Annotated in this window: 106 protein-coding genes, 1 tRNA gene and 5 pseudogenes (2 of these 112 running past the window's edge); 58 read left to right on the top strand and 54 right to left on the bottom strand. The window is 59.9% G+C overall.

All coding sequences use genetic code 11. The features are described 5' to 3' along the window. From K1567_RS04035 to K1567_RS04010, 6 genes and pseudogenes are all read left to right on the top strand, one after another. Window positions 1-779, top strand: the 3' portion of a protein-coding gene (locus K1567_RS04035) for a pirin family protein (protein WP_034097405.1). Its footprint begins 82 nt before the window's first position; the window shows 779 of its 861 coding nt (coding positions 83-861); its start codon lies off the left edge, out of view; the stop codon is at window positions 777-779. Window positions 780-982: 203 nt separating this feature from the next. Then, complete coding sequence (locus tag K1567_RS04030; protein WP_034097406.1) at window positions 983-2,428, top strand: mechanosensitive ion channel family protein; 1,446 nt, start codon at window positions 983-985, stop codon at window positions 2,426-2,428. Window positions 2,429-2,514: 86 nt separating this feature from the next. Then, window positions 2,515-3,144: a hypothetical protein gene (locus K1567_RS04025; protein WP_034097409.1), complete on the top strand. Its 630-nt coding sequence runs from the start codon at window positions 2,515-2,517 to the stop codon at window positions 3,142-3,144. 31 nt (window positions 3,145-3,175) lie between these two features. Continuing rightward, window positions 3,176-3,412 (top strand): annotated as a pseudogene (locus K1567_RS27880) (hypothetical protein); the annotation flags it as partial. A 92-nt stretch (window positions 3,413-3,504) separates the two neighbouring features. Beyond that, window positions 3,505-4,023, top strand: coding sequence for a sigma-70 family RNA polymerase sigma factor (locus K1567_RS04015; protein ID WP_034097412.1), 519 nt, complete (start codon window positions 3,505-3,507; stop codon window positions 4,021-4,023). Continuing rightward, the gene (locus tag K1567_RS04010) at window positions 4,020-4,946 is read left to right on the top strand and encodes a FecR domain-containing protein (RefSeq protein ID WP_169867875.1); all 927 of its coding nucleotides are present in this window, start codon (window positions 4,020-4,022) and stop codon (window positions 4,944-4,946) included. Before K1567_RS04015 ends, K1567_RS04010 begins: the two co-directional genes overlap by 4 nt. A 21-nt stretch (window positions 4,947-4,967) precedes the next feature. Here K1567_RS04010 and K1567_RS04005 read toward each other — a convergent pair whose 3' ends face one another. After that, window positions 4,968-6,113: a MalY/PatB family protein gene (locus tag K1567_RS04005; RefSeq protein ID WP_034097416.1), complete on the bottom strand. Its 1,146-nt coding sequence runs from the start codon at window positions 6,111-6,113 to the stop codon at window positions 4,968-4,970. Between the two features lie 207 nt (window positions 6,114-6,320). Between K1567_RS04005 and ggt the strand changes: the two genes are divergently transcribed. Beyond that, on the top strand, window positions 6,321-8,045 hold the full coding sequence (ggt, locus tag K1567_RS04000) for a gamma-glutamyltransferase (protein WP_169867873.1): 1,725 nt from the start codon (window positions 6,321-6,323) through the stop codon (window positions 8,043-8,045). A gap of 32 nt (window positions 8,046-8,077) precedes the next feature. Here the strand turns inward: ggt and K1567_RS03995 are convergent, their stop codons facing one another. The 4 genes and pseudogenes from K1567_RS03995 to K1567_RS27870 all read right to left on the bottom strand — a co-directional run. Continuing rightward, window positions 8,078-8,608, bottom strand: coding sequence for an AAA family ATPase (locus tag K1567_RS03995; protein ID WP_047882436.1), 531 nt, complete (start codon window positions 8,606-8,608; stop codon window positions 8,078-8,080). Then, window positions 8,605-9,168, bottom strand: a complete 564-nt coding sequence (gene pnuC, locus K1567_RS03990) for a nicotinamide riboside transporter PnuC (RefSeq protein ID WP_047882435.1) — start codon at window positions 9,166-9,168, stop codon at window positions 8,605-8,607. The genes K1567_RS03995 and pnuC overlap by 4 nt, the downstream gene beginning before the upstream one ends. A gap of 114 nt (window positions 9,169-9,282) precedes the next feature. Then, window positions 9,283-10,017 carry a methyl-accepting chemotaxis protein gene (locus tag K1567_RS27875; RefSeq protein ID WP_371264001.1) on the bottom strand — a complete coding sequence of 245 codons (735 nt, stop codon included), beginning with the start codon at window positions 10,015-10,017 and terminating at the stop codon, window positions 9,283-9,285. 120 nt (window positions 10,018-10,137) lie between these two features. After that, a pseudogene (locus tag K1567_RS27870) lies at window positions 10,138-10,827 on the bottom strand (cache domain-containing protein); the annotation flags it as partial. 319 nt (window positions 10,828-11,146) lie between these two features. Between K1567_RS27870 and K1567_RS03980 the strand changes: the two are divergent. Together K1567_RS03980 and K1567_RS03975 are read left to right on the top strand one after the other, a co-directional pair. Further along, window positions 11,147-11,977 carry an undecaprenyl-diphosphate phosphatase gene (locus K1567_RS03980; RefSeq protein WP_034097425.1) on the top strand — a complete coding sequence of 277 codons (831 nt, stop codon included), beginning with the start codon at window positions 11,147-11,149 and terminating at the stop codon, window positions 11,975-11,977. After that, window positions 11,974-12,357: a DUF1294 domain-containing protein gene (locus K1567_RS03975; protein ID WP_169867872.1), complete on the top strand. Its 384-nt coding sequence runs from the start codon at window positions 11,974-11,976 to the stop codon at window positions 12,355-12,357. The genes K1567_RS03980 and K1567_RS03975 overlap by 4 nt, the downstream gene beginning before the upstream one ends. Here the strand turns inward: K1567_RS03975 and K1567_RS03970 are convergent. Then, entirely contained in the window at window positions 12,346-12,702 is a 357-nt protein-coding gene (locus K1567_RS03970) for an MmcQ/YjbR family DNA-binding protein (RefSeq protein ID WP_034097430.1), read from the bottom strand. The two genes, K1567_RS03975 and K1567_RS03970, sit on opposite strands and share 12 nt — an antisense overlap. Continuing rightward, on the bottom strand, window positions 12,699-13,607 hold the full coding sequence (locus tag K1567_RS03965) for a LysR substrate-binding domain-containing protein (RefSeq protein WP_169867871.1): 909 nt from the start codon (window positions 13,605-13,607) through the stop codon (window positions 12,699-12,701). The genes K1567_RS03970 and K1567_RS03965 overlap by 4 nt, the downstream gene beginning before the upstream one ends. A 125-nt stretch (window positions 13,608-13,732) precedes the next feature. On the opposite strand from K1567_RS03965, the gene K1567_RS03960 reads away from it, so the two are divergent. Together K1567_RS03960 and K1567_RS03955 are read left to right on the top strand one after the other, a co-directional pair. After that, on the top strand, window positions 13,733-14,344 hold the full coding sequence (locus K1567_RS03960; RefSeq protein WP_034097432.1) for an FMN-dependent NADH-azoreductase: 612 nt from the start codon (window positions 13,733-13,735) through the stop codon (window positions 14,342-14,344). 209 nt (window positions 14,345-14,553) lie between these two features. Beyond that, window positions 14,554-15,591 carry a dienelactone hydrolase gene (locus K1567_RS03955; RefSeq protein WP_034097433.1) on the top strand — a complete coding sequence of 346 codons (1,038 nt, stop codon included), beginning with the start codon at window positions 14,554-14,556 and terminating at the stop codon, window positions 15,589-15,591. Here the strand turns inward: K1567_RS03955 and K1567_RS03950 are convergent. From K1567_RS03950 to K1567_RS03935, 4 genes are all read right to left on the bottom strand, one after another. Further along, window positions 15,585-16,760 carry an MFS transporter gene (locus K1567_RS03950; RefSeq protein ID WP_169867870.1) on the bottom strand — a complete coding sequence of 392 codons (1,176 nt, stop codon included), beginning with the start codon at window positions 16,758-16,760 and terminating at the stop codon, window positions 15,585-15,587. The genes K1567_RS03955 and K1567_RS03950 overlap by 7 nt on opposite strands. 265 nt (window positions 16,761-17,025) lie before the next feature. Beyond that, the gene (locus K1567_RS03945) at window positions 17,026-18,612 is read right to left on the bottom strand and encodes an ABC-F family ATPase (RefSeq protein WP_080758731.1); all 1,587 of its coding nucleotides are present in this window, start codon (window positions 18,610-18,612) and stop codon (window positions 17,026-17,028) included. Between the two features lie 142 nt (window positions 18,613-18,754). Then, window positions 18,755-19,993, bottom strand: coding sequence for an MFS transporter (locus K1567_RS03940; RefSeq protein WP_169867869.1), 1,239 nt, complete (start codon window positions 19,991-19,993; stop codon window positions 18,755-18,757). A gap of 175 nt (window positions 19,994-20,168) precedes the next feature. Then, window positions 20,169-20,558, bottom strand: a complete 390-nt coding sequence (locus K1567_RS03935) for a TIGR03067 domain-containing protein (RefSeq protein ID WP_034138198.1) — start codon at window positions 20,556-20,558, stop codon at window positions 20,169-20,171. A 347-nt stretch (window positions 20,559-20,905) separates the two neighbouring features. Between K1567_RS03935 and K1567_RS03930 the strand changes: the two genes are divergently transcribed. After that, window positions 20,906-22,249 carry a Wzz/FepE/Etk N-terminal domain-containing protein gene (locus tag K1567_RS03930; RefSeq protein WP_034097575.1) on the top strand — a complete coding sequence of 448 codons (1,344 nt, stop codon included), beginning with the start codon at window positions 20,906-20,908 and terminating at the stop codon, window positions 22,247-22,249. A 252-nt stretch (window positions 22,250-22,501) separates the two neighbouring features. Next, window positions 22,502-23,401, top strand: coding sequence for a lipid A hydroxylase LpxO (gene lpxO, locus K1567_RS03925; RefSeq protein ID WP_034097577.1), 900 nt, complete (start codon window positions 22,502-22,504; stop codon window positions 23,399-23,401). A 15-nt stretch (window positions 23,402-23,416) separates the two neighbouring features. On the opposite strand, the gene ligD is transcribed toward lpxO, so the two are convergent. Further along, a complete protein-coding gene (gene ligD / locus K1567_RS03920) occupies window positions 23,417-25,903 on the bottom strand; it encodes a DNA ligase D (protein WP_220698159.1) in 2,487 nt (828 codons plus the stop codon). 23 nt (window positions 25,904-25,926) lie between these two features. Next, window positions 25,927-26,766 carry a Ku protein gene (locus tag K1567_RS03915; RefSeq protein ID WP_034097581.1) on the bottom strand — a complete coding sequence of 280 codons (840 nt, stop codon included), beginning with the start codon at window positions 26,764-26,766 and terminating at the stop codon, window positions 25,927-25,929. Window positions 26,767-26,950: 184 nt separating this feature from the next. Here K1567_RS03915 and K1567_RS03910 point away from each other — a divergent pair, with 184 nt between their 5' ends. Continuing rightward, window positions 26,951-27,265, top strand: coding sequence for a hypothetical protein (locus tag K1567_RS03910; protein ID WP_034113545.1), 315 nt, complete (start codon window positions 26,951-26,953; stop codon window positions 27,263-27,265). Window positions 27,266-27,276: 11 nt separating this feature from the next. After that, window positions 27,277-28,434, top strand: coding sequence for a PQQ-dependent sugar dehydrogenase (locus K1567_RS03905; protein ID WP_220698158.1), 1,158 nt, complete (start codon window positions 27,277-27,279; stop codon window positions 28,432-28,434). A gap of 61 nt (window positions 28,435-28,495) precedes the next feature. Here the strand turns inward: K1567_RS03905 and K1567_RS03900 are convergent, their stop codons facing one another. Both K1567_RS03900 and K1567_RS03895 read right to left on the bottom strand, forming a co-directional pair. After that, the gene (locus tag K1567_RS03900; RefSeq protein ID WP_034113550.1) at window positions 28,496-28,975 is read right to left on the bottom strand and encodes a nuclear transport factor 2 family protein; all 480 of its coding nucleotides are present in this window, start codon (window positions 28,973-28,975) and stop codon (window positions 28,496-28,498) included. Window positions 28,976-29,029: 54 nt separating this feature from the next. After that, a complete protein-coding gene (locus tag K1567_RS03895; protein WP_034097585.1) occupies window positions 29,030-29,593 on the bottom strand; it encodes a TetR/AcrR family transcriptional regulator in 564 nt (187 codons plus the stop codon). A 125-nt stretch (window positions 29,594-29,718) separates the two neighbouring features. Here K1567_RS03895 and pssA point away from each other — a divergent pair, with 125 nt between their 5' ends. Both pssA and K1567_RS03885 read left to right on the top strand, forming a co-directional pair. After that, the gene (pssA, locus tag K1567_RS03890; RefSeq protein WP_034097586.1) at window positions 29,719-31,062 is read left to right on the top strand and encodes a CDP-diacylglycerol--serine O-phosphatidyltransferase; all 1,344 of its coding nucleotides are present in this window, start codon (window positions 29,719-29,721) and stop codon (window positions 31,060-31,062) included. A 114-nt stretch (window positions 31,063-31,176) separates the two neighbouring features. Next, entirely contained in the window at window positions 31,177-34,809 is a 3,633-nt protein-coding gene (locus K1567_RS03885; RefSeq protein WP_220698157.1) for a hypothetical protein, read from the top strand. Between the two features lie 10 nt (window positions 34,810-34,819). On the opposite strand, the gene efeO (K1567_RS03880) is transcribed toward K1567_RS03885, so the two are convergent. The 4 genes from efeO (K1567_RS03880) to efeU are packed head-to-tail and all read right to left on the bottom strand — an operon-like array spanning window position 34,820 to window position 39,043. After that, on the bottom strand, window positions 34,820-35,638 hold the full coding sequence (gene efeO, locus K1567_RS03880; protein WP_034113554.1) for an iron uptake system protein EfeO: 819 nt from the start codon (window positions 35,636-35,638) through the stop codon (window positions 34,820-34,822). 28 nt (window positions 35,639-35,666) lie between these two features. Then, window positions 35,667-36,971 carry an iron uptake transporter deferrochelatase/peroxidase subunit gene (gene efeB / locus K1567_RS03875; RefSeq protein ID WP_034099781.1) on the bottom strand — a complete coding sequence of 435 codons (1,305 nt, stop codon included), beginning with the start codon at window positions 36,969-36,971 and terminating at the stop codon, window positions 35,667-35,669. A gap of 13 nt (window positions 36,972-36,984) precedes the next feature. Further along, window positions 36,985-38,187: an iron uptake system protein EfeO gene (efeO, locus tag K1567_RS03870; RefSeq protein WP_220698156.1), complete on the bottom strand. Its 1,203-nt coding sequence runs from the start codon at window positions 38,185-38,187 to the stop codon at window positions 36,985-36,987. 10 nt (window positions 38,188-38,197) lie between these two features. Next, complete coding sequence (efeU, locus tag K1567_RS03865; RefSeq protein ID WP_034138187.1) at window positions 38,198-39,043, bottom strand: iron uptake transporter permease EfeU; 846 nt, start codon at window positions 39,041-39,043, stop codon at window positions 38,198-38,200. Between the two features lie 168 nt (window positions 39,044-39,211). Here efeU and K1567_RS03860 point away from each other — a divergent pair, with 168 nt between their 5' ends. Together K1567_RS03860 and K1567_RS03855 are read left to right on the top strand one after the other, a co-directional pair. Then, on the top strand, window positions 39,212-40,228 hold the full coding sequence (locus K1567_RS03860) for an AraC family transcriptional regulator (RefSeq protein WP_034097595.1): 1,017 nt from the start codon (window positions 39,212-39,214) through the stop codon (window positions 40,226-40,228). 26 nt (window positions 40,229-40,254) lie between these two features. Continuing rightward, a complete protein-coding gene (locus tag K1567_RS03855; protein ID WP_034097596.1) occupies window positions 40,255-40,779 on the top strand; it encodes a hypothetical protein in 525 nt (174 codons plus the stop codon). Between the two features lie 114 nt (window positions 40,780-40,893). On the opposite strand, the gene K1567_RS03850 is transcribed toward K1567_RS03855, so the two are convergent. Next, window positions 40,894-42,102, bottom strand: a complete 1,209-nt coding sequence (locus K1567_RS03850) for an MFS transporter (protein ID WP_259444985.1) — start codon at window positions 42,100-42,102, stop codon at window positions 40,894-40,896. A gap of 8 nt (window positions 42,103-42,110) precedes the next feature. Between K1567_RS03850 and K1567_RS03845 the strand changes: the two genes are divergently transcribed. Continuing rightward, window positions 42,111-42,260: a hypothetical protein gene (locus tag K1567_RS03845; protein WP_156796367.1), complete on the top strand. Its 150-nt coding sequence runs from the start codon at window positions 42,111-42,113 to the stop codon at window positions 42,258-42,260. Between the two features lie 338 nt (window positions 42,261-42,598). Then, on the top strand, window positions 42,599-42,982 hold the full coding sequence (locus K1567_RS03840; RefSeq protein ID WP_152331816.1) for a hypothetical protein: 384 nt from the start codon (window positions 42,599-42,601) through the stop codon (window positions 42,980-42,982). Window positions 42,983-43,038: 56 nt separating this feature from the next. On the opposite strand, the gene K1567_RS03835 is transcribed toward K1567_RS03840, so the two are convergent. The 5 genes from K1567_RS03835 to K1567_RS03815 form a co-directional block, all read right to left on the bottom strand. Beyond that, window positions 43,039-43,563: a hypothetical protein gene (locus K1567_RS03835; RefSeq protein ID WP_034113560.1), complete on the bottom strand. Its 525-nt coding sequence runs from the start codon at window positions 43,561-43,563 to the stop codon at window positions 43,039-43,041. A 212-nt stretch (window positions 43,564-43,775) separates the two neighbouring features. Continuing rightward, the gene (locus tag K1567_RS03830; protein WP_047882423.1) at window positions 43,776-45,191 is read right to left on the bottom strand and encodes an efflux transporter outer membrane subunit; all 1,416 of its coding nucleotides are present in this window, start codon (window positions 45,189-45,191) and stop codon (window positions 43,776-43,778) included. Next, a complete protein-coding gene (locus tag K1567_RS03825) occupies window positions 45,188-48,367 on the bottom strand; it encodes an efflux RND transporter permease subunit (protein WP_094065600.1) in 3,180 nt (1,059 codons plus the stop codon). The genes K1567_RS03830 and K1567_RS03825 overlap by 4 nt, the downstream gene beginning before the upstream one ends. Before the next feature lie 15 nt (window positions 48,368-48,382). After that, window positions 48,383-49,624 carry a multidrug efflux RND transporter periplasmic adaptor subunit MexE gene (gene mexE / locus K1567_RS03820; RefSeq protein ID WP_034097603.1) on the bottom strand — a complete coding sequence of 414 codons (1,242 nt, stop codon included), beginning with the start codon at window positions 49,622-49,624 and terminating at the stop codon, window positions 48,383-48,385. Window positions 49,625-49,825: 201 nt separating this feature from the next. Beyond that, window positions 49,826-50,722 (bottom strand): LysR family transcriptional regulator, encoded by an 897-nt coding sequence (locus tag K1567_RS03815; RefSeq protein WP_034097605.1) that lies wholly within the window; start codon window positions 50,720-50,722, stop codon window positions 49,826-49,828. Window positions 50,723-50,821: 99 nt separating this feature from the next. Between K1567_RS03815 and K1567_RS03810 the strand changes: the two genes are divergently transcribed. Continuing rightward, on the top strand, window positions 50,822-51,832 hold the full coding sequence (locus K1567_RS03810) for a polysaccharide deacetylase family protein (protein WP_220698155.1): 1,011 nt from the start codon (window positions 50,822-50,824) through the stop codon (window positions 51,830-51,832). Between the two features lie 32 nt (window positions 51,833-51,864). Then, complete coding sequence (locus K1567_RS03805) at window positions 51,865-52,401, top strand: ester cyclase (RefSeq protein WP_034097609.1); 537 nt, start codon at window positions 51,865-51,867, stop codon at window positions 52,399-52,401. Here the strand turns inward: K1567_RS03805 and K1567_RS03800 are convergent. The 3 genes from K1567_RS03800 to K1567_RS03790 form a co-directional block, all read right to left on the bottom strand. Next, complete coding sequence (locus K1567_RS03800) at window positions 52,398-52,919, bottom strand: sterol desaturase family protein (protein ID WP_220698154.1); 522 nt, start codon at window positions 52,917-52,919, stop codon at window positions 52,398-52,400. The genes K1567_RS03805 and K1567_RS03800 overlap by 4 nt on opposite strands. A gap of 168 nt (window positions 52,920-53,087) precedes the next feature. After that, window positions 53,088-55,157: a TonB-dependent receptor gene (locus tag K1567_RS03795; RefSeq protein ID WP_220698153.1), complete on the bottom strand. Its 2,070-nt coding sequence runs from the start codon at window positions 55,155-55,157 to the stop codon at window positions 53,088-53,090. Window positions 55,158-55,244: 87 nt separating this feature from the next. Then, window positions 55,245-55,634, bottom strand: a complete 390-nt coding sequence (locus K1567_RS03790; protein ID WP_034097612.1) for a DUF2946 family protein — start codon at window positions 55,632-55,634, stop codon at window positions 55,245-55,247. Between the two features lie 196 nt (window positions 55,635-55,830). Here K1567_RS03790 and K1567_RS03785 point away from each other — a divergent pair, with 196 nt between their 5' ends. Continuing rightward, window positions 55,831-56,748: a universal stress protein gene (locus tag K1567_RS03785; protein ID WP_220698152.1), complete on the top strand. Its 918-nt coding sequence runs from the start codon at window positions 55,831-55,833 to the stop codon at window positions 56,746-56,748. Window positions 56,749-56,764: 16 nt separating this feature from the next. Here the strand turns inward: K1567_RS03785 and fnr are convergent, their stop codons facing one another. After that, a complete protein-coding gene (fnr, locus tag K1567_RS03780; RefSeq protein ID WP_034099783.1) occupies window positions 56,765-57,511 on the bottom strand; it encodes a fumarate/nitrate reduction transcriptional regulator Fnr in 747 nt (248 codons plus the stop codon). Window positions 57,512-57,840: 329 nt separating this feature from the next. Here fnr and K1567_RS03775 point away from each other — a divergent pair, with 329 nt between their 5' ends. Continuing rightward, window positions 57,841-58,635, top strand: coding sequence for a universal stress protein (locus K1567_RS03775; protein ID WP_034097616.1), 795 nt, complete (start codon window positions 57,841-57,843; stop codon window positions 58,633-58,635). A gap of 69 nt (window positions 58,636-58,704) precedes the next feature. On the opposite strand, the gene K1567_RS03770 is transcribed toward K1567_RS03775, so the two are convergent. Both K1567_RS03770 and K1567_RS03765 read right to left on the bottom strand, forming a co-directional pair. Continuing rightward, window positions 58,705-59,247, bottom strand: a complete 543-nt coding sequence (locus K1567_RS03770; protein ID WP_034097617.1) for an Hsp20/alpha crystallin family protein — start codon at window positions 59,245-59,247, stop codon at window positions 58,705-58,707. A gap of 75 nt (window positions 59,248-59,322) precedes the next feature. Further along, window positions 59,323-60,816, bottom strand: a complete 1,494-nt coding sequence (locus K1567_RS03765) for a basic amino acid/polyamine antiporter (RefSeq protein ID WP_034113571.1) — start codon at window positions 60,814-60,816, stop codon at window positions 59,323-59,325. Window positions 60,817-61,092: 276 nt separating this feature from the next. Here K1567_RS03765 and K1567_RS03760 point away from each other — a divergent pair. Beyond that, window positions 61,093-61,179, top strand: a tRNA-Leu gene (locus K1567_RS03760). A 172-nt stretch (window positions 61,180-61,351) separates the two neighbouring features. Beyond that, window positions 61,352-61,907 (top strand): annotated as a pseudogene (locus tag K1567_RS27465) (integrase arm-type DNA-binding domain-containing protein); the annotation flags it as partial. Between the two features lie 42 nt (window positions 61,908-61,949). On the opposite strand, the pseudogene K1567_RS03755 reads toward K1567_RS27465, so the two are convergent. Continuing rightward, a pseudogene (locus tag K1567_RS03755) lies at window positions 61,950-62,173 on the bottom strand (transposase); the annotation flags it as partial. 230 nt (window positions 62,174-62,403) lie between these two features. On the opposite strand from K1567_RS03755, the gene K1567_RS03750 reads away from it, so the two are divergent. From K1567_RS03750 to K1567_RS03740, 3 genes are all read left to right on the top strand, one after another. Then, the gene (locus tag K1567_RS03750; protein WP_232925122.1) at window positions 62,404-62,877 is read left to right on the top strand and encodes a hypothetical protein; all 474 of its coding nucleotides are present in this window, start codon (window positions 62,404-62,406) and stop codon (window positions 62,875-62,877) included. 65 nt (window positions 62,878-62,942) lie between these two features. Continuing rightward, complete coding sequence (locus tag K1567_RS03745; RefSeq protein ID WP_034113573.1) at window positions 62,943-63,464, top strand: DUF2846 domain-containing protein; 522 nt, start codon at window positions 62,943-62,945, stop codon at window positions 63,462-63,464. Between the two features lie 212 nt (window positions 63,465-63,676). Beyond that, window positions 63,677-64,297 (top strand): hypothetical protein, encoded by a 621-nt coding sequence (locus K1567_RS03740; protein ID WP_259444984.1) that lies wholly within the window; start codon window positions 63,677-63,679, stop codon window positions 64,295-64,297. 285 nt (window positions 64,298-64,582) lie between these two features. On the opposite strand, the pseudogene K1567_RS03735 reads toward K1567_RS03740, so the two are convergent. Continuing rightward, window positions 64,583-64,873: pseudogene (locus K1567_RS03735) on the bottom strand (DNA cytosine methyltransferase); the annotation flags it as partial. 256 nt (window positions 64,874-65,129) lie between these two features. On the opposite strand from K1567_RS03735, the gene K1567_RS03730 reads away from it, so the two are divergent. From K1567_RS03730 to K1567_RS03715, 4 genes are all read left to right on the top strand, one after another. Beyond that, entirely contained in the window at window positions 65,130-65,510 is a 381-nt protein-coding gene (locus K1567_RS03730) for a hypothetical protein (RefSeq protein ID WP_034097626.1), read from the top strand. Window positions 65,511-65,631: 121 nt separating this feature from the next. Further along, window positions 65,632-65,958, top strand: coding sequence for a DUF2388 domain-containing protein (locus K1567_RS03725; protein ID WP_220698151.1), 327 nt, complete (start codon window positions 65,632-65,634; stop codon window positions 65,956-65,958). Window positions 65,959-66,080: 122 nt separating this feature from the next. Beyond that, window positions 66,081-66,683 (top strand): hypothetical protein, encoded by a 603-nt coding sequence (locus K1567_RS03720; RefSeq protein WP_034097629.1) that lies wholly within the window; start codon window positions 66,081-66,083, stop codon window positions 66,681-66,683. 22 nt (window positions 66,684-66,705) lie between these two features. Further along, complete coding sequence (locus K1567_RS03715; RefSeq protein ID WP_236238698.1) at window positions 66,706-67,047, top strand: hypothetical protein; 342 nt, start codon at window positions 66,706-66,708, stop codon at window positions 67,045-67,047. A gap of 108 nt (window positions 67,048-67,155) precedes the next feature. Here K1567_RS03715 and dld read toward each other — a convergent pair whose 3' ends face one another. Further along, window positions 67,156-68,910, bottom strand: coding sequence for a D-lactate dehydrogenase (gene dld / locus K1567_RS03710; RefSeq protein WP_047882418.1), 1,755 nt, complete (start codon window positions 68,908-68,910; stop codon window positions 67,156-67,158). A gap of 214 nt (window positions 68,911-69,124) precedes the next feature. On the opposite strand from dld, the gene K1567_RS03705 reads away from it, so the two are divergent. Further along, complete coding sequence (locus K1567_RS03705; protein WP_034097631.1) at window positions 69,125-70,021, top strand: LysR family transcriptional regulator; 897 nt, start codon at window positions 69,125-69,127, stop codon at window positions 70,019-70,021. A gap of 244 nt (window positions 70,022-70,265) precedes the next feature. Here K1567_RS03705 and K1567_RS03700 read toward each other — a convergent pair whose 3' ends face one another. Beyond that, window positions 70,266-70,517 (bottom strand): hypothetical protein, encoded by a 252-nt coding sequence (locus K1567_RS03700; RefSeq protein WP_244192377.1) that lies wholly within the window; start codon window positions 70,515-70,517, stop codon window positions 70,266-70,268. Window positions 70,518-70,824: 307 nt separating this feature from the next. Here K1567_RS03700 and gabP point away from each other — a divergent pair, with 307 nt between their 5' ends. The 3 genes from gabP (at window position 70,825) to K1567_RS03685 (ending at window position 73,619) form a co-directional block, all read left to right on the top strand. Continuing rightward, window positions 70,825-72,234: a GABA permease gene (gene gabP / locus K1567_RS03695; RefSeq protein WP_220698150.1), complete on the top strand. Its 1,410-nt coding sequence runs from the start codon at window positions 70,825-70,827 to the stop codon at window positions 72,232-72,234. Next, a complete protein-coding gene (locus K1567_RS03690; RefSeq protein ID WP_034097633.1) occupies window positions 72,231-73,313 on the top strand; it encodes a GlxA family transcriptional regulator in 1,083 nt (360 codons plus the stop codon). Before gabP ends, K1567_RS03690 begins: the two co-directional genes overlap by 4 nt. 108 nt (window positions 73,314-73,421) lie before the next feature. Beyond that, window positions 73,422-73,619 carry a hypothetical protein gene (locus K1567_RS03685; protein ID WP_220698149.1) on the top strand — a complete coding sequence of 66 codons (198 nt, stop codon included), beginning with the start codon at window positions 73,422-73,424 and terminating at the stop codon, window positions 73,617-73,619. Window positions 73,620-73,672: 53 nt separating this feature from the next. Here the strand turns inward: K1567_RS03685 and K1567_RS03680 are convergent, their stop codons facing one another. From K1567_RS03680 to K1567_RS03635, 10 genes are all read right to left on the bottom strand, one after another. Further along, window positions 73,673-74,191 carry an isochorismatase family protein gene (locus K1567_RS03680; RefSeq protein WP_184336440.1) on the bottom strand — a complete coding sequence of 173 codons (519 nt, stop codon included), beginning with the start codon at window positions 74,189-74,191 and terminating at the stop codon, window positions 73,673-73,675. A 219-nt stretch (window positions 74,192-74,410) separates the two neighbouring features. Beyond that, entirely contained in the window at window positions 74,411-75,493 is a 1,083-nt protein-coding gene (locus K1567_RS03675; protein WP_034138321.1) for a chemotaxis response regulator protein-glutamate methylesterase, read from the bottom strand. After that, window positions 75,456-75,989, bottom strand: a complete 534-nt coding sequence (gene cheD / locus K1567_RS03670; RefSeq protein ID WP_034097638.1) for a chemoreceptor glutamine deamidase CheD — start codon at window positions 75,987-75,989, stop codon at window positions 75,456-75,458. The genes K1567_RS03675 and cheD overlap by 38 nt, the downstream gene beginning before the upstream one ends. Continuing rightward, window positions 75,986-76,795 carry a protein-glutamate O-methyltransferase CheR gene (locus K1567_RS03665; RefSeq protein ID WP_034097641.1) on the bottom strand — a complete coding sequence of 270 codons (810 nt, stop codon included), beginning with the start codon at window positions 76,793-76,795 and terminating at the stop codon, window positions 75,986-75,988. The genes cheD and K1567_RS03665 overlap by 4 nt, the downstream gene beginning before the upstream one ends. 9 nt (window positions 76,796-76,804) lie before the next feature. Continuing rightward, window positions 76,805-77,344, bottom strand: a complete 540-nt coding sequence (locus K1567_RS03660) for a chemotaxis protein CheW (RefSeq protein ID WP_034097643.1) — start codon at window positions 77,342-77,344, stop codon at window positions 76,805-76,807. A gap of 37 nt (window positions 77,345-77,381) precedes the next feature. Then, entirely contained in the window at window positions 77,382-79,037 is a 1,656-nt protein-coding gene (locus K1567_RS03655; protein WP_047882414.1) for a methyl-accepting chemotaxis protein, read from the bottom strand. A gap of 29 nt (window positions 79,038-79,066) precedes the next feature. Then, a complete protein-coding gene (locus K1567_RS03650; protein WP_220698148.1) occupies window positions 79,067-81,106 on the bottom strand; it encodes a chemotaxis protein CheA in 2,040 nt (679 codons plus the stop codon). 38 nt (window positions 81,107-81,144) lie between these two features. Continuing rightward, window positions 81,145-81,432 (bottom strand): lipid asymmetry maintenance protein MlaB, encoded by a 288-nt coding sequence (locus tag K1567_RS03645; RefSeq protein ID WP_034097649.1) that lies wholly within the window; start codon window positions 81,430-81,432, stop codon window positions 81,145-81,147. 15 nt (window positions 81,433-81,447) lie between these two features. Then, entirely contained in the window at window positions 81,448-81,816 is a 369-nt protein-coding gene (locus K1567_RS03640) for a response regulator (protein ID WP_034097651.1), read from the bottom strand. Between the two features lie 9 nt (window positions 81,817-81,825). Next, on the bottom strand, window positions 81,826-82,737 hold the full coding sequence (locus tag K1567_RS03635) for a methyl-accepting chemotaxis protein (RefSeq protein ID WP_371264000.1): 912 nt from the start codon (window positions 82,735-82,737) through the stop codon (window positions 81,826-81,828). A gap of 569 nt (window positions 82,738-83,306) precedes the next feature. On the opposite strand from K1567_RS03635, the gene gcvA reads away from it, so the two are divergent. The 5 genes from gcvA (at window position 83,307) to K1567_RS03610 (ending at window position 87,629) form a co-directional block, all read left to right on the top strand. Continuing rightward, a complete protein-coding gene (gcvA, locus tag K1567_RS03630; RefSeq protein WP_047882411.1) occupies window positions 83,307-84,257 on the top strand; it encodes a transcriptional regulator GcvA in 951 nt (316 codons plus the stop codon). A gap of 29 nt (window positions 84,258-84,286) precedes the next feature. Beyond that, complete coding sequence (locus K1567_RS03625; RefSeq protein ID WP_220698147.1) at window positions 84,287-85,114, top strand: DMT family transporter; 828 nt, start codon at window positions 84,287-84,289, stop codon at window positions 85,112-85,114. Window positions 85,115-85,144: 30 nt separating this feature from the next. After that, complete coding sequence (locus K1567_RS03620) at window positions 85,145-85,906, top strand: SDR family oxidoreductase (RefSeq protein ID WP_040268200.1); 762 nt, start codon at window positions 85,145-85,147, stop codon at window positions 85,904-85,906. 151 nt (window positions 85,907-86,057) lie between these two features. Continuing rightward, a complete protein-coding gene (locus tag K1567_RS03615; RefSeq protein WP_047882408.1) occupies window positions 86,058-86,633 on the top strand; it encodes a DedA family protein in 576 nt (191 codons plus the stop codon). A 72-nt stretch (window positions 86,634-86,705) separates the two neighbouring features. After that, entirely contained in the window at window positions 86,706-87,629 is a 924-nt protein-coding gene (locus tag K1567_RS03610) for a tetratricopeptide repeat protein (protein WP_220698146.1), read from the top strand. 26 nt (window positions 87,630-87,655) lie between these two features. Here the strand turns inward: K1567_RS03610 and K1567_RS03605 are convergent, their stop codons facing one another. Then, window positions 87,656-87,787 carry a DUF2256 domain-containing protein gene (locus K1567_RS03605; RefSeq protein WP_082036879.1) on the bottom strand — a complete coding sequence of 44 codons (132 nt, stop codon included), beginning with the start codon at window positions 87,785-87,787 and terminating at the stop codon, window positions 87,656-87,658. A gap of 131 nt (window positions 87,788-87,918) precedes the next feature. On the opposite strand from K1567_RS03605, the gene K1567_RS03600 reads away from it, so the two are divergent. Further along, the gene (locus tag K1567_RS03600) at window positions 87,919-89,250 is read left to right on the top strand and encodes an APC family permease (protein WP_259444983.1); all 1,332 of its coding nucleotides are present in this window, start codon (window positions 87,919-87,921) and stop codon (window positions 89,248-89,250) included. A gap of 11 nt (window positions 89,251-89,261) precedes the next feature. On the opposite strand, the gene xth is transcribed toward K1567_RS03600, so the two are convergent. After that, the gene (gene xth / locus K1567_RS03595) at window positions 89,262-90,086 is read right to left on the bottom strand and encodes an exodeoxyribonuclease III (protein WP_034097665.1); all 825 of its coding nucleotides are present in this window, start codon (window positions 90,084-90,086) and stop codon (window positions 89,262-89,264) included. A gap of 24 nt (window positions 90,087-90,110) precedes the next feature. Then, window positions 90,111-90,842 carry an OBAP family protein gene (locus K1567_RS03590; RefSeq protein WP_405045998.1) on the bottom strand — a complete coding sequence of 244 codons (732 nt, stop codon included), beginning with the start codon at window positions 90,840-90,842 and terminating at the stop codon, window positions 90,111-90,113. 252 nt (window positions 90,843-91,094) lie between these two features. Here K1567_RS03590 and K1567_RS03585 point away from each other — a divergent pair, with 252 nt between their 5' ends. Continuing rightward, entirely contained in the window at window positions 91,095-91,244 is a 150-nt protein-coding gene (locus K1567_RS03585) for a hypothetical protein (RefSeq protein WP_167389889.1), read from the top strand. Window positions 91,245-91,347: 103 nt separating this feature from the next. Here K1567_RS03585 and cynR read toward each other — a convergent pair whose 3' ends face one another. Next, on the bottom strand, window positions 91,348-92,271 hold the full coding sequence (gene cynR, locus K1567_RS03580) for a transcriptional regulator CynR (RefSeq protein ID WP_034113611.1): 924 nt from the start codon (window positions 92,269-92,271) through the stop codon (window positions 91,348-91,350). Between the two features lie 99 nt (window positions 92,272-92,370). On the opposite strand from cynR, the gene K1567_RS03575 reads away from it, so the two are divergent. After that, the gene (locus K1567_RS03575; protein WP_034097669.1) at window positions 92,371-93,027 is read left to right on the top strand and encodes a carbonic anhydrase; all 657 of its coding nucleotides are present in this window, start codon (window positions 92,371-92,373) and stop codon (window positions 93,025-93,027) included. Window positions 93,028-93,090: 63 nt separating this feature from the next. After that, window positions 93,091-93,561 carry a cyanase gene (cynS, locus tag K1567_RS03570; RefSeq protein ID WP_034097671.1) on the top strand — a complete coding sequence of 157 codons (471 nt, stop codon included), beginning with the start codon at window positions 93,091-93,093 and terminating at the stop codon, window positions 93,559-93,561. Between the two features lie 63 nt (window positions 93,562-93,624). On the opposite strand, the gene K1567_RS03565 is transcribed toward cynS, so the two are convergent. After that, a complete protein-coding gene (locus K1567_RS03565; protein WP_047882404.1) occupies window positions 93,625-94,542 on the bottom strand; it encodes a LysR family transcriptional regulator in 918 nt (305 codons plus the stop codon). Between the two features lie 125 nt (window positions 94,543-94,667). Between K1567_RS03565 and K1567_RS03560 the strand changes: the two genes are divergently transcribed. The 6 genes from K1567_RS03560 (at window position 94,668) to K1567_RS03535 (ending at window position 100,424) form a co-directional block, all read left to right on the top strand. Then, entirely contained in the window at window positions 94,668-95,426 is a 759-nt protein-coding gene (locus K1567_RS03560) for a 5-oxoprolinase subunit PxpA (RefSeq protein WP_047882403.1), read from the top strand. A gap of 94 nt (window positions 95,427-95,520) precedes the next feature. Then, window positions 95,521-95,766 (top strand): acetyl-CoA carboxylase, encoded by a 246-nt coding sequence (locus K1567_RS03555; protein WP_034113616.1) that lies wholly within the window; start codon window positions 95,521-95,523, stop codon window positions 95,764-95,766. A 10-nt stretch (window positions 95,767-95,776) separates the two neighbouring features. Beyond that, window positions 95,777-97,150 (top strand): acetyl-CoA carboxylase biotin carboxylase subunit, encoded by a 1,374-nt coding sequence (locus K1567_RS03550; protein WP_047882402.1) that lies wholly within the window; start codon window positions 95,777-95,779, stop codon window positions 97,148-97,150. Then, a complete protein-coding gene (locus K1567_RS03545) occupies window positions 97,147-98,019 on the top strand; it encodes an allophanate hydrolase subunit 1 (RefSeq protein ID WP_220698144.1) in 873 nt (290 codons plus the stop codon). Before K1567_RS03550 ends, K1567_RS03545 begins: the two co-directional genes overlap by 4 nt. Beyond that, window positions 98,016-98,990, top strand: coding sequence for a biotin-dependent carboxyltransferase family protein (locus tag K1567_RS03540; RefSeq protein ID WP_220698143.1), 975 nt, complete (start codon window positions 98,016-98,018; stop codon window positions 98,988-98,990). Before K1567_RS03545 ends, K1567_RS03540 begins: the two co-directional genes overlap by 4 nt. Window positions 98,991-99,101: 111 nt before the next feature. Further along, complete coding sequence (locus K1567_RS03535; protein WP_220698142.1) at window positions 99,102-100,424, top strand: cytosine permease; 1,323 nt, start codon at window positions 99,102-99,104, stop codon at window positions 100,422-100,424. 147 nt (window positions 100,425-100,571) lie between these two features. On the opposite strand, the gene K1567_RS03530 is transcribed toward K1567_RS03535, so the two are convergent. Then, window positions 100,572-102,005, bottom strand: a complete 1,434-nt coding sequence (locus K1567_RS03530) for an aminotransferase class I/II-fold pyridoxal phosphate-dependent enzyme (RefSeq protein WP_169867837.1) — start codon at window positions 102,003-102,005, stop codon at window positions 100,572-100,574. A 608-nt stretch (window positions 102,006-102,613) separates the two neighbouring features. Between K1567_RS03530 and K1567_RS03525 the strand changes: the two genes are divergently transcribed. Next, the gene (locus K1567_RS03525) at window positions 102,614-103,390 is read left to right on the top strand and encodes a glycosyltransferase (RefSeq protein ID WP_220698141.1); all 777 of its coding nucleotides are present in this window, start codon (window positions 102,614-102,616) and stop codon (window positions 103,388-103,390) included. Between the two features lie 439 nt (window positions 103,391-103,829). Here the strand turns inward: K1567_RS03525 and K1567_RS03520 are convergent, their stop codons facing one another. The 3 genes from K1567_RS03520 to K1567_RS03510 all read right to left on the bottom strand — a co-directional run bounded on the left by K1567_RS03520 (window position 103,830) and on the right by K1567_RS03510 (window position 107,260). Next, the gene (locus K1567_RS03520) at window positions 103,830-104,558 is read right to left on the bottom strand and encodes a bifunctional 2-polyprenyl-6-hydroxyphenol methylase/3-demethylubiquinol 3-O-methyltransferase UbiG (RefSeq protein WP_169867835.1); all 729 of its coding nucleotides are present in this window, start codon (window positions 104,556-104,558) and stop codon (window positions 103,830-103,832) included. A 366-nt stretch (window positions 104,559-104,924) separates the two neighbouring features. Further along, window positions 104,925-106,193, bottom strand: coding sequence for a site-specific integrase (locus K1567_RS03515; protein WP_040268291.1), 1,269 nt, complete (start codon window positions 106,191-106,193; stop codon window positions 104,925-104,927). Between the two features lie 152 nt (window positions 106,194-106,345). Beyond that, complete coding sequence (locus tag K1567_RS03510) at window positions 106,346-107,260, bottom strand: LysR substrate-binding domain-containing protein (RefSeq protein WP_034113643.1); 915 nt, start codon at window positions 107,258-107,260, stop codon at window positions 106,346-106,348. 266 nt (window positions 107,261-107,526) lie between these two features. Here K1567_RS03510 and K1567_RS03505 point away from each other — a divergent pair, with 266 nt between their 5' ends. From K1567_RS03505 to pgm, 4 genes are all read left to right on the top strand, one after another. Continuing rightward, window positions 107,527-108,549 (top strand): zinc-dependent alcohol dehydrogenase family protein, encoded by a 1,023-nt coding sequence (locus K1567_RS03505; RefSeq protein WP_034097770.1) that lies wholly within the window; start codon window positions 107,527-107,529, stop codon window positions 108,547-108,549. A 706-nt stretch (window positions 108,550-109,255) separates the two neighbouring features. Next, window positions 109,256-110,680 (top strand): hypothetical protein, encoded by a 1,425-nt coding sequence (locus K1567_RS03500; RefSeq protein WP_034097771.1) that lies wholly within the window; start codon window positions 109,256-109,258, stop codon window positions 110,678-110,680. Next, window positions 110,677-112,083: a PLP-dependent aminotransferase family protein gene (locus K1567_RS03495; protein WP_034113644.1), complete on the top strand. Its 1,407-nt coding sequence runs from the start codon at window positions 110,677-110,679 to the stop codon at window positions 112,081-112,083. Before K1567_RS03500 ends, K1567_RS03495 begins: the two co-directional genes overlap by 4 nt. 98 nt (window positions 112,084-112,181) lie before the next feature. Next, on the top strand, window positions 112,182-112,283 hold the start of the coding sequence (gene pgm, locus K1567_RS03490) for a phosphoglucomutase (alpha-D-glucose-1,6-bisphosphate-dependent) (protein WP_034113645.1). The gene runs 1,542 nt beyond the window's last position; 102 of the gene's 1,644 nt are visible here — the first part of the coding sequence; it begins with the start codon at window positions 112,182-112,184; its stop codon lies off the right edge, out of view.

Raw genomic sequence — 112,283 nt, 5'->3', positions numbered from 1 at the left:
ACGACTCGCTAGGCAAACACATCAGCCCGTTCCTGCTGCTGGACCACGCCGGCCCGGCCGAATTCACGCCGACCGAACAGCGTCGCGGTGTCGGCCAGCACCCCCATCGCGGTTTTGAAACCGTAACCATCGTTTACGACGGCGAAGTCGAGCACCGTGATTCCACCGGCGCCGGCGGCACCATCGGCCCGGGCGACGTGCAATGGATGACGGCGGCCAAGGGTATCCTGCATGAGGAATTCCATTCCCCAGCCTTTGCCCGCCGTGGCGGCGCGCTGGAGATGGTGCAACTGTGGGTCAACCTGCCGGCCAAGGACAAAATGGCCGAGGCGGGCTATCAGACAATTGTCGACGCCGATATCCCGGTACTGCCCCTGGCCAACGACGCCGGACAGTTGCGCCTGATTGCCGGTGAATTCGCCGGTGCCAGCGGCCCGGCGCGCACTTTTACGCCTATTGATGTGTGGGATCTGCGCCTTAATCCGGGCAAACCGGTCACCCTGGACTTGCATGCAGGGCGTAATACCGCCCTGGTGATCCTGCGCGGCACGCTGCTGATCAATGGGCAGGAAATCGCGCGCCAAGGGCAATTGGCGCTGTTCGAACGCGATGGCCGCCAGGTGACATTGGAGTCCAACGACGACGCCAAGGTGTTGCTGCTCAGCGGCGAGCCGATTGATGAGCCCATCGTTGGGCATGGGCCGTTTGTGATGAATACCGAGCAGGAGATCCACCAAGCGTTTGCTGATTTCCAATCCGGCAAATTCGGGCGGATGTGAGCGCCCCAAATTTTGTGGTGAATAAACCGGCCTAGCGCGAGGCAAGCTCGCTCAGCACAGATGCGGTTTTTTGCGCGCTTTTTGTGGTGGGCAGGCTTGCCCTGCGCTGGGCTGCGTAGCAGCCCCATTCCATCCCGATACAATTTGTTTCCGACAATCTCATTTCATGCGATCTTCCCGTCATTCGCCCTGGAGTCGCCTGGATGCCCTCGTTTATCGCTGATCACCCGATGCTGTGCGCCTTGGCGCTGATCCTGATTGACATCGCCGTGTGGCGACTTATTTCCCCCAACCTGGACAACTGGAAGTTGGCGGCGCGGCTGCTGATTTTCGCGGTGTTCAGCGCCGTATTGTTTAACGACGGCATGAACCCCATGCAGTTGGCGCCTTATGCCGACAACACCGCGCTGCACCTGGCCGCCACGGCGTTGCAGATCGGCTGGTGGCTGTTCGCGGCGCGTACGCTCACGGTGTTGCTCGGCACCTTGATGATGCAGCGGGTCGGCCATACCGGGCGACTGTTGCAGGATTTGATGGGCGCGGTGATTTTCCTGATCGCGATCATCGCCGCCATGGCCTATGTGCTCGACCTGCCAGTCAAAGGCGTGCTCGCTACGTCCGGCGCGGTGGCGATCATTGTCGGCTTGGCGCTGCAAAGCACCTTGAGCGATGTATTTTCCGGAATCGTGCTCAACACCACCAAGCCTTACCAACTGGATGACTGGATCTCCATCGACGGCACCGAAGGCCGCGTCACCGATATCGACTGGCGCGCCACACGCCTGCAAACCTCCCAGGGCAGCATGGCGGTGATCCCCAATTCCCTGGCGGCCAAGGCTAAGATCATCAATTTTTCGCGTCCGGCGGATATGTTCGGTTTGGCCGTCAGCCTGCAAGTCAGCCCCCATGCGCGCCCGCAAACGGTGATCGAAGCGTTGGAGCGCGCCATGCAAGGCTGCCGGCCGTTGCTGGCCAAGCCGGCACCCAGCGTGGCATTCAAAACGTCCGCCAGTGGCGGGGTGGAGTATGAAATCAGCGGGTTCGTGCCGGCCATGCCACTCAAACGCGAAGTACGCAACCAACTGTATGACTTGGCATTCCGTCATCTGCAAGCGGCTGGGGTGAGTCTGTTGTCGGCCACCGAGAGCGCCACGCCGGTGGTGACCTCACGGGCACGGGCGCTGTTGGACAGTTCGACGATTTTCTCCACCTTGCGCCAGGAAGAGAAGGAAACCTTCAGCCAAAACATGACCCTGAGCACCTATCGCGCCGGCGAGATGATCCTGCCGGCGGGCGAGGTCAGCGATCATTTGTTTATCGTCGAATCCGGCGTGGTCTCGGTGATGCTCACCAAAGGCGGGCATAAGTTCGAAGCCGGGCGTATGGGCCCTGGCGAGGTAATCGGCGAGGCGGGCATCCTGTCCGACGAGGCGACCCTGGCGGATTTCACCGCCAAGACCTTCTGCACCCTGTACCGCATCGAGAAGGAATACCTGACGCCGTGCCTGGATGCGCGCCACGACATTGGCGACGCCATGAAAACCCTGCTGGATTTCCGCGTACACGCCGCCCAGGCTCTGACCCAGGAAGCCCCGGTGGTGCCAGTGAAGAAAGGCTTTTTGCAGTGGTTGCGCACGCGCGGCCTGTGATCGTCGCCAGGCATGACGCCGGCAATTTTGTGGCATGACGAGCCTTCCGCGAAGGCTCAGCCGCTTTGATAAGGAACGCATTACCCATGAATCAAACTACCCCCACAACTTACTCTTGGCCGGTGATCATCGGTGCAGCTATCGCACTGTCAGGAGCGGCCGTCACTGTCGCCACATTCTTCGGGCTTAGATTTGGCCCGGCCGATTCCTTTTATTCCCAAAAGGATCTGACAGCGCAGTACATCCCTCGGAAGGATCTGGCGGCGTCGTATCTGCCGCTTGCCAGCCTTGCCACGGATTACATAAAGAAGAGCGAGGTGGACACGCACTATTTACCCGTCGACCAAGTCAACCGGCTATACGTGCCGAAGGCCGATTATCAGCGCCTTGAGAAACAACTCGCGGATCTGAACGAGAAGGTCAGCGCCATCCCCACCCCGTTCAAGACACTCACCAAGACTATGACCCGCGCAGGTGTGTGGACCGATGAGCGCCTGGGTGTCAGCATAAAAATGGAGGGGTATTCGATCGGCTCTTACGCTGAGGTCGATTTCATGTTGGCTTTGCCGGACGCCGCCTTACACAAGGAAACCCTCGACAGTCGAGAGAATTCACCAGTCTGGACCTTTATGAAGAACAACCGCGAATTTACCCTGTCGGTTGCCAACATCGTGCCAACCACCTTCGTCATCAAGGAGGTTGGCGCGCCGCGGTAAAGGCTTTTTACTGCAGGTTCACGAACAGCCCGCCATCCAGCAGATCAAAACGCTCGGCCGGCAACTGCGCATCCGCATCATGGGTGACACCAGTGATCAAGCGATCCAATTGCTTGAGCAAGGCCGGTTGACTCGTCGCAAGTCGCTGCCGGTGGACCTGACTGTGCGTCTGGCGCCGTTTGGCGTACTGATGCGCAAAGGTGATTCCGTCAGCCGAGAACTGGGGTTATTTATCGGCTTGCTGCGGCAAAAGGCATCGATGCGCTGAATGTAATGTTGAAAAGATCGTGGTAGTACGGCGCGATATTAAATAGAATGAATCTCATTTGAGACTCACTCGCGCTGCGCAGGTTGTTTGCCATGAATGATGCTGTTGTCCCTACGCAAGCCGCTGAACTGACGCTGTCGAGCTTGTATCGCGATCATCGCAGTTGGTTGGAAAACTGGCTGCGGCGGCGCTTGGGCAATGCCTGGGATGCGGCGGACTTGAGCCAGGATACGTTCCTGCGGGTATTGGCCAGTGCCCAGCCCATTGCGCAGATGCAGGAACCGCGTGCTTATCTTGTGACGGTGGGCAAGCGTTTGCTGGTGAATTTCCATCAGCGCCGCAGCCTGGAACAGGCCTATCTGAATGCCTTGGCCACCTTGCCCGAAGCCTGTGTGCCGTCGCCAGAGCAGCGTTGGCTGCTGCTGGAAACCCTGCAAGCCCTGGATGAGTTGCTCGACGGCTTGCCGGTGCTGGTGCGTCGCGCGTTTCTTTGGAGCCAGCTGGAAGGCCTGGGGTATCGCGAGATTGCCGAGCGGCTTGAGGTGTCTGAGCGCACGGTCAAGCGTTACATGGCCCAGGCGTATGAGCATTGCCTGCTGGTGGACCTATGAGTCGCGACGTCGCGCGCGCGGCGGCGCAGTGGTTGGCGTTGCTGGAGTCCGGCGCGGCCACTGAGCGCGATCACGTCGCGTTGCAGCACTGGCGCGACAGCCATCCTCAGCATGAGCAGACCTGGCAAAAAGCCCAGACCTTGCGCCAGCGCTTCAACGGTTTGCCCCAGGCGCTGGCGATGGCCAGTCTGGATCGCCCGCAACCGGGGCGGCGCGCGGTGCTCAAGCGTGCGCTGGGGGTGGCGGCGCTGGTGCCGACTGCCTGGCTGATCAGCCGTCAGCTGCCGCTCGAAACCTGGCGCGCAGACCTGCATACCGCCACCGGCGAGCGCAAACACCTGTCGTTGGCCGATGGCGCCAACTTGCAGCTCAACACTGCCACAGCGGTGGACATGGACCTGGCGCAGCGGCAAATCACTCTGGTCGACGGTGAACTGGCGCTTGATGTGCCAGGCCCCTCGGCGATCACCGTAAACACGCGTTATGGCCAACTGCGGGTCGGCCAGGCCCAGGTGTGCGTTCGGCAACTGGCGGCCGGTTGCCGCGTCTCGGTGCTCAAGGGGGCGGTGCAGGTACGTGACCTGAACGGGCAATTGGCGACGTTGCAAGGCGGCCAGCAAGCGCCCTTGCAAGCCACTGGGCTCGGCGCCTGGGTGCCGTTCGACGTGCTGCAATTGGGCTGGCGCGACGGAGTACTGACCGCGCAGAACCAGGCGCTGGGGGATTTTTTGCGGGAACTGGAACGCTACCGTCCTGGCGTGCTGCGCTGGGACCCGAGCCTGGAAGCGCTGCGGGTCACCGGCAGCTTTCGGTTGGAGGACACCGATCGCATCCTCAACCTGCTGGCCTCGACGTTAGGGTTGGAGGTACATGCCCGCACCCGTTATTGGGTGACACTCACCCCAGGTCGGCGCCTCAGCTGAGAGCCGCCCCGGCTCAGTCGGTTAACGCTCGCGCAACGCCCGCTCCATGCGCTGCAAGCCTTCCTCCAACATCGCCCGCGGGCAACCGAAGTTCAGGCGCACGAATTGCTGGCTGTCGTCGCCGAACTCGATCCCCGCGCTCAAGCCGACCTTGGCCTGTTCCAGAAAGAACTGCTGCGGATCGTCCAGCCCCAATGCCGTGCAATCGAGCCAGGCCAGGAACGTGCCTTGGGGCGCATGCATCACCACGCCGGGCAATCGGGTTTGCACGGCATTGAGCAGGTAATCACGGTTGGCTTGCAGGTACTTGACCAGCGCGTCGAGCCACTCGCCGCATTGGCTGTAGGCGGCACGGGTGGCCTCCAGGCCCAGTGGGCTGACGCTGTCGACCATACCGCAGCGCGCGTTGTTGAAACGCTCGCGGATCTCGGCGTTCTGGATCACCGCAAAGCAGGTCTTCAGGCCCGCCACGTTGTAGGCCTTGCTCGCCGACATCAGGGTGATGGTGCGCTGGGCGATCTGCGGGCTGAGGCTGGCGGTGGGGATATGGCGGCGGCCATCGAAGCACAGTTCGGCATGGATTTCGTCGCTGATGATCAGCGCGCCGTTGTCCAGGCAGGCGTTGGCCACGGCCAGCAGTTCTTCGCGGGGGAATACTTTGCCGATGGGATTGTGCGGGTTGCTCAGCAGCAGCGCGCCGGCGCCGTTCAGTGCCTGATGCATGGCGGGCAGAGGTGTCAGGTATTCACCATTGATGAACTCAAACGGCACTTCGATGCGCGGCAGGTTCCAGTGCCCCGGCGCCAAGCGAATCGGCCGGTAGTTGGGGGTTTGCAGCACCACCGCTTGGCCGGGTTGCACAAAGGCATGCAGCGCCATATTGAAGCCAGGTTCGACGCCGGGCAGGAACAGCAGTTCTTCGGGCAGCACACGCCAGGCGTACTTGGCCCACAAATCGTCGACGATGGCTTGGCGCACCTGCGGGCCGGCCACGCTGTAGCCGAGGATCTGCTGGTCGAGACGCTCGCGCAGGGCTTGCAGCACCGCCGGCGGCGCGGCGATGTCCATGTCGGCGATCCACATCGGCAACACGTCTGCCGGGTAACGGCTCCACTTGGTGCTACCGGTGCCGAGGCGGGAGTGGATCGTGTCGAAATCAAAGCTCATGGGCGGCTCGTCTCAAAGGGCAGGGGGGGGCTGATTCTAACGGGATAAATGCCAGATGCCAGTAGCGGTGCTGACAGGTCCTGAATACAGGCATATTGATGGCTTCGTCCCGTGACCGACAAGTTCTGTAATAAAAACGCCACCGCGCTGGGGCTTGGATCTGAGTCGGGCTATTTTGGTGCATCTCAACAACCCGAGTAGCCATGGATGAAATACCAACCTTTGAGCCGCACATTGATTGCCACTGCCCTGATGTTGACGGTCAGCGGCGTGCACGCAGCGTCCCAGGCCCCGGTGGCCGGGGAAAACGGCATGGTGGTCACGGCCCAGCATTTGGCCACCCACGTGGGCGTTGACGTGCTTAAAGCCGGAGGCAACGCAGTGGACGCGGCGGTAGCCGTGGGCTACGCGCTGGCGGTGGTTTACCCGGCGGCAGGCAACTTGGGCGGCGGCGGTTTCATGACCGTGCAGTTGGCGGACGGCCGCAAGACCTTCCTCGATTTCCGCGAAAAAGCCCCGCTGGCCGCCACTGCGGATATGTACCTGGACAAGGACGGCAACGTCGTCGAAGGCCTCAGCGCCAAAGGCCATTTGGCGGTCGGCGTGCCCGGTACGGTATCCGGCATGGAGTTGGCACTGAGCAAATACGGAACCCTCAAGCGCGCCCAGGTGATTGCTCCGGCAATCAAGCTGGCGGAAAACGGCTTCGCCCTGGAGCAGGGCGATATCGACCTGTTGCACACCGCCACCGGCGAGTTCGAAAAAGACAAGGACATGCGCGGCATCTTCCTGCACAACGGCCAGCCGCTGCAGGTCGGCCAGAAATTGGTGCAGAAAGACCTGGCCAAAACCCTCAAGGAAATTTCCGCCAAGGGCAGTGACGGCTTCTATAAAGGCTGGGTTGCCAAGGCATTGGTGGATTCCAGCCAGGCTGGCAAGGGCATCATCACCCAGGCCGACCTGGACAAGTACAAGACCCGCGAGCTGGCGCCCATCGAATGCGACTATCGCGGCTACCATGTGGTCTCGGCGCCGCCACCCAGCTCCGGTGGCGTGGTGATCTGCCAGATCATGAACATCCTCGAAGGCTACCCGATGGCCGATCTGGGCTATCACTCGGCCCAAGGCCTGCACTACCAGATCGAAGCGATGCGTCACGCTTACGTGGACCGCAACAGCTACCTGGGCGATCCGGATTTCGTACAAAACCCTATCGACCACCTGCTGGACAAGGAATACGCAGCTAAGCTGCGCGCGGCCATCGAGCCGCAAAAGGCCGGCGACTCCCAGGCGATCAAGCCTGGCGTGGCGCCCCATGAGGGCAACAACACCACTCACTATTCGATCGTCGACAAGTGGGGCAATGCGGTATCCGTGACCTACACCCTCAACGACTGGTTCGGTGCCGGCGTGATGGCGAGCAAGACCGGGGTCATCCTCAATGACGAAATGGACGACTTCACCGTCAAGGTCGGCGTGCCGAACATGTACGGCCTGGTGCAAGGCGAAGCCAACGCCATCGCACCCGGCAAGGCGCCGCTGTCATCCATGAGCCCCACCATCGTGACCAAGGACGGCAAGGCCGTGATGGTGGTGGGCACGCCGGGCGGCAGCCGCATCATCACCGCGACGTTGCTGACGATCCTTAACGTGATCGACTACAAGATGAACATTCAGGAAGCGGTGGACGCGCCGCGTTTCCATCAGCAGTGGATGCCAGAGACCACCAACCTGGAAACCTTTGCGGTGAGTCCGGATACCCAGAAGATTCTGGAGAGCTGGGGCCATAAGTTCGCCGGGCCGCAGGACGCCAACCATCTGGCCGCGATCCTGGTAGGGGCGCCGTCGCTGGGCGGCAAACCGGTGGGCAACAACCGCTTCTACGGGGCCAATGACCCACGTCGTAATACCGGGTTGTCCTTGGGCTACTGATCCACGCCCAGCCTCTGTCGGCGCGTTCGCGGTTACAGAGGCTGGGTGAGCAGTTTTCCCACCGCCGCGAACGCCGCTTGCCGGCGTTCCTCCCAATCGCCTCCGATCACCACTTTTGACTGTCGGTGCTGTTGCAGCCAGTCCAGGCCCGCCCGGAAAAACGCTTGGCGGTCGGCCAAGTGCGGCTGGCAGCGCTGGCCGTCGGCGGTCCATTCCACATCGTCGGGCGACAGCAGCAGATGCAGGTCGTAGTGACGGGCCAGCAGCTCATCTTCAAGCCAGGCAGGACAGTCGCCGAACAGGGTCTGGCTCCATAGCCGGTTGGTCAGCAGGTGGGTGTCGAGGATCAGCAGGTCGGGCTGCTCGGCGCGGGCGGCGTCTTCCCAGGCCAGTTGGCCGCGGGCGATGGCCGGGATGTCCGTCAGGCAGGTGTCGCGTTGGTGATGATCAATGAAATACCGCACGTATTCGCCGACCATCAAGCCGCCGAACTGCGCCTGCAACTGCGCCGCCAGCCAGCTTTTACCGCTGGATTCCGGGCCGGCCAAAACCACCACTTTCATGTGCGCAACGCCGGGTCGGCGCACCACTCGCGCCAGCCTTGCACGGCAATCACAGTGAACAGCGCATAGAGTGCGGCGGTGAGGTACAAACCTTTGTAGAGGAACAGCCCGACGAAAATCACATCCACAGCGATCCACAACGGCCAGCATTGCACGCGTTTCTGCGCCATCCATACCTGCGCCACCAGGCTGAAACCGGTGAGCGCGGCGTCTAGCCAGGGTTGCGCGGCGTCGGTCCAGTGTGCCATCGCCGCACCCAACAGCAGGCTGCCGAGCGCACCCAGTGCCAGGCTGGCGCTGATGGCCGGCACGCCCAGGCGGGTGACCTGGCGCCCTTGCTTGATCTCGCCGGCGCGAGTCCATTGCCACCAGCCATACACTTGCAGGGCGGCGTAGACCACTTGCAGCAGCATGTCGGAATACAGTTTCACGTCGTAGAACACCCAGGTATAGAGCAGCACCATCACCAGGCCGATGGGCCAGCACCAGGGGTTCTGCTTGACCGTCAGCCAGACAGCGATCACCCCCAACGCGGCGGCGAACAGTTCAAGCCCGGACATGGTGGTTCCTTGGGAGAGTGGAAGAGGGCGGGGATTGTACCCAGAGGTGTGCAATCTACAAAACACACAGAGGCCGCCGGGGAGGGAACCAGCCCCTCCCACAGCGGGGTAGCGCTAGACCTTGAACTGACGCAGCAAGCCTTCCAATTGTTCGCTCAAGCTGCGCAGTTGGGTGCTGGCCAGGCTCGATTGTTCCGCCGCCAACGCGGTGCTGTGGGACAGGCCGGCCGCCTGGGTGACGTTCTGGTTGATGTCTTCCACCACATGGGACTGTTGCAGGGTGGCGCTGGCAATCGAGGCGTTGAGGCCATTGAGATTGCGCAGGGCCTGGCCGATCGCGTTCAGGCTTTCGCCGGCCAGACCGGCTTGCTCGATGGTCGCTTGGGATGCAGTGTGGCTGTCGCTGATAACCTTGACTGCCGCTTCGGAGTGACCTTGCAGGCGCTCGATCATCACTTGGATTTCGGCGGTGGATTTCTGTGTGCGCTGGGCCAGCAGGCGCACCTCGTCGGCCACCACGGCGAAGCCCCGGCCTTGTTCGCCGGCCCGTGCGGCTTCAATCGCAGCGTTGAGCGCCAGCAGGTTGGTCTGGTCTGCGATAGAGCGGATCACCTCCAGCACGCCGCCGATCTGGGTGCTTTCGCTGGACAGGGTACGGATAACGTCCACCGCCTGGCTGATGGTGGTGGAAAGCTGATCGATCCGTTGCAGGCTGCCGTCGATATTGACCTGGCCTTGCTGGGCCTGGGCCTGGGCGTCGCGCATTTCGCTGGCGGCGTGTTCGGCGTTCTTGGCCACGTCCTGCACGCCATAGGTGACTTCATTGATGGCGGTGGCCACCAGTTCCATTTGCTGCGATTGCTGCTGGCTGCGGTCGTGGGCCTGGCTGGCGTTATTGCCCAACTCCTGAGAGGACTGGCCCAGGGCGTTGGCACACACCTGCAGTTGGCTGACCACCTGGCGCAACTTGGCGGTAAAACTGTTGAAATGCCGGGACAGCTGGGTGACTTCATCGCGCCCGTGGGTATCGAGGCTGCGGGTCAGGTCGCTTTCGCCGCTGGCGATATTGCCCATGGCGTTTACCGCGGCTTGCAACGGCTGCACGATGCTGCGGGCGATCAACGTTACCAGCAGGGCCATGACCAACGCGATCACCAGGCCGATCACCGAGGCTTTCCACACCTGGCCGTTGAACTCGGCCTGGACGTCGTCCACATACACGCCAGAGCCGATAATCCAGCCCCAGGGTTCGAACAATTGGATATACGAGGTCTTGGCCACCGGGGCTTCGGCGCCAGGCTTGGGCCAGCGGTAGTTAACGATGCCGGCACCTTTGGCCTTAGCCAGGACCACGAATTCGTTGAAAATGGCGAAACCGTCGGGGTCGCGGATGGCCGAGAGGTTTTGGCCATCTAGCTTGGGGTTTGCCGGGTGCATGACCATTACAGGGGTGAGGTCGTTGATCCAGAAGTAGTCGTCATGGTCGTAGCGCAGCCCACGCACGGCGCTGAGGGCCTGTTTCTGCGCGGCTTCGCGAGTCATGACACCGGTGGTTTCCAGGCCGTGGTAGAACGTCAGAATGCCGCTGGCGGTCTGTACTACATGCTGGGTTTGTAGACGTTTGGCTTGGTAAAGGTCGTCATGAATCTGCTTGAGCATCAGCAAACCCAAAGCCAACAGCATCAGCACGGCGACTATCAGAATCAGCCACAGCCGCCGGCTGATCGACATATTGCGCAAACTGTTCATCGTCCTGTCACTCCGGGCTTTTTATAATTGTGGCGTTTGATCGACTTTTACGCCTTGTCTGATAGGCTTTCGGCCTGAAATCGAAAAACCTGAGTACTGCCTGATTTTTCACAGAATTTTTGCAGATCGGCATTGACCATAGTCAACGCCGGGCCTTCAGCGCGCTCGTCGTCAGTGAACTATTAAAAGACTAACCAGGCATGCGCCAAGCATGACCTTTGGGGGAAGCATGGATTTTTGGACCGCCATACAGGCACTCATCTTGGGCGTCGTCGAGGGGCTCACCGAGTTCCTGCCGATATCCAGCACCGGGCACCAAATCATCGTGGCCGATTTGCTGGATTTCAGCGGCGACCGTTTCAACGCGTTCAATATCATTATTCAACTGGGCGCCATTCTTGCGGTGGTGTGGGAGTTTCGCGGCAAGATCTTCCAGGTGGTCACTGGTTTGCCCACCCAGCCCAAGGCGCGGCGGTTTACGGCCAATCTGCTGATTGCCTTCTTGCCGGCGGTGGTGCTGGGGGTGATTTTTGCCGACGCGATTCATCACTATTTGTTCAACCCGATCACCGTGGCCGCGGCGCTGGTGGTGGGCGGTGTGATCATGCTGTGGGCCGAGCGCCGCCAGCATCAGGTGCATGCCGAAACGGTCGATGACATCACCTGGAAGGATGCACTGAAGGTGGGCTTCGCCCAGTGCCTGGCGATGATTCCCGGCACCTCGCGCTCTGGCGCCACTATCATCGGCGGCCTGTTGTTCGGTCTGTCGCGCAAGACCGCTACCGAGTTTTCATTCTTCCTGGCCATGCCGACCATGGTGGGCGCGGCGGTGTACTCGGGCTACAAGTACCGCGACCTGTTCCAGCCGGCGGACCTGCCGGTGTTCGCCATCGGCTTCGTCACCTCGTTCATTTTCGCCATGATTGCGGTCAAGGGCCTGCTCAAGTTCATTGCCAGCCACAGCTACGCAGTGTTTGCCTGGTATCGGATCGCCTTCGGCCTGTTGATCCTGGCGACCTGGCAGTTCGGCTGGATCGACTGGGTGGCCGCCAAGGCATGACGATCCAACATCCACGCCTCAAGGCCCTGATTTTCGTGCTGTTGTGCGCGGCACCGCTGCTGGGGTCGGGCTTGCTGTGGTATCGCGGCGACACCGTGCTGCCGCTGGCGGCCTATGCCGTGGTCAGCGTGGTGGCGTTTTTCTTGTACTGGAACGACAAACGCAAGGCCCGCACCGATAGCTGGCGCACCCCGGAAAACGTCCTGCATGCGGTCGAGCTGGCGGGCGGTTGGCCGGGGGCGTTGATTGCCCAGCAGGTGTTCCGGCACAAGACGCGCAAGGTGTCGTATCAGGTGCTGTTCTGGGTGATCGTGCTGTTGCACCAGGTGTTCTGGCTTGACCAGATGTTCCTGGGCGGCACGCTGGGTTCAATCCTCTAGCTTCAACCCGATCTGCGTGCGCTTGGGCAACTTGCTCACCACCAATTGGTGGGAACGTTGCAACAAGCCGCGCAGCTCATCGGCGCCCAGCGGGTAGGGCGTGTTCATGATGACCCAGTGGGCGCGCGCCAGGTACGGCGCGGGGCGAATGCCAGGGCGGTCGACATGCCCGAGAAACAGGTCCGGGTCCACCTTGAAGGCCAGCGAGTCGCCGCGCAGGTTCTGCAGGGCGAACATCTTGTTACCGGCAATCGAAAACACCCGTACGCCACCCCATTTGTAATCTTCCCGCGCGCCGGGCAGGCCCAGGCAGAAGCGTGCGACTTGCGCTTCGGTCATGCTCATAGCAGACGATCTCCACAGCTTTTGAAGCCTTCTTCCAGGTAGTCGATCCATGCGCGAATCGCCGGCAGCACGCCACGGCGATGCGGGTAAACCGCCTGCAGCCAGCCGCCCGGCAATGACCACTCCGGCAGCAGTTGCACCAGCCGGCCACTGGCCAATTCCTCTTCGCAGTACATCATCGGCAATACAGTAAAGCCCAAGCCCATGATCGCGCAGGCCTTGCGCACGATGAAGTCATCAATGCCCAGGCGCGCCTCCATCACCAGATCATGCGCATGGCCCTGGGGATCGAGCAGGCGTTGATGCACCATGCGGTCGGCCTCCAGTGCTCCGAGGATCGGCAGTTGCTTGAGGTCGTCGAGGCTGGCGATCGAGCGCCCTTGCAGGAAATTCGGGCTCGCCACCAGCACCGTCTGCGCCGGGCGCAGGCGCTTGGTTACCAGCAACGGGTCTTCATCGCCCAGCTCGCGCACGCGCAAGGCCACGTCGATGCCTTCGGCCACCAGGTCGACGCGGCGGTTGACCAGGGTCATTTCCAACTGCACTTGGGGATGGGCGGCGAGAAAACCCGCGACCAGGTCGGGCAGGATGTTCTGCGCCAACCCCACCGGGCAACTGACCCGCAGACGCCCACGGGGTTCGCTGGACATGCTGGCCACGGCCTCATCGGCCATCTCCGCTTCCAACAGCATGGCCTGGCAGTGGCGCAAATAGCGTTCGCCCACGGCGGTGAGGGTCAGTTGCCGCGTGGTGCGTTGCAACAGGCGCGCGCCGAGGCGCTCCTCCAGCTCGGCGATGCGCCGTGACAGGCGCGACTTGGGAATGCCCAGCTGCCGCCCGGCTGCGGCAAAGCCGCCGGCTTCGACGACTTTGGCGAAGTAATAGAGGTCGTTGAGATCTTGCATGCTGGGCCTATTGTCCTGTCAGTGGGACAAACTATCGCATTTCAGCTGTCTTATCGACTATTGGTTTCATGGGTAGCCTTAGCACCATCTGATCGACATTCCCTGATCTTCTTTGGAGCTTTGCCATGAAACTGTTGCATATCGATTCCAGCATCCTCGGTGACAACTCGGCTTCCCGCGCCCTCAGCGCCGCAGTGGTCAAAGCATGGCAAGCCGCTGAGCCAGGCGTGCAAGTGACTTACCGCGACCTGGCCAGCGAAGGTATCAACCATTTCTCCGGCGCCACCCTGGGAGCCTTGGGCACCGCCGCCGAACTGCGCGATGCCACGCAAAAGCATGAGGCCGAACTGAGCGCTTCGTCCCTGGCGGAATTCCTTGCCGCCGACGCGCTGGTGATCGGCGCGCCAATGTATAACTTCACCATCCCGACTCAATTGAAAGCCTGGATCGACCGCATCGCGGTAGCCGGTCAGACCTTCCGCTACACCGAAGCGGGCCCTGAGGGCCTGTGCGGCAACAAGAAAGTCATCATCGTGTCCACCGCCGGCGGCCTGCATGCCGGGCAAGCGTCGGGCGCGGCGCACGAAGGCTATTTGACCTTGCTGTTTGGTTTCCTGGGTATCACTGACATCGAATTCGTGCGCGCCGAGGGCTTGGCCTACGGTGACGAAATGCGCAGCAAGGCCCTGAGCGACGCCAACGTACTGATCAACGAACAATTGTTCGCCGCCGCGTAAGGCTTGTGTAAATTTCGCCTCGCCCCGGTTTCAATCCGAAACCGGGCGCCTAAACTCTGTATTCTGCTGGCCTGAACGCGAGCGGAGTACGGAGTTTTTTCGTGTGTGCGCTGTCCTTTTAATGTGGCCCAGGTTGTGCAAGCGTGGGGTCAGTACTCCGGACTTTTAATCGATATGTCGGTTCTCACGCAGCAAAGGTGGACAGCCCCATGATGCGTCTTTGTGCTGTGATGGTTCTTTCCCTGCTCGGCAGCCTGATTTCAGTGCACGCTGCCCCCGCACCGCACCCTCATTGGAGCGTGGGTTTTCATCGCATGAGTTTTCTCGACCCGCTGGATCTTCAGCCGATGAAGGCTATCGCGTTCTACCCCTCCACCGGTCTTGAGCACAGTACCCAGGTGGGCGCGTACCACATCGCTGCCACCGAAGACGCCAAAATCGCCATCGGGCGTTTCCCGATGCTGATGCTGTCCCACGGCAACACCGGCACGCCGCTGGCTCTGCATGACCTGGCCACGTCCCTGGCGCGCAAAGGGTTTGTGGTGGTGGCGGTGCTTCACCCCGGCGACAACTACAAAGATCACAGCCGCCTGGGCACCGTAAGCAACCTGTATGGTCGGCCGATCCAGATTTCCGAGGCGATCACCGCCACACTGGGCGATCCGATGCTGTCGCCGTTCGTGGATGTCGACCAGATCGGTGTGATCGGTTATTCGGCGGGCGGCGAGACCGCACTGATTCTGGCCGGCGCTAAACCGGATTTCGATCGCCTGCGCCGCTATTGCCAGGAGCGTCCTGAAGACCGCGACGCCTGCACCACCAAAGGTGAGCTGGTGGTGGATCGCGACGATCTGCAGCCCCAGGCCGATCCACGTATTCACGCGTTGATGCTAATGGCGCCCCTGAGCCTGATGTTCGGCCGTCACACCTTGGCGGATGTGCATGTGCCAGTGCTGCTCTACAGCGGCGACGGCGACAAACTGGTCGCGGTGGACAAGAACGCCGCGGCCCTGGCGCGCAAACTGCCGGAACCGCCGGACTTCAAACTGCTGGCCGGGGCAGGGCACTTCGTGTTTATGGCGCCGTGCGACAGCGACCAGTTGGCGGCAATGCCGGCGGTGTGCACCGACGCCGATGGGGTGGACCGTGAAGGCATTCACCGCGACCTGGTTTCCGAGGCCGGGCGCTTTTTCAGTCACACCCTCGGCGAGCCCAGCCGCGCAGGCTTACAGACCGCAGATCAATAAGCGCGGCGCTTGAGCAGCACGGTCAGGCCCAGTGCCGCGACCGACAGCAGCGCCGCGCACAGGAAGATCCAGCCGTAACCCAGGTTCAACGCGACAAAACCCATCAGCGGTCCGGCAATCGCCAGGGCCAGGTCGAAGAACACCGCATACGCACTCAAACCCGCGCCGCGACTGCTGTTGGGCACTTGTTTGATCGCCTCCACACCCAGCGCCGGGTAGACCAGCGACAAGCCGAAACCGGTCAGCCCAGCACCGATCAGCGCTACTGTGGTGCTGGGCGCCAGCCACAGCAGGGTCAGCCCGAGGGTCTCAATGCTCATGCAGGCAATCGCCGCGCGAAAGCCGCCAAACCGGCTGATGGCGGAGATAAACACCAGCCGCGCCAGGATAAAGCACACCCCAAACACCGTCAGGCAATACGCCGCGCCGGCCCAGCCACGATTGAGGTAGTACAGGGTGATAAACGTGGTGAGGGTGCCATAGCCGATGGACGCCAGGCACAAGCTGGTGCCAAACGGCGCAATGCGCCCGAACACCGCCCAAAAGGGCAGGCGCTCCCCGCGCACCACTGGCACCGACGGTTTGTTGCGGATCAGCACCAACCCCAGCGCCGCCAACACCGCCAGTGCCAGGCCGAGAATGTTGTAGCCATAGTCGGCCACCATCACCACCCCCAAGGGGGCGCCGATGGCGATGGCGCCGTAGGAGGCGATGCCGTTCCAGGAGATCGAGCGCGCGGTGTGTTCGGCGCCGACCGCGCCCATGCACCAGCTGATGGTGCCCACGCCGATCAGCCCCTGGGCCACTCCCAGCAGCAACCGCGCGAGAATCAGAACCCCGAGGCTCAAGTTGGGCATGCTCTGCAAAAGCGTCGCAAAGAACGTCAGCACGCCACTGATGAGGATGCCCGTCAGCCCCAGCACTATGGCGCGCTTGGTGCCCACGGTATCCGACATGCGCCCGGCCATGGGCCGACTGAGCAGGGTCGCCAGGTACTGCGAACCGATGGTCACCCCGGCCACCACCGCGCTGAAACCCAGTTGCTCATGCACAAAGCCTGGAATCACCGCGATCGGCAGGCCGATGCAGATAAACGCGATAAAGGTATAGAAGACGATGGAGACGATCTGCAGGGTGATCGACAAGGACGAGGGCGCGGCGGCAGGCATGGGGACTCGTTCGCGGGCGGGCGGTGCGCCCATCATGGCAAGGGCTTGAGGGAAAAGGAAGCAGGCTAACTACTTTGGCTGAGAAACCGGCCTACTGTGGCGAGCGGGCTCGCCCCGCGTTGGGCTGCGCAGCAGCCCTAATAAAAAACACCGCATTCTGTCAGGCAGAACGCGGTGTTCGTTTTCGGGGCCGCTGCGCAGCCCAACGCGGGGCAAGCCCGCTCGCCACAACGAGCCTGTTCCCCACAGTTTCAGATCGCTACTGTTAGAACACCACGCCTTGGCTGCGCAGGTAGTCATCATAGGTGCCGCTGAAGTCGATCACGCCGTTGGCGCTCAACTCGATGATGCGAGTGGCCAGGGACGACACGAACTCACGGTCGTGACTGACGAAAATCAGCGTGCCCGGATAGTTCTCCAGCGCCAGGTTCAGCGCCTCGATGGATTCCATGTCCAAGTGGTTGGTCGGTTCGTCCATGATCAGCACGTTCGGCTTTTGCAGGATCAGCTTGCCGAACAGCATGCGGCCTTGCTCACCGCCGGAGATCACTTTGACCGACTTCTGGATTTCATCGTTGGAGAACAGCATGCGACCCAGGGTGCCACGGATCATCTGCTCGCCTTGGGTCCACTGACCCATCCAGTCAAACAGCGTGACGTCGTCTTCGAAGTCGTGAGCGTGGTCCTGGGCGTAGTAGCCCAATTCTGCGGCGTCGGTCCACTTGATGCTGCCGGCATCCGGCGTCAGTTCGTTGACCAGGGTGCGCAGCAGGGTGGTCTTACCGATACCGTTCGGGCCGATGATCGCCACGCGCTCGCCGGCTTCGATCTGGAAGCTGAAGTCCTTGAACAATGGCTTGCCGTCGAAACCTTTGGCCATGTGCTCGACGATGACTGCCTGACGGTGCAGCTTTTTGGTCTGTTCGAAACGGATGAACGGGCTCACACGGCTCGAAGGCTTGACTTCGGCCAGTTGGATCTTGTCGATCGCCTTGGCGCGGGAGGTGGCCTGCTTGGCTTTCGAGGCGTTCGCCGAGAAACGGCTGACGAAGGATTGCAGTTCGGAGATCTGCGCTTTCTTCTTGGCGTTGTCCGACAGCAGTTGCTCGCGGGACTGGGTCGCCACGGTCATGTACTCGTCGTAGTTGCCCGGGAACAGGCGCAGCTCGCCGTAGTCCAGGTCAGCCATGTGGGTGCACACGCTGTTCAGGAAGTGACGGTCGTGAGAGATGATGATCATCAGGCTGGAGCGCTGGGTCAGGATGTTTTCCAGCCAGCGGATAGTGTTGATGTCCAGGTGGTTGGTCGGTTCGTCGAGCAGCAGCACTTCAGGATCGGAGAACAATGCCTGGGCCAGCAGCACGCGCAGTTTCCAGCCAGGGGACACTTCGCTCATCGGGCCGAAATGCTGCTCCAGGGGAATACCCAGGCCCAGCAGCAGCTCACCGGCGCGGGATTCGGCGGTGTAGCCGTCCATCTCGGCGAATTCGGTTTCCAGCTCGGCCACGGCCATGCCGTCTTCTTCGCTCATTTCAGGCAGCGAGTAGATACGGTCGCGTTCGGCCTTGACCTTCCACAGCTCCTCGTGGCCCATGATCACGGTGTCGAGCACGGTGAATTCTTCGTAGGCGAACTGGTCCTGGCGCAATTTACCCAAACGTACGTTCGGCTCCAGCATGACCTGGCCACCGGACGGGTCGAGATCGCCGCCGAGGATTTTCATGAAGGTCGACTTGCCGCACCCGTTCGCACCGATCAGACCATAACGGTTGCCGGCGCCGAACTTGACCGAGACGTTCTCAAAGAGCGGCTTGGCGCCGAACTGCATGGTGATGTTAGCTGTGGAGATCAATTACTTTACCTATCAATGGGTTGCGCGCGTGGCAGCGGATGCCACCAGGCATGCGTCAACAGCGACATCAAGGCGCGAAACCCGGTCGCTGAGCAGAAAATGGGGGATGTGTGTTGGAATTTGGCGCGCATTGTCGCATATGTCAGGCGACAGTTGTATGGCGCTCGAACGATGGTTTTTCCAGAGTCTCGGGCATCGCCAGCCATAACAGCGCCAGCGCGACGGCCGCCACGCCCGCCAGGGTCAGAAACGCTGCGTTGTAGCCGGCCTGTTGCACGACGAAACCGGCCAGGCTATTGCTTAGCGCCGCGCCCAGGCCAAATACCGTAGACAGCGCGCCCAGGCTCACATTGAAGCGTCCAGTGCCTTGCGTGAGATCTTTGACGATAACCGGGAACAGCGCACCGAAAATCCCCGCGCCAATACCGTCGAGCATTTGCACCGCCACCAGCCAATAGGGGTCGTTGGACAGGGTATACAGCACACCGCGCAGCGGCAGGATCAGAAAACCCAGGATCAACAACGGTTTGCGTCCCCATACATCGGCCTTGCTACCTACCAGCCAGGCCATCGGCACCATCACCACCTGCGCGGCGACGATACAGGCCGAGGTCAGCGGTGTGGCCATGTGCAGATTGATCTGTGAGAGCTTCTGGCTGACCAGTGGCAGCATCGCGGCATTGGCCAGGTGGAACAGGGCGCAGCAAATTGCGAACAGCAGCAGCGGCCGATTGCTCAGCAACACCTTGATACCGGACGGCTGCTCGTGATCGTGGTGATGGGCGGGGTCGAAGCCACGGGCGACCTCATGATCGATGGCCGCAGCCGACACGCAACTGACCGCGACGATACTGGCCAGCGCCATAAACGCCATAAGGTAGAACACCACCACTGGCCCGAACAGGTAAGCCAGGCCCCCGGCCAACAGCGCGGCCACGGCGTTGCCGGCATGATTAAAGGTTTCGTTGCGCCCGGTACGGCCGGTGAAGGCGCGGGGGCCGGTGATTCCCAAGGTAATCGCCGAGATCGCTGGTGCAAATACCGAGGCCGCGACCGCGCTGGCAGCCTGAGTCAACGCCACCAGGCTGAACGAACTGACGAAGGGCAATAGCACGCAACTGCCGGTCACCAACAGCGCGGCCACGGCGATTACCGCGCGCTTGCTGCGGGTGCGATCGATCAGCGCCCCCGCCGGGCCTTGAGTGAGCAGGGCGGCGATGCCGGCGAGGGTCATCACCACACCGATGCTGGCCGGGTCCCATTTGTGCACCGCCAGCAGATAAATCGCCAGGTAGGGACCAAGGCCGTCACGCACATCCGCGAGGAAGAAGTTCAGGCTGTCCAGGCTCAGGGTATTACGCAAGTCGGAATGATCAGCCACGGCAGTTTCTTCGGGAGGGGGCACTCAACGACTGAGGGCTCATTGCGTTAATGACCTGCGGCCCCGGCGATTAGTTTCGCGTTGAACAGGGACGATGCCGCTGCTTCAAAGGGCAGGCTAAGGGATTCACTGGCGTTGGCAGGTTTTACCCTATAGACCATCCAACCACGCCACGTTAAGAATGGCGCCGCACGAAGGTACGCATGGTCTGTCCAGGCCCGGTCTTGAACACGGTGGGCCTGGGCATATGTTCGTCGGCTGCAATAAACACAAAGGTGTCTCCTTCCAGGCGATAGCTGGCAGGCAACGCCTTGCCGGCATCCTCACCGATGGAGTCGATCCAGGTAATGCTCTTGGGCTCGGTGCGACTGTCCAGGAAAAACCGGCCAGCCAGCAAAACATTGCCCTCGGTGGTCCTCACTTCAAAACCGTTGCCGGCAATCGTGGTAATGGCACCTGGCGCGGTGTGTGCGTCGACAGGGTCAAGCACACCGTTGTCTTCCAGCGAGATTTGTTCCCAGGCCCCTTGCAGGGCGTGAAGATCCGGGTCAGCGGCAGATTGCATCGATAAGTCCTTTTAAGTGAGGTACTAGAAGAGGGTGCTGGTATGTAGGACGTTCCGCGCTCAAGACGCGCAGCAAAGAATTTTTCTCGCGATAGCAGCTATTTAACGTTCTTTTGACTACTCTTGTGACAACAATGTGGCAGTTGGCTGTATCGGTTGAGCGAATGTTCATTTAGTTGAAACGGAAATGAAATTATATAGCGCGGGATTTTTCCCCAAACTGAGTGGTCAGATCGCCATTGGTGGGCCTGTTCTCCAGGTTTCAGGGCGTTGTCCCTGATGCGCTGCCGGGTTATCCGGAACTTCGGTGATGGCTTTTTAGTGTCAATTTTAAGGTGGCTTGCATTTTGAATCGAACTTCCCCGCTTAACGCGTCTCCCTCTTCTGACGAAATTGACCTGTTTGAACTGTTTCACTCGATTTGGCGGCAAAAAAAGCTGGTAGTGGGTTGCACGATTCTGGCGGGTGTATTGGGAGCAGGGTATGCATTTCTGGCGCCCAAGACCTATGAAGTGAGCAGCGTACTGCGCCCGGCGGCCATCAACGAGCTGGATGCACTCAACCGCTCCGAAGTATATAAGCTGCCACCGGCCGATGCGTTGTCCAAGGTGGGGGCTCAACTGGACTCTTACGAGGCGCGGCTGGGGTTCTTCAAATCTCATGAACAACTGTTCGCGGCGTTCCAAAAGCCGGGGCAAAGCCTTGAGCAGAGTTTTGAAGACTTCAACCGCAACTCGGTCAACCTGATTCTGCCGGACCCGAAAAAATCTGACTCGTTAAGCAGTTACATCCGCCTGGAACTCCAATACCCGGCCGACATCGACGGCGTAGCGATCCTCAACGGTTTCGTGGACTACGCCATCGCCGCTGAGCGTGATCAGGTGGGCGCTGACCTCAAAGTGATCGTCAATAACCGCCTCAACGAACTCAAAGGCAAGATTGACGCGGCGCGCGCCAATTACGAAACCGATAAAGAGTCCAAGATTGCCAAGCTGCTGGAAGCCGACCGGCTCAAGCGCGCGCAATTGCAGGATGAGCTCAGTGCTTTACGCCTGCAGATGAAAATGGAGCGCACCAACCGCCTGGCCGAACTGGCCGAGGCGATTGCCATCGCTAAATCGATGGGCATTCGTACCCCGACCACGCCTTCCTCCATGGCCGATGCCGGCCGAGGTGGCTCAGGCCAGGTAATGCGCACCGAGGTCAACAACCAGAAAATTCCGCTGTATTTCCTCGGCACCGAAGCCCTTGAGGCCGAACGCGTGGCCTTGCAGCAACGCACCAGTGACGACTTCACCAACCCACGGGTGGCCGAGATCGGTAAAGAGCTGCAGATGCTGGAAGCGAACCGCGAAGTCGAAGTGCTGCGCAAGCGTGGCAACGAGGATATCTTCCTACAGGATGTAGAGCCGCTGCGTGCGGAAGTCGCGCGGTTGCGCGGGCTGAATATCGATATGAGCAATCTCAAACTGGTTACCATCGACCGTCGCGCCCAGGAACCGCTGGCGCCGATCAAGCCGAAAAAGGCCCTGGTGATTGCCTTGAGCCTGGTAGGCGGCCTGGTACTGGGCTTGCTGATTGCGCTGTTCCGGCACTTTATGTTGGCACCGCGCCCTGCGGTGGCTTACTCGGCGCTGGACGATGGCCGCTTCGCCCGTCGTGAGCGCAAAGACGACGAACTGCCGCTGTAACGCCCACCCGCAAGGGCTTGTCCTACGGCAAGCCCGCCCCCTCAAAACCCGTCACTCGACAGCTTTTCACAATTCTTAGTTAACCTTTGGTTACATATTGTGGCTAAATAACGGCCGATGGGCATGAACCGGCGGAAGTTCCAGCCGGCCGTGCCGACTATGTGAATTGTGATTTCAGGTGCTGCTTATCATCCTCGGCCGTCGTGGGCCCGCAGGAGCAGCCTGTTCTCTTCTGACGTGTGACGAAATCCCTTGAAACTCATCATTGTTGTTCTTTACGTTGCCTCCATCGCGTATGTACACCTGCGTGGCCGGGTGCGACACAAGCTGAGCCGCCAGCTCAGCGACCATTCGACCTTTCTGGCGCCGATCAACTGCTTTCTGTATCTGTTCTCCAAATTGCCCGGCCGGCCTTACCTGGCGACCAGTGACTTTCCCGACCTGAGCCCCTTGCAGGAACATTGGCAGGAAATCCGCGAGGAAGCCCAGAACCTGCTGCAAGCCGGGGAAATCAAGCGCTCGGACCAATACAACGACGTTGGTTTCAACTCCTTCTTCAAGTCGGGCTGGAAGCGCTTCTACCTGAAGTGGTACGGCGACAGTCACCCTTCGGCGATGAAACTGTGCCCGCGCACCACTCAATTGGTACAAAGCATCGGTTCGATCAAAGCGGCGATGTTCGCCGAGCTGCCCCCAGGCTCCAAGCTGGTGCGCCACCGTGATCCATATGCCGGGTCTTACCGCTATCACTTGGGGCTGGACACGCCAAACGATCCGGGCTGCTACATCAATGTGGATGGCGAGGCCTATTACTGGCGCGACGGTGAGCCGGTGATGTTCGACGAAACCTATATCCATTACGCCGAGAACACCACGCAGCACAACCGCATCATCTTGTTCTGCGACATTGAACGGCCGATGAAATATCGCTGGGCTGCGGCTTTCAACCGTTGGTTCAGCCGTAACGTGATGGCGGCGGCGGGCTCGCCCAACGATGCAGGTGACAAGACCGGCGGCTTGAACCGCGCTTTCACACGGCTGTACAAGATCCGCCTACGCGGCAAAGAACTGAAAAAGCGCAACCGTACGCGTTACTACCTGGAAAAGTGGGCCATTTTCGCAGTGCTGGCGCTGATCTTCGTCCTGATCTAACCCGCCGGGCGCCCCTCACTGCGGTGGGCGGGCGCCCAACTTGTCCCACATCTTGCGAGTGATTTTCTGCCGGTTGGCATAGCCCGCCCAGGGATCAGCCTTCAACCCCTGCACCCGTTGCAACAGATTGGCGACTGTCCACTGTTGCGCGCCGCGCAAGCCTTTCAATTCCTCGCGACTGATCGGTACCGACACCGGCAGCCCTGGCCGTGCCCGCACGGAGTAGGCCGCCACGGTGCTGGCGCCTCGGGCGTTGCGCAGGTAATCGATAAAGATCTTGCCCACCCGGTTTTTCGGCCCGGAGGTGGCGGTAAAGCGTTCGGGCAGTTGCTGAGTCATGAACTGCGCCAGGGCCTTGGCAAATGCCTTGACCGTGTCCCACCCGTCGCGTCGCGCCAACGGCACCACCAGGTGCAGCCCTTTGCCACCGCTGGTTTTAACGAAGGCATCGAGTCCCAGCTCATCCAGTACGGACAACGTCAGTTGAGCCGCTTCCACCATGGTTTTCCACGGCAATGCAGGGTCCGGGTCGAGGTCGAGTACGAACAAGTCCGGGGTTTCGATTTTGTCCGAGGTGGCGCCCCAGGTATGCAACTCGATGGTTCCCATCTGCACGGCGCCTACCAGCGCCTGCACGCTGTCGATTTCCATCAGTCGCGCGTGACCTGGGTCCAGCGCCGGGTCCAGCTGCGTAATGTGGGGGATAGCCAGGTGCTCAGCGTGTTTCTGGAAAAACTGTTCGCCGTCGACGCCCTCCGGTGCCCTGAGCAGCGATACCGGGCGTCGCTGCAGAAAGGGCAGAATCCACGGGCTGATGCTCTCGTAGAACTGCGCCAGTTGTTGTTTCTGCGTGCCGCTCTGGGGGTCGATGACGCGGTCGGGATGGCTGATTTTGACCCCGACTGGGTTCTTCGCGGGTGTTGCGAATTGGGCTTTGCGCGGCACCTCATGCACGATCTGCTCGGCTGGCTTATCGGTGCGCATCCCCACAAAAGCGGCCTGGCGGACCACGCCTTCGCGGGTCCATTCGGCAAACTGCACTTCACCGACCAGTGTCGGTTCCACCCAATGCACGCCGCGCGCCTGGGCGCTGGTCAACGGCTTTTGCAGCGGCGATGTGTTGCTCTCCAGGGGTTTCAACTGCCCGTAGATGGTCTTCAACGCGGCCTGATCGAACCCTGTGCCCACGCGGCCGGCATACACCAATCCGCTATCCTCGTTGACCGCCAGCAGCAACGCGCCGAACCCGCTACGCGAGCCTTGAGGGCGGGTGTAGCCAACAATCACGAATTCCTGGCGCAAGCGGCATTTGAGTTTGACCCAATCGTTGCTGCGCCGCGATACATAGGGGCTGCCCAGGCGTTTGCCGATCACGCCTTCCAACGCCAAGTCGCAAGCACTTTCGAAGATATCCCGGTGGTTGGCAGCGAAGGCCTCGGAGAAGCGCAGCAGCTTGCTTCGGCTACCGCGCAGCGCGGCCTTTAGGGATGCGCGGCGCTGTTCCACCGGAACTTCGCGCTGATCCTGGCCATTGAGGAAGGGCGCGTCGAACAGGTAATAGACGATATCGAGGCTGCGGCCGATATCGAAAGCGTTCTGCAAAGCCTGGAAATCCGGCAGCCCGTCACTATTGAGGCTGACGACCTCGCCATCCAACCAGCTGTCCTTGAGCTTAAGAGCTTGCAGCGCCTTGGCCTGACGCGGCAGGCGCTCGGTCCAGTCATGGCCGTTGCGGGTAAACAGGCGCACCTCGCCGTCGCGGATACGCGCCAGAATGCGGTAGCCATCGAACTTGATTTCATACTGCCAATCGCCTTCGGGCGCGCGCTCCACCAGCGTGGCCAATTGCGGGGTGAACTGCTCGGGAAGGGCGCTGGCGGAGGCCGCTTTTTTGCTACGAGCTTTGGCTTTGGGTTTCTCTGGCGGCGGTTGGCCCACTGAGGCGTCGCTGAGCACGCTGTCGGGCTGGGCCTGCACGATGTCGAACTCGGTGGCGGGGCGGGCCTGGGCGTCTTTCTCCTTGATCAGCAGCCATTGCTCTTTGTCGCCGCTGCCTTTGAGGCGGGTGCGCACCAGCGTCCAATCGCCGCTGAGTTTTTCGCCGACCAGGGTGAACTTGAGTTTGCCGGCGGCATACGCCTGATGCGGGTCATCGTGAGGTTGCCAGACGCCGCGGTCCCACACGATTACGTCCCCGGCGCCGTACTGGCCTGCCGGGATGCTGCCTTCGAAGCTGCCATAGCTCAGCGGGTGGTCTTCAACATGCACCGCGAGGCGCTTCTGGCTCGGGTCCAGACTCGGGCCTTTAGGCACCGCCCAGCTCTTGAGCACGCCGTCCAGCTCCAAGCGGAAATCATAGTGAAGGTGGCGTGCGTCGTGCTTCTGGATCACAAACGACAGCGCCGATGCCTTGGCTTTTTTTCCGGCCGGCGCACTGCCCGACGGTTCGGCGGTGATCTGGAAGTCACGTTTGCGGTTGTATTCACTCAACGGTTTGGCCATGGGGGCTCCATCCTATGGCAGGTTCAAGAGGCTTTTTTCGAAGACTTTTTCGCCGCCGGTTTTTTCCCCGCAGGCTTACCGGCCAGGCTGCGTTTGAGCAGTTCGGTCAGGTCGATCACGTCTGCAGACTTGCGCTCGTCCTCGCCTTCCTGGGATTCCACGTCCTCGATCTTGCCGGCTTTGGCTTTTTTCTCCACCAGAGCCATGATCTTTTCCTGAAAGCTGTCGCGGTATTCCTCGGGCTGCCAGTCAGCGCTCATGTCTTCCACCAGGCGTTTGGCCATGTCCAGCTCGCCCTTGGCCAGGCTGGGTTTGGTCACCTCGCTGCCCAGCTCCAGCTCATCCAGGCCGCGCACCTCGGCGGGCCATCGCAGCATCACCAGCACCAGCGCCGATTCCAGGGGCATCAATGCTGCCAGGTGTTGTTTGGTGTGCAGCACTACATTGGCCAGGGCCACCTTGCCGGTTTTTTTCAGGGTTTCGCGCAGCAGGGCATAGACCTTGCCGCCGCGTTTGTCCGGCGCCAGAAAGTACGGCGTGTCGATGTTTTGTAGGGGGATCTGCTCGCTGGCAACGAAGGCGATGATCTCGATGGTCTGGGTCGACTTGGGGTGGGCAGAGCGGATCTCGTCTTCGCTGAGCACCACATAGCGGCCTTTCTCATAGGCCACACCCTTGACGATGTTCTCTTTGGTGACTTCCTTGCCTGTGGTTTTGTTGATGCGCTTGTAGCCCACCGGGTCCATGCTGCGCTTGTCCAACCAGTCGAAGTCCACGCCCTGATGGGACGTGGCCGAGACCAGCGACACCGGGATATGAACCAAGCCGAAACTGATTGCGCCTTTCCAGATTGCCCGTGGCATAAGTGCGATTCCTTGAGAAGAAGCAGTGTTCTGGTGACTCGGCGGCGGCGCGAAAAGTTTCCCCGGGCGGATACGTGGACAGATCGTGTTACACCTCATCAGAAACAATTTACTTACCAAAGGCGAACCCAGGGCGTAGCGTGCCATCGAAAGCACGTACAGCTCGTTTCAGAGAGGTTTGCTCATGATCAGTTGCAGGCGTTATCTCGCATTGCTGGTGTTGGGCCTGGCCCTGATACCCCTGGCCCAGGCGCAAGACCTGCCCGGGCGAAGCAATAGCAACAACAGCCCGATTCACCGGGCCAACCCCAACAGCATGCAGGGCACCCAGCCCAATGCCCCGGCGACGCGGGGTATTCAGACTGTGCCGACCCCGCGTACGCCGACGCTGGAAAACGGCGGCATCGGCAACCGTTATCCGCAGCGCCAGGCCGCCCCCAGCCGCCCGGCCACTGAAACCAAAGCCCCCACGTATGATGCCAACGGCAATCGCCGGTAAGGACCTGTCTTATGTTGCTACGCAAAACCCTGCTGGCTGCGCTGTGCGCATCGACCCTGTTGCCCTCGATTGCGGCGCATGCCGCCGGGGCTCAACAGTTCCCCAGTGAACAAGGCAGTATCACGGCCACGCCGATAGCCCAAGGGCTGGATCACCCGTGGGCGGTGGCATTCCTGCCGGACCAGCAAGGCTTTCTGGTAACCGAGCGGCCGGGGCACCTGCGGGTCGTCAGCGCCGACGGCAAGCTGTCGGCGCCGTTAAGCGGTGTGCCGCAGGTGTGGGCCAAGGGGCAGGGCGGTCTGCTGGATGTGGTGCTGTCCCCGGACTTCAAGCAAGACCGCATGGTGTATTTGTCTTACGCCGAAGGCGGCGGCAAGGGCGGGACAGCCGGCACGGCGGTCGGGCGCGGACGTTTGGCCGCCGACCTGAGTGGCCTGACCAACTTTCAGGTGATCCTGCGCCAGGAACCCAAGCTCTCCACCGGTAACCACTTCGGTTCGCGCCTGGCGTTTGACCGTGACGGCTACCTGTTCGTGACCCTCGGCGAAAACAACGACCGACCCACCGCCCAGGATCTGGACAAATTGCAAGGCAAGGTCGTGCGCATCTATCCGGATGGCCGTGTGCCGGACGACAACCCGTTCGTCGGTCAGGAAGGCGTACGGCCGGAGATCTGGTCCTACGGCCAGCGCAACCCTCAAGGCCTGGCGCTGAATCCGTGGAGCGGCACGCTGTGGGAAAACGAGCACGGCCCCCGTGGCGGCGATGAGATCAATGTCATCGAACGCGGCAAGAACTACGGTTGGCCACTGGCAACCCATGGCATCAACTATTCGCTGACGCCGATTCCCGAAGCCAAAGGCAAGACTGTCGAAGGCACCGTCGCGCCGCGCCATGTATGGGAAAAATCACCGGGTATCAGCGGCATGGCGTTCTACGACGCCGATCGCTTCAAACCGTGGCAGCACAACGTATTTATTGGTGCACTGGCCAGTCAGGAGCTGATTCGCTTGCAGTTCGAGGGCGATAAGGTGGTGCATGAGGAGCGCTTGCTCGGCGGCTTGAAAGCGCGGATTCGCGATGTGCGGCAGGGACCGGATGGCTATCTGTACGTGCTGACGGATGAGGAAAAGGGCGTGTTGTACCGTGTGGGGCTGAAACCGGACTGACAAGGCTGAGCCGCCAGTGGGAGCGGGCTAGCCCACTCCCACTTCTTTACGCGGGTGAGGTTTACAGGCCCAGCGCCGACAGGCCCGGATGCTCATCCGGCCGGCGACCCAGCGGCCAGTGGAACTTGCGCTCGCTTTCCTTGATCGGCATGTCGTTGATGCAGGCAAACCGATGGGCCATCAAGCCGTTCTCGTCGAACTCCCAGTTCTCGTTGCCATAAGAGCGGAACCAATTACCGGAATCGTCGTGCCACTCATAGGCGTAACGCACGGCGATGCGGTTATCGGTAAACGCCCATAATTCCTTGATCAGCCGATAGTCCAGTTCCTTGGCCCATTTGCGTGTCAGGAAACCTTTGGCTTCTTCGCGGTTGTGAGCGAACTCGGCGCGGTTGCGCCATTGGGTGTCCAGGGTGTAGGCCAGGGAAACGCGTTCTGCGTCCCGGGAGTTCCAGCCGTCTTCGGCCAGGCGCACTTTCTCGATCGCCGACTCGCGGGTAAACGGCGGCAGGGGCGGGCGCGGTTGTTCTGTAGATGACATGCTGCGACTCCTTTAACTCATTAAGGTTTATCGAAAGTTGCTCAGCCTGTGCGTTCACAGTCCCAATAACGTTCGCGCCATGCATTGCGCATTATCGGCAGCCGTTGAATCGCCCATTACCAGGGCAACGGTAATGGCGCCATCGATCAGGATCAGCAGGTGCGCGGCCTGCCGCTCGGGGTCGGGGGTGCCATGTGCTTGACACAGTTCGAGTACGTACTCGAACAGTTTCTGTTTATGAGCTTTGGCCAGCAGGCGGACGGGGTTGTGCGGGTCGCCAGTTTCGCCGCTGGTGTTGATAAAGGCGCAGCCGCGAAAGTCCTCAGAGCCAAACCAGGCCTTGAGCGCGCTGAACAGCGCCAGCAGGCGCTCGCCGCTGTCGGCCTGGCGCTCCACTTCGCTGCGCAGCCATTGGAGCCAGCGCGCATCGCGGCGTTGCAGCGCGGCGATCACCAATTCGTCTTTATTGGCGAAGTAGCGATAAATACTTTTTCTCGAGACGCCGGCGGTTTTTACCAGAAAGTCCATGCCGGTGGCGGCAATGCCATGGCGATAGATCAACTTCTCGGTGACGTCGAGGATAATGTCGCGGGTTTCATTACTGATGATTTCGTTCATGGGGCAAACAGTAGAACGATCATTCTCCTTGGTCAATTAATTTTTTTCCATCTGTCACAGCGAGACCTGAGCATCTTCATGGTGTAAGCTCGGGACCTCTTCGGATTCGACCCTTTGCGAGCCTTATGCCGTCGTTCTTCAAACGCTCCCTGTTGCCCAAACTGCGCGGTTTTCCACTCACTCCCGAGGCGATTGAGGTGCTGTCCGGCGCTGCGGCGTTTCGCCGTTGCCTGCTGGAGAAAATCCCCCAGGCCACGCGGCGTATCTACATCGTTGCGCTGTACTTGCAGCAGGACGAAGCAGGGCAGGAGATCTACGACGCCTTGCACGCCGCCAAAGCCGCAAGGCCGGAGCTTGAGATCGTGGTGGTGGTCGACTGGCTGCGTGCCCAGCGCGGGCTGATCGGCGCCGGCAAGCAGCCGGGCAACAGCGCCTGGTACCAGGAAATGACTCAGCGTCACAGCACTGAGGTGCCGGTATACGGTGTGCCAGTTCAGACCCGCGAGCTGTTCGGTGTGCTGCACCTCAAGGGCTTCGTGATCGATGACACGGTGCTCTACAGCGGTGCCAGTCTGAACAACGTGTACCTGCACAAATTCGACAAATACCGCTTCGACCGCTACCACCTGATCCACAGCCAAGCGCTGGCCGATTCCATGCAGCATCTGGTGGAACATGGACTGGTGGCGTCCAAAGCCGTGCATCGCCTCGACCTGCCGAACCCGCCGACTACCCGCAGCCTGCGCAACGACATCGGCGACCTGCGCAGCCGCCTCAAGCACGCCACCTACGACACCACGGCGGGGCAGTTGCCCAATGGCCAGTTGTCGGTCAGCCCGTTGCTGGGCGTCGGCAAGAACAACCCGTTGAGCCGGGTGATCCTGGAACTGATCGCCAGCGCCCAGCAGCAACTGACTATCTGCACGCCGTACTTCAACCTGCCACTGCCCGTCACCCGGGAAATCAACCGTGCCCTGGCCCGTGGGGTGAAGATCGACATCATTGTTGGCGACAAGACCGCCAACGATTTCTACATTCCGCCCAGCGAGCCATTCAAGGTGATCGCGGCGCTGCCATACCTGTATGAAATCAGCCTGCGCCGCTTTGCCAAGCGCCATCAGCGCAACATCGACAGCGGCCAGTTAAATCTGCACCTGTGGCGCGACGGCGACAACACCTACCACCTCAAAGGTATGTGGATCGACGAGCGTTACACCTTGCTGACGGGCAACAACCTCAACCCCCGGGCGTTCCGGCTCGACTTGGAAAACGCGCTGCTGATCGACGATCCCCAGGGCCAATGGCTCGCGCCGCGCCAGGCTGAACTGGAGCAGATTTTTCAGCACACCACGCGGATCGAGGCTTACACGCAATTGCAGACGCTGCCGGATTATCCGGCAGCGGTCGGCAAATTCCTGCGCCGTGTGAGCCGGGTGCGGATTGAGCGTCTGCTGTATCGGATTTTGTAAGTCGCCTGAAACTAACGGAAATGCTCCATCGGGCGGTCGTCGGATCAGGCTTACATCCAGGCGCCCGACGCTGTTCTTACATAGCCCCTCACTGTTTTCAGAGCGAGCGTGGATATGTCGAAGATCGCCTCAGGTACTTTTTATGAGGTGCCCAGTAGCGTTGTTCCCATGGCGGATCGTCCATCCGCTTCAACGCCTTCCCCCACGCTGTCGCGGGCTCGACGCTCAACCACTGATTCAAGCGCCGCACTCAGTTATCCCTGGACCCGCAAACCGGTCCCCAGCAGTAACGGCGTGGCGGCTGCCGACACGCTGCTGGAACAACGCCTCACGTCAGCCACGCAAAGCGGCCACGGCATGGTCGAGGTGCCTGAGGGCAGCACGCTGACCCCTTTGCTGGCGTTGTACCGGCACCTGCTGAACCAACCGCCGTTGCAAACCTGGCTCAACGACCAGGGGCTAGAAACCGCCACGCTGACCCTGCATCACGACTTTATCGAAGGCTTCGTCACCCGCGAGGGTGTGCGCAGTGCCGTCAGGTTTACCTACACCGACGCGTCGGGGTGGTTAGAGGCCTCGGCCAGCCTGCGCCCGCTGTTGCACCTGCTGGACCCCGGCGATAAAGGCCTGACCTTTATGGGTGAGGACGACGAGTGGGTGCCGTTGGCGGTGGTCGAGCAAGCGAAGACCCGCCATGGCTTTCACGTCGGCGATGTGGACAGCGCTTGGCGGGTGATCGGTCAGATCGAGCAGCGTCGCTACTTGGCGGACACACTGGAGGCGGCCCTGGGAGATTGGCCCGACGCCACGCCCATGAATTGGTCCGAACACCCCTGCGAAGTGAGCCCGGCGTTAACCTTGGGCGAAGCCAGCCAGGCCGCGCGCGAGCGTCTGCAGCGCCTGGTGGCGCAACCGAGTATGACGGCGCTGCTCGAACGCGAAGGCTTTGACTGGCCCGGCAAGCCGTTTCGGATAACCGAGGGCAGGCTGGAGCGTCTGAGCCCAGTGGGCGGCTGGGTCGATCTCACCCGTTATGTCGAACAGCACCCCGCCCTGGAGGCAGAGCGCCAGGCGCTGGTCGGGCTCAGCGAGCCCTTGGGCGGTGCGGTTTATTCCACTCCCCGCTATGACGTGCGCCAACTGGTCGAATACCTGGGGCTGGGCTCGATGGCAACCGCCGGCGAAACCCGCAATGTCATCCAGTGGTTGCGTACGTACTTGCCGCCGGCACCGCCACTGGGCGATTACAACGGTCTGATGCGCCGCGAGTGGGCCCCCGGCACCCTGACGCCCGAAGATCGCCTCACCCTGACCGATCTGGCGCAAGCCCGCTTGGGCGGCAGCAGCGCCAGAGGCTTCAGTGCACTGGCGCACAGCACTCCACAGGCACTGCACACCGACCCCCAGGCCCATTTGACCGCGCTGCTTGAAAGCCCCGAGGCGTTGGCGTTTGGCGCGCAATTGGCCAGAGCGCTGAATTGGTTTGGCGCGAGCGGCGCAGGCTACGAATTGCCCAAAACGGTGTGCCAACAGTTGGTGGCGGCGGCGATCAAGTTGCACGCCGGTATCGACGCTACGGACAAGCCTGGGCATGTGGCCGGGTATTCGGTGTACCAGCCGGCGAACATGGGGCGCACATTCAGTGCCGTGCGCCGCGACATCGAACAGCATCTGATCGCGCACAAGGGCGTCGACCCCAAGTTGGCCGTGCTGGCGGCACACCTGGGCTTGGCCCAGGCAGCACCGGAATTTCTGGTCAGGGATGTGCCGGACACGGTGCACATCGGTACGCCGGCCTGGATGGAGTTGCGTCTGGGCTGTGCGATGGCCGATCAACATGCACCCGGCACGTCCCGGGCGATGAATGAAGAGCAGGTCACCCACCTCACCACGCTGGGCCCCACCAGCGATGCCCAGGCCGAGTTGATGCAATTGTCGGCGTTGAAAATCATGGCCGATTGGGGCGTGCTCAATGGGGTCGTCCGTTTGCGCAGCGATGGAGAATATTCTCGTACGGATATCCAGACCGCCTCCGAAGCGTTCTTCAAACAGCGCGAAGAGGCCAGCCTTGCCTTCACCGACGCGAGCGCCGAGCTGCCTACCCGCAGGACGCTGGCCATTAAAGAGCTGCTGCGGGTCTTTCCGGACACTACCCCGGCGGGTCTGGAGGCCATGACCGTACACATCGCCGAGGCTTCGGAGCGTCGCAACATGGCGTCGGGCGAACCCAGGACGCGTCCGATCATCGAGGCGTACATAACCGGCGATCTGACACCGGGCAAGTGGGCGCTGAGCAGCGATTTACGTGGTACTTACCGTAGCGGCAGCACCCCTTATCAGCAGGGCCAGGCCCCGCAGGCTTCCCCTGAGGCGCGCGCTCAGTTGGATCAACGTATTCGGCGCTTGCCCGCATTGGATGGGCTGCTCAACAGGGCGGTCGACCGGCATCGGCACGCGTTGCAGAACGCCTATGCCACCCGCTTGAAGTTGATGCTTGCCGAGTTGCCGCTGGCGGATCGACAAGCGCTGGAACTCGGCACTGTCGAGCTGTTCACCTTACGCGGGGAAACCGGCACCACCCAAGCCCGCGAAACGGCGAGCAGCAGGCTGGCACAGCGCGGTCGCCAAGGCACGGTGATGCGCCTGGAGCACAACAACCAAGTCACGTATTACGAGCTGTTTGCCAACGGCAATGTCGTGCGACGCACCGACTTGCCGCAGGATCTGATACTGGGGGGGCTGATCAAGCACGAGCGCTTTCCCGCCCCGCACGGTCATGTGTACTTGCCAGTCAACCGTGGCACGCCGGTCCCGTTCGATGCCGACGCCTATACCTTAGGGACGGCACCGAGGTCGGACGTCGCTTCGCCGGCCATGATCATCGAGCAACTGGGCACGCCGTTCGCCGCCAGCGCTTTACCAGCCAGCTACACCCCGCAGAACTATGTGCCGAATACTTACGGTTCGCGCAAAACCGCGCGCATCGTGGAGGCGATCGCGCAGGGGAATTTCTACGAGTCTCCAGAGGCCTTGCTGCAAAGGGCGACCGAACAAGTGCCGTTGGAACGCCGTCGCGAAGCACGCACCCGTGCGCACAATTTTTTGCTGGGTTTCGTGCCCTTTGTCGGTGCCTATCAGGAATTCAAAGCAGGCAATATCGGCAGCGGCTTGGCCAACCTGGCCGTGGACACCGTCGGGGTGGCCATTGGTGCAGCGGGCCCGGCGCGGGGGTTGATTCGCTCAGCCAAAGCCCTGGCATTCAAGCCTTTGAAGGGGATTGCCAGGCGTTTGACGGCCACGGTAAGCCCCATGGTGTCGACAACAGCCAGGGTCAAACCGGCGGCCACCTTCAGTGATCGCGCATTTGATTTTCTCAAGCATTCGGGGCTGTTCGCCAATGCCGCGCTGAATCCGCTGGATGGCTACCCGCAGATGATCCGGGCGGCGACCAAAGGCTTATTTAACGTGCCCAAGCTGATCCTGCAAGGAACGATGAATTCGGGCAAAGTCGCTCCGCACTTGCTGACGGCCGAAGAAAAACTGCGCAGTTACCTGATCATCGCGGCCGGGCAGATCGACCGGCAGGAGCCCGGCGGTCAGTCGCCCGTGGGGAGCCGCACAGGCGTCTACCGAGGGGCCGAGATTCAAAGCGTGCGCTACGGTGGTCACTGGTACGCCTTGGACCCGCTCAATGGGCGGCCGGTTGGCACGCCCCTGAGCGGGTTTATCGCCGATGCCACCCCGTGAGTGCTGATCCTCAGTTCAGGCCCAGCTTGCCGCGCAGCATGGACAGGTCTTCAGCGAGGGTGTTGACCGGACCCACCAGCGCTTTACGGTCGCTGTCCTTGACCTTGTCGTAGGTCTCGAAGCCGCCGTCTTTGGTTTTGTACTTGGCCAGCACCTTGTCCACGGTGGCGAAGTTTTTATCGACTTTGGCCAGGAAGGCCTTGTCCTGCTTCTCGATCTGGCCGCGGAACAGGTCGACGATTTTTTTCGCGCCGTCGATATTGCCCTGGAAGTCATACAGGTCGGTGTGGCTGTAGCGATCTTCTTCGCCGGAGATCTTGGTGGCGGCGACTTCCTCCAACAGCGCGGCGGCACCGCCGACGACTTTTTCCGGCGGGAAGGTCAGGCCGTCCACGCGGGTCTTGAGGTCATTGACGTCGGTGTTGAGCTTGGCGGTCAGCGTCTCCAGGCCCTGAGTCGAGTTCTGCGAGAATAACGCGTACTCGATGCGGTGGAAGCCGGTGAAGTCTTCGGCGGTTACGCCTTTTTCGTGGTCGTCGACGCGGGAGTCGATGGAGGCGTCGAGGTCGCTGAACAACTCGGCAATCGGCTCGATGGACTCGTAGTGCACGCGGGTAGGCGCATAGAGCTTCTTGGCGGTGGCCAGGTCGCCTTTGTTGATCGCGTCGGTAAAGGCCTGGGTTTGGGTCACCAGTTCACCGATCTCTTCGGTGACATAAATCTTGTAGTCCGACACCGGCCCGACCAGGTCCAGCGGTGCGGTGGCGGCGAAGGCGGCCAGGGGCGAGAGGGTCAGCAACAACGACAACGCGAGAGTCGACTTCTTCATGGGACAGTTTCCGCTGTGGGGGTGGGTTTCAGGTATTGGCAGAGGTGTGTGGGTGCGTGGCGGCCAGCAGCGTGCGGCCGAGGAAATCCTGGGGCCCGCTGACCCCCGGCAAGGTGAAGAAATACCCGCCGCCGACCGGCTTGAGGTATTCCTCCAGGGGTTCGCCGTTGAGTCGGGTTTGTACGCTGATAAAGCCTTTTTCCAGGTCGGCCTGATAGCAGATGAACAGCAGCCCCATGTCCAACTGACCGTTCTTATTGACGCCGTTGGAATAGTTGAAGGGCCGGCGCAGGATCAGGTTGGCCTGGGTCTGCGGGGTGCGCGGGTTGGCCAGGCGGATATGGGCATCGAGCTTGGTCAGCTTGCCTTCCGGGTCTTTGCTGTAGTCGGGCACCTGGGTTTCTTTGTGGCCGTCCATGGGGGCGCCGGTGGTTTTGATGCGGCCGATGATGCTTTCTTGTTCCTGCAGGGGCGTGCGGTCCCAGCGTTCGACGAAGTTGCGGATGATGCGCACCGCCTGGTAACTGCCATGGGCGGCCCAGGCCGGTTCATCGCTACCGGGCTGCACCCACACGATCTGGTTCATGGCTTGGTCGTTATTGGAGTCGGGGTTGGCCGAACCATCCCGGAAACCCAGGAAGTTACGCGCGCTTTGCGCCGGCTCGCCGGGACGGGCAGGGGCCTGGGGCGGCACGCTGCCTTCCTGTTTCCAGCGCACCAGCAGCAAGTCCGGCAAGTTCTTCACGATGTCGCGCAGGGCGTGGATATTGGTGTCCGGCGTGTTGGAGCTGAATTGCAGGCTGAGGTCGCCATGGCACTGCGCCGGCTCCAACGCATCGTTGGGAAACCCCACCATACGGATCAGACGTTTGGGCTTGGCGGCGGCGAGGCCGAAGCGTTCGTCGAACAGCGATTCACCCACCGACACAGTGATGGTCAGGTTATCCGGCGTCACCACCGGGCCCAGAATTCCTGAATCGGTGGGTGGCAATTTCGGGTCGACTTGGGCCACCGGGCCACCGGTCATCAGGAAATGGATACGCTCGTTCAGGGTGCGGAACAGGCGCTCCAGGTCCTGGCGATCGCTGGCCAATACATCGAAGGCCACCAGCATGCCGCAGGCCGGGCGCGGGGTGACGATGCCTGTCTGATGCTGGCCGTAAAAATCGTGGTGGTCCTGGGTCTTGTCACTGCGCGGCGCGGTGGTGACTTGTTCCGCAGCGGCGGCCATGGCCGGGCAGGTCAAGCTGCTGCCGGCAATCGCCGCGCCAGTGGCGGCCATGCCCAGCAGGACACGGCGACGCTGAAGGTTAAGCTGTTCTGAATCACTCATGGGGCGGTTGTCTTCACTGCAGGCCGGAAAGGCCGAGGGCGGGGTCGATTCCATCGAGTACGGCGGCCAGAGCCTTGGCCTTGTGAGCGATCTGCTTGCGCTGACCGTCGGTGACGCTGTCGTAGCGGCGGTACTGGCCGTCGACTTTCAAACTGTCCAACTGGCTGTCGAATGCGTCGAGGGCGTTATCGACCTTGGGCAGCAGGTCGGCGGCGGATTTTTCCAGCAGTGGACGCATCAGCTCGACCACCTTGTGAGCGGCGGCCAGGTTGGCGGCGAAGCCATTCAGGTCCAGATGGCTGTAGCGTTCCTCCTCACCGCTGAGCGCACGTACATCCGCCAGGCTGTTGAGGTTGCGCACCACGATGCCGACCAATTGCTCGGGCGGCAGCGACTGGGCCAGCAATTGCTGCTTGAGGGTGGTGACGTCACTGAGCAGGCGCTGCGCTACCGGCGCCAGGCCGTCGAGGCTGCGTTGCTGGAACAGGCTGTACTCAATGCGGTGGAAGCCGCTGAAGGCCGGGTCTTGTTCGCGTTTTTCGAAATAATCGGCCCGCGCATTGATTGCGTTGTCGAGTTCAGCCAGGCGTTGTGCGGCCGGGGCCAAACCCTGATAGGCCACGCGAGCGGTGGCATACAACGCCTGTGCCTGCGTCAGGTCGCCGGCGTCGATGGCCTGTTGCAGTGCGGTTACGGCCTTGATCAGCGCGCTGCCCTGGCTACTCAAGTACACCCGGAACTCCGACAGCGGGCCGATAAAGGCCACCATCGACGGCTTGGCTTTGGCCTGGGCTTCGGATTCGGCGGTTGGCGTTACATGCAGAGTGCCGCGTGGATTGCTCAGCAGGCCGCAGGTAATCGCGTAGTCACCGGGTTGCAGGTTGGCATTGATCACCTGGCTCAAGCCGGGGGCGATGTTCTCGCGCTCCTCGACCACCAGCACGCCGTCGAGGATTTCCCATTCCACCGCCCGGTCGGAACGGTTGATGATCCGAAAACTCGCCGGCCCGGCGGGCACGGTCAGCGCATTGGGTTCGCAGGCGTGGGCATGGATGGTCACCGCAATTTCATTGCTGTGGGTCTGGCGCTTGGCGGCGGCCAGTTGCGAAGCGTAGTAGAACAGGCCGCCGGCGGCGATCATCACGACCACCGAGCCGGCCACCGCCCAGCGCAGGGCTCGGGGTGGCGAGGCGGGTTGAGGCGTTGGGTTGGTCAAGAGACGGTCCTTACTGGCTGGAAACGGAAGAGGGCGCGGCGACCGGTTTGGCCGCGGCGGCGGGCAGGAAGAACATCACCAGCGCCACCACCAGGTAGATCAGATAGGCACCCAGGGTGCTCACGGTCGGTGCTTCCTGATAACCGAACATGCCGGCGAGCACCGAGCCCAGCGGGCTGTCCATCGGCAAGGCAGTGCTGAAATCGAACAGCACGGTTTGCAGGTGATTCCACACCCCGGCTTCATGCAGGGCCTGCACCGAGTTGGCGAGGATGCCAGCGGCGACCACCAGGATAAACAGCCCGGTCCAGCGGAAAAACGCTGCCAGGTTCAAGCGCATGCTCCCGGTGTAAATCAGGAAACCCACAATGATCGCCAGCACCAGCCCGAGCAGTGCACCGATCGGCGCGCCCGGGCCTTCGCTCTGCTGGAACACCGCCAGCAGGAAAAACACCGTCTCCAAACCTTCACGGGCCACGGCGAAAAACACCATGAGGATCAGCGCGGTGACCTGGTGTTTCGAGCCGGTCAGCGCCTGATCGAGGGAGGCGTGCAAAGAATGCTTGATGGAGCGCGCCACCTTGCGCATCCAGAACACCATGGAGCTGAGAATGCCCACGGCGACCAGGCCGACGATGCCTTCAAACAGCTCCTGTTGTTTCTGCGGAAACTCGGCGCTCATCAATTCCAGACCACCGCCCACCAGCAGTGCCAGGGCCGCAGCGAGGAAAACCCCGATCCACACCGCCGGCATCCATTGACCCCGACCGGTCTGCTGCAGGTAACTGGCGATGATGCCAACGATCAACGCTGCTTCGATGCCTTCGCGCAGCATGATGAGAAAAGGGACAAGCATCGCGCACCACAGGGTAACTAGATAGGAAGCTAAGTTGTAACATAATGATACTCATTGCTAAACAGCAAATATTGACATTAGCTGAACGCTCGCTGAACGGTGGTGACGAATCCTCGCGACCCTTATGATGCAGGCCACCTCAACAGCTGTCGGATCGCCTGAAGCCCCATGTCCGAAAAAGACACCATCTCCCTGCACCTTGTGCGCGAAGCGCTGCTGCAAAGCTGCCCCCCCGGAGCGGCCAGCGCACAGGTGCTGACCAAGGTTGGCATCGACCCAGCGCTGCTGGCGCAGCCCGATGCACGGGTGTCGGCTACCACCTATGCACGGCTGTGGCGGCTGCTGGCCAGGCGCTCGGACGACGAGTTCTTCGGTATGGACCCGCGCAAGCTCAAGTCAGGCAGCCTGGCGTTTTTGTGCCGCGCCTGCATGGCGCAACCCACATTGGCTGCCGGCCTGGAAACCGGCCTGGGGTTTCTCTCGTTGATGCTGGAGCATCTACCCGCGCAACTGGTGCGCCAACAAAGCCTGGCGGAAATTGTCCTGCTGGAGCCCGAGACCGAGCCACGTCGGGCGTTCACCTATTTCACCTACTGGATGATCGTGCACGGCGTCGCCTGTTGGCTGGCCGGGCGCCGCATTCCGATCTTGGCCATCGAACTGCGTTGCCCGCCGCCGGATTTCTGCGACGACTACCGGGTGATGTTCTCCGACAACCTGCGCTTCGATCGGCCACGCACGCGCATGATCTTCTCCGCCGACTGCCTGGACCTGCCGATCAAGCGCAGCCCCCAGGAGCTTCAGCGCTTCCTCGCCCACGCTCCCGCGAACATCCTGGTCAAATACCGCGACCCCGAGAGCCTGGCCACCCGTATCAAACACGACCTGCGCCAACTGCCCCCCGACACCTGGCCGGAAACCGAAGGCCTGGCCGCCAGTCTGTGCATCTCCGCATCCACCTTGCGTCGTCGCCTGGCCGAGGAGGGGCAGACATACCAGGGCCTCAAAGACAGCGTGCGCAAGGAATTGGCAATTGTCTGGCTGGCCGAACCGCAGATCAGCTTTGCCGAAATCGCCGTGCGGCTGGGCTTTGCGGATGTGAGTTCTTTTTATAAGGCGTTTCGTAAGTGGTCTGGGTCGAATCCGGGGCATTATCGGAGTTTGATTCTTAACGATATTGGCTGAACTTCAGGCGTACAAGGAGATAGGTAATGCGCACGTCATGGTTATGGTTGATTTGCTGCGCGCTTTTCCCGTTGAACAGTTGGGCGCAGTTGGGGATCGGTGATTTCACGCTGGGCATGCCGCGCCAGCAGGTCATGGACATCCTGCATCGCCACTTCCCCTCGGTGGAGTTGGAACACAACCTCTCCTATCCGGTGCCTATGCCTTACTACCGCGCGCGCGAACCGTCCCGTCCGTATCTTTTAAAGGATGTACCGATCCATACCGTAGCGGCCTATTTCGACGAGGCTGACCGGCTCAAGCAACTGAGCATCAATTTCGATATCACCGACCCCGAACGAATCAAGGCGCTGATACCGCTTATGCACGAGGCACGGCTGGCGCCCGACACCCAAGGACGTCATGAACTCTTCAACAGTGATGGCGAGTTGACCTATTACGTGTCGCAACCCTATGGGTGGACAGTCGTGGAGATCGCCGACAGGGCCGCGTCGAAGGTTAATATTCCGATGCGTGCCCACGTAGATCAACAGATCAGGGCATTCAAGTAGCAAAGATGGGGCTGGGGGTAGAGAAACGTTTAAAACTACATGTCCCCGCTGGCCTACATCGCTGTTAAATATTGTTTGGTAAGTTTCTGAAATATAAAGCTCAGGCTTCTAGCCTTATTGACGGCTTTTTTGTGCGCCTAACAGTAGCGTCGTGATAACACCCAATAAGCCAATAAGGCAGAAGACTGCAACAATAACCAAAGTCGACGAAAAGCCGTATCTATCAACTAATCCTCCGAAGACAGTGTAGGAGGCGCCGATAATAACCGAGTTGACTAGATTTGCAGCGGACAGGCATGAGGCTCGGATGCGGGAATCGACATTGTCGTGAATATATGTTTCATATGACGTCTCATAGATGGCGGGGAGCGACATTATCAGGAGGAAACTTGCTGCTGAGGCATTCACGCCAATGTCCATTGATAAGATTAAAAGAAGTAGGGTGATAATAAATGTTGTGGTGAATGCAACAATGCCGAGAGAAAATCTTGAGCAAACATAACCCGCAACTATAAACACTACAGCCGATATGGCTTCTACTGCAGCATATATTCCAGCAATCAAAGTGACATCTAAGCCTTGCAGCGAGAAAAAAGGTTGGCCGTAGATAAATAAAGGTACGGTTGAAAGCTCAAATAAAGCGAACCCAATGAACAAGGGTATAAGGAAAGCGCCGTTTTTTGAGCGGAAAAAGCATACCAGTGAATTGAAAACGCCTTCTGCTTCCCTATTGGGCACCCTACTTTTTGCACTGGGATTGAGGGAGGTGGAAAGAGGATTTTTTTCGGTCATGAATGAAACCATGATGGCTCCAATAAGTTTGGATATCGCAAAAAATATATAAACGCTGTTCCACGACATAGCCTCTTGCAAGGCGCCGCCAAGAAGCATGGATAAGCCTAATGAAACTGCACCGATAGCACGGGCGCGGGATATTATCCTTGGGTATTCCTCTGTTCTATTTTCGGCCAGTAGGTTGTCATATAACAACGCTCTGTCCGCACCGGAGCCCATAGCAATACTGGCGCCGAAGAGGCAAAAGATAAACGCGAAAGGAATAAAATCGGAGAACAATAAAAATCCAATGCCGCTTATAAATAATCCCAAAAAACCAAGTATTAGAGAGTGTCTACGTCCGTAGCGATCTGCAAGTAGACCGGATGGTATTTCCAAGGCTACACAAGAAAAGAATAAAAAAGACTGAAGAATGCCTATTTGTCCTTGGGTTATACCGAGTTGCAAAAGATAGAGTACAAATAAGCCTCTCTGGACATCCAGATTCATAAATATTGACAGCGTGTAATATGGGTTGTTGTTTTTCAAGGCGTTCCATGCTCTTTTTTATTTTAATGCTGATGTTTCGTAATTTTAAAAAAACAGGCGGCTTTGGCTGTCCGGATAGAATGATGAGCGTTGACGAGGTCTTCCTGCGGCAGGAGTTTACCGATGCGATCTCTTTCCAGCAGCAGTTTAGTAAGTAGTCAGCATCAAAATCTTGAGGAAAGCGAGTCACGATTTTGTATGAAATAGTGCATGGAATGTAGTAATGGTCAGGCACTAGGAATTAACTCACAACATCTTTCTCCTGAGTATTACAGAACCTTCCTTAATGTTTTTAGGACGCGCCTGGCATACGCGCAGTAAAAAATCGTGCATGGTTTTAACCGTGATCCTACTTGGGCGTCGGGTTAAGCAAGCCAGACGCTGGATCTGTAAAGGATCGCTCACTTAACTGCGAAGGTTTGCTGCGGAGGATTGAAAGCGTGGCGTGATTGCCTTCATACGTTAAGTCTCCAATCAATACTCTGACGGTGAACTTATGAAAAATTTCATTGCGTTACCTTTTGCGGCGTTGATGCTGGTGTCGGTTCAGGCGTCTGCACTGTGCCTGAATGTTTCTGAGAGTTTTGGCGGGATTGTGGAACAAAAGGAGGAAATTACCGTTAAAGGTCCGTTCACAATAACGGGCAGTAACGGGTGCTCCAGTGCAAATATTGAAGCAATGATTTCAGTTGGCGGTGTGGGGAGAGTTCCGCAAATTTCTATTGAGCAAGAAGTGGGTTCTTCCTGGAGAACGGTAGCGGCCAACCCACTGTCGCCTCGTGCGTCTTGGCTCGGCCCTTTAGGTACCTATCGAGTGAGGGTATATAATCCTGACGAGCAATCCAAGGCCTACTCGGGGACTGTCAGATATGGACGCTGATTAGATTTGGACGCAGTGTGCCAGGGAACTCTGGCACACCGCTACCTTGCTGATGGTCAGACTCGTTCCTCCACCGATAAATCACTTTTTGATGAGTTTGCAAAATACGCGAGCGCATTAATTGCTCGATTGGCGTCTACCATGCCTCGTATGTACTCGGGAATACCTTGTGAACGTGCAACATCAGGCCTGCTATCCACAAAAGCAAGATAGTCCTCCAGTTTTTCGTCGAACAGCGCAATTGCGTTGAACTTGACGTGCGTGTTCGTTTGCCGGCCGTTAGCATCAGACGCACCATCTCCCGATATAAACATCCGAAAAGCCTGATCATCTATTATTTTACTGTTGAATAATCGACTACCCACCTGCTTAAGCTCATCGGTACTGATAGACGTCATATCATATTTCTTCAAGAAGTCCTTTAAGTCCGCTAACTCGTCTTGACGCCACATTCTCAGTTCATCAACGGCTTTCGATTCATCAGTGATAGTGAACGCGTTCGTCACCTTGTCCGGGTTCTTGATTACGATCGCATTCGTCTGCATGGAACGTACATTAGGTATAGTCACTCTCATGTCCATATCCGTCTCCTTATTGGATAAAGGTTACGTCCCGTTATCGACTTCGCATAAACGATATTTAGGCTGTTGGAAAATTTGGGAAGTGTCTGACAGATGCGATTACCAATAGGAAAGTGTTATTCATTACTATCAGCGCAAAAAAAGCCCCATGACCGAATGGACCATGGGGCTAAAAATTGGCTGGATGCGACCAACCAAAGGAGCTCTTTAAATTACTTGGCCGTCGCTACGACTGTCTCCGGCTGCCAGCCGCCACCGAGGGCTTTGTAGATCGCGACAATCCCGCGGTACAAATCCACTTCGGCCTGGGCCTGGGCGTCTTCGGCGGCCAAACGCTCACGCTGGGCATCGAGCAGGACGAGGAAGTCCACGGTGCCTTCGCGGTAGCGGATGGCGGCGAGGTCGGCGGCGGCGCGGCTGGATTCGCTTTGGCGGATCAGCGAGACCAGGCGTTGCTGGCGTTTGCCGTAGTCGCTGAAGGCGTTTTCGGATTCTTCCAGGGCCAGCAACACTTGCTGTTCGTAGGTGGCCAGGGCGCCGTCGGCTTCGGCGTCGGCACCGCGCAGGCGGGCGCGCACGCTGCCCAGGTCGAACGCGGCCCAGGTGATGCTCGGGCCAAGGGCCCAGGCGTTGGCGGCGGACGATCCTATCTGCGAGCCACGCCCGGCGGTAAAGCCGAGGAAGCCACTGAGGCTCACTCTTGGGAACAGGTCAGCCTTGGCCACACCTATGCGCGCGGTGGCGGCGGCCAATTTGCGCTCAGCGCTGAGGATATCCGGGCGCCGTTGCAGCAGTTGGCCTGGGTCGCCGATCGGCAAGGCTTTGGCAATCGCCGGCAGGTCTTTCGGGCTCAGGTCCACGGTCAGCTTGTCCGGACGCTGGCCGAGGAGGGTGGCGATGCGGTTACGCTCGCGCACTTGTTCGGCCTGCAGTTGCGGCACGCTGGCTTCCACCGAAGCCAGGCGCGCGTCGGCCCGTTCTACATCGAGCTGATCCCCCACCCCGGCATCCCGCAGGCTGACGGTGATGGTGCGCGACTCCTGCTGATTCTTCAGGTTGTCCAGGGCGATGCGTTCACGCAGTTGCGCGCCGCGCAGTTGGCCGTAGGCGTCTACCAGTTCGGCAATCAAGGTGACTTGCAACTGGTACAGGTCCGCTTCGGCCGCCTGCTGATCGGCGTCGCTGGCTTCCAGGTTGCGCTGGATGCGGCCGAACAGGTCCAGCTCCCAGGCCATGTCCAGGCCCAAGTCGTAGCGCTCGCTGTTGACCCGTTTGGTGGTCTGGCCGGGAATCTGCCCCTTGCCCAGGTCGCTGCTGGCGCGGCTGGTGATGGTCGGCATTGCGTCATTGCTGGCGTCGTCGCGGATCGCCCGGGCTGCCCGCAGACGGGCGAAGGCTACGCGCAGGTCACGGTTGCCTTGCAACGATTGAGTCACCAACTGGTTGAGGGTCGGGTCGTCGAACTGCTGCCACCAGATGCCTTCGAACTTGGCGTGGTCATATTGCTTGGCGTCCGCGGCGGCGGCGATGTTCGCCGCCTCCGGGGTCTGGGTCTTGTAGTCCGGGCCCACGGCACAGGCGGCGAGCGCCAGTACCAGCAAGCTCGGCAGGAATACTTTTACACTCATTGCTGTGTCTCCAGCTTCAAAGCCTTGGCTGCTTTGCGCGCTTCGCTGCGCTCCACATAGCGACGGATCAGGACGTAGAACACTGGGGTCAGCAACAGTCCGAAGAAGGTCACACCGATCATCCCCGAGAACACCGCCACACCCATGGCATGGCGCATCTCGGCACCGGCACCGCTGGACAACACCAGAGGCACCACCCCCATGATGAAGGCGAACGAGGTCATCAGGATCGGCCGCAGACGCAGACGGCAAGCTTCCAGCACCGCCGCCAGCGGGTCGAGGCCTTCCTGCTGTTTGTCCTTGGCGAATTCGACGATCAGGATCGCGTTCTTGCACGCCAGGCCCACCAGTACGATCAGGCCGATCTGAGTGAAGATGTTGTTGTCGCTACCCGAGATGATCACCCCGGTGATGGCCGACAGCAGCGTCATCGGTACGATCAGGATTACCGCCAGTGGCAGGCTCCAGCTTTCGTATTGGGCGGCCAGTACCAGGAACGCCAGCAGTACGCAGAGCGGGAACACGAACAGCGCGGTATTGCCCGAGAGGATCTGCTGGTAGGTCAGGTCGGTCCACTCGTAGGTCATGCCGTTGGGCAGTTCCTCCTTCAGCAGTTTTTCAATCGCGGCCTGGGCCTGGCCGGAGCTGTAGCCCGGTGCGGCGTTGCCGTTGATTTCCGCCGTGATAAAGCCGTTGTAGTGCATCACCCGGTCCGGGCCCGAGGTGTCGCTGACTTTGATAAAGGTCGCCAGCGGGATCATCTCGCCTTTGTTGTTACGCACTTTCAGCTGGCCGATCTGGTCGGCGTCCTGGCGGAACTGTTGCTCGGCCTGCACGTTGACCTGATAAGTGCGCCCGAAACGGTTGAAGTCGTTGGCGTACAGCGAACCCAGGTAGACCTGCAGGGTGTCGAAGATGTCGCTGATCGCCACGCCGTGGGTCTTGGCCTTTTCGCGGTCGATGGCGGCATCGACCTGAGGCACGTTGACCGTGTAGCTGGTGAACAGGCCGAACAGCTCCGGCACGCTGCGGCTCTTGGCGATCACGTTCTGCACTTCTTTGTACAGCTCGTCATAACCCAGGTTGCCACGGTCTTCGATCTGCAGGCGGAACCCACCGATGGTGCCCAGGCCCTGGACCGGCGGCGGCGGGAAGATCGCCATATAGGCTTCTTCAATGCCGCTGTATTGGCCATTCAACGCCCCGGCAATCGCGCCGGCGGACATACTCGGGTCTTTGCGCTCATCGAAGGGCTTCAAGGTCACAAACACGATGCCGCTGTTCGGGCTGTTGGTGAAGCCATTGATGGACAGGCCCGGGAAGGCAATCGCGGCTTCCACGCCAGGCTGTTTCAGGGCGATCTCCGACATGCGCTTCATCACGCTTTCGGTACGGTCCAGGCTCGCGGCGTCAGGCAATTGCGCGAAGGCCACCAGGTATTGCTTATCCTGGGCCGGGACGAAACCGGTCGGGGTGTGGGCGAAGCCGAAGAAGGTCAGCACCATCAAGCCGGCGTACACGAACAGGGCAATGCCACTGCCGCGGATCACTCGGCGCACAGTGCCGACGTAACCATGGCTGGCCTTTTCGAAAAAGCGGTTGAACGGGCGGAACAACCAGCCACCAAACAGCTTGTCGAGGAACTTGGAGAAGCGGTCCTTCGGCGCATCGTGGCCGCGCAGCAACACGGCCGCCAGGGCTGGGGACAGGGTCAGCGAGTTGAACGCCGAGATCACCGTCGAGATCGCAATGGTCAAGGCGAACTGCTTATAGAACTGCCCGGTCAAGCCGCTGATAAAGGCAGCCGGAATGAACACCGCACACAGCACCAGCGCCGTGGCGATGATCGGCCCGGTCACTTCACTCATGGCTTTTTCGGTTGCCGGGAACGGCTCCAAGCCCAGCTCGATATTACGTTCGACGTTCTCCACCACCACAATGGCGTCGTCCACCACGATGCCAATGGCCAGTACCAATCCGAACAGCGACAGCGCGTTGAGGGAGAACCCGAACAGGTGCATCACCGCAAAAGTACCGATCAACGATACGGGCACCGCCACCAACGGAATGATCGAGGCGCGCCAGGTCTGCAGGAACAGAATCACCACCAGCACCACGAGGATCAGGGCTTCGAACAGGGTGTGCACCACTGCCTCGATGGAGCCGCGAACGAAGATCGTCGGGTCATAGGCGATGCGGTAATCCATGCCGGCCGGGAAGCTCTTTTTCAACTCGGCCATCTTGCTGCGCACATCGTTGGAGATGTCGATGGCATTGGAGCCGGGACGCTGGAAGATTGGGATCGCCACCGCCGGTTGGTTATCGATCAGCGAGCGCAGCGCGTATTGGCTGGACCCCAGTTCGACCCGGGCAATGTCTTTGAGGCGCGTGATTTCACCGTTGGCGCCGGCGCGAATCACGATGTTCTCGAACTCTTCTTCGGTAACCAGGCGGCCCTGGGTATTGACCGACAACTGGAAGCTGGTATCGGACGGCGCGGGCTGGGCACCCAGGGCACCGGCGGCCACCTGACGGTTCTGCTCGCGAATCGCGGTGACCACATCGGTGGCGGTCAGGTTGCGCGAGGCGGTCTTGTTCGGATCCAGCCAGACGCGCAGCGAGTAGTCGCCCATGCCGAACAACTGCACATCGCCGACGCCACCCAGGCGCGCCAGCTCATCCTTGATATTGAGGATCGCGTAGTTGGACAGGTACAGCATGTCGTAGCGCTGATCCGGGGAGGTCAAGTGCACCACCATGGTCAGGTCGGGGGAGGCCTTGTCCACGGTGATACCGATGCGCGTCACTTCTTCCGGCAGCTTGGGCTGGGTCCGGGTCACTCGGTTCTGCACCTGCACCTGCGCGTTGTCCAGGTCGGTGCCCAGGGCGAAGGTGATGGTCAGGGTTAGCTTGCCGTCGGCGGTGGACTGCGAAGACATGTACAACATGTTCTCGACGCCGGTGATCGCCTGCTCCAGCGGCGCGGCTACGGTTTCGCCGATGACCTTGGGGTTGGCGCCGGGGAAGTTGGCGCGTACCACCACGGTAGGCGGCACTACTTCCGGGTATTCGCTGATCGGCAATTGGAACAGCGAGATCGCACCGGCGATCAGGATCAGCAGCGACAGCACCGCTGCGAAGATCGGCCGCGAAATGAAGAACTTGGAAAAATTCATCTTGAGTCGTATCCCTTAACCGCGTGGAGTCGCAACACTGGCGAGCTTGGGCGCGGTTTTTTCCGGCGCCACTTGCTCAAGGTTGCTGGCTTCAAGCGCTTGTCGTTGTTGGGCCAAGGCGGCGAGGGTTTCTTTGCTGGCCATCGGAATGGTTTCCGGGGTGACCGGTGCACCGGGGCGCGCGCGCTGCAGGCCCTTGACGATAATGGTGTCGTCCTTGTTCAGGCCGTTGCGCACGATGCGTAACCCTTCGATCTTTGGCCCCAGTTCCACTGCGCGGTAGGCCGGCTTGTCGCCTTCCATCACCAGCACGAACTTCTTGCCCAGGTCGGTGCCGACCGCTTCGTCGTTGATCAGCACGGCGGAGTAGGTGCCGCTGCCTACCAGCTTCAAGCGCGCATACAGGCCAGGGGTGTATTCGCCTTTGCTGTTATCGAACACCGCGCGCCCACGAATGGTGCCGGTGGCCGGGTTGACCTGGTTGTCGATGAAGTTCATCTGGCCCAGGTGCGGGTTGCCGGCTTCATTGGACAGGCCCAGGTACACCGGGGTGGTTGCGCCGCGACGGCCCTGGCGCGCCAGTTCGGTGTATTTGAGGTACACGCGTTCGTCGGCGTCGAAGTAGGCATAGACCTTATCGGTGGAGACCACGCTGGTCAGCGCGGTGACGTCGGCGGTGACCAGGTTGCCGGCGGTGATTTCGGCACGGCTGACGCGGCCGCTGATCGGCGAGGTCACGCGGGTAAAACTCAGGTTCAGCTTGGCCAGGTCCAACTGCGCCTGGATCCCGGCGACGGCGGCGCGGGCTTCCTGGGCGGCGGTGGTGCGCGAGTCGGCGAGTTCGGCGGAGATCGCATTGCTCTGGCGCAGGCGCTCGCCACGCTGGGCTTCGTTTTCGCTGCGGGTGGCGGCGGCCTTGGTTTGTTGCAGTTGCGCTTCAAGGCGGCGCACTTCGGCTTGGAATGGGCGTGGGTCGATCTGGAACAGCAGGTCGCCTTTCTTGACCAAAGCGCCTTCGGTGAAAGCGACTTGGTCAATCTGGCCAGACACCCGTGGACGAATCTGTACGGTTTCCGGCGCTTCGAGACGGCCGGTGAATTCGTCCCACTCGTTGACCGGTTGCTCCAGCACCTTGGCGACGCTGACTTTCGGCGCCGGCATGGCGGCCGCTTGTTCCGGGGTTTTGCCGCACGCGCTCATCACCACCATGGCCAAAATCGCCAGGGGCACGCGCAAAGGTTTGAGTGACTGTTCCATAGGGTGCATCCGCCAATGTATTTGAGATGGGCGGATCATGCGCGGGGACGCGGTATGTCACGAATCGAATGAAGCAAAGGTAACTATCATTCGGAATGATATAAGCGCCGATTAAGCCCTCTAGCATGGGGCTTTCGTTAGGGAGCTATCAATGCCCTTGATGGCAAGAGTGTTTTGCGTGGCGTGCAAGGAAGCGATTTCTCAACTCGCACTGTCGGCGGTTAGCCGCGCTGCGATACGTTCCATCAACAGGCTGACCCGGCGCGGCTGGGCCCGACTGGCCGGGTAGACGATGTTCAAAGCGGTACGCCCGAGGTCGTAGTCCTTGAACAGCTCCACCAGCCGTCCGGCGTGCAGGTCGTCGCGCACGTCCCACACCGATTTCAAGCACAAGCCATGGCCGTCCAGGCACCACTGGCGCACCAGCGCACCGTCGTTCGCCACACGCCGGCCGCGTACCAGAATGCGCTGGGTATGCCCGTGCTGGCTGAAGGTCCACTCCCGCGCCAGATTGATGCCGAAGCGCATTACCAGGCATTCATGTTCGGCCAGGTCAGCAGGCTGCAACGGCGTGCCGTGGCGTTTCAGGTAAGCGGGGGCGGCGCACACCACGCGGCGGTTCTCGCCCAAGGGTTTGGCGTGCAAGCTGCTGTCGACCAGGGCGCCGTAGCGCACGGCGAAATCGATACCCTGGCCGACCGGGTCGACATAACCGTCGCTGAGGTGCAGGTCGATGCTGACCTGCGGATGCTCCTCCATGAATTGCTCCAGGATCGGTTCGAGGTACTGACGCCCCAGATCCTGCGGCGCACTCAAGCGAATCAACCCGGAAACCGTCTGGGTACCCAGGCGAATGCTGCTGTGCAACGCCTCGGCCTGATCCAGCAGGCGCCGCGCGCCTTCAGCCAACACGCGCCCTTCGTCGGTCAGGTGAATAGCGCGGGTGGTGCGGTTGAGCAGGCTGGCGCCGTAGAAGCTCTCCAATTGCGCCAGCCGTTCGGACACCGAGGCCGGTGACAACCCCAACTCGCGCCCGGCGGCGGACAGCCCACCTTTCTCGATGATCAACAAAAACAGCTCAAGATTTTTCAGCGGCATTGTTCGGAGTTTCCGAAAGGGGTTTTTGAAAATGGCTCAATTATCAAAATAATCCAAAAGTCTTAGGGTTGCATCGTGCTTATCCAACGGAGTCATGCGATGTCATTGATCAACACGCAACGGCGTACCTTTCTCGCCCAGGCCAGCGCAGGCGCAGCGGTGCTGGCGGCGGGTTCGATACTCAACCCGGCCGGCGCCGCAGCCGCGCCAACGGGCCAGGCAACTCGCGCCACGACGGCGTCCAGTCAGCGCAGCGGACGGTTCTGGCCCGGCGACACGCGGCTGGTGGTGTCGATTTCCATGCAGTTCGAAGCGGGTGGGCAGCCGCTAAAGGGCACCGACAGCCCGTTCCCCAAGGTGGATTTCCCCGACAGCGTGCCGGCGGATGTGGCCACCAACACCTGGTTTGCTTACGGCTACCGCGAGGGCATCCCGCGCATGCTTGACCTGTGGGACCGGCACGGCGTGAAGGTCACCAGCCACATGATCGGCGACGCGGTGCAGCGTCACCCTGAGTTGGCCCGCGAGATCGTCGCCCGTGGCCACGAAGCGGCGGGCCACGGCCCGCGCTGGAGTTCCCAGTTCGCCATGAGCCGCGATCAGGAGCGCACCTTTTTGCGCCAGGCCGCAAGCATGCTACAGGCGGTCACCGGCCAGGCCGTCACGGGCTACAACTGCAACTGGCTGCGGCGCGGCCCCAACACCTTGTCGCTGCTGCAAGAGCTGGGCTACGTCTACCACATCGATGACGTGAGCCGCGATGAGCCCTTTATCGAGCAGGTCAACGGCAAGGATTTCGTGGTGGTGCCCTACACCCTGCGCAATAACGACATTGTGCTGATTGAAGGCCGCAACTATTCGCCGTCCCAGTTCCTGGAGCAGGTCAAGCTGGACTTCGATCAACTCTACGAAGAGGCCGGCACCCGGCGCCGCATGATGTCCATCAGCGCCCACGACCGCATCAGCGGTACGCCGCAAATGGTCAAGGTGTGGGATGAATTCCTGCGCTACGCCAACCGCCATCCCGGCGTTGCTTTTATGCGCAAGGACGCGATTGCTCAATACACCCTCAATAGCCCGCAGAGCCTTCGGGAAACCGAGACGATCTAAGGCGCCAACCCCTTCATTCAAGGACATAACCGATGAAACCTTTTGCCCGTTCGCGTTGCGCCATCGCCGTTACCGCGTTGCTACTCTCGGGAGCGGCTGCGGCTGCCACGACCGAGTTGGTCGAACCCTCTGTGTTGGTGGTGGATAAGAGCCTTACGCCGAAGCAACAGGCGATGATGGAAACCGTCGCGCGCCGTTACGACACCTTCTGGCACACCGGTGAGGAACGCCTGGCACGCGAGGCGTTGGCGGATAACTTTGTCGACAAAACACCCCCCGAGGGGCGCAAACAGGGCCCGGAAGGTCCGCTGCTGGCGTCGCGGGCCTTCCGCGCGGCGGTGCCGGACCTGAGTTGCGCAATCGAACAACTGATCATCGCCGGCGACCGCGCGGTGGTACATCTGCATTTTCGCGGGCACTTCACCGGCACTTTTGGGCAGCGCCAGGGCAGTGGCCAGGCGGTGGATTTTATTGCCACCGATATCTATCAGATCGACAACGGCAAAATCGCCGCTAACTGGCATATCGAAGATAACCTGACCTTGATGAAGCAGTTGGGCGCGCTCTAGCGCTGGGCGGGATCGACGCGGATATACGTGCGGAATACGTGATCCCATAACGGTGAAGAGACCCCGAAGTTCTTCTCGATGCCCTGTCGGTGGTGCAGGTCGTGATTGGCCACCAGCCCGGGCATCCACCCATAAGCCCAATGCTGCGGGCGGTGCATTACGTAATGCACTGAGATATAGAAAAAGTAGCCGGTCACCGCGCCGATAAACACCGAGACCAGGCCGGTGTACCAGGCCAACAGCAAGACTGCGGCAAAGGTCGAGCTGGTTTTCCAACTCGACACGCCGATATAGGCCAGCACATCCACATGGTGGGTCCAGTGTTCGCGCCGGTACAGCGAGTGAAACAGGAAACGGTGCGCTGAATACTCCACCAGTGTCCAGGCCAGCAGGCCCACGAGGGCGAGCCCTGGCTCGAACGGCGCCAGGCATAACGCAAAGATCACGAAAGCGGGAACGGTGAAAAAATCGAGGTAGTACGCGAGCGAAGACATCAACCATTTATTCGAAACGGCCATGTGCGGAATATCCCTGTAGTGCGCGATGGAAAGACAAGCGATGGGGGCGTGGGGCTACCACGCGCGCCATCATGCAGGTGCGCTGGCGCTAAGTCACCATGGCTCCCGCGTATATCGGCGGCATTTGTGGGGTGTGACACATCCACACAATGGCGCCGCCGCCGCTGCTCAAAAATCCAGCGTCACGCCGCTGTACACCGCACGTCCGTCACCGGGGGAGTGCAAAGCGGCGCGGGCACCGTCCGGGTCGTACCAGGCGTACTCGTAGTATCGATTGGTAAGGTTTTTGAGCTGCAGGTCGATACTCACGGACTCGCTCACTCGGTAGGTGGCACCCAGGTTCATCAATACATAGCCGCCGTAGGTGCCCTGGGTGTTTTCCCGTTCCAGATAGTAGTGGGTCTGACCGTTCATCCACGCGCTCAACTGCAAGGCCGGGGTGGCCTGGTAGCTGACGCCGGCGTTGTACAGGTGATGGGGGACGTGGTCGATTTCCCGGCCCTTGCTATTGGGCAAGGTGGCACTGGGTTTGAGAATTTTGGAGTACTGCCAGGCGTAGGTCAGCCACATTTCGGTGCGGTCGTTCGGGTGCAGATTCAGCTGCGCGTCATAGCCCCAGCGTCGGGTTTCGCCGACATTGTCCGACTCACCGCTGGGGTCGTTCAAACGGCGGCTGACTTCGCCGCTGGCTTCCTGTTGCCAATAGGCAATACGCCCGTCCATCCAGGCGGTGGGGGTGAACTTGATGCCGGTTTCCCAACCGTCGTTGATGGACGGCGCCAGGTCGCTGTCCCGTGGCGGGATCTTATACGCCGCCGCCCCGGTGCCCACCTGGAAGGTGCGACCCCAGTTGGCGTACAGGCTGGCGACTGACCAGGGCGAGTAGACCACGCTGAGCTTGGGCTGCTTGATCAACCCATAGTCATTGATGGCGTAGTCCAGGCCGGTCATTTCGTTAGTGAAGCTGCCGCGGATTTTGTCGACGCGATACGCCGGGATGATTTTCAGCGATTCGAACGGCTTGATCTCGGCCTGCAGGTAAGCGCCATAGGTGTCGAAGTCGAACTGCTGGTCGCGGGTCTGGGCCAGGCGCGCGCGGTCCCGGGTGCGATAACGCTCGCTGGTGTTGCGTTGCTGTTGGAAGTCGCTGCCGCCTTCAAGGGCGAAGTCATACAGCCAGCTGACATCGGGCCGCCAGGTCAGCGAGGTGAGGGCGCCGTACTGGGTTTCGTAGGCGTCGCGTTCCTGTTGGGGGCTGGTGCGCCAGTATTGGGTCCAGCGGCGGTCGTCGAAGGTGTTGAGGTAGGTTTTCGCCGACCAGGCCAGGGTTTCGCTCAGCTCCGTATCCAGATGCACGCTCAGTTGATTCATGCGCCGCGTACCTTTGTCGCTGGCGTTGTAGGGGTTGGTCATGGACGGGTGATGGTGCGCGTCCTGTTCGCTCAAATAGCCGGGCTCCTGGGCCTCGGTTTCATAGTGACGGGCGATCAGGCCGAGGCGGTAGCGGTCGTCGTCCGGGGTGTAGAACCACTTGCCGGACAGCGAAAACTTGTCCGCCTTGGCGTGATCGCGAAAGCCGTCGGTTTTCTGGTAAGCGAAGAAATAGTTCTGGGTCCAGTTGCTGCCCTCGATGCCTTTGGCCAGTTGGGTTTCCTGGGTGTTGTAGCTGCCGTAGCGCAGACGCGCCTTGGTGTAGTCACCGCCGGTGCGGGTGAACATATTGACGTTGCCGGCAATGTTGTTCAGGCCATAGCGCGCATCGCTGGTGCCGCGCACCACTTCGATACTGTCCAGTTCCAGGGGGAAAATCATGTCCATAAACGGCATGTTGCCGTCGTTGCTGTTGCTGGGGATGCCGTCGATCAGCAGCTTGACCGCATTGACTTCGCCTTCGCCGTTGAAGCCGCGAAAGGAGATTTTCCCCGAGGTGGTGCCTTGGTTGAACGGCGTCAGCAGCACCCCCGGGGCGCGGTTGAACAGTTCCCAGCTGTAGTTGACCGGCATTTTTTCAAGTATGTCGCCACCCAGGATATCCACCGAACTGAGCACGCTGCTGGTGCTCAGGGGACCGCTGGCAACGCTGTCGCCTTGCACGGTAACGGTGCCCAGGGTCAGGGCTGAGGTTTCGCTGGCATCGGCCAGCGGGTTGAAGGCGAACAGGCCGATGCAGAGCAATGGCCAGGACGGGCGCGGTAAAGCCCTGCGTTTGGCGCGCAGCAGCATGAATGGAGCAGGCATAGGGCAAGCTTCCTGATAACCGGAAAATTCTCAAAGACGTGGAGCCGCGCGCGCAGGCGCGACTGAGTACAGGGAGTAGGACGGCGATCAGGCGACAGGGGAGGCGCGCGGGCTCAGGCTCGGCCAGCGCACCCTGGGGTGCAGCGAAGGTAACAGCGGCGCGTCGAAGGCGATATCCGGCGCGAAGCGTGGCAGGTAGTGGCGGTAGTAGTCCGACGGCAACGCGGCCAGGCCCGCGTGCCCGCAGCAGCAGTCGGCGTGGTGCATGGGGCTGGTCGCGGGGCCAGACTTGAGCGGAGCGAGCAGTTTGTCGATGCCGGACGGCAAGGTGTTCGCGGTGCCGCCGGAGCAGAATCCGCCCCACAGCATCAGGCGCATGTCCGGCGGCTGCATGGCGCGACTCAGCGGCATGGCCAGCAGGTTCAGCAGCAAGGCCAGGCAGGCGATCCAGGGGCTGAGGCGTCGGAACGTGGCCATCACAGCAGTCGCACAAAGGGGGCGGATATTTAGCCGCAGTCTGGCGACGAAGTAAAAGCGCTTCGCCGTGCCATTTTGCCGCATGGGCTCGCGCGCCAGAAAACCGCAGCGTTACTGATAAAGGTCAAGGTGTCCCCGCTGGGAACGCGCACCCTTGGACTATCACTCACCCACTGGCCGCGTGCCGAGGTGCTTTATGTCTGCGTCCGCCCGTTTACTGTTGATCGCCCCCCAAACCATGACGCGCACACCTGCGTTCGAGCGTGCCGCGGCGCTGGCGAAGGCAATGCAATTACCGCTGCATATCGTCGCGTTCGATTACCTGCAGGCCTTGGCCTTTGCCGGGCTGTTCGCTCCCGAGCAGGTTCGCCAGGCGCGCGAAGGCTATCTGCACACCCATCGCCAATGGCTGGCAGCCCAGGCGCAGGCGCTGAGTGAACAGGGCCTGACAGTCACCAGCGAAGTGGTGTGGGTGCAGCATCCCTATGAAGAGATCCTGCATTTCGTCAAAGAGCTGTCGCTGGCGTTGATTATCAAAGACGCCGAGGACGATTCCGGGCTGAAGCGGGTGTTCTTCACCCCGCTGGATTGGCAATTGCTGCGCGACTGCCCGGCGCCGGTGCATTTGGTCACCGGGGATGCGCGACCACGACCTCGCCAAGTCTTGGCAATTGTCGACGTGCTGCGCAGTGAAGAACAGGACACCGTGTTCAACGACCAGATTATCGCCGCTGCGCGAAAACTGGCGACCGAATGTGCGGCCACCCTTGAACTGGTGCATGTGTATGACTGGACAGCCGCCTATGCCATGGACATGGGCGTTGGTGTACTGCCCCTGGCCACCGGGATCTACGAAGCACTGGGTTCGGCCCAGGAGGAAGCGTTCGCGGCCTTGGCCGAACGCCACGGTGTGCCGCCGCAACATCGCCACTTCCTGGAAGGCACCCCCGTACCGCGCATCTGTGAATTCGCCGAGGCCCATCGCACCGATGTGATTGTGATGGGCACCGTGCAGCATGGCGGCCTGGACAAACTGCTGGGCACCACCGCCGAATTGCTCTTGCAGCGGGCGCCGTGCAGCGTGTTGGCGATCAAACCGGGCAAAACGTTGTAGCGCAGCGCAGGTGGGTTCAGAACGTCGGTGGACGATGACAACCGGCAACGAGCTGCGTGAGCCCGCACAGATCGTGGACCTCGACATTGCGGCTGTTGATCGTGACGAGCCGCGAGTCGCGCAGGTGGGCGATGCTGCGGCACACGGTTTCCAGGCGCAGACCCAGGTAGGAGCCGATCTCCTCGCGGCGCATCTTCAACACGAAGCGTGTGCCGGAATAACCGCGCGCACTCAGGCGTTGCGACAAGTTCAGCAAAAAAGCGGCCAGACGTTCGTCGGCATTCATGTTGCCCAACAGCATGAGCATGCTGTGGTCGCGCACGATTTCCCGGCTCAACAACCGATTGAGGTTGTGCTGCAGGGAGGGCAGGGTTTGTGCGAGCTTTTCCAACTGCGCGAAGTGCATGGGGCAGACTTCGCTGTCTTCGAGGGCGACGGCACTGCATGCGTGTTCGTCGGCGCTGATGGCGTCCAGGCCCAGCATCTCTCCAGGGATCTGGAAACCGGTAACCTGCTCACGGCCGTCCACTGAAACAATACTGGTCTTGAATGAGCCGATGCGGATCGCGTAAAGCGAGCGCAAGGGGTCGCCGGCGCGGTACAAGGCCGTGCCTTTTTTGACTCTGAAGCGTTGCACGATGAGCTCGTCCAGGCGATCGACTTCCTGGCTGGAGAGGCTGATCGGCAGGCACAGCTCAACGACGCTGCATTGGGAGCAGGCTGACTTGAGGTGCTGAACGCTGATGGGCTGAGTATCCGGCAAGTGGCGTGCCTCCCCAATGATCACCGATCAAGTCTAGGTACTGCGTCATGCCTTACCAGCCTATTGCTGTCATTCCTGAGATAAACCGACGAGCGGAAAAGAAGTCCGGCCGAATGGATTGAGGAGAAGCTATCGGCGAATTCGCTCGAGTGGCTGGGTTAACTCCTATGCACCCGTCCAGTCAGTTCGGTGGGTTTACTTGATAAAAATCAGCACCTGCGCGAACGAGCACTCGATACTGAGGTTGGCGCTTTGCCGGATACACCTGTTCAACGGCAGAGCGAGCCCACCACACGCACTGCTCAGGTCTTGGTTTGCCGGAGTATGGGATGCTCACGCTTAGTCGAGTTCTGTTGCTTGCATCGACCGACACGGCCCACACACCTGCCTTTTTACGCGCCCATTCGCTGGCCCATGCCACCCATGCCACGTTGCAGATCCTGAGGTTGGAGGGTGTTGACGCGTTCAAGCATGACGTGGGCAGCGCCGCAGATGCGGCGCGGGTCGTTGAATATGTGAACTGCTTCCAAGCCGATCTGGTACTTACCGACTGCCTGTATGTGCCCGCACTGGACCGTGCGTTTCATCGCCCGTTGGATAGCTGGCTGCTGCGCAGGGGTTCGGCGCCGTTGTATCTGGTCACCCAGGCCACGCCACCTAAACCTCTGAAGGTGCTGGCGAGTGTCGACCTGTCCCATCTCGAAGACATGACCTGGGGCCTGAACGAACGCATCCTCGAATTGGCCCAGGCCGTGGCGGCGCCATGTGGTGCTGCGTTGCACCTGTGCAATGTCAGCGGTTGGACCGTTCTGGGCGACAGTCCCATGAGCGTACCGACCCGTAGCCTGGACACGCACTTCAAAAAAGCCGTGCGGGACGCCCAGCACGAAGCGCTGGAAGGGCTGACCGAGCGTTACGGCATCGAGCGTGAGCGTCAACATGACCTCAACGGTGTGCCGCACCAGGAGATCACTCGGTTCGCCCGTTGCAATGCTTTCGACACACTGGTACTGGGCGCGGCGGCGCTCGGCACCGACGGTGTGCTGGGCTCCACCGCCGAACGCGTGCTTAACCGTACGCCGTGCAACCTGCTGTTGGTCCAACCGCCGTCACGGTGCCGCTGATCGAGCCTGTAACCGTGCAAAAAAAAAGCCCCTTGGCGAGAGATCGGCAAGGGGCACCGTGGCTAAACCTCAGTTGTTTTTGATCGGCACCACTTTATCGGCCTTCATGGCTTCGGCTTTTTTCGGCAACGAAATGCTCAGCACGCCTTTGCTGAAGCGTGCGTCGATCTTGTCGGCGTCGATCCCTTTGGGCAGGTTGAACGCCCGTTCGAAGGCGCCGTAGTGACGTTCGCTGAGGTGGTAGCCTTGGGTTTTTTCTTCCTTGACCGCCTGCTTTTCACCCCGGATGATCAGGCTGCCGTTGGACAGTTTGATCTCGATGTCCTTCTGATCCATGCCGGGCAGTTCGGCGGTGATTTCGTAGCTTTTGTCTTTCTCGGTGATATCCACGGCAGGCGTGCCGTGACCGATCAGCTCGCGGCGCCAGAACGGTTCGACATCGAACAGCCCGCGCCCAAAGGGGGACGGCATGGGGCTACGGTTGAAGTCGTCGAACAAGTGGTCCACCTGCTGGCGCAGTTTCTCCAGCGGGCGCCAAAGGTCGGCGGACAACGGATGCTGGGTGCCTTTCTTTTCGGTAGTTACCGGCATTTTCTTCGCGGAATTGCTCATTGCGGTACTCCTCTTCGAATGAACGGTAAGCGGCGGGCAACCTGCCCACGGCTTACCAAGACAGAACACAAGCGGCTATAAGCTCAGCGCTCCGGACCACAGCATCCAGCCCGCATACGCAGCGGCCGCCCAGATGATGATCAGCAGCCCGGTTTCGGGGCCGTTGAGCGGTTGGCCTTGGCGCGCTTTCATAGTGCCCAGGTAGATCAACGAACCCGGGGCGTACAGCAACGCGCTGAGCAACATGTACTTGGGCCCGGCCGCGTACAGCAGCCACAGGCAATACAGCGTGGCCACGGCCGCGATGGCCATGTCGCGCAGTTGCAGGGCGCGGTGCCCGGCATAGGTCTGGCCTTGCCAGGCCATCTTCAGGGCATACAGACCACTGAACAGATACGGCAGCAGGATCATCGAGGTGGCCAGGGAAATCAGCGCCAGGTAACTCGCGCTTGAGTAGAGCGTCAGTAGCAGGAACAGCTGGATGCAACCGTTGGTGATCCACAACGCATGGGCTGGCACGCCTTGGTTGTTTTCCACCGCCAGCGCACCCGGCATGACCTTTTCCTTGGCTGGGGTGAAGATCGATTCCGCTGCCAGCAGCGTCCAGGCGAGCAGGGCGCCACCCACCGAAATAATCAAACCGACACTGATCAGCACCGCGCCCCAGGGCCCAGCCGCAGCCTCAAGCACACCGGCCATCGATGGGTTTTTCAGGGTCGCCAACTCAGGCTGCTTCAGAACGCCCAGCGACAGCAGCGACACGGCAATCAACAGAACCAGAGTGATCAGAAACCCCAAGACCGTGGCGCGACCGACATTCGCTCGCTCCGCCGCGCGGGCAGAGAACACGTTGGCCCCCTCAATGCCAATAAACACCCACACCGTGACCAGCATGGTGCTCTTGACTTGGTCGAGGGTACTGCCCAGCGCTGGCGCGCCCCAGAAATCGACACTGAATGTCTCGCGCTGAAAGGCGGCGATCACCAGGCCGATAAACAGCAGCAACGGCACAATCTTGGCCACCGTTGTCAGCGCATTGGCCCGCGCGGCGGTGCGCATGCCGCGCAGGATCATCCAATGCAAGGCCCACAGCACTACCGAGGCGCCAAGGATCGCCGCTTTATTATTGCCTTCGCCGAACAACGGGAAGAAGTAGCTCAGCGCAGCGAACAGAATCACCAGATAACTAACGTTACCGATCCAGGCACTGATCCAGTAGCCCCACGCGGAATTGAAGCTCAGGTATTCACCGCCCAGTGCGCGGGCGTAGGCGAACACGCCATTGTCCAGCGCCGGTTGGCGGTTGGATAACGTCTGGTAGACCAGCGCCAATGACAGCATGCCGATGCCAGTAATCAGCCAACCAATCAGAATCGCCGCGGCCCCGGCACTGGCGGCCATGTTCTGCGGCAAGCTGAATATGCCGCTGCCGATCATTGACCCGACCACCAGAGCGATCAACAGGCTCAGGGATAAGCGCTTTGGCTCGACCTTTTGCAAAGCCCCCGCAAGCGGTTGTGGGGCAGTCGTCGGCGCGATGGGTTGAGTGTCTTGCAGGTGCGTAGCCATGGAAGCCTCCACAAAAACCAACGTTTCTGCAGCCATCGAGGGCGATGGCGCGACTGCTGGCTCTAATGTGTGAGTGAATGACCAGGGCCTGCTTGATATATATCAAGAACAACGCAAACGCAGATTGAGCTACCGCTGTGGACGTGCCTGGGGAAGGGTGTAGATCACTGATCTGTCAGGTTTTTTCATTCGGGGTTTGTTTCATAAAGCCGCCACTCGACCTTGCATCGACGCGCTCGGGTCTATATATTCCGAACCCTGCTGCACCGCGCTACCGCCCGAATGGCGAAACTGGTAGACGCATGGGACTTAAAATCCCCCGCTCGTAAGGGCGTGCCGGTTCGATTCCGGCTTCGGGCACCATCTTACATTCCACTGAGAGCTTTCGAGTTCCGTGGAAGCCTTGAAAAACCTGCCTTCTGGCGGGTTTTTTAGTTTTTGCATTCTGTCGGTTGCTGGTCCGGTTTGCTGAAATCAAGCCGTTTTAGGGGTGATGTTAGGGGTAGTAATTGGTTCGATTAAGGAGAGTACCCTTATGTCGCGCACAACTGCTCCGCTTACTGATTCTGCCTGCCGCTTAGCCAAGCCTAGGGGGCGTCCCTACAAGCTGCTCGACGGTGACGGTCTGTACTTGCTTGTCCAGCCCAATGGCCGTAAAGACTGGCGCCTCAGGTATGTAAAGCCAGATAACCGGGAAGGGCTGACCTCCCTCGGTAGCTAGCCCGTAATTGGACTAGCTGATGCGCGCAGATGGCATAGACCCTGTAGAACACAAACGCAAAGCCAAAACCAAAACCAAAACCGAAGGAGAGCTGACCCGGCTGACGCTTATGTTGTCGTTACGTGTGTTTGTTCGATCCAGTGAATTGCGTTTCTCCCGCCGGTGCGAGTTCGACCTCAAACGCGGGTTGTGGGAGATCCCGGATACGCGACCCGAGCTTCAGGACGTACGCCACTAAACACGGGGAACGAAAATGGCGGGGGACGTAAACTTCGTTCCTTTGTCACCGCAAGTTGTGGCATTGCTTGAGCAGATTCACACCCTTACCGGCACGTTCGACCTGGTTTCTGCGGGCGATGCGAAACCCTGGATGAGATTGCAAGGTGTGTTTAAAAATCCGGGGCGATTCACACAGCCAGTTCGAGCGCCCAACAGCCCACGGTCAATCCGGTTCTCAGCCCAGTTGTTGTCAATGTGGACGGCGCTGTTATCGAGTTAGAAGGACAGTCCTGCCCAGGGTTTTAAGTTACAATCGAACGCCCCGCTGATAGCCCAACCTTCGGGCACAGCGTCACGCTGGGCGATTATCCAGGCATACAACCTATCCATTACCGGCACGGCTTTTTCTTGGCGGACAATAGGCTCGAACGAGCCGGCAACATGGGACTATGTATGCGTTTTCGGTTCGCTCGGCTGGGATCTACAAACTGCAAGATTACTGATCGGAAAAAAGACCAATGCTAGGGAAAGTCAGCAGTAAACGTCTTGTCTGGGTTACGGGCGCACTTTGCGCGGCCCTTCTGTCCGGGTGCGCTACGTCACGCTACGACGGCAGGCACGCACCGGACCCGAGTAAGGCGATCATCATGGGTTCGATTGGTGAGAGCTTTCCGATGATGCAGCCCCATGGGCTGGTGGTTGAAATCGACCAACAGGGAGCACCCGGTACCGCAATACGGTTGACGACGCTGGGCAATGAAGATGATCAGCCATCACCCTCTTTGTTGGGCCATTACTTCATGTATGAAGTGCCGCCTGGCGAGTATGAGTACACGCAGTGGCATTACGTGTATTACTCAGGAAAATCGATGCCGCGCCCTGTGCCTGCGGTTTTCTCGGTGAAGGCCGGGGAAACTCTCTATATCGGCGATCTGCGCGCCGATGCCCTGCGCTTTTGCCTGTCCAACGTGAACAACGCCGAGGACACGGTGCAGGCGCTCAAGCGTAAGTACCCGATGCTCAAGGACCGCAACATCGTGAATCTGACGCCGAAGAGCGGTTTTGCGCCTTGGCCGAGTTCTGATGCCACTGACTTCGGTAAAGGGCTGTGCAAGATCTGAATTCGGTAGCGGTGACAGTCATCCAACCCGACGGCCGTTGATCCAAGTTCAAGGAGTTCCATGCTATGAAGCGCTGTACGCTACTCTGGGTCGGCCTGTTCGCAGCCCTGGCCTCACTGACCGGCTGCATCAGCGGTCCGGACCTCAAAGGTCAACCGTTCTTCACATCACCGGCTGAACCCCGTGCGGATGAGGCCACGGTGTACTTCTATCGCACCTCGGCCAGCATCGGTAGCGGCGTGGCCCCGACCATTGAGGTCGATGGCCGCGCCATCGGCAGCTTGCCTTCCGGTAGTTTTTTCAAGGCCGGTATTCCTGCCGGCAAGCACAGCGTCACCTCCACCTCGCCACCCATCATCAGCGGTATGGTTAACCAGCGTTTCGATATCACCGTCGAAAATGGAAAGGTGTATTACATCGCCGATCAACTTAGCACCTCTGACTACACAGATGGGCAGACCTTGGGTGAAGTCGACGGCCGTCGTTTCAGTGGAACAATGTTTTACTCGCGCTACGCGCTTGTGCCTGGCGAGGAAGCGTTGCGTTCCATCAAGTGGTGCCAGGAGTTGCCGGCACCTGCACCGTAACCACGCGTAACTCATGCCCGGCCTGGCCACCACAAGCCCAGCCATCAACGTTGGGCTAACCCAGGATGAGAGCGAGTAGGCAAACCAGTATGGTTATTGCGGGGTGACGTGAGTAGTCGAAGGGCAGAGCGCGATGAGAAAGCCCTGTGATCCGTTCCAGACTGTCCAGTAATAGTGCTAACGTCTGCGCTGCAATCCCTCGAGACGGCCAGATGAATCATCAAAAATCCGCTAGCGCCACAGCAACCAATGCTGGCGGGCTCAGGGCTGCCCACCCGCCTATTTGGTATTACGGCCCCGAAATACCAATTATCGGAAACAACGGTATGGGTGTTTTTGGCTTCTCTCTTGCGCTACTTCTGCTTTTACCGGGCTACGGACTAGCGATGTACCTTTTTTCAGGGCAGGACGTCATTCATGGTGTGCAGCCTAACCACGGCGAGAGCCTCACGGCGTCATCCTTCATTCTGTTAATACTGGTCAGTGCAGTGTTCATTGGTGCGTTCTTTGCCTGGGTTGTCTCTGAGCCTCAAGTGCAGGCATTCACGTTCGACGAATACCAGCAGCTGCTGACCCTCACCATAACTCGTCGTTGTCGAAGCCCCTTTCAAGTACACGTACCGTTTAGCGAGATCATCTCCATCCGCCCTTATGTGATGACATCGTCTGCTCATGATGGACACTTTCGCGTCGCGTATCGCGGAGCGAAGGGCAAGTTTTTTGAGCATTGTGTAGGGGACGGTACTTCTCTGGAAAATATTGAGTTTCATGGTGCGTGGTTGCGTGGAATGTTAGGAGAGCGAATGTGCGAGTTGATAGATCTCGACAAATGAAAGCAGCCTAAACCAGTCTGATATACCAGCACTACTGGTCGGCCCCATCAGGTTTTCGTTAGTCATACGGCATTCCTTGCCGGGCCATGTCCGGCGGTGGAGTAGATTGATTTGAACTGCCGATCCCTCCAGGTGCCGAAACAGCCACCACCCGAGGACGTAGCGATGACTGAAGAAAAGAAGAAAGAGCCCGAGCAGGAAACCCCGGCGCACTCCACCGAGGAAGAGCGCGAACGCTTGAAGGACTTCAACAAGGACGGAATTCCGCCTGGTTCAAGCTGAATATCAAGCCGCGCGCGCTTGGCATTGCTCCGTGCAACACGGGTCATTGGCCCGTGCCAGCGCTGCCATCGGCGGCGGGCCAATGCGACTGCCGCACATGTGCACCTGCTGAGTCTTGGTGAACGGCTTGCCGTCGGCGCCGTGGCTGATGAAGTAGTCGGCCGGGAAGCCATCGGCCTTGTGCGGCTCGGACGGCTTTAGCATCCGCAGGCAGATGTCGACGATCACGTAGGGTGTGCCCTTCACCATCACGGTGCCCATGGCCAAGCGGTCCTTGGTGGCATAGGCTGGAGATGTCTACGGCGCTGGGGGTAATCCAAATCGCTCCTTGCAGTGCAAGCAAAACCCCACGCTAAGTATCGTGTGTGTTTGGGCAGATACCGTTCTCCAGGGCAATAGCAATTTGGCGTTGATTGAGTATTACGGATTACAGGCATGGAGCCGAATCAAGGAGTGATACAGATTCACTAAGCACGGTCGAGCCCCGAGCTTTTTGTTTCCATTCTCCTGAACTGATAAGATTCAGCCCCCCTCGAATGGACTCGTTTTAATGCGCACATCCCTGATGCCGCTGGCCTTCTTGGCCATTTTCACCAGCATTTCCTTGCCCGCCCACGCTGAAACGCAAAATGACCGAGACATCCACTGCGCTGCCTACTACGAATTGCTTTCAGTAGCGGGTGACCAGCCCGATATAAGCCGCAAGCAGTCCTCAAGAGCCTTCTATGCACTGCTGGTGCATGCTGGCGATACCCCGAAAGCTCAGGATGACGTTGCGCAAAAATTGGTGGACTTGCGCAAAGAGATACCCGGGCCGATGACGCCAGCTGGCACTGCCAAGCTACGTGAAAAATATGACGCCGAATGCAGAGTCCTTCTGAAGGCCGCCTGGTGCGAAGCCTACAAAGATCCGGGTGCTTGTGGTGCGTAATGCCTTGGCGGGTAGCAGCATAGGCACCTGCCATCGAGCCCGGCGAAGTGCTGGGATATTGTTAAAGGTGCCCATCACTCTGTTAGGGTGACACTCACTGATCGCAATGGAAGCTTCAACAATGAATTCATGGACGCCCCTGGCGATCGCCATATTGGCGCTAGTCGGTACTCAGGCAGTGGCTGCAGAAAACGCCAACCCTATCGATAAAGGGCTGATGATTACCACATTCCTACCTACCATCTTGATTGACGGAATAACTTCGCTGACGACCGAGCCGCCCAAGACATTCAAAGCGGCCAAGACCGATGCCTTAGCCTTCATCGGTTCCGACGGCGAAATACGCGGCGCTCAGTTTGAACAAGCATCCCGGTACTACCGCTCGACGCACAACACGCCACTTATGTCGGACATGCAGCTCGCCCAGGCTATCGCGACTTCATTCTGAAGCTGATCTTCAAACGCGTCGCGGCGCTAGACCTTTGGTTTCCAGGATGAGATTTTCATCTGTTATGCAATGCTCCTCCTTTCTTGTGGTCTCTACCCTGACTCCGCAAAAGGACAGGCTCCATGTCGATACGCGCTACTTTCTGCCTGCTGACCCTTCCGCTGTTCGCAGGCTGCCAGTATTTCCCACACACCGATTACTTCACTGCACCCGAACACGAGTCCAACCCCGCCTGGATACGCATCGTCAACTTCACTCAGCATGCCGATCTGTATCAATACCAAGACGGTAAACGTTCCGGCGGAGTAATTCGCAGTGGGCCGCTTCCGTTCATCCAGACGCGGGATGAGGGGATGCCCAAAGCAGGGCAAAACCTCACGTCGGACTACTACGAAACTCAGATCCGACCAGGCATCGAAACGCACGTTGGAATGCTCTGGGAGGGAGGGCGTACGCAGTCCTGCTACGTCACGGCGAAGTTCACGCCCCAAGCTGGGCGCTTTTACCAGTTCAGGCTGACATCAGGTTCGACGGGCACTTGCACCATGTACCCGTCGCTGATCGAGCGCGACAAGGACGGCGACGGGTGGCATCTCACTCCAAATACACAAGTGACGTACAAGGGCGAAGGGCCGACGGCCAAAACTCATTACAACAACAGCCGCTTTGAGAATCCCGATTACCATCCACCTGCGGATCACTATCCCGGCGTGGATGTTTTATAAGAATATCGACGAGTACAAACTTATGTCTGCCAACACGAACACTGGGAGTCGGTCTTTGGGTGTCCGAAAGTATTGGCTGAACCGCGGCGAACGAGCATCAGAGGATCTGTTCGCATGGTCGGCTTTTGTCGCGCAAACCGAGTTCCTGTGGCAAGACATTGCTTTGGTCCAAGACGCTGTCGCTTGGCAGCGCCTTTGGTTCGAACTGGAGATAATCAACGGGCTTGCGTTGGCGCACTGGGATGAGCAGGGAAGACCCGATGACTGGTCATGCTGCTGGAACAAAAACTATCGACACGAAGCGGCCGCCTTGGCGTCTGAACTGATAGCACTGCTGTGCGTTGCAGATCCATCTGCTCCCTGACTCGCGACTCATCGAGCGACCTCGGAAGGTCTGACCACCCAACCGGCTTCGCAGGCACCTCCAATCGGATGCGCTTGCCCGCCCATGTTGCCGCCATGGTCGGCATCATCAATTGCGCATTTCCGGGTCCCGGTAGAACGCGAACTTGGAGGTGTGACCGATGCCTGGGTTGAAGCAGTTGCATGGGTCCAAGTTCACGTAGTGATTACGCAACGCTGGTTTGGCGTTATACAGATGGCCTACGTTGTGCTCGGCCGGGTATTCGGCGCCCCGGCGATCCAGCAGTTTCCACATTTTATGTTCGATGGCCATGCAGTCGTTCCCCTTTTTCACGATGTAGTCCTGGTGGAAGACATGGCAAAGGAAATGGCCGTAGTAGAGCTTGAGAATGATCGCTTCTTCGATCTCTGCCGGCAGCTGTTCGAACCAGCTACGTTCATTGCGTGGCAGGGCGATGTCCAGCGCCAGAATGTTCTCCACGGATCGGGTATGTACGGCGCGGTAGCGATTGGCTGCACCTGCAGCTGCGAAGCGATGCAGAAAGGCTTTTTCGCCTTCTTCCGGCGTGCACTCGAAGAAACTCCCGCGAGTCTTGGAGAAATAGCCCTTGAGGAAAGCTCGCGCCTCATCTGCGCCCTCGGCGGTTACTTTCAATAGGAGGTGATGCTCATATTTCTTATGGAAGTCCATCATCCGTGCCGGTAGATGACGCGGAAAGAGATGACTGGCCGCTTGCATGATGCGATCCGTCAAATGCGACGGTAGGAAAGGAATGCGATCGAAGAGCGCGTCGAACCGGGCCTTGAGTGCGAACAGCCCCGGCAGTCGCGCCGTACCGAGGTAATGGATCATCAGGAACGTATCCTTGCCGTACTTCTCGGCGATCTCAAAGGCGTCGCGGTGCAGGTATTCACCTGAAATGGGCAGGTGCTTGAACTTGGCCAGTACGGCCCTGCGAACGTCGGTCAGTTCCTCAGTCTTGTTGGTGCCGATGTAAAAGACCTGCGGGTTCTTTTCGATCGGAAAGGTGTCCAGGCGCACAGCGAATACCATGACTTTTCCGGCCGACCCTGACGATTCATAGAGTCGCTGAGGATCTGCATTAAAGCGGGCCGGGGTCGGCTCATCGATCTCACGGACGTGTTCGACATAGGCATGATCGTGGCCGACGCCTGCATCATGAAGAACGTCGTCATCGGAAATTTTCCCCGCATCCAGGCTCGCGAGCACATCCTCCTCTGTTCCCTGGAAGCGGATGCCAAGGTGGTTCACCAAGTGCAGGCTGCCGGCTTCGTCAACACGCGCGAACACCGACATCTGGGTATAGGCCGGCCCGCGCTGCACCAGAGCTCCGCCTGAATTGTTGCAGATGCCACCGAACACCGAAGCGCCGATGCAGCTTGAGCCTATGACCGAATGGGGCTCACGGCCGATGGGCTGAAGCGCGCGTTCAAGCTGGTCTAGCGTCGCGCCGGGCAAGCAGACTACCTGCTTGCCACCCTCGATCAAGTAGATGGTCTTCATGCGCGAGGTGCTGACGATGACGATGTCGCGGTCGTAGTCGTCCCCATCGGGCGTCGAGCCCCCGGTCAGTCCTGTATTGGATGCTTGTGAGATCACGATGACGTTTGCCTCGACGCACGCCTTCAGCACACGCCATTGCTCGACCAGCGATCCGGGCCGTACGACGGCCAATGCCCGGCCTGTACCGAAGCGAAATCCCGTGCGGTAGCGGCGGGTCTTGCTTTCGCCGGTCAAAAGATGCTTCTTCCCGACGATTGCTGCGAGATTGGAAACGAGATGGCTATGATCGCTGCCAGGTTTAACAGAAGCGGCGGGCGCCCATTCGGGAACGGCAGACATAGATGATTCCTTGATTGAGTTCATCGGGCACATGTCACGCAGTGCCAGGACACTCCAGCCGGTGTCAGAAAGCTATTCGCTGGAGTGCATGGCCGTTATCGTAAGAACGCACACCCATTCGATCCAATACTTCGTGATTGCATCTTCAAGACGATATTCGTCTTGGAGCGTATGATCCCAAGGACGCCCACTATCATTCTGCGGAGGATCAACCATGGAGTTTCGCCAACTGCGGTACTTCCTTGCCGTCGCCGAGCACCTTCATTTCACCCTGGCCGCAGAACGGCTCGGCATTGCACAGCCGCCGTTGAGTCAGCAGATTCTTAAGCTCGAGAAGGAAATCGGCACCAAGCTTTTCATGCGCTATCCGCGTCGCGTTGAGTTGACCGAAGCGGGCGTCATCTTCAAGGAGCACGCGAAGCGGGTGCTGGACGAAGCCAACGACGCCTTGGAGCATGTCAAGAAGGCCGCTCGGGGGGAGAGCGGTCATCTCTCAATTGGATTCGCTGGCTCAACGGTGTTCCATCCGTTGGTAGCAACGACTCTTCGGCAGTTTCGCCAAAGCTACCCGGGTGTCCTGATTAAGACAGAAGAAAGCAACAGCACCGCGCTGCTGGATAAAGTCGTCAATAGCCAGATGGACTGTGCCATCGTCCGCTTACCCCTCAATTGCGCAGAGCTGCTAACAGTTCCTTTGGTCGAAGAGGAGATGGTTGCGGTATTGCCTACCGGTCATCCGTTGGGCCGATTGCGGAGCGTGGAACTCGCGCAACTCGCTTGCGACCCTTTTATCATTTTTCCCCGTTCAATCGGGCCGGACCTCTACGACTCGATCATCAGCGCCTGCCGATCGGCCGGATTTTCCCCGCGAATCGAATTGGAGTCGCCACAGCTATCTTCCACGGTGAATATGGTCGCTGCAGGTTTTGGCGTGACGTTGATTCCTGCATCTATCCGCCAGATCCATGCGGTCGGCGTCACCTATCAAAAGTTGAGGCACAAGACGTTGAAGACGACGATCGCGCTGGTTTTCAGGCCCCGGGAGAAGTCCGTGACCGTTCGGAATTTCGTGGAAAATCTGCGTATCGTTGGCCGACAAAAAAAGGAGTAACTCTGGGGACGGCGCAACAAACGGGGGAGGGGTCGTTGGCGTTGGCGGTATGGCGTAGGGCATCGTTGCTCCGGCCACGCTTGCGCCGGGTTATCTGCGAGGCGATGTTGGCAACCGCGAATCAGCAGTTAGAGGCAAACTAACTGCTTGAAAGAACAACCCTGTGTGTTGGGTAAGTCGAAGACTTGGCAGCGGACGAGTCATACGTCGCGGCGACGGTGATCGATGTTCTCCCTTTTTAGACTCAATGCTGCGGCGCAGACCATACCGAGAGCTCCTTGAGCTTTTGTTCGGTTGCCGCATCGAATTGCGCCTGAAGCCATTGCGCCGTGTCATCTGTAATGCTGCCCGAGCACAATAACCCTATAACAAAACCGTCCGCCCGTGCTCCGGCCTTTACGGCCATGATCATCGAGCCAGCTTTTTGAATTTCAGTCATGATTTTGTCTGCCTGGCGCTTCACGCCGGTGGGCATTTCTTTGCTGATATCGACCACTTTCCATACTCCACACACAAGCACTTGCTGGCTATAAGCCTTTATCCGGCGCTGTTCGCGCTCTGTTCTAGAAGAGTCCCGAGAAGCTCCAGCGTTCCAATAAATTTGGATCCAATAGGCTGGGGAGTGGGCATTGGATCGAGCGCTTGCGCGTGACGCCAATGTCGATATCAGGCGCCTGGATGACGCAATGAGGCTATTTTGGCCAGTGGTATGCCGCGTACTGTGACCCGTCATTGAGAAATGATGATCGCCTGACCCTCTGGTCAGCACGTCTTAACGTCGATCACAGAGAATAAAAAGAACGATGAATAGCCTGAGTTCCAAGGATTCGAACGGCCAACTGGCGCAGGGCTTCAAGCCGCGTCATGTCACCATGCTCTCCATCGCCGGCATTATCGGTGCTGGATTGTTTGTCGGGTCCGGGCATGCGATTGCGGCGGCGGGCCCTGCAGTCATGCTGGCGTATTTTTTTTCCGGGCTGCTGGTGGTGCTGGTCATGCGCATGCTGGGGGAGATGGCGGTGGCCAATCCGGACACCGGCTCCTTCTCGACCTATGCCGACCAGGCCATCGGCCGCTGGGCCGGGTTTACGATTGGCTGGCTGTACTGGTGGTTCTGGGTGCTGGTGATACCGATCGAAGCCCTGGCCGCCGGGCATATCTTGAACCAGTGGTTTCCCCAGATCGACGCTTGGCTGTTCGCCTTGTTGTCGATCTTTTTGTTAGTGGTCACCAATTTGTTCAGTGTCTCCAAGTACGGAGAATTCGAGTTCTGGTTTGCCATGGCCAAGGTCGTGGCGATCATCGGCTTTATCGGCCTGGGTGGCGCCGTGCTGATGGGCTGGATTCCCGAGCGGGAGGCCAGTGGCTTGAGTCGACTGATGGAGGAGCATGGCGGTTTTGCCCCGAACGGTATGTCTGCGGTCGTGGGCGCGTTCATTACCATCATGTTCAGCTTTATCGGAACGGAGGCGGTCACCATCGCCGCAGCGGAGTCCAGCAACCCCGCGCAGAATATCGCCCGCGCCACACGTTCGGTGATGTGGCGTATCGGCGTGTTCTATGTGCTGTCGATCTTCGTGGTGATTTCCGTGGTGCCTTGGAATGACCCTTTGCTGGCGTCCGTCGGTTCCTATCAACGGGCACTGGAGTTGATGAATATTCCCCATGCCAAGTTGCTGGTCGACGGTGTCGTGCTGATTGCCGTGGCCAGTTGCATGAACTCCTCTATCTACATTGCCTCGCGTATGTTGTATTCCCTGGGCAAACGCGGCGATGCGCCCACGTTGATGAAAAAGACGTCGGCAGCCAGCGTGCCTAGGGCCGCGGTGATCGCCAGTACCGTGCTGGGGGCTGGCGTGACGTTGCTCAGCTACTTCGTGCCGGCCGGGCTGTTCCAGTTCCTGCTGGCCAGTTCCGGGGCGATCGCGTTGTTGGTGTACTTGGTGATCGCCATTTCGCAACTGCGTATGCGCAAGCTTATGCAGCGCCGCAATATCACGCTGACGTTCAAGATGTGGCTGTTTCCCTGGCTGACCTGGTTGGTCATCGCCTTTATTTGCGCCGCGCTGGGGGTGATGCTGGTGACGCCAGAGCATCGTCTTGAGGTGTCTTCGACGATTGGGTTGGCGTTGCTGATTTCACTGGTGGGGGTTGTCACTGCGCGCCAACCCGTGCGCGCGCAGAGCCCACTTTCGATGGTTTCGCCGCCATGAATGCACGACCTGTGACCAGCATCCTGTTTGTGTTGTTGGACCGGTTCACGCTGATCTCATTGGCGTCGGCGGTCGAGCCGCTGCGCATGGCCAACCAATTGTCGGGGCAGGAGCTCTATCGTTGGTACACCGCCAGTTTCGACGGCACGCCCATCTGGGCGAGCGACGGCGTGCCCATCACGCCGGACAGCTCGGTGGATGCCGCCCCTTCGGCCGACATTATTTTCGTGTGCGGCGGGACGGGCATTCAAAACACGGTGACCCCCGAGCTGGTCAAGTGGCTGCGCGCGCAGGCGCGTTACTCCAAACGCTTGGGCGGCATCTGTACCGGCAGTTGGGTATTGGCCAGGGCAGGGCTGTTGGATGGCTTTGAGTGCAGCGTTCACTGGGAGTGGCTGGCCGCGATGCAAGAAGCGTTTGCGCGAGTGACTGTCAGCCCAAGCTTGTTCACCCTCGACCGCGGCCGCCTCACCAGTTCAGGGGGCACGGCGCCGATGGATATGATGCTGCACTTGATCGGCCTGGATCACGGGCATGAACTGTCAGCAGCCATTTCAGACATGTTCGTCTACGAACGCATGCGCAGTGAGCAAGACCACCAGCGCATACCGCTCAAGCACATGCTGGGCACTCAGCAGCCCAAGCTGCAGGAAATCGTCACGCTGATGGAGGCGAACCTTGAGGAGCCCATCGACCTGGACCACCTGGCGGAGTATGTCCAGCTCTCTCGACGGCAGCTTGAACGGATGTTTCAGAAGTACTTGCACTGCTCGCCGTCGCGCTATTACCTGCGGCTGCGGTTGATCCGCGCGCGCCAATTGCTCAAGCAGACGCCCATCTCTATCGTCGAATTGGCGGTGCTCTGCGGTTTTGTATCGACGCCGCACTTTTCCAAGTGTTATCGAGAATACTTCGGTGTGCCGCCCAGCGATGAGCGGTTGGCGACGCTTGAGCGCACGGTGGTGCAGAAGCCGGTGATCAACGTCGTGCGCAAGCCGATGCCCATGAGTGTGCTGGAGCAAGCACGCTCCGAGGCAACATTTGGCAGTTTCCGACGACTCAAATCCTCCCTGGGCTGACCGACGTTGGTGGTCACCGTTCGTCCAGTACTCGGCACTCGTGGGTCAGCCACTGGCTCTTATGATCAGGCGCGGGTATTCCGTGCTCAGTCACCACGGAGAGCCAACATGGATATCGATGAGAACGCACCGGGCAACCTTTCACAGCAGGCTGTCACGCGGGGCACCGACAACGAGACCGGGCATGATCCGCGCAAAGGCGACGACGCGTTGCCATTGCCACCCGATGACGAAGCGCCACTGGACGAGGATATGTCGGATGTAGATGCGGCGGATTCGGTCGCCAGTGAGCATCCGGACAACTGACGTGCTGTCTGCGGGGAGGGCACGCGCTTGCTCCCCGCATTGGCCATCGCGGGCTAGAAGCACCAGTCCTCAGCTTTTACCACCTGGCAGAACGGCCCGTGCAACGTGGCGTTGTGATGGGCCACGATATCCTTGGCCTGCAGCGCCGCGGTGTCCGAGCAGGTGTGCCCATCGGCGATCAGCACTGCATCGAAGCCAAGATCACGGGCGGCACGGCAGGTGCTGTCGACGCAGTATTGGGTTTTCATACCCGCGATCACCACGCCCGTCGCCCCGACAGACCGTAAGCTGTTCGCCAGGTCGGTCTGGGCAAAAGCATTAGGCCGCTGCTTTTCAAACACCACTTCATTGCCTGAAAGCTTCAGCTGCGGCGCCAGCCTTGTGAGCGGGCTGTCCGGCGCCATCGGCGACCCCGCGGGCCCGACGTGGCGCGCGAGGAAAATTCCAGCCCCGGCGCGGCGGGCCTGATCCATCAGGCCATTGACGGTGTCGAGCATCGCGTCGCAACGCCAGGGTGTTTCCGGGCCATGAACTAGGCCGACTTGGATATCGAGTACCAACAGTGCATACATGGGTGCATCTCCTTGCGTTTGCGCCAGCAACACAAGGCACAAAAAAAGGCCCTGTCCATTGCTGGCGGGCCTTTGAAGTTCGTTGGCTATGGGCTCACGACACCTCGCACGCACCGCTTTGAGCGGTCGTGGTGAGGGTGGTCGAGGTGAGGCAATAATTTGTCATAAATCGACACTAGCAACACGGTCGCCCGCTGACAAGGGCGCAGCCGCTGGACGTCACTTATGCAAAATCGCCTGATGAATCTCCTGCAACGGCATGACGCGTTGGGCGGCGTTGAGTTTGATGGCTTCCTTGGGCATGCCGAACACCACACAGCTGGCTTCGTCCTGAGCTACCGTGGCGGCGCCGGCGTCGAGCATTTCCTTGAGACCGCGGGCGCCGTCGTCGCCCATGCCGGTCATGATGATGCCGGTGGCGTTCTTGCCGGCAAATTTGGCCACTGAGCGAAACAGCACATCCACCGACGGCCGATGGCGATTGACCAGCGGCCCGTCAATCACCTGGGCGTGATAGAAGGCACCGCTGCGGGTGACCATCAGGTGTTTGCCGCCGGGGGCGATCAAGGCCAGGCCGGGCAGGATACGGTCGTTATTGCGCGCTTCACGCACCTCGATCTGGCACAGGCCGTTGAGGCGCTCGGCAAAGGACGCGGTGAATTTTTCCGGCATGTGCTGCACGATCACTATGCCCGGGCACACCCTCGGCAGCGCCGTGAGCACCGCTTCTAGCGCTTGGGTACCGCCAGTGGAAGTGCCGATGGCGACGATGCGTTCGGTGGTCTGGGCCATGGCCTGGCCATTGGCGGCGGGCAGGATCGCATCCGCCGTGAGCTTGCTGGCAGGGACGGGGGCTGGTGTGGGCTTGGCGATGCGCTTGCCCAGGTTCTTGACGTTGGAGTTGGCCGCCGCACGAATCGCCGCCACCAGCTCGGGGCCGGACTCGATCAGGAAGTTTTTCAGCCCGGTGGTGGGCTTGGTGATGATCTCCACGGCGCCGGCCGACAATGCCTGTAGGGAGGTTTCCGCGCCTTTCTGAGTCAGCGACGAACAGATCACCACTGGCGTGGGGCGCTCGCTCATGATCTTGCGCAAAAAAGTGATGCCGTCCATACGCGGCATCTCTACGTCCAGCACGATCACATCCGGCCATTCCCGCGCGAGCTTGTCCATGGCGAAGATCGGGTCGGAAGCCGCACCCATGACATGGATATCCGGTGTGTCGTTGAAAATCGCCAGCAGCACCTGGCGTACCACGGCCGAGTCATCGACCAGCAGCACGCTGATTTTTTTGGTAGGCATCTTTTTCGAGTATTCCCATTGGTTGGTGCCGGACCCAGACGTTGCCGTTCCAGAGGTCGAACATAATCGTGCGATAGCCGGTACTGCCCATGTCCTGGGCCGTCAGGTGCAGGTGGTGGCGTTCTGCGAGGGCCAGTGCGGCGCGGATATTCAGGTTGGCCACGTTGTGGGCCGGTCGCTGGCGCGGTTGCTCAGGGAACATCTCGCCGCCGCCGAACACTTTGACTTGGTAATCCTGCGGCCGTGTACCGTTGGCGCGGGCGTGGCGCAGTAACAGTTCGAGGGCTTCGTCAGCGTACTTGCCATCCAGTGGCTGGCCCGTGCGGTTGCGCGCCGGCAGCATGAAATGGCACATGCCGCCGATGCGCCGCTGGGGGTGCCAGAAAGTGAACGCCACGCAGGAGCCGAGCAAGGTACGCAAACGCGTCGGGCAGGTGGCAAAGCTGACTTGGCCAGGGGCGAGCACCACTTCGGCGGCATTGGCTGGCTTTTTCATGGCTTGCGGTAAATCGACGGCGCCACCAGCTTCAACGTGTCATTCACGCCGTTGAGGCTTTCAGAGTGGCTGATGATGAAATAACCGCCGGATTTAAGCTGCGGCAACAGTCGTGCTACCACCTGGGTCTTGGTCGGCTGGTCGAAATAGATCATCACGTTGCGCAAGAAGATCACGTCGAATTCGCCCAGGCTGGGCAGGGGTTCATTAAGGTTGACCTGGACAAAACTGACGCGGTTGCGCAGCGGCTTGTCGATCAGGAGCGTACCTTCCTGGCGGCCGATGCCCTTGAGGCAGTACTTGACCAGCAGTGGCTGGGGCAGGTTGGCGGCGCGCTCCATGGGGTAGTGGCCGTTGCGCGCCTTGGCCAGCACTTGGGTGCTGATATCGGAGCCGAGCACTTCCCAAGGCGTGGTGTCCAGGCCTTCGGCCAGGGTCATGGCCAGGCTGTAGGGTTCTTCGCCCGAGGAACTGGCCGCGCTCCACACGCGGAACACCTTGCCGGGCGCGGCGTTGGGCAGCACCTGCTGGCGCAGGAAATCAAAGTGCTTGGGCTCGCGGAAAAAGTAGGTCTCGTTGGTGGTCAGCAAGTCCAGTGCAACTTGCAGCTCGCCTTTGCGCTGGTCGCTCATGATCAGCTTGAAATACTCGCCGTAGCTCTTGAGTTCATAGTGCTTGAGCCGCTTGAACAGCCGGCCGGCCACCAGGGCCTTTTTGGCCGGTGACAGGTTGATACCCGCCGCGCGATGCAGCCAGGACTGAAACTGGCCGAACTCGCGGTCATCCAGCGGGGTGGTATCAGGCATGATCGCACCTCACCGCGGGTCGAAGTCGAGGGCCGGCGCCTGGCCGGCTTCGGCAAGGCTGGACATTTCATCGATGGACAGCACCTTGTCCACCTCCAGCACAATCACAAACTTGCCCTCGACCTTGGCCATGCCGCTGATGAAGTCTGCACGAATCCGCGCGCCGAAGCTGGGCGGCGGCTCAATCTGGGTGGCCGGGATTTCCTGCACGGCGGACACGGTGTCCACCAGCAACCCGATATCCTGGGGCAGGCCGTCCTCGGTGCTGGCTTCGATAATGATCACGCATGAACGGCGGGTGATCTGCGAATTGGCCCGGCCAAAACGCGCCGACAGGTCCACCACCGGCACCACCGCGCCGCGCAGGTTGATCACCCCGCGCACGAACGCGGGCATCATCGGCACCACGGTCAGGCTGCCGTATTCGATTATTTCCTTGATCCCCAGAATGCCGATGGCGAACATCTCGCCGCCGAGCATAAAGGTCAGGTATTGCGCATCCTCGTCGACCGCGACGGCGGCCTGGCGGGTAGTCATCACTGCGCCCATCTCATTACTCCCTGTGAGCCCGGATTGATGCGTACGATCAGAAACGGGTAAATTCCGATTCGTCCGGGGCAGTGGCCATGTTGTAGGCAAAGGCCTTGCGCGCTGGCGGTTGCGCGGGGCGCGGCGGCTGGCGAGTCGGCTTGCTGCCGGCGCTGTCGACACTGCTTTGGGTGGCGGCCCTGGACGTCGTGTCGAGCACGAAGAAACTCATGGCCTGCTGCAATTGTTCGGCCTGGCTGCTCATCTCTTCGGCGGTGGCGGCCAGTTCTTCGCTGCTGGAGGCGTTCTGCTGGGTGACCTGGTTAAGCTGGGTCATCGCCGTGTTGATCTGCGCCACACCGGCGGCCTGCTCTTCGGACGCCGCGCTGATTTCCTGCACCAGGTCGGACGTTTTGTTGATCGACGGCACCATCTCATCAAGCAACTTGCCGGCTTTTTCGGCCATGTCGACGCTGCTGGAAGACAGTTCGCCGATTTCCTGAGCGGCAACCTGGCTGCGTTCGGCCAGCTTGCGCACCTCGGCGGCGACCACGGCGAAACCTTTGCCGTGCTCGCCGGCCCGTGCGGCCTCGATGGCGGCATTGAGCGCGAGCAAATTGGTCTGGTAGGCAATGTCATCGATGATGCTGATGCGCTGCGCGATCTTCTTCATCGCCACTACGGTCTGCTGCACTGACTCACCGCCGTCGGTGGCTTCCTTGGCGGCCTTGCTGGCCATGCCATCGGTGACCTTGGCGTTCTCAGTGTTCTGGTTGATGCTGGCGCTCATTTGTTCGATAGAGGCACTGGTTTCCTCGACGCTGGCCGCTTGTTCGCTGGTGGCCTGGCTCATCGATTGCGCCGTGGCGCTGACTTGCTCGGAGGCGCTGGCCAGGTTGTCTGCGGCATTTCGCACTTCGCCGATGATATGCGCCAGTTTGCCGACCATATTGCGCATGGCGTTGAGCACCATACCGGTTTCATCTTTGGCGCCCGGTTCGATCTGTGCACTGAGGTTACCTTCGGCCAATTGCTCGGCGGCGTTGGCGGCCTGCCTTAGGGGGCGAGAAATGATCCGTGCGATAAACATTGCCAGGCCCAAGCCGATCAAAAGGGCGGCGACCAAGGCCGCGATGATCGACAGACGCGAGCTTTCATACAGCGCAGAACCCTTGTCACCGGCAGCAGTGGCGCCAGCATCATTGAGCTCGACCATTTTTTGCAGGCGCGCGGTCACTTCATCGAAGTGCGTCTTGGATTCGCCCCTGAGCAGCCCGCGCGCTTGGGTTTCCTGGTTCTCCCGGGACAGCTCAAGCAACTGTTTACTGGTGGCCAGGTACGCAGCCCATCCGGTTTTCACGCTGTCCAGCAACTGCCGGTCTTCGTCATTCGATAGCAGTTGTTCATAGGTGCCCATGCGCGTCTCGAACTGCTGGCGCGCCTCGGCGGCTTCGCGTTCGGCCAGGGCCTTTTCCTCGGCGACCTCGGTGGAGATATGACGGTTCTCTTTCAAGCGGTAGTTGGCCGCAAAGAAGCGCATACCGGCCGCCGCGCGCATTGACGGCATCCAATTGCCGCGGATGTCCTGCGCGGCCTGGTTGACGCCCCCCAATTGGAGGATAGCGAAGGCACCCATGGCCGCTGTGAGCGCCAGGACCACCAGGAACGAGCTGATCAGCTTGGTGGAAATTTTTAGATCGTAAAACCATTTCATCGCGGAACCTCCATGGAATTGCAAATACGTCAGCGAGCGACGACCAGTGGCGACTGTGGCGCCTGGGCTGTGCGAGCTTCCATTTGTACGAGTTGGTTGAGCAGGGCCGGCACATCCAGGATCAGGGCCACGGCCCCGCTGCCCAGAATGGTCGAGCCGCTGATGCCGCGCAGTGCGCCAAACAGCTTGCCCAAGGGTTTGATCACGGTCTGGAACTCACCGAGCAGGTCGTCCACCACTAGCCCGGCCTTGTGCTCGGCATAACGCACCACCACCACGTTATGGCGCCGGGCGGCGGGGCCTTCGTGGTTGAAGTGGTCGCGCAGGTGTACCAATGGCAGCACCTCGCCGCGCAGGTCCAGATAGCCTTGTTCGCGGCTGGAGTCGCGCTGTGGTTCGTCCAGTTCGATGCATTCCTGAACCATGTCCAGGGGAATCACATAAGTGGCCTGGTCGATGCCGACCAGGAAGCCATTGATGATTGCCAGGGTCAGCGGCAGCCGAATGCGCACCACCGTGCCCTGGCCGGGGCGGCTGTCCAGATCTACAGTGCCGCGCAGCAGCGTGATGTTGCGCTTGACCACGTCCATGCCAACGCCGCGCCCGGACAGGTTGGTCACCGCCTCGGCCGTGGAGAAGCCCGCTTCGAAAATCAGGTTGTAAATTTCCTGATCGGACAGCACCGCACCGCTGGCCACCAACCCGCGTTCCTGGGCTTTTTCCAGAATGCGTTCGCGGTTGAGCCCGGCGCCGTCGTCGGCGATTTCGATGACGATGCTGCCGGAGTCGTGATAGGCATTGAGGCTCAGATGGCCCTTGCTCGACTTGCCCGCCGCACGCCGCGCCTCGGCGCTTTCGATGCCGTGGTCCATGGCGTTGCGCAGCAGGTGCATCAGCGGATCGCCGATCTTCTCCACCACGGTCTTGTCCAGCTCGGTCTCCGCACCACTGATCAGCAGGTCGATGTCCTTGCCCAACTCCTGGCTGACGTCGCGCACCACGCGGCGGAAGCGGTTGAAGGTGTCGCCGATGGGGATCATGCGCAGATGCAGGGCGCCATCGAGGATTTCTTCCACCAGCCCCGACACCGTTGACGTGGCTTCATGCAGTGGGTCGTGGTTGCAGGAGCGCGCCAACAGGCTCGCGCCGGCGCTGGCGATCACTAACTCACCGACCAGGTTGATCAACTCATCGAGCTTGTCGGCATTGACCCGTACATAGTTGCCATCTCGGGGTTTGGCCTCGCTGGCCGTCGCCACGCGCTGGGGCGCGGTGCTCCGGTGAGTGGGTTCGGCCTGGGTAACCAGCTCGGTGCCGGTGCTCGCCAGGTTGATGGGCGCTTCATCGACGGCCGTGATTTGCACTTCACACTCGTCGCGCACAAAGTCGAACACTTCGTTGAGGGTGGCGTGGCTGGCAGTGGAACGCAGGTCGATCTCGAAGCCCAGGTAGCAGCTTTCCGGGTCAAAGCTTTCCAGCGCCGGGATGCTGTCGGTGAGGGTGTCGACCTGCACCATTTGCCCCAGGGTTTGGAGGTAGCGCAGGAACGACAGCGGGTCCATGCCATTGCGGTACACGTCCGCGCCGAAGCGCAGAGAAATATGCCACAGCACTTCGGCTGACTCGCCGTCGGCCGCCTTAGCGGTTACGGCGTCGGCGGTGGTGGCGTGAAGCGGGTGGTAGACACCCAGCGCCTCGCGCAAAGCCTCACCGCGCTGCAAGGCGGCGGGTGTAAGGGCTTCACCACGACTGGCAACCACGTCAATCAGTTCGAGCATGTGGTCGCCGCACTTGAGCAGCAGGGCGATCAAGTCGGCATCCACCGCGATATCGCCGTCGCGCAGGCGATCCAGCACATCTTCGACGATATGCGTGAACCCCACGATCGGCGCCAGGCCGAACAGCCCGGCTGAGCCTTTGATGGTATGCGCGGCGCGGAATATCGCACCGATGGCGTCTTGATCGTCGGGTTCGTTCTCCAGTTGCAGCAGGGATTGCTCCATGGCCTGCAACAGTTCGCGGGCCTCCACGATGAAGGTCTGCTGTGCCTGATCGAGATTGATGCTCACCTGGACTTTCCTTGTCGATCAATGAACGGTGGCGCCGCCTACAACGCGGCGCCGCGACAGAGTTGCAGTGTTTGCGTGACGGCCTGGCTCTGGCCAGTCAGGCTCAGGGCGGTGCCGTTGATGCCGGCTTCGCGTTCTATCACCGCGAGCAGTTGCAGGCCGGCGCCATCCATCTCAGTGACCTGTGACAGGTCTAGCTCAAGGCGGGCCGCGGCGCCAACCTGCGGCAGCAGCGCGGCGGCCAGCTCGGCGACGGTGTAGATCGTCAGCTCGCCTTCAATGCCCACGCGGGCCGTGTCGTCAGTGGTTTCGTGGGTGATGGACATGCCAGCCTCCCCGGATCACGGCAGAATCAGCTTGGACACCGCCGCGAGCATCTGCGCCGGCTGGAACGGCTTGACCACCCAGGCCTTGGCGCCCGCGGCCTGGCCTTCGGCTTTTTTCGATTCCTGGGACTCGGTGGTCAGCATGATGATCGGCGTGAACTTGTAGTTGGCCAGCTTCTTCACCTCTTTGACAAAGGTGATGCCGTCCATATTGGGCATATTCACGTCGCTGATGATCAGGTGCACTTTCTGCCCGTTGAGTTTGCCCAGGGCGTCCTTGCCATCGCTGGCCTCGATCACGTCGTAACCGGCGCTTTTCAAGGCAATACCGACCACTTGCCGCACGCTACTGGAGTCGTCGACCACTAATACACTTTTCGCCATGATGGGCTCCTAAAAGAAAGTGATGTCTTGGGAATTCTGCTGCGCGGCGTCGTTGCCATGGTGCGTGCGCCGCTGCTCGTCGGTGGCGTAGGTGGACTCCATACTGGCCAGCCATTGTCGGGCGTCGATGCTCACGGCCTGGTCCGGCGCTTGTCTGGCCTGACGCAAGTGATCGTGCAAGGCGTTCATGTTGTCGCGCACATGGCTGAGAATCTGGCTGACCCGGTCCTGGAACTGCAGGTTGACCAGCACGTCGGTCATTTCGTCGCGGATGCCGTAGCTTTCCTGCTTGAGCAGGTCGGCGGACTCGGCCAGGCACCCGGTGATGTTCTGGAAGCGCTCAAGCACCAGTTGGATGCTTTGCTCGGACGCGCCGACGGAGTTGCTGTCCTGATCGGCGCTGGTGGAGGCGGCCTGCACCAGTTGAGTAATGGCGTTGTTGATAATGTCGACCTTGGCCGACATTTGCTGGCCGGTCTCGCTGGACTTGCTCGACAGGCTGCGCACCGCATCGGCCACCACCGCAAAACCGCGCCCGGCTTCACCGGCACGGGCCGCTTCGATCGCGGCATTCAGCGCCAGCAGGTTGGTCTGCGCGGCAATCGCGGCGACGTCGGCGGCCATGGTGCGTAATTCGCCGGTGTAGGCGGTAAGGCCGCGTACTTGCGCCAGGGTCTGGTCGCGGCTGGATTGGGTGGCCTTAAGTGAGTCGATCACCTGGCTCAATTCGCTGTCACTGCGTGCCAGCACCTTGAGCGCGCCGTCGGCGGCTTGCCCATCCAATTCACCGGCTGCGTGCTGTGAAGCCTGGACAGTTTCCTGCAAGCGTGCGGCGATCCCAGTGAAACGATTCGCCAGGCTGACAATGGCTTCCTCGGTCTGCTGGCGTGAGCTTTCCACCTGTTTGGCCCAGATCGGCATGGCGCCCAGCAACACCTCATCGAGTTGCGCCCGCGCCGCCTGGCTGTTGTGCGCTGCGTCGGCATCGGCCTGATTGGCCAACGTGCTCGATGTCGCGCGCCATAGGGCATCGCGCTGAGATTTCGCGCTCCAGGCGCAGGCCCCAAGACCGACCAGCACCAACGCTGCACACGCGACGAGGTTGGCCGGGGAGGTTGACTGGATGAGGATCCAGATCACCGCAGGCACCACGGGAATGAAAGCGAACCAACGAAAACGCGGATGACCGGTGAGGGAAGTGCGGCTGGAAGGAGGCGGGGTCATAGTTCGATCCTTGAACAGTACTGCGGATATAAACAACATAGGGGTTATCTGCCCTATGTGCCGCAACTTTAGACTCGGCAGTGTGCCTTCCGTCTGGTTTATGACCAGCAGGTGACGGACGGTTATGTCTAAATGCCACTATTATGAACTGTAGCCTAGAGTGAGGTATTTGGGCGGCTTCAATGGCGAGATTATTCAATGAGCTTGGCTTTATCATGAGCTAACGTTCATGCAACGCCCTCTGATGACTCGCTGGATACGCCCTGATGAGAGACCTGCCACCCACCGCGACACTCCGCGCTTTTGAAGTCGCTACCCGCCACCCGACCTTTACTGCCGCCGCGCAGGAACTGCATGTGACTCAAAGCGCCGTCAGTCACCAGCTCAAGCATCTTGAGGCGCTGTGGGGCGTGCAGTTGTTCGAGCGTGGCAAGGCGCTACGCCTGACCGCGGCGGGCGCTACCCTGGCGCCTATCGTGCGCGAGTTTTTTTTGAGCCTGGAGGCGACGCTCAGCGACCTGCGCGAGCAGAAGGGCAGGGTTCGGTTCAGCGTCAGCACTACCTATTCCTTTGCGCTGAAATGGCTGCTGCCACGCCTGCCGAACCTCTCTCGCCTGCACCCCGAGCTGCTGGTGTCGTTGGACACCACGGATGCCATTATTCATTTCTCCAACGCCCAGGCAGACGTCGCGATCAGGCTGGGCAAGGGCAGTTACCCTGGCCTGTATTCAGAGTTCTTGTTCGGGGAACAGGTATTTCCCGTGGCCAGTCCCGAATTGCTGCGCCGCGTCGGGACACCGCTGAGCCCCGCCGAGTTGTTGCATTTTCCGCTGTTGGCCCGTGATGGCGCAGAACTGGCGCCCAAATGGGAGGCGTGGTTCGAGGCGCTGGGCCTGGTGTATCTGCCGCTTAGGGAAAGTGTCAGATTCGGCGATACCAACATGACGGTCGAGGCGGCATTGCTTGGCCAAGGCGTGGCATTGGTGCGCAGCGGGCATGTCGAGAAGGAAATCAGCGACGGCCGTCTGGTGCGGCTATTCGACGTGCATTTTCCATCACCGCTGGCTTATTACTTCGTGTGCCCCAAAGGCGTCGAAACGTTGCCGCACATCGTCAGCTTTCGCCAATGGTTACTGAGTGAGGCGCTGAAAGTGCGGGACGTGAAGGCGCCCATGATGAGTGTTCATTCATGCCTCGATGAGGAGACTTCGCTGTAGTCCCGACATCGGCGTAAATAGAATGAGGCATGCCTATTCATCTGGTCTGCCTCGTCCTTTTCGCCGCGCTCTTGCATGCCAGCTGGAATGCACTGCTGCGCAGCGGTGCCGATCGGCTGTGGTCCATGACGGTGATGTGCATGGTCATCGCTATCACCTGCGCGGTCGCTGCCGTGTTTATGCTGCCGCCTGCGGTGGAAAGTTGGCGCTATGCGCTGCTGTCGGGGCTGCTGCATGTGGGCTACAACTTGTTCCTGGTGCGCAGTTACCGGGTCGGCGACCTGGGGCAGATCTATCCGATTTCCCGTGGTTCTTCGCCGGTGCTGATCGCCCTCGGGGCCGCCGTTTTTGCCGGGGAAACCATCGCTCCTGGCCAGTTGCTCGGTATTGCGTTGGTCTCGGGTGGGATTATTTCGCTGGCGTTCAAAGGGCGCCGGCTTTCGGTCCCCAGCCTGCCCTATGCCCTGGGCACAGGCTGCTTTATCGCCGCCTACAGTGTTGTCGATGGCATCGGCGCCAGGCTCTCCGGCGCGCCAATGGCCTACACCGTCTGGATGAGCGCCCTCTGGGGTGTGCTGATGCCCATGGTTTACATCGCTCTGCGCGATACCCGCAGCCTGTTCCGCGCGCGGCCCGGCACCCTGACGGCGGTGCTCGGCGGGCTAGTCTCTTTGCTTGCCTATGCCATGGTCATCTACGCCATGAACGAAGCGCCCTTGGGCGCAGTATCCGCATTGCGCGAAACCAGCGTGTTGTTCGCAGCATTGATTGGCTACGGGTTCCTCGGCGAGGCGCTGACTGCGCGCCGCATTCTGGCGTGCGTGGTGATCGCCTGCGGCGCCAGCATCATCGGCTGACTCGGCCAATCACCTAGAGAGGGATTCACTATGACCACTGTTTCGCAGGCCCCTTTGATCCTGATAACCGGCGGCAGTCGCGGGGTGGGTGCCGCCACCGCCCGGCTGGCGGCCCAACGAGGGTATGACGTGGCCATCAGCTACGTCAGCAACGAGTCCGCAGCGCAGGCGGTGGTTGCGGATGTGCAGTTATTGGGACGCAAGGCCTTGGCCACGCGCGCCGACAGTGCGGATCCGCGCCAGGTGGCCGATCTATTCGAAGCCATCGACCGTGAGTTCGGGCGCATCGACGTCCTGGTCAATAACGCCGGGGTACTGGCGCTGCAATCACGGGTGGAGGCTCTCGACTTCGAGCGGATGCAGCGCATCTTCGCTGTCAACGCCATCGGGCCGATACTCTGTGCCCAACAGGCGGTACGGCGCATGTCCTATCGGCATAATGGCCCTGGTGGGGTGGTCATTAATGTCTCTTCGGCATCGGCCCGACTTGGCAGCCCCAATGAATACGTGGACTACGCGGCCTCCAAGGGCGCCCTCGAAACGTTCACCATCGGGTTGGCTAAAGAGGTGGCGCGGGAAGGCATACGCGTCAACGGTATTCGCCCCGGGCATATCTACACCCAGATGCACGCCAGTGGCGGCGAGCCTGGGCGGGTCGATCGCGTCAAGGACTCAATCCCCATGGGGCGTGGCGGCCAGCCGGAAGAAGTGGCACGGGCGATTCTATGGCTGGCGGGCGCGGAGGCGTCTTTCGTAACCGGCACCTTTCTCGATGTGACCGGGGGTAAATAAAGCAGGGGGCGGCGCTGGCGCGAATGTCCAATAAGCGGCTGCTCATCACCTGTTGAAGGAACCGTCTCGCTCACGGCTGTGTCCATGTGCTGTCGCCACCTGTCAGCACTGGCCCCGAGATATCTAGCCGTTATGGAGCAAATGCGCGCGCATGTTTGAACACCTCGACCTTAATCACCTGCTGGCCACCTATGGTTACTTGGCCGTTTTTGTCGGCTGCCTACTGGAAGGCGAAACCATTCTGATACTGGGAGGCGTGGCGGCGCATCAGCAGGTGCTCAAGTTGCTTCCCGTGATCGCCTACGCCAGTCTCGCCGGCATGTTGGGGGACCAATTGCTGTTCTGGGCGGGGCGCTATTTCGGCGACCGTTTGTTGCCGCGCTTACATAAAAAACAAGCGGCCATCGACAAGATCACAACGTTGATCCATCGGTACCCCACGGTGTCGATTTTTTCGGTGCGCTTTCTCTATGGCATGCGTTTGTTGGGGCCGATGGTGATTGGCGCGAGCAGGATTTCACCGCTCAAGTTTGCCTGCATCAATGCGGTGGGCGCGCTGGTCTGGGCCACGCTATTTGCCAGTGCCGGGTATTGGGCTGGGGAGTTTTTGCAACGCGTCCTGGGCGACTTGAAACCTTATCGACTGCCCATTGCACTAGGCGTCGTCGGCGTGGTGGTGGCTGTGGGGCTGATACGCCATTACCGATCCAGGCGCAAGCAACCCTGACTCGCGGCTTCTAGGGTTAAAGCCAATCCAGTCATTACTGGCATAATGCCGTTTTCCCGTTCAACCGGATGCATGGACGCTATGTTAAAGACCCTGACGCTTCTGGTGCTGTTGAGCACCATCATGGGCTGTAAAAGCCTGACCCGACCCGCCGATTACGACTCATCGATGACTGGCTTTCGCTGCATGTGGATTGCCGGCCAGAAACCGTTTGAGCGCGACAATCTGCGCTATATCGAGCGCTATGCCGAGTATGGCAATGCTACGTGCATGGCGATCTTGGGCAAGCTGTATCAGGAGGGTGGCTATGGGGTCGATCAAGACTTTCGCGAGGCCCACGCCTTGTTCGTCGAAGCCGCCAAGTTAGACCCGGCTGTCAATGTTCTGCTCGGGCAGATGGCCGAGCGCGGCGAAGGTGAGCCGGTGGATTACGCCAGGGCGCGTACGTTCTACCGTCTTTCCGGTAAGAACGCTGCGCTACCGTTGGGGCGTTTGATGGAGGAGGGCAAAGGAGGGCCGCAGGACCTGCCTGGCGCCCTGGCCTTATATCTGGAGGCCTCCGAACGCTGTGGCGATGAGGCCTGGCTGGCGATGAACCGTTTGCGTAAAGCCGGCCAGCCGCTCACTGAGGTTCAGGCCAAACGTTATCAGCAGATGTGGCTGAGCAGCTTTGTCAATTTACAAAAGCGGCGGATGGCAGTGGGTGAAGTGTTCGAGGCCGTTGACGCCACCGGCGAGGCCAAGCGCGTCACGCTGTCCTACCGCTTCAAGTCAGACAGTGGCGCCCCTCAGGTGACAATGGTCGAGCCCTCGGGGGATGCCCATGTGGATCAGTGGGTCATGAGGGCCGCCGCGCGGGTGACCATGGGCGAATCCGCGCCCTTGACGGACAGCTCGGGGGAGCTGGAAATCAAGGCGCCGCTGCTTTTCACGGTGCAGGACCCGCAGCACAAGCCTTACCGGAATTGGCTATGCGGCCGTAAGCCCTGCAGTTGATCGTCCAGCGTTGAACAAGGCCATGCTCAGGGCTTGTTGCGTCGGCAGCGCTCCGAGCAATAACGTACCTCGTCCCAGCAACGCGCCCACTTCTTTCTCCAGGTGAAAGGCAGGCCACATGTGGCGCAGGTCTTGACTGGCAGATCACTCTTTTTCATGGCTCTTACGGCTTTGGAATTAGCAAATAAATGAACTATGGCAGCGTAAAGCTTTTCCATGTTTAAACAACTTTGCTATTGCCGGCTCACGCCGGCTGAATCCACAGTGCAACCCGCCCGTAGAGCCGCCCATGACTGATTCCAGCCTCAGCAACGCTTCGCCTTCCAAGCCGTCACTGCGCCGCGCCGTCACCGGACCGATGCTGTTTTTGTTCATCCTTGGCGATGTGCTGGGCGCCGGTGTCTATGCGTTGGCTGGCACCATTGCCGGGCAAGTGGGCGGGGCGATCTGGGTGCCGCTGCTGGTGGCGTTGTTCTTCGCCATGCTCACCGCCGGCTCGTACGCGGAACTGGTGACCAAATACCCCCACGCCGGCGCCGCGTCGGTGTTCGCTGAGAAGGCGTTCAAGTCGCCGCTGGTTTCGTTTCTGGTGGGTTTCAGTATGCTCGCGGCCGCGGTCACCAGTGCGGCGGGGCTGTCCCTGGCGTTTACCGGCGACTATCTGGCGGCGTTTTTTGAGGTGCCACCGACCTTGGCGGCCTTGGTGTTCCTGGCGGTGATCGCATTGCTCAATGCGCGTGGTATCAAAGAGTCCCTGGGCGCCAATATGGTCATGACCTGTATTGAGTTGTCTGGGTTGTTGCTGGTGGTGATAGCGGCGGGCTGGTGTTTCCAGGCCGGTGAGGCGAACCTGGGGCGCGCCGTAGAATTCAAGCCTGGCGTGAACCCAATGCTCGCGGTATTGGGGGCGGCATTGTTGGCGTTCTATTCGTTTGTCGGCTTTGAGACCTCGGCCAACCTGGCGGAAGAAATCCGTAACGTGCGCACCGTGTATCCGCGCGCACTGTTCGCCGCATTGATCACCGCCGGTATCGTGTACATGGCGGTCGGAGTCGCTGCCTCCGTGGTGCTGCCGACGGACCGACTGATGGCTACCTCAGCGCCGCTGCTGGAAGTGGTGCGGGCTTCGGGCCTGAACATTCCGCCCCAACTATTCGCCTTCATTGCCCTGGTGGCGGTTGCCAATGGCGCACTGCTGACGATGATCATGGCCAGCCGCCTGGCGTACGGAATGGCTCGCATGGGGTTGCTGCCGGCGCCATTGTCGCGGGTTCTGCCCAAACGCCGTACGCCGCTGGTGGCGATCTTGGCCACCAGCGGCGTGGCCATGGCGCTGACCGCCACCGGCACGCTCGCGGCCCTGGCCGAAACGGTGGTGGTGCTGCTGTTGTTTGTGTTCCTCAGCACTAATCTGGCCGTGCTGGTGCTACGTCGGGACCGTGTCGACAGGGATCACTTCCGCGTGCCGATCTGGGTGCCGGTGCTAGCGATCATGTCGTGCCTGGTTCTGCTCAGCCAGCAAAGCCTCGACACCTGGCTGCGGGGCGGTGCGCTGATGCTGCTTGGGGTTATGTTGTATGGCTGCAACCGTCTGGCGACGCCCGTTGCATCACCGAGCTAGAGAGATAAGGGTCACCTTGTGCTGGTGCGGCGGGTACGTTTGTGCGTCCGCGGCTTGGCACTGATTTCAATCCACACAGGCGCATGGTCACTGGCATGTTCTTCGTTGCGCACCCAGGCATCGACGCCTGCGTTTTTAAGGCGCGAGGCCAGCACCGGGTTGAGCAAGAGATGATCGATGCGCAAGCCGGAATTCGTCTGCCAATGCTGACGGAAGTAATCCCAGAACGTGTATACGCGCTCATCGGGATACAGGTGCCGTAACGAGTCGACCCAACCTTGATCCAGCAGCTTCTGGTAGCACGCGCGGGTTTCCGGCTGAAGGAGCGCATCTTTGAGCCATGAGCGAGTGTTGTAGATATCCAGATCGGTGGGCACCACGTTGTAATCCCCGGCCAGCACCACCGGGTGCTCGCTGCTTTGTAAGGTTTGGGCGTGTTGGATCAACTGTTCGAACCAGTGCAGTTTGTAGTCGAATTTCGGCCCAGGCTGCGGGTTGCCGTTGGGCAAGTACAGGCAGCCGACGACCACGCCCAGCACCGCCGCTTCCAGGTAGCGGGCCTGGGGATCGTTATCGGCCCCTGGCAAACCTCGATGAATCAGCAGCGGCTCGGCGTCGCGCGCCAGGATAGCCACCCCGTTCCATGCAGCTTGCCCATGGTGCACGGAGCCGTATCCGACGTGCTCCAGCGCCTCGGCAGGAAAGGCGTTGTCCTGCGCTTTCAACTCCTGCAGGCAGACGATGTCCGGACGTTCCCGCTCCAGCCACCGCAACAGGTTTGGCAGCCGCGCGCTGATGCCATTGACATTGAATGTAGCGATCTTGAGAGGGTGCATGGCCAGGCTCCTCAACCGGTGACGTCAGTGCTGATGGGGCGTGCGGGTAGGGTCAGCTATCTGAAATACCTGCCCCTCGCGCCACGCATCCGCGCCCGGTGCCACGGTAGGCGTCGGTATGTCGGCGCGGGTTCTGCGCTTTTGCGCACTGTCGATGCCGAACCGACGGTCGCGCTCGGCGACTTTCTGTGGGTCGGCCTGGCCGTCGGCGGTGAAGCCCATCATCAGCTGGGGAACACCCAAGGGCAGGTCTTTATGCAGGTCCGTATGCCAGGTATGCCAGGTCTTGCCATAGGTGTGCACGAGCTTTTCCATCAGTGCATGCTCGGCCACCTCAGGAATGCCAGGCGCCACCAGTTGGCCGGACTTCACCTCATGCATATGGCTGTGCCACAGCGCCTGCTCGGCCTTGGGCAGGCCGGTGAACAAGCGCTCACTGATGATGTATTCCACGCCCATCAACTTAGCGTCCTTGCGGTTGCCATCGTAGATCACACACTGGATCACCTCTTCGTTGAGGATCGCGCAGTAATGATGCGCCTCCATTTGCACGTCCATCTGACCGTTGTAGAAATGGAAACCGTCGAGGTAGGCGTTCAACGCCTCAATCGGGGGACGCGATTGCAACAGCGCTGCGCCAGCGTCCAGGGAGCGCGTGGTGGTCGAAGAGGCATCGCCAGGTGCGACCACGTTGGATGCCGAATTGCCAGCCGCGCAGGCGCCGAGCAGCAGGGCCATTGCGCTTGCACAGGCCATTTTGAGTGTAGGGATTGTTTGAATGCCCGCCATGTTTGAGTCCTTTCCGTTGAGTCGAGTGCATTCCTATGGATAACCCGTACTCCGGGAAAGTTTCTTAGGCCGAGTCATACAACGCGCGAGGTCAACCGTTCATCAGGCCCAGAGCACATTTGTTGAACATAAACTGCGAGCGGCCGGCCAGACCAAAAGGGGCTGGCGCATGCGAAGCGCCCGCCATCACACGTCGCTTTATTAATCCGGTAAACGATCATGAAGAAGTTATATCTGTGTTTGAGTGTGTGCAGCCTGTTCCTGCTGCATGGCTGCTTCGACAGCTCGGACAACGCCACTAAAGGCAATAGCAGTACGACCAAATCTTCTGTGCAGATGCAAGAAGGCAAGGCGGATGAGCATAAGTGACAAGGCGAGTCATCGTGTTATGGGGGTGATTGCAAGGTACGGGTACGGCCATGGACGAGGAGTGAGGAGCCCGCAGCGCGCTCGCAGGCCAGCCCACGCGCCCTCAATCGGCTGCGTTTGCCCGTTCATGATTATTCAGGGCTACGGCCACGGCTTTGGCCACGTCGATAAACGCCCGCGCCGCCGCCGAGGGATACACCCCTTTGCGCTGCATCAACACCGCCGTGCGCTGCAAGCGCTGCGGGGCCAGCTCAATCGCCGCCAACTCGGGATGGGCCCGTGCAATCGCAGCCGGCAAGAGTGTCGATAAGGCAGTCCGGCGCACCACCTCAATCAAGGCGCCGATCACATTGGCCTCCATGACTACACGCGGGCGGATACCGTGCTGGTTGCAATAGCGGTCGATCTGGTCGCGGGTGGCGAACTCTTTGCTCAGCACAATCAGTGATTCGCTGTTCAGCGCTTCCAGCCCGATGGACGACCGGCCTGCCAACGGGTGTTGGCTGCCCACCACGAGCGCCAGGGTTTCCACCAGCAAGGGGTAAGCGTCGATGTCGGGCGCGTGTACCTCGTCAAAGGCGATGCCTACATCCAGCTCGTCAGCCAGCAGTTGGTTCTCCATTTGTTCCTGGGCAACTTCACGCACGGTCAACGTGATGTTGGGATAGCGACTGTGAAAGGCGTCCACCAACGGCCCAACGAGGTACGTGGTGAAGGTGGGTGTGACGGCGATGCGCAAGGTGCCCCGGCTCAAATCGCCCACATCGTGGATGGCCCGTTTGCCTTGCTGTAGCTCCTGCGCCGCCCGCAACGCATGACGCAGGTAGACCTCACCGGCGTCGGTGAGGCGGGTTTTGCGCCCTGAACGATCAAATAACTGAGCGCCCAGACTTTCTTCCAGTTGTCGAACTTGCTGTGACAGCGCCGGTTGCGAGACATGCAGGGCCGCTGCCGCCTTAGTGAAACCTTGATGTTCCGCGACGGCGAGAAAGTATTGAAGGTGGCGCGCGAGCTTGTTTGTTTCCATAAGATTATCTGATGCAGTTGATCATATATAAGACTTTTACCTTATTTTAAGGGCGCCGTAACCTTGGTTCATCGCAATGCGAGCCAAAGGAGTTACCCCATGCAAGACATCATCGACGGTTTTCTGAAGTTTCAGCGCAATGCCTTTCCCAAGCGGGCCGGTCTGTTCAAAGACCTGGCCAATCAGCAAAACCCCCGTGCGTTGTTCATCTCCTGCTCCGACAGCCGCCTGGTGCCGGAGCTGGTCACCCAGCGTGAGCCGGGCGACCTGTTTGTGATCCGTAATGCCGGCAATATCGTGCCGTCCTATGGCCCTGAGCCGGGCGGCGTGTCGGCCTCGGTGGAATATGCCGTCGCCGCCTTGCAAGTCAGCGACATCGTGATCTGCGGCCACTCCGATTGCGGCGCCATGACGGCCATCGCCACCTGCACCTGCCTGGACCATATGCCTGCGGTGGCCGGCTGGTTGCGCTACGCCGATTCCGGCCGAGTGGTCAACGAAGCCCGCCAGCACGTCGATCAGCCCGCCAAAGTCGCGTCCATGGTGCGCGAAAACGTGATCGCACAGTTGGCCAATCTCCAGACGCACCCGTCTGTGCGCCTGGCCCTTGAAGAAAAACGCGTGACGCTGCATGGCTGGGTCTACGACATCGAAAGCGGCTGCATCCAGGCTTTCGACAGCCGTACCGGCACGTTCGTGGCCTTGGCCGACTACCCAGTGAGCGCCGACATCCCGGCAACACCTCGCTCCAACTGAAGTACCCAGGTACCTGTATCGCAGGTAAGCCTATGCCCCTTTTTTACCCACGGAGAAATCCCCATGATCCAGTCGCAAATCAGCCAAACCACTCGCCTTGCCCTGACCGACGTCATCCTCTTGGCCAAAGCTCGTAAAGACCTATCGTTCGCCCAGATCGCCGAAGGCACCGGCCTGCACGAAGCCTTCGTCACCGCCGCCTTGCTTGGCCAGCACCCGCTGCCGGCTAACGCCGCCCAAGTCGTCGCCGACACCCTGGGCCTCGATGCGGATGCCGTGCTGCTGCTGCAAACCATCCCGGTACGCGGCAGCATCGGTAACGGCGTGCCGACCGATCCAACCATCTACCGCTTCTACGAGATGATTCAGGTGTATGGCACCACGCTTAAGGCGCTGGTCCACGAGAAGTTTGGCGACGGCATTATCAGCGCGATCAACTTCAAACTGGATGTCAAAAAAGTGGAAGATCCAGACGGCGGTTCGCGTGCCGTCATCACGCTGGACGGTAAGTACCTGCCTACCAAACCGTTCTGATTGAGTGAACCTTGGCCCGACGCCGCAAGGCGCTCGGGCCATGCTCAGGGTGAGTTTGCCGTTTCAGCGGCGCGCAGACAGCTGTTGCGGTGCTAAAAATGCATCGTGGAAATAGTTACGAAAAGCCTGCATTGCCGGGCTGAATTCGCGCTCGCGATGCCACGCCAATCCCACACTCATCGGCGTCACCTTGTCGGTGACTGTCAGGGTTTCGATGCGTTTTCCTTCCAGTGACCAGGGGCGGTGCACCAAGTCTGAGAGGATTGCCACGCCGCTGCCATTGGCGACCATGCTGCGCACCGCTTCGACTGAGCTGGTACGCACCCGCACGTTTGGCTGCTGATGCGCATGTTCCCAGTAGCGCATGGCGCTTTGTTCGGCTTCGTCGACGGTCAGCAGGATGTAGGGTTCTTTCGCAACGTCGGCGAGACTGACCGCCGAGCGCTCGCACAGCGGATGGTGGCTGGGCAGCCATAACCGCCGTTCGGAGTTGAAGAGAATCTCTGAAACGATGTCCGGGTGCGTGAGGTTGGCGGTGAGCACCACGGCCATATCAAAACGACCTTCCAACAAGCCCTGTTCAATCGCTTGCCGTTCCTGTTCATGGACTTCAATCGCCACGTCCGGATGCCAGTGTTCCAGGCGCTGCAAATGGTGCGGCAGGAAATAGCCGATCACCGTGTAGCTTGCCGCTAAGCGCAACACGCCACTGGCGCGGATATCCGGCAACGGGCTGTTCAACGCGTCATCGACGCTGCGCAAAATCACGTAGGCCCGGTTCAAAAAGTGCCGCCCGGCGTCGGTCAGGCTCATGCCCTGGGCCGAGCGCTGGAACAACAGCGTGCCGAGAATGCCTTCCAGTTCCTTGATCGCCGTGGTCACTGCGGATTGGGAAATATTCAGATGAATTGCGGCTTGAGAGATTTGCCCGATCTCGGCGGTAGCGACGAAATAGCGTACTTGGCGCAGGGTCAGGGACATTAGCACTCCGGACGATGAGGTATCTGTTTTTCAGAAGATGGCCTATCTGATAATAGATCTTCCCAAGGGGTAGGCAGGAATTTAACTTGGCCTGTATGAAGTCACAAGCGTCGGGAGCAAGCGTCATGCAGGCAGTAGATTTCAACTCGGACATGGGTGAAGGCTTTGGCCCCTGGACCATCGGCGATGGTGTCGACAATGAGCTGATGGGCTTTATCAGTTCGGCCAACATTGCCACCGGTTTTCATGCCGGTGATCCCGGCACCATGCGCCGCACCGTCGAGCAGGCCAAGCGCCTGGGCGTGGCCATCGGCGCGCATCCGGGGTTTCGCGACTTGGTGGGGTTTGGCCGACGGCACATCAATGCACCGGCCCAAGAACTGGTCGACGACATGCTCTATCAGTTGGGCGCCTTGCGTGAACTCGCCCGGGCTCAAGGCGTGGCCCTGCAACACATCAAACCCCACGGCGCGCTCTACATGCATCTGGCCCGGGACGAAGAGGCTGCCCGTTTGCTGGTGGAGAACCTCCAACGTCTGGAACCGGAGTTGCTGCTGTATTGCATGCCCGAGTCGGTGATCTGGCGGGTTGCCACGGAACTGGGGCAACCGGTGATCCGCGAGTTCTACGCCGACCGCGAATACGACCTCAGCGGCTCCATCGTTTTCACCCGCAACGTGCGAGCTTACGACCCGGCCTTCGTCGCCGAGCGAGTGCTGCGTGCTTGCCAACAAGGCGTGGTGCGCACCGTCGAGGGCGAGGACCTGGCGATTGAGTTCGACTCCATCTGTTTGCACAGCGACACGCCGGGTGCCCTGGCGTTGGTCGAAGCCACGCGTCGTGCACTTGATGGCGCGAGCATAAAGGTCCGAGCACCGCGCTGAGACCGAATGAAAACACCTGGCACACAGACGCCAGGGTTGACTCACCGATTTACTTTTTGCCTGCCTTTCTACAACTATTCCAAGAGGAACAGACATGGCCGAACACACTGTAATCACCCCGTTGCCGGGAACCTTCTACCGCAAAGCTACTCCGGAATCGGCGAACTTCGTCGAGGTCGGCGCGCAGGTCAGCGCCGACACGGTGATTGGCCTGATCGAGGTCATGAAGCAGTTCTCCGAACTGACCGCCGGGACGGCCGGTCGCCTCAATGCCTTTTTGGTAGAAGACGGTGATCCGGTGGAACCGGGTCAAGTCGTCGCAACACTCGACGGCGAGTGAGGGCACGATCATGACTCACGCCATTCATAAATTGCTGATTGCCAATCGTGGCGAGATCGCCGTGCGGATTATCCGCGCTGCCAAGGAACTGGGCATTCCTACCGTTGCTGCGTGCAGCGAGGCGGACGTCGACTCCCAGGCTGCGCGTATGGCCGATGAGGTGCATATTCTCGGCCCGGCCCGTGCCGACAAAAGTTACCTGAATGTCGAGGCATTGCTCGGCGCCTTGAAAGCCACGGGCGCCAACGCGGTGCATCCCGGTTACGGCTTTCTGTCGGAGAACGCCGACTTCGCCGAAGCAGTGGTGGCTGCCGGCGCCATTTTTGTCGGCCCGAGCGCGGAGACGATCCGGCGCATGGGCGATAAAGCCGAGGCGCGGCGCACGGCGCAAGCCGCCGGTGTGCCGGTGGTGCCGGGTTCGCCGGATGAACTGTTCGACGTTGAATCGGCGCTCAAGGCTGCCGAATCCGTTGGCTTCCCGCTGTTGATCAAAGCTTCGGCCGGTGGCGGCGGGCGCGGTATTCGGCTGGCGGAAAACGCCGAGCAGCTGAGCGAAGAATTCCCCCGTTCCCAGCGCGAAGCCCAAGCGGCGTTTGGCAATGGCGCGGTGTACCTGGAGCGGTTTATCAGCCGGGCCCGGCATATTGAAGTGCAAGTGCTGGGCGACGGTCAGCACGCCGTGCATTTGTTTGAGCGCGAGTGTTCGCTGCAACGGCGCCGGCAGAAAATCTTCGAAGAAGCGCCATCGCCAGTCCTCTGCCAGCAGCAACGGGAAACGCTGTGCGCCAGCGCGGTACGCCTGACTGAATCCCTGGGTTACAAGGGCGCCGGCACCCTGGAATACCTGTATGACGATACTACCGGTGAGTTTTTCTTTATCGAGATGAACACGCGGATTCAGGTGGAGCACCCGGTCAGCGAACTGATCACGGGCATCGACCTGGTCCAGGCCATGTTGCGCATCGCTGGCGGCGAGCCGCTGGGCTTCAAGCAAAGCGACATTCGACTCAACGGCGCCGCCTTGCAAATGCGCCTGAATGCTGAAGACCCTGCGCGGGATTTTTTCCCCAGCCCCGGCCTGGTCGAATCGCTGATCTGGCCACAAGGGGAGGGTATTCGTGTCGATACCCATCTCTACCCAGGTTACCGCGTGCCGCCATACTACGACTCGCTACTGGCCAAGTTGATTGTTCATGGTCACGATCGTACCGAGGCTTTGTCTCGCGCACGTGGTGCCGTGGCGCACACCACGCTCACCGGTATGGCCAACACCTTGGCGTTGCACGGTGAATTGCTGGAGCAACCGTGGCTGCACAGCGCCGACTTTCACACCGGCACCCTGGAAACCTGGCTGGCCGAGCGCCGCGGCGGAGGTGAAGCATGAGTACGCCCATCCGCTACAGTTTTGGCGCCGATGAGCATTTGTTTGCCGAAGTCAGCGACAGCATGTCCCTGGACGCGTTTTTCAAAGGACTGGCCGTCACCCGCGCCGTGGAACGGCTGGCGCTGGATGGCGTGCTCGATATCTGCCTGGCCAACGCGTCGTTCCAGATTCGTTTCGACCCGGATCGCATCGCCCCGCACACCTTGCTTGAAGCGGTAAAAACCGCCGAGGCCGGAGCCGTCGCCGAGCGCACCTTACAGACGCGAATTATCGAAATTCCGGTGCTCTACAACGATCCCTGGACTCACGAAACCCTGATGCGTTTTCGCGACCGCCACCAAGACCCGAGCGCCACGGACCTGGAATACGCCGCACGCATCAACGGTTTGGCCGACGTCGATGCGTTCATCGCGGCCCACAGTGGCGCGCCGTGGTTTGTCTCGATGGTTGGCTTCGTTGCGGGGTTGCCGTTCATGTTCCAGATGGTTGAGCGCGAGCGTCAGTTGCAGGTGCCCAAGTACCTGCGTCCACGCACCGACACGCCAAAATTGACCTTGGGCCATGGCGGTTGCTTTGGTTGCATTTACTCGGTGCGCGGCGCCGGCGGTTATCAGATGTTTGGCGTGACCCCCGCGCCGATCTACGACCCGCAACAGAACCTCGCGTACCTGAAAGATCACATGGTGTTTTTCCGTCCAGGCGACATCGTGCAGTTCAAACCGATGGACCGTGAGGCTTACGACCACGCGGTAGCCGAAGTGGACGCCGGTTGCTTTGATCTGCGGATTCGGCCGGTGGAGTTTTCGCTGGACGCGTTCCTCGCCGATCCCATTGGCTATCCCAAGTCGTTGCAGGAGGTGTTGGCATGATTAAGGTCCTCAAACCCGGCCTCGCCACTTCGGTACAAGACCTGGGCCGCGAAGGCTATTACCACTTGGGCATTCCGCCGTCCGGCGCGCTCGATCAATATGCCTTGAGCACGGCCAATCAATTGGTCGGCAACCCGGCAGGTTTGGCGGCGTTGGAATGCACGCTGCTCGGGCCTGAGTTGGAGTTTCAGCAGGATGCATTGGTGGCGGTCAGCGGCGCGCACATGACGCCTCGGGTCGATGGCGTGGAAATGCACCACGACACCGCGTTCACCGTGAAGGCCGGGCAAGTGTTGCGCTTTGATTTTCCCAAGGCTGGTGCCCGCGCTTATGTGGCGGTGGCCGGCGGCATTGATGTGCCGGTGGTGCTCAACAGTCGTTCCACCTATGCGCTCGGCGCGCTCGGCGGTTTTCAGGGGCGACGCCTGATTGCAGGCGACGAGTTGCCGGTGGGCATCGCCAGTGGCAAGAGCCGCGCCGGGGCCAGTTTGCCCATGACGTTACGGCAATCATTGGGTGGCGAAATCACCCTGCGAGTGGTGCCCGGTTTGTACTACCACCGCTTGACCGAATCGGCGGCGAAAAGCTTTTTCGCCGAGCCGTGGACGGTCGGTTCGGAAGCCGATCGCATCGGCTATCGCTTCAAGGGCGGCAGCGCGCTGAGCTTTCAGCCCCGAGAGCAGCCGTTTGGCGCCGGTTCCGATCCGTCGAATATCGTCGACAGTTGCTACCCGATCGGCTCGATCCAGGTGCCCGCCGGGCTCGAACCCATCGTGCTGCACCGAGATGCGGTGTCCGGTGGCGGCTACGCGATGATTGGCACGGTGATCAGCGCCGACCTCGATTTGATCGGCCAGATGCAACCCAACCAGAAGGCCCGCTTTGTTGCGGTAACCCTCGAAGAGGCGCTGGAAGCGCGACGTACCTATAAGAAAAAACTCAGCTGCCTGAGCAAGCTGTTCCCTTCCTGATTCTGCCCGCCGTCTAGCGCGGGCCATGCCAAACGGTACGCCAACGCCGCACTTCGGTGCGGTGACGGCTGCCCGCGCTTCAACCATTGACTGGTTTTGGAGTTCACGCATATGGCTGCTTTATCGCAATCGAGTCAAACCGGGCAAGACCCGGCGCATTATCCTGTTCCCACCGAAGCGCGCATGGGGCGACTGTCTCTGACCATGGCGTGGTGGGCGGTGTGCAGTGCGATGTTTTACATCGTAGTGGGGGCTTCATTGGCATTGTCGTTCGGTGCGCGCAATGCGCTGATCGGCATGCTCCTGTCGGTGATCAGTTATGGATTGGTCAACAGCGTTCTCAGCCGCTTTGCGATTCGCAGCGGTTTGTCGGTGGCGTTGTTCTCACGACTGTTGTTCGGCAGCACCGGGGCATGCCTGGCGACGCTGATTTTCTTCTCGACCGCGATCTATTACGCGGTGTTCGAGGGTTCGGTGATCGCCGTCGCGCTCAATCACCTGTACCCGGAACTGGTCTATCCGCTGGCGGCATTGGCGGTGGTGCTCTACAGCGTGCCGATGATCCTGGGCAGCGTGCAGCACTGGCTGGACAAGCTCAACGGTGTGTTGTTGCCGGTGTATCTCGGTGGTTTGCTGGTGGCCGTGGGATTATCGATCAGCCGGTATGGCTACCAGCCGCAATGGCTGGATTTCGGCCCGGCAACGCCTAGCGCATTCGGCTGGTGGGATTGTTTTGTCGCCTACATGGGCGTCTGGGTATTGATGCTGTTCACCTTCGACTATGCGCGTTTCGGCAAGCCTGAAGACGCCGAGTACCACGGTCGCTGGAACTTCGGCATGCCGTTCTACGCAGTGACGTTTCTGCTCAACGGCGCGGCGGGCATTTACCTGGTCAGCAGCATTCCCCACGAAGGGGCCCTGAACGAAGTCTCGGTGGTGATGGCGATTTTGCAGTTGATGGGCCTGTGGGGATTGCTGTTTGTCTGGGCCACGCAAACCCGGATCAACACCGCCAACTATTACTTGGCGACCCTGAACATGCAGGCGTTTTTTGCACGGTTTGGTCTGCGTGGTTCGTACCTGGTATGGGCATTGGTGGTCGGGGTGATCGTATATGGCCTGATGCTCGCCGATGTGTTCGCGTATCTACTCAAAGCCTTGGCTTACCAGGGCGTGTTCGTGGTGGCCTGGGTGGGCGTAGCGTTGGCTCAGATTGTCTGCGGACGTAGCGACATGGCAGCGCTGGAACGGGTGCCCGCGTTTAATGTGGCGGGCCTAATGGCCTGGTTCGGGGCCACAGGTTTGGGGTTTATGTTGATGCTCAGCGGCGGCGGTCTTAGCCGCTTTTCCGCGCCTTCTACCGTCATCGCTGCGTTTGTCTTGCACGTTGTATGCTCCAGGCGATCTGCGTCGCGGGTACGTTTGGCAGAGTAGCGTTGCAGTCATGCTGCTCTTTCGCTGATGGGCGCTAAGGCTAGGCGGCAGGGCGTTCCATCAGGCGATGTCACTCTGCCGGTTCGACTCGAGATCACGCCTGACCTGTCTCTTGTCGTAACACTGAGAGACAGGCCAGTCGGTGATTCAGGGCAGGGGGCGTGCGCTTGGCGCGTTGTGTTCAGCCATCACCGCGCGCGCGACGTCGACAATAGCGCGGCCACAGGCGTGCATTTGCTCTTCGTTGATGGAGGGCATCACCGTCAAGCGCAGCTGATCGCAACCCTTGGGGACTGCCGGATAGACAATGCCAAGGACGTAGACGCCACGCAGGTAAAGCTGTTTTTGAATAGCGAAAAGCGCCTGTTCATTACCCACCAACAGCCGCTGAATGGCACCGGGAACGACCACGGGGTCGGCGTCGAAGCCGTACTGCGATAACTCACTCAAATACTGCCGAAGGATGTCGATATTCCGCCGTTGCTGTCGGTACATCCGGGTGAAGGTATTTTCGACAGTGCGTGCGTTGGGCTCTGTCGTGCTCGTTTCGCCTGGGGCAGATGCCGCGTTTATCTGCTGCAGGACCTCGGCTGCGGCAGCAGCGATGGACGCTGGCACACCTGAGGAGAACACCCGGTTGGTGGTGTACTCGAAGCTGGCAGCCTGCGCCAGGGCTTCGCTGCAAACGATATAGCCCCCTTGCGCACCGACCGCTTTGGCGAGAGTTCCGGTGATCACATCGATGCAGGCCGGGTCCATGCCCCAGTAGTCCGCAGTGCCGCGCCCGCCAGGTCCCAGCGCACCCAAAGCATGCGCTTCATCCACCAGCAGCAGGCAGTCAAAGGCACTCGTCAGTTTGACCAGATGCGGCAGATTGCAGACGTGACCACTCATGCTGAAAATGCCGTCGGTGACCACGAGACGGCGGTGGCTGCGATACGGGTCGCTGGCGTCGGCGGCCTGCAGCTTTTTTTCCAGATCCTGCATATCCCCGTGCCTGAACCGCACCACCGTGGCTTTTGACAGGCTGCACCCCTGAATCAGGGTCATATGGCTTTCGGAGTCGGCAAATATCGTGTCGCCTTGGCCGACCAGCATGGGGATGGCGGTGATGTTGGCCATGCTCGCACTGATGGTGAGGAAGGCCGCACCCTCACCCGAGGGCCGATACAGCGCCTGTAGCTCATGCTTGACGTGTTCATGGTGCAGCGTTTCGCCCGACAGAGGGGCTGAGTCATAGGAACCCACGCCGTGAGAGTCCAGCGCCAGATGGGCCGCCGCGATGGTTTCAGGCCAGAACGAAGCGCTCAAGTAAGCACAGCCGCACAGTACAAAAACACCGTCCTCTGCGGTCATGGCTTCGTCGGGCGGGCGGCGATTGTGCTCTGGGAGAGGGAAAAAAGCAGAAGGCAGGTGTTTGATTTTTGCACCTTGCGGGCCGACCGAGTCGACACGCAAGCGCGAGAGATCTGCTCCCGCTTCCGCAGATTGAGCGTAGCTATCAGCCATACCGCGGGAGCTGCGGGCGAAAAAATTATTGGCGGGCGGGGTGTTGGATTTTTGATCTGGGACGGCAGTCATTGACACTCCATGTCGCTCGGTTTGAGCGCGTCGATCGGTTGGACGCCTGATCGAGTACAGGCGCACAACACTGCAATCTAGTCGAGATCCAGAAGACCGCGAAAATGTTGTACGAAGTTCAACCCTTTATCTGACTGGGCTGGCTGTGCGTGACGTGGTCCGGGGCTGGTGCGCCCGATCTGTTGCACAACGACGAATAACGTCAGGCAGGATTCGCTGCTGCGGACATGCCATGACCATCAAGAAAAGCAGGTTCGAATGGTGTGGGTTTGAACAGCGCGCCGCTTTTGACTAACGGCGGTGATTTATAAGACATGTCTTGTAGAGCGCCTGCTTAGTTGTAGTTATGGTGATCTCGCACTCAACGTGTCGGTATCAATATTGAGCCTTTACAGGCGTCAACTCATAGCGAAGATCGACGACCGTCTGCGAGCCTTATGATTGACATGGCGTGATCTACCCATGCGTGTCCTTTTCCGTGAGCCGAGCAAAGCCAATGGATGGTGCATGACAACGCTTGCAAAGTGATAAAGACATTTATCGGTGTCACAACTTCCCTGGCTCTAAGGGGTGCGAGTAGCAGATCAACTTTATTTGAGACGTTCGCAATGACACACACAATTTTTCCTGTGAAGACTGAATACAGTGTTGTGTTGGTTAATTACAAGTCTCTGGAATTGACTCGACGGTGCCTTGACCTGTTGCAGGCCGGTTTGCAGAACACGGCGGTGCCGATTGTTGTGGTGGATAACAACTCTGCCGATGACAGCGTTGAGTTTCTCCGTAGGCGTGAAGGGATCACTCTGATCGAGCGCAATACCGCGAGCCCGGAAGCCGGCAATATTGCCCATGGGCGGGCGCTGGATTGTGCACTGGCGCAGCTTAAAACCGAGTATGTGTTCCTGCTGCACACCGACACCTTTATTTATGATGCCAGCGTCTTCGAGATGATGCTTGACTGTTGCCACGGCTTACCCAAGGTGGCCGCTGTCGGTTGCCTGGAACAGTTGGATAGAGGTGTGTCGCGAACGGCTTGGCGACTGTTATCGCGGTTTTTCAAGCACTACACGCGTCGCAGCCTGCGTGCGCTGGGGTTGAATGCCAGGCAACCCAAGCCTTTCAAAGAGACACATTTGAAAAGCTTTTGCACCTTATGGAACGTACAGCTAATGAAGAAACATAACCTGTGCTTTCAGATGGACGACCGTAATCCGGGATATGAACTGCAAGATCGCATGAGTGCCCTTGGTTATCCGATACGTACCCTTTCGCCGCGTAAACTTTTTCGCTACCTGGATCATATCCAGAGCGGCACGGTTGCGGCCATGGGAGGCTACGCCGATGATCACAGGCGGGCCCGGATGTACGGCCGGATGACTTCCTGAACTGCTGTGTCGACAGCCTCGCAGGCGAACGAGCCCGGTATCCTGTAATAGCTGCTAACCATGTAGCAGCATTTGGTTTGAGCGTTTCAGACTGCAGATTTTTGGGAACCCCAGACCTGGGGGACAGGTTCCCAAGCGATCAATCCCAACTGTTCATCCGAAGCCTAAACCTCACGCCTGCGGAAGGCGTGGGCAGCATTGCTGCATCCATTTGAAACGGGCCATGGCCTCAGTCGGTGCATGCCCATTGCCGTGCGATATTTAAGCTGACACAGCATTGTCTGCTCGACGCATAGTGTGTTGTTCATTGGCAAAAAACTCGATCTGGCCACGGCACCGCATCGTTACGCGCCCATCAGTGCCTGCTGGGCAGCGGAAGTCATCATCTGCATAACGCCGAACACATCGGTATCGGCGTCTTAACCCAGTCGAAAACGCCTTATCGCTGCGCGGAAACCAATACCATCATCGGCCTTTCCATTTCTTCGGCCAGCGCCGGGTTGGCGTCGACCTGTTCGGCGCTGGGGCCCCATTCGTTGACATGGCGAAGGGTAAAGCCGGCCGCCATCAACGCGTTCAACGTGGTGCCCAAGGTGCGGTGGTATTTGACTACACCATCGGCCAGCCAATGGCTGACGCGTTGACCTTCACGTTGATAGTGGTTGACCGCCCACGAACGCTGGCCCTGATCATCGGTGAGCCAGCCTTGGCGCACCGGGCAGGTGTAGATGGGATGCTCGGTAGTGAAAACCAACCAACCGCCGGGTGGCAACGTCTGATAGATGGCGGCAAGCAGCGGGGTGAGGTCGGGTAAGTAATGCAGTGCCAGTTGGCTGTACACCAGGTCATATGCCTGGCGCGGCAGGTGTAGCTGTTCGAGATCGCCGCGCTGGTACCGAATGCCGTCGTCATCCGTCAGCTCCCGAGCTCGGGCCAGCATTTTCTCGGACAGGTCGACGCCGGTGACATCGGCGGCACCAGCCTCACGTGCCTGGCGACAGAACCAGCCATACCCACAGCCGAGGTCGATGACTCGTTTACCGTCAAGTGCCGGCAGCATCGCCTGTATGGCCGCCCATTCAGGCGCCGCCGCTAACCCGAACTGTGAGCGCGGCAGCTGCGCGTAACCGTCGAAAAACGCCTGTTGGTCATAGATGTTCTGAGCCATGTGGAACTCCAAAAAGGTGACGGATAGCGATCAGGAATTTGCGACTGGCCGCACTAGGCGAAATCAAAGGACCGTCCAAGAGGGTTGAGCCTTCGCCATTTAGCGTGACCACGAAGTATGTCTTTCTTTCACAGGACTTACCCTATCGGAGCTTGCAAGGTGTCTAAATAATCCGGGCGATTCAACTCGCTTTTCTGCAGTCTCAATGTCAGAGGCAAGTTCTACAGCTTGTCATGCCCAAAAAAGTAGTCCATGATTTTGTCCATAGAAGGCGTTACTGAACTTAAAAACTCAACGTTTTCAAAGGGCTAGACGTTTAATAAGAAACTCGTTTCCCGCTCCACTATCTGATTTTTATTCTCATCGTCAATCTGTCGTCACTCGCGCGGCGTTCTGTCTTAACAGGTCCAAATAGTCAGCCCATTGTTGAGCCGCTTCCCGGCGCTGCGCTAGCAGTTGCGCGCGTGCATACACAGCCCCCAGTGCACCTGGCATCCGGTGGGACAGCGACAATTCAAGCACGATGGGATCAATTCCCAGGTGCTCGTGGGCAATAGTCCTGTAGGTGGCACGAAAGCCGTGGGCAGTGATGCCGTACTCCGGCCAGATATGCTGAAACGACTTGAGCATTGACGTCGGGTTGATCGGGCGGCCTGGATAGACCGGCGAGACGAACACCCAACCTTGACCTTTGTCGTCCACCACGCGCGTTTGTCTGAGCTTACGCAACAGGATGAGTGCTTGTTCAGGTAAGGGCACGATGTGTTTGCTTTTGTCCAGATGTCTGGTCTTGCTCACTACGTAGCGCCAATCGGCGCCGACCAGGTCGACATCTTCCCAGCGCATCCGCACGAGTTCGCCAGGGCGCACTGGCAACATGACCAACAGGCGCATCGCGTTGGCAACACTGCCGTCATCGCACTCATCCAGGCGTAAAAGGAACCTGCCCAGATCGGCTGGCCTTTCAATCGCCGGATTGCTGGTAACGACGTGGCGAATCCTCAACTCCTCGACATTGCTGAGCGCCACGTTGCGCTCCACCCAGCCGCGGCCTTCAGCGAAGCCGAGGATGGAACGGATGATTGTGCGTACACGGCGGGCCATAGCCATGAGACGTTGCTGGCGCAGTGCCGTGATGATGGCGGTGACGTGTTCAAGCTTGATCTCGCTGACCGGTTTACTGCCGACTGCAGGGAGAATGTGGTTTCTCAATGCTCCGCGAAAACCCGCGATGGATTTGCTCACCAGCTGGGCAGACTTGAAAGTCATCCACTGCTCAGCTACGTAGGCGAAGGTGCGCTGTTCACTGAGCCGCTGTGCCTCGATCTTGGCGGTTTTAGCCTTGAGCGGCGCGATGCCGTTCGCCACGTCGCGGCGTGCGCTGCGGGCAATCTCTCGCGCCTCCTTCAGGCCGATATCCGGGTACGAACCAATCGAAAACCGGTTTTCCTTGCCATGCAGGCGATATTTCAAGCGCCAGAACTTGGAAGGAGGGTTTCCGATTTTGCGTGACGCGCTCACCTCCAAGTAAAGACCGGGGACTTCGCCATCGGCATGTTTGCCAGGGGTAGTCAGTGCGCGTACGAAAGCGTCGGTCAGTTTACGCTTGAACAGAGCGCCTTCTCGGGCGTGCATAACTGGGGGCATCATTTTTTAAAAAATGAAAATATGCCCCCAATTATGCCCCCAAAAGCCTCAGAACGCCTTGGAATTGGACGGACGTCCATGGATTGAAGATGCTGTAACCTGATGTGTTATAAACCTTTATAGAACATAGTAGAACTCTGTTACAAACTCTCGGGGTCGCCGAAGAACATCTGAATACGCGACCGCAACCAGCGCTCCCCCGGATCGTTATCCTGTGAACCGCGCCACGCCATGTGCAGTTCAAAACTGCGCACCGGCAGCGGCGGGTCTTCTGCGCGCAAGCCGCCGGCCGAGGTCAATGCTTCGGCCGCGTAGTCCGGCACGGTGGCGAGGATGTCGGTGCCGGCCAGCAAGGTGCCCAGGCCGTTGAATTGCGGCACGGCGAGTACGACGTGGCGCTTGCGCCCGAGTTTTTCCAGCTCTTCATCGATAAAACCGCTCAGGTCGCCAGCGAACGACACCAGGGCATGGGGGCGGGCGCAGAAGTCGTCCAGGCTCAAGGAACCGGGCACGCTGTCGGCACGCAGGAGTTTGGGTAGGCTGCGGCGCAACACTTTGCGCTTGGCGTTGGCCGGCAGGTCGGCGGTGTAGCTGACGCCGATGGAGATTTCGCCGGAGGCCAGCAGGCTCGGCATCAGGATGTAATTGACGCGGCGCACCACCAGCACGATGCCGGGGGCTTCGGCGCGCAGGCGCTTGAGTAACTGGGGTAGCAGGGCGAATTCAACGTCGTCGGACAGGCCGATGCGAAATACCGCATTGCTGGTCGCCGGGTCGAATTCGGCGGCGCGGCTAACCGCAGTGGAGATCGAGTCCAGGGCCGGCGAGAGCAGGGCAAAGATTTCTACTGCGCGGGCCGAAGGTTCCATGCTGCGGCCGGTGCGTACGAACAACGGGTCGTCGAACAAACCGCGCAGGCGCGACAACGCGGCGCTGATGGCCGGCTGGCCGAGGAACAATTTCTCGGCGGCGCGGGTCACACTGCGCTCGTGCATCAAGGTTTCGAATACGATCAAGAGGTTCAGGTCGACACGACGCAGGTCGTTACGGTTCATCTTGTGTCCTGGAAGAGTCAGCAAACTTGACGAGAGCAGTCACAGGGAGCCCTTGGGTTCCCTCTTGAAGCATGACCGGCATGAATCTTACGGGGAAAGACTGGTACTCTGCACCGGCTAATTGAGTTTTCCTACGATACTTAGGGTCTATTCATCAGACGCGGAATCAATGACAGGCATGTCGACTATTAATGGTGACCGATGGTCTTGCCAGGAAAGCCCAGATAAAGTTCATGGCATTAGAGGTTAATTTGGCGAGGTTTGCGATGTCCCGCACGATCCGTTTTCACAAGTTTGGTCCGGCTGAGGTGCTCAAATGCGAAGAGCATGCAGCCGCGCTGCCCGCACCGGGCGAAGTGCAGGTGCGTGTCGAAGCGATTGGCATCAGTTGGTATGACATTTTGTGGCGTCAGAACCTGGCGTCTTCCCATGCACGTCTTCCCTCTGGCCTGGGCCATGAGATGGCAGGGGTGGTCGTCGCTTTGGGCGATGGCGTGGAGGATTTGGCCGTGGGCGATAAAGTGGCCAGTTTTCCGGCCGAAAGCCCCAATGACTATCCGGTGTATGGCGAGCAGATCGTCCTGCCTCGTTCGGCCCTGACGCGCTACCCGGACGTCTTGACCCCCATCGAAGCGAGCGTGCATTACACGCCGCTGTTGATTGCCTATTTTGCTTACGTGGATCTGGCACGGGTCAAACCCGGGCAGTTTGCGTTAGTCACGGATGCTAGCCACTGTGCCGGTCCGTCCTTTGTGCAACTGGGCAAGGCGCTGGGTGTGCGAGTGATCGCTGCGACCAAGGACAGCGCCGAGCGTGAGTACCTACTGTCCCTCGGGGCCGAGAAGGTGATCGCCACCGAGGAGCAGGACCTGCTTATGCAGATCAACAAGTTCACCGACAATCGCGGCGTCGACGTGGTGTTCGATGGTTTAGGTGGCCCCCAGATGTCGTTGCTAGGCGATGTGCTGGCGCCGCGCGGCAGTCTGGTTCTGTACGGGCTGCAAGGCGGCAACCAGACGCCGTTCCCTGCGTGTGCGGCATTCCAGAAAAACATCCAGTTCTTTGTGCACTGCATCGGCAATTTCACCGGCAAGCCGGAACTGGGCATTGTCCAGGATCAGGTCGCTTTGCAACGGGCCTTGCGTGACATCAACCAGCTGACCGCCGACCGCGTGCTGGTGCCGCTGAAAACCACGGTGTTTCCGTTCAATCAGTTCGTGGAAGCGCACCGCTACATGGACGAATGCCCGTGCCGGGAACGTGTAGCGTTGCAGGTTGAAGCTGTTTAGCGCGTAGGAAGATTCGTAATCAGCTGGTTCGACCCAATGGCGCATGGGGCAAATGCGCCATTTGACAGGGCTTAAGCCTCGCCCCCCATGAAGTGCCGATCACGCCCTTCAGCCCCTGAATCCTGCTCTGGTCCCCTGACGCCGCACTGAAACCCAGTGCGGCGTCGTCGTGTATGCCCCTTCGGCACGTCCTCGGCTGTTGATCTGCACTGGTTTTCGACCAACTTCTGTATCTATTAATCATTAATCCAGCACTGATAATTGCGACTTCACATTCATCTCAAGGATTGAGCAATGATTGAATTCATGATGCGGCTACCGATGGTCACCCGAACTATGGGTGCGTCAATCAACTGGACTTTTGGTGTAAGACGCTTTGAGGGAAAGTCACAGCGCCAGGACCTGGAAAGTTGTTTGAGTGTATTTGTCGGATGCTTCTTTAAATAATTGGTTAGAAGTGTGTAGGACATTGTCAGAGGCTTCCTAGGGGTGGTCGATAGAAGCGTTTTACCTATCTATATCATTGGCTTGCGTGTGTTTCATTGGCCGTATTGTGCAGTGGGTAATCCCAGCCATCCCGTGACTCGGTGCTAGTGCTATTTATTGGCGCACGGTGCGAAGCGCGAATTTCCTACACGCGCAATGGATCAAGCAGACACTCTTAGCAGTAGCTTGAAACTGATATTTCAACTCAGGTAGTACAACTATGAGCACTATTCACGAACAGGCTATGAATCATGTTTATCAGCAAGTTCTGCAACGTTTGATCGGGCACTTTACTCGTTCGGGCAGGACGGCACTCCAGTTGTTGGTCCAACGTATTGTGGTGGCCGCAGGAGGCATGGAGCAGGTCGGGGATTACAAAGTGCTGGTGGCTCACGGCGCAGGCGAGGTCAGCAGTTACACCCTGGCGCTGTTGCGCGCCGCGCAGTTGACCATCGCCGGCCGCGCACCCCGGACTTTCGATTTGCGCGTGGCGACGCTGCGTCATGCCGGTATGACCGAGGGGCAGCTCGAAACGCTCAATCAGGGTTACAGCCGCCTGTTTCTCCATGATGATCCGCGTGTCGAATTGCTCATGGTGGAAAACCAAGAGGTGCATCCCTTCAATCACCTGCGCCCCGCATCTGCGCTCGGGCGTGCGAACAGCCAGCGCAATATGTTGATGGTGGGCCATCTGAGCTCCGGTGATTGTCGCGCGACATTGTGCAATGAAACCTACCTGGCCCTCGGCGATTTCTACCAGCGCGTCACGACTTGGAACGGCGGCGTTCACGCGTTGGTCAGCGGTGACTCCCCACGCAAGCAAAGCCAGTTTCTCGCCTGGCTGAAAAGAACCGCCGAAGGCGCTGGCGTCCCCCCCGCCAAGGGGCGGGCGCGGTCGCTCACCGAATTGTTCGCACGCATGGACGAGTGGAGCACCGGTTACTACCGCGATGTTTATGGCGAACACTACGTGGCCCATGAGAACCCTAGCCCTTCGGGACACCGCCATCTGGCTTACATCGGCATTGACGATCTGCTCAAGGACGTCGACCTGCAATCCGCGACGCTGTTGTCCGATTTCATGGCCTATACGCCCGACCCGCTGGGTTTTCACTTCAGCCATCCAAGCTATTCCAACCCGTTGCTGATGGCCCACCTGCGCGGCCTGCAGGCCGAATGTCTGCGCGATCTCGATTATGAAGATGGCGTCGACGGCTTCATCCAACAGTCGGCCCAGTACATGCGACGCCTGCACATGCCTGAGGAGCTGTTCGCCGAGGCCAGTTCCCGTGAAGGTCGTTTATTGGCCAGTACCTTCGCTCAGCAATTCTTCGGCCTGGATGAAACTCAATTGATCTGTCTGTTGTTTTCACCGTTCATTCATCACGGTCAGCGGCTGGAAGGTTATTTGCGCCAATGTCATCCCGGCATGCTGGTAGCACTGCCTGAACTGCACAAAGCGTTGCAGGGCAAACCATCGGCCGAAATGCTGCAACAATGGTTCACCGACACCAGCGGTTTACCCCTGCCATTGTTGCAACATCTGTATCGCAAACGCCCCTTGACCTGCGCCAATGGTCAGCTGCGCAGTGCCCGTGCCGTGTCTCATGGCGCGACACCGGCCTTTCAATTGTCCGGGCGATGACCCTTCGCGGCGAGCGCCAGGCGGATTTCGCGTATCAGGCGGTGTATCGCTACATGATCAACCTGATCAACGAAGTCAGCACGGACACCCGAGTCAAGTTACCGTCGCTGCGCCAGTTGGCCGCTCGCCTGAACGTGTCGATCTCAACGATCCAATACGCTTACTCGTTGCTGGAGAAGGAGGGGCGAGTGTATTCGGTAGCCAAGTCCGGTTATTACGCGTGGCCGATGTCGGCCAATCCGACAGCCTGGCTGGGTGGAGACTTGCTCGACCGGCTCTATGCCGCTGCCCGGCGCCCTGGAATGCTAGTGCTCAGCGGCGATGAGCCTGCGCTAGAGGCTTCGTTGAATGCCACTTTGCTGCGCCTGGAGCGCGAACTGGTGCGCCAGTATCCCGGCCAGCTGCAACCCTGGTCCCAACCGTGCGGGGTGTGGGAGCTGCGGGCGGCGCTGGCCGCGCGTTATACCTCGTCACCCACACGGTGCTGGCATGCCGACGACGTATACATCGGTGCCGACTTGCGTGGCGTGCTGGATATTCTGATCGAAGTGCTGGGGCTCAAAGGCACCACGGTGATCGTCGAGTCGCCCTGTGATTGGCTGATTCTGCGGCTGCTGCAGGACGCCGGTGTGCGCGTTATCGAGCTGCCCTGGACCGCGCAAGCGCGCTTGGACAGCGAAAACCTGGAGCGACTGTTGCGTGATGAGCCGGTGCACCTGGTATTACTCTCGTCGGCGGTCAGCCTGCCTTCAGGCGTGGCGATGTCGGCCGAGGATCGCCTGGCCGTGGCGCGACGCTTGGACCACTACGGATGCTGGCTGCTGGAAAACGACAGTCTCGGCGAGTTGAGCCTGGAGGTGCCGCATACGCCATTGCGCGACCTGGTCAACCCGGAACGGCTGATCGTGTTTTCGTCGTTCGAGAAAATCCTTGGATCGGAAGCGCCCTACGGCTACTTATTGAGTCGACGCATGAGCCGAGAGTTGCAGCGCCAGTTCCTGTTGCGATCTTTCCGTTTATCGTCGATCCGGCAGCGCGCCATCGCCCGTCTATATCAGAGCACTCGCATCGACCAGCACCTGTGTGCTTTGCGTCAGCAATTGCGCGAGCAAGCCGCGCACATGGGGCAGCGCCTGACGCTGCACCTGGGGGAACAAGTGACGTACCGCGTGCCTGCGGCCGGGGCCACGTTTTGGCTGGGTTCGACCCGCGCGGTGGACATGCGCAAGGTATTCCAATATCTGTTGGCGCGGCAGGTGGTGATCGCCCCGGGGGAGCTGTTCAGTGTCAGCGGGTTGCATCATCAAAATCTGCGCCTGAACCATACCTTTCACGGACAGCCGAGCCTGGAGAGTGCGCTGGCGGCATTGAGTGACGCATTGCGCCAGGCGCAAACGGGTTGAAAATTCTGTTGAGTGTGTAGGATCGATACCGTCGCGCGGTAGTCCAACTCTCAGTAAACTGGCATTTTTTCCGAATTCTTCCTTTCCGAGGTTTATGCATGACTATCAGTCCTTTTGCGGGCAAACCGGCGCCGGCCCAATTGCTGGTGGATATCCCGCGACTGGTCACGGCTTACTACACCGGCCAGCCTGATGCAGCG

It is taken from the genome of Pseudomonas sp. S5F11 (assembly GCF_019641515.1).
Lineage (GTDB): Bacteria > Pseudomonadota > Gammaproteobacteria > Pseudomonadales > Pseudomonadaceae > Aquipseudomonas > Aquipseudomonas rhodesiae.
The sequence above is the reverse complement of the archived record's forward strand: the minus strand, read 5'-3'. Positions and strand labels throughout refer to the sequence as shown.

Bases quoted from the DNA above. Each gene is read 5' to 3' on its own strand.
- K1567_RS03565 (WP_047882404.1), bottom strand. From the start codon at position 94,542: ATGTCCCTGACCCTGCGCCAAGTACGCTATTTCGTCGCTACCGCCGAG.
- K1567_RS03665 (WP_034097641.1), bottom strand. From the start codon at position 76,795: ATGCCTGATACCACCCCGCTGGATGACCGCGAGTTCGGCCAGTTTCAG.
- K1567_RS03775 (WP_034097616.1), top strand. From the start codon at position 57,841: ATGCTCACGCTTAGTCGAGTTCTGTTGCTTGCATCGACCGACACGGCC.
- K1567_RS03725 (WP_220698151.1), top strand. From the start codon at position 65,632: ATGAATTCATGGACGCCCCTGGCGATCGCCATATTGGCGCTAGTCGGT.
- K1567_RS03900 (WP_034113550.1), bottom strand. From the start codon at position 28,975: ATGTCATCTACAGAACAACCGCGCCCGCCCCTGCCGCCGTTTACCCGC.
- K1567_RS03730 (WP_034097626.1), top strand. From the start codon at position 65,130: ATGCGCACATCCCTGATGCCGCTGGCCTTCTTGGCCATTTTCACCAGC.
- K1567_RS03505 (WP_034097770.1), top strand. From the start codon at position 107,527: ATGTCCCGCACGATCCGTTTTCACAAGTTTGGTCCGGCTGAGGTGCTC.
- K1567_RS03705 (WP_034097631.1), top strand. From the start codon at position 69,125: ATGGAGTTTCGCCAACTGCGGTACTTCCTTGCCGTCGCCGAGCACCTT.
- efeB (WP_034099781.1), bottom strand. From the start codon at position 36,971: ATGAGTGATTCAGAACAGCTTAACCTTCAGCGTCGCCGTGTCCTGCTG.
- K1567_RS04025 (WP_034097409.1), top strand. From the start codon at position 2,515: ATGAATCAAACTACCCCCACAACTTACTCTTGGCCGGTGATCATCGGT.
- K1567_RS03915 (WP_034097581.1), bottom strand. From the start codon at position 26,766: ATGCCACGGGCAATCTGGAAAGGCGCAATCAGTTTCGGCTTGGTTCAT.
- K1567_RS03805 (WP_034097609.1), top strand. From the start codon at position 51,865: ATGAAACCTTTTGCCCGTTCGCGTTGCGCCATCGCCGTTACCGCGTTG.
- K1567_RS03995 (WP_047882436.1), bottom strand. From the start codon at position 8,608: ATGAAAGTGGTGGTTTTGGCCGGCCCGGAATCCAGCGGTAAAAGCTGG.
- K1567_RS03815 (WP_034097605.1), bottom strand. From the start codon at position 50,722: ATGCCGCTGAAAAATCTTGAGCTGTTTTTGTTGATCATCGAGAAAGGT.
- K1567_RS03615 (WP_047882408.1), top strand. From the start codon at position 86,058: ATGTTTGAACACCTCGACCTTAATCACCTGCTGGCCACCTATGGTTAC.
- K1567_RS03715 (WP_236238698.1), top strand. From the start codon at position 66,706: ATGTCTGCCAACACGAACACTGGGAGTCGGTCTTTGGGTGTCCGAAAG.
- dld (WP_047882418.1), bottom strand. From the start codon at position 68,910: ATGTCTGCCGTTCCCGAATGGGCGCCCGCCGCTTCTGTTAAACCTGGC.
- K1567_RS03680 (WP_184336440.1), bottom strand. From the start codon at position 74,191: ATGTATGCACTGTTGGTACTCGATATCCAAGTCGGCCTAGTTCATGGC.
- K1567_RS03610 (WP_220698146.1), top strand. From the start codon at position 86,706: ATGGACGCTATGTTAAAGACCCTGACGCTTCTGGTGCTGTTGAGCACC.
- ligD (WP_220698159.1), bottom strand. From the start codon at position 25,903: ATGGCCAAACCGTTGAGTGAATACAACCGCAAACGTGACTTCCAGATC.
- gcvA (WP_047882411.1), top strand. From the start codon at position 83,307: ATGAGAGACCTGCCACCCACCGCGACACTCCGCGCTTTTGAAGTCGCT.
- K1567_RS03550 (WP_047882402.1), top strand. From the start codon at position 95,777: ATGACTCACGCCATTCATAAATTGCTGATTGCCAATCGTGGCGAGATC.
- efeU (WP_034138187.1), bottom strand. From the start codon at position 39,043: ATGCTTGTCCCTTTTCTCATCATGCTGCGCGAAGGCATCGAAGCAGCG.
- K1567_RS03845 (WP_156796367.1), top strand. From the start codon at position 42,111: ATGCTCTTTTTTATTTTAATGCTGATGTTTCGTAATTTTAAAAAAACA.
- K1567_RS03605 (WP_082036879.1), bottom strand. From the start codon at position 87,787: ATGAAAAAGAGTGATCTGCCAGTCAAGACCTGCGCCACATGTGGCCTG.
- K1567_RS03690 (WP_034097633.1), top strand. From the start codon at position 72,231: ATGAATGCACGACCTGTGACCAGCATCCTGTTTGTGTTGTTGGACCGG.
- K1567_RS03500 (WP_034097771.1), top strand. From the start codon at position 109,256: ATGAGCACTATTCACGAACAGGCTATGAATCATGTTTATCAGCAAGTT.
- K1567_RS03635 (WP_371264000.1), bottom strand. From the start codon at position 82,737: ATGCCGATCTGGGCCAAACAGGTGGAAAGCTCACGCCAGCAGACCGAG.
- K1567_RS03675 (WP_034138321.1), bottom strand. From the start codon at position 75,493: ATGCCTACCAAAAAAATCAGCGTGCTGCTGGTCGATGACTCGGCCGTG.
- K1567_RS03790 (WP_034097612.1), bottom strand. From the start codon at position 55,634: ATGGCCACGTTCCGACGCCTCAGCCCCTGGATCGCCTGCCTGGCCTTG.
- K1567_RS03530 (WP_169867837.1), bottom strand. From the start codon at position 102,005: ATGACTGCCGTCCCAGATCAAAAATCCAACACCCCGCCCGCCAATAAT.
- K1567_RS03555 (WP_034113616.1), top strand. From the start codon at position 95,521: ATGGCCGAACACACTGTAATCACCCCGTTGCCGGGAACCTTCTACCGC.
- mexE (WP_034097603.1), bottom strand. From the start codon at position 49,624: ATGGAACAGTCACTCAAACCTTTGCGCGTGCCCCTGGCGATTTTGGCC.
- K1567_RS03740 (WP_259444984.1), top strand. From the start codon at position 63,677: ATGAATCATCAAAAATCCGCTAGCGCCACAGCAACCAATGCTGGCGGG.
- K1567_RS04030 (WP_034097406.1), top strand. From the start codon at position 983: ATGCCCTCGTTTATCGCTGATCACCCGATGCTGTGCGCCTTGGCGCTG.
- cheD (WP_034097638.1), bottom strand. From the start codon at position 75,989: ATGAAAAAGCCAGCCAATGCCGCCGAAGTGGTGCTCGCCCCTGGCCAA.
- K1567_RS03770 (WP_034097617.1), bottom strand. From the start codon at position 59,247: ATGAGCAATTCCGCGAAGAAAATGCCGGTAACTACCGAAAAGAAAGGC.
- K1567_RS03935 (WP_034138198.1), bottom strand. From the start codon at position 20,558: ATGCAATCTGCCGCTGACCCGGATCTTCACGCCCTGCAAGGGGCCTGG.
- K1567_RS03645 (WP_034097649.1), bottom strand. From the start codon at position 81,432: ATGTCCATCACCCACGAAACCACTGACGACACGGCCCGCGTGGGCATT.
- K1567_RS03535 (WP_220698142.1), top strand. From the start codon at position 99,102: ATGGCTGCTTTATCGCAATCGAGTCAAACCGGGCAAGACCCGGCGCAT.
- pssA (WP_034097586.1), top strand. From the start codon at position 29,719: ATGCCGTCGTTCTTCAAACGCTCCCTGTTGCCCAAACTGCGCGGTTTT.
- K1567_RS03825 (WP_094065600.1), bottom strand. From the start codon at position 48,367: ATGAATTTTTCCAAGTTCTTCATTTCGCGGCCGATCTTCGCAGCGGTG.
- K1567_RS03970 (WP_034097430.1), bottom strand. From the start codon at position 12,702: ATGAGCATGACCGAAGCGCAAGTCGCACGCTTCTGCCTGGGCCTGCCC.
- K1567_RS04010 (WP_169867875.1), top strand. From the start codon at position 4,020: ATGAGTCGCGACGTCGCGCGCGCGGCGGCGCAGTGGTTGGCGTTGCTG.
- K1567_RS03840 (WP_152331816.1), top strand. From the start codon at position 42,599: ATGAAAAATTTCATTGCGTTACCTTTTGCGGCGTTGATGCTGGTGTCG.
- K1567_RS03575 (WP_034097669.1), top strand. From the start codon at position 92,371: ATGCAAGACATCATCGACGGTTTTCTGAAGTTTCAGCGCAATGCCTTT.
- K1567_RS03810 (WP_220698155.1), top strand. From the start codon at position 50,822: ATGTCATTGATCAACACGCAACGGCGTACCTTTCTCGCCCAGGCCAGC.
- K1567_RS03835 (WP_034113560.1), bottom strand. From the start codon at position 43,563: ATGGACATGAGAGTGACTATACCTAATGTACGTTCCATGCAGACGAAT.
- K1567_RS03830 (WP_047882423.1), bottom strand. From the start codon at position 45,191: ATGAGTGTAAAAGTATTCCTGCCGAGCTTGCTGGTACTGGCGCTCGCC.
- K1567_RS04015 (WP_034097412.1), top strand. From the start codon at position 3,505: ATGAATGATGCTGTTGTCCCTACGCAAGCCGCTGAACTGACGCTGTCG.
- K1567_RS03625 (WP_220698147.1), top strand. From the start codon at position 84,287: ATGCCTATTCATCTGGTCTGCCTCGTCCTTTTCGCCGCGCTCTTGCAT.
- xth (WP_034097665.1), bottom strand. From the start codon at position 90,086: ATGCACCCTCTCAAGATCGCTACATTCAATGTCAATGGCATCAGCGCG.
- K1567_RS03660 (WP_034097643.1), bottom strand. From the start codon at position 77,344: ATGGGCGCAGTGATGACTACCCGCCAGGCCGCCGTCGCGGTCGACGAG.
- K1567_RS03525 (WP_220698141.1), top strand. From the start codon at position 102,614: ATGACACACACAATTTTTCCTGTGAAGACTGAATACAGTGTTGTGTTG.
- K1567_RS03785 (WP_220698152.1), top strand. From the start codon at position 55,831: ATGTCTGCGTCCGCCCGTTTACTGTTGATCGCCCCCCAAACCATGACG.
- K1567_RS03720 (WP_034097629.1), top strand. From the start codon at position 66,081: ATGTCGATACGCGCTACTTTCTGCCTGCTGACCCTTCCGCTGTTCGCA.
- K1567_RS03955 (WP_034097433.1), top strand. From the start codon at position 14,554: ATGATGCGTCTTTGTGCTGTGATGGTTCTTTCCCTGCTCGGCAGCCTG.
- efeO (WP_034113554.1), bottom strand. From the start codon at position 35,638: ATGAAGAAGTCGACTCTCGCGTTGTCGTTGTTGCTGACCCTCTCGCCC.
- K1567_RS03745 (WP_034113573.1), top strand. From the start codon at position 62,943: ATGAAGCGCTGTACGCTACTCTGGGTCGGCCTGTTCGCAGCCCTGGCC.
- pnuC (WP_047882435.1), bottom strand. From the start codon at position 9,168: ATGTCCGGGCTTGAACTGTTCGCCGCCGCGTTGGGGGTGATCGCTGTC.
- K1567_RS03885 (WP_220698157.1), top strand. From the start codon at position 31,177: ATGTCGAAGATCGCCTCAGGTACTTTTTATGAGGTGCCCAGTAGCGTT.
- K1567_RS03860 (WP_034097595.1), top strand. From the start codon at position 39,212: ATGTCCGAAAAAGACACCATCTCCCTGCACCTTGTGCGCGAAGCGCTG.
- K1567_RS03540 (WP_220698143.1), top strand. From the start codon at position 98,016: ATGATTAAGGTCCTCAAACCCGGCCTCGCCACTTCGGTACAAGACCTG.
- K1567_RS03750 (WP_232925122.1), top strand. From the start codon at position 62,404: ATGGGTTCGATTGGTGAGAGCTTTCCGATGATGCAGCCCCATGGGCTG.
- K1567_RS03685 (WP_220698149.1), top strand. From the start codon at position 73,422: ATGGATATCGATGAGAACGCACCGGGCAACCTTTCACAGCAGGCTGTC.
- K1567_RS03975 (WP_169867872.1), top strand. From the start codon at position 11,974: ATGACGATCCAACATCCACGCCTCAAGGCCCTGATTTTCGTGCTGTTG.
- gabP (WP_220698150.1), top strand. From the start codon at position 70,825: ATGAATAGCCTGAGTTCCAAGGATTCGAACGGCCAACTGGCGCAGGGC.
- K1567_RS04005 (WP_034097416.1), bottom strand. From the start codon at position 6,113: ATGAGCTTTGATTTCGACACGATCCACTCCCGCCTCGGCACCGGTAGC.
- K1567_RS03980 (WP_034097425.1), top strand. From the start codon at position 11,147: ATGGATTTTTGGACCGCCATACAGGCACTCATCTTGGGCGTCGTCGAG.
- K1567_RS03520 (WP_169867835.1), bottom strand. From the start codon at position 104,558: ATGGCTCAGAACATCTATGACCAACAGGCGTTTTTCGACGGTTACGCG.
- K1567_RS03515 (WP_040268291.1), bottom strand. From the start codon at position 106,193: ATGCACGCCCGAGAAGGCGCTCTGTTCAAGCGTAAACTGACCGACGCT.
- K1567_RS03510 (WP_034113643.1), bottom strand. From the start codon at position 107,260: ATGAACCGTAACGACCTGCGTCGTGTCGACCTGAACCTCTTGATCGTA.
- K1567_RS03800 (WP_220698154.1), bottom strand. From the start codon at position 52,919: ATGGCCGTTTCGAATAAATGGTTGATGTCTTCGCTCGCGTACTACCTC.
- cynR (WP_034113611.1), bottom strand. From the start codon at position 92,271: ATGGAAACAAACAAGCTCGCGCGCCACCTTCAATACTTTCTCGCCGTC.
- K1567_RS03560 (WP_047882403.1), top strand. From the start codon at position 94,668: ATGCAGGCAGTAGATTTCAACTCGGACATGGGTGAAGGCTTTGGCCCC.
- K1567_RS27875 (WP_371264001.1), bottom strand. From the start codon at position 10,017: ATGGAACTGGTGGCCACCGCCATCAATGAAGTCACCTATGGCGTGCAG.
- K1567_RS03655 (WP_047882414.1), bottom strand. From the start codon at position 79,037: ATGAAATGGTTTTACGATCTAAAAATTTCCACCAAGCTGATCAGCTCG.
- K1567_RS03545 (WP_220698144.1), top strand. From the start codon at position 97,147: ATGAGTACGCCCATCCGCTACAGTTTTGGCGCCGATGAGCATTTGTTT.
- cynS (WP_034097671.1), top strand. From the start codon at position 93,091: ATGATCCAGTCGCAAATCAGCCAAACCACTCGCCTTGCCCTGACCGAC.
- K1567_RS03620 (WP_040268200.1), top strand. From the start codon at position 85,145: ATGACCACTGTTTCGCAGGCCCCTTTGATCCTGATAACCGGCGGCAGT.
- K1567_RS03950 (WP_169867870.1), bottom strand. From the start codon at position 16,760: ATGCCTGCCGCCGCGCCCTCGTCCTTGTCGATCACCCTGCAGATCGTC.
- K1567_RS03895 (WP_034097585.1), bottom strand. From the start codon at position 29,593: ATGAACGAAATCATCAGTAATGAAACCCGCGACATTATCCTCGACGTC.
- K1567_RS03960 (WP_034097432.1), top strand. From the start codon at position 13,733: ATGAAACTGTTGCATATCGATTCCAGCATCCTCGGTGACAACTCGGCT.
- K1567_RS03600 (WP_259444983.1), top strand. From the start codon at position 87,919: ATGACTGATTCCAGCCTCAGCAACGCTTCGCCTTCCAAGCCGTCACTG.
- K1567_RS03495 (WP_034113644.1), top strand. From the start codon at position 110,677: ATGACCCTTCGCGGCGAGCGCCAGGCGGATTTCGCGTATCAGGCGGTG.
- K1567_RS03855 (WP_034097596.1), top strand. From the start codon at position 40,255: ATGCGCACGTCATGGTTATGGTTGATTTGCTGCGCGCTTTTCCCGTTG.
- K1567_RS03910 (WP_034113545.1), top strand. From the start codon at position 26,951: ATGATCAGTTGCAGGCGTTATCTCGCATTGCTGGTGTTGGGCCTGGCC.
- K1567_RS03640 (WP_034097651.1), bottom strand. From the start codon at position 81,816: ATGGCGAAAAGTGTATTAGTGGTCGACGACTCCAGTAGCGTGCGGCAA.
- K1567_RS03905 (WP_220698158.1), top strand. From the start codon at position 27,277: ATGTTGCTACGCAAAACCCTGCTGGCTGCGCTGTGCGCATCGACCCTG.
- K1567_RS03795 (WP_220698153.1), bottom strand. From the start codon at position 55,157: ATGCCTGCTCCATTCATGCTGCTGCGCGCCAAACGCAGGGCTTTACCG.
- K1567_RS03585 (WP_167389889.1), top strand. From the start codon at position 91,095: ATGAAGAAGTTATATCTGTGTTTGAGTGTGTGCAGCCTGTTCCTGCTG.
- K1567_RS03765 (WP_034113571.1), bottom strand. From the start codon at position 60,816: ATGGCTACGCACCTGCAAGACACTCAACCCATCGCGCCGACGACTGCC.
- K1567_RS03590 (WP_405045998.1), bottom strand. From the start codon at position 90,842: ATGGCCTGTGCAAGCGCAATGGCCCTGCTGCTCGGCGCCTGCGCGGCT.
- K1567_RS03965 (WP_169867871.1), bottom strand. From the start codon at position 13,607: ATGCAAGATCTCAACGACCTCTATTACTTCGCCAAAGTCGTCGAAGCC.
- ggt (WP_169867873.1), top strand. From the start codon at position 6,321: ATGAAATACCAACCTTTGAGCCGCACATTGATTGCCACTGCCCTGATG.